At 71.5% G+C, this 112077-nt stretch carries 103 protein-coding genes (2 of these 103 only partly in view); 49 read left to right on the top strand and 54 right to left on the bottom strand.

Annotation, left to right across the window (positions count from 1 at the left end):
• From VFE82_RS04970 to VFE82_RS04935, 8 genes are all read right to left on the bottom strand, one after another.
• On the bottom strand, positions 1-1181 hold the 5' portion of the coding sequence (locus VFE82_RS04970) for a DEAD/DEAH box helicase (protein ID WP_324999135.1). Its footprint begins 94 nt before the window's first position; only the first 1181 of its 1275 coding nucleotides appear in the window; it begins with the start codon at positions 1179-1181; the stop codon falls past the left edge of the window.
• Positions 1182-1321: 140 nt separating this feature from the next.
• A complete protein-coding gene (gene pbpC, locus VFE82_RS04965) occupies positions 1322-3514 on the bottom strand; it encodes a penicillin-binding protein 1C (protein WP_324999134.1) in 2193 nt (730 codons plus the stop codon).
• Positions 3515-3527: 13 nt separating this feature from the next.
• On the bottom strand, positions 3528-4724 hold the full coding sequence (locus tag VFE82_RS04960) for a serine hydrolase (RefSeq protein WP_324999133.1): 1197 nt from the start codon (positions 4722-4724) through the stop codon (positions 3528-3530).
• Positions 4721-10648 (bottom strand): alpha-2-macroglobulin family protein, encoded by a 5928-nt coding sequence (locus VFE82_RS04955; RefSeq protein WP_324999132.1) that lies wholly within the window; start codon positions 10646-10648, stop codon positions 4721-4723. Before VFE82_RS04955 ends, VFE82_RS04960 begins: the two co-directional genes overlap by 4 nt.
• A 195-nt stretch (positions 10649-10843) precedes the next feature.
• Complete coding sequence (locus VFE82_RS04950) at positions 10844-11689, bottom strand: carotenoid biosynthesis protein (protein ID WP_324999131.1); 846 nt, start codon at positions 11687-11689, stop codon at positions 10844-10846.
• A complete protein-coding gene (locus tag VFE82_RS04945; RefSeq protein ID WP_324999130.1) occupies positions 11686-12774 on the bottom strand; it encodes a class I SAM-dependent methyltransferase in 1089 nt (362 codons plus the stop codon). The genes VFE82_RS04950 and VFE82_RS04945 overlap by 4 nt, the downstream gene beginning before the upstream one ends.
• Before the next feature lie 333 nt (positions 12775-13107).
• Positions 13108-13485 carry a PH domain-containing protein gene (locus VFE82_RS04940; RefSeq protein WP_324999129.1) on the bottom strand — a complete coding sequence of 126 codons (378 nt, stop codon included), beginning with the start codon at positions 13483-13485 and terminating at the stop codon, positions 13108-13110.
• Positions 13486-13613: 128 nt separating this feature from the next.
• Positions 13614-14393: a phospholipase D family protein gene (locus tag VFE82_RS04935; protein WP_324999128.1), complete on the bottom strand. Its 780-nt coding sequence runs from the start codon at positions 14391-14393 to the stop codon at positions 13614-13616.
• A 155-nt stretch (positions 14394-14548) separates the two neighbouring features.
• On the opposite strand from VFE82_RS04935, the gene VFE82_RS04930 reads away from it, so the two are divergent.
• Entirely contained in the window at positions 14549-14932 is a 384-nt protein-coding gene (locus VFE82_RS04930) for an STAS/SEC14 domain-containing protein (RefSeq protein ID WP_324999127.1), read from the top strand.
• 235 nt (positions 14933-15167) lie between these two features.
• Positions 15168-15869 (top strand): class I SAM-dependent methyltransferase, encoded by a 702-nt coding sequence (locus tag VFE82_RS04925; RefSeq protein ID WP_324999910.1) that lies wholly within the window; start codon positions 15168-15170, stop codon positions 15867-15869.
• Positions 15870-16004: 135 nt separating this feature from the next.
• Here VFE82_RS04925 and VFE82_RS04920 read toward each other — a convergent pair whose 3' ends face one another.
• Both VFE82_RS04920 and VFE82_RS04915 read right to left on the bottom strand, forming a co-directional pair.
• On the bottom strand, positions 16005-16235 hold the full coding sequence (locus VFE82_RS04920) for a hypothetical protein (protein ID WP_324999126.1): 231 nt from the start codon (positions 16233-16235) through the stop codon (positions 16005-16007).
• A gap of 95 nt (positions 16236-16330) precedes the next feature.
• Positions 16331-16558 (bottom strand): zinc ribbon domain-containing protein, encoded by a 228-nt coding sequence (locus VFE82_RS04915; RefSeq protein WP_324999125.1) that lies wholly within the window; start codon positions 16556-16558, stop codon positions 16331-16333.
• Positions 16559-16827: 269 nt separating this feature from the next.
• Between VFE82_RS04915 and VFE82_RS04910 the strand changes: the two genes are divergently transcribed.
• The 3 genes from VFE82_RS04910 (at position 16828) to VFE82_RS04900 (ending at position 18984) form a co-directional block, all read left to right on the top strand.
• Positions 16828-17091, top strand: a complete 264-nt coding sequence (locus tag VFE82_RS04910) for a hypothetical protein (protein WP_324999124.1) — start codon at positions 16828-16830, stop codon at positions 17089-17091.
• Between the two features lie 310 nt (positions 17092-17401).
• A complete protein-coding gene (locus VFE82_RS04905; RefSeq protein WP_324999123.1) occupies positions 17402-17902 on the top strand; it encodes a response regulator transcription factor in 501 nt (166 codons plus the stop codon).
• A 140-nt stretch (positions 17903-18042) separates the two neighbouring features.
• Positions 18043-18984: a transglutaminase family protein gene (locus VFE82_RS04900; RefSeq protein WP_324999122.1), complete on the top strand. Its 942-nt coding sequence runs from the start codon at positions 18043-18045 to the stop codon at positions 18982-18984.
• Positions 18985-19193: 209 nt separating this feature from the next.
• Here VFE82_RS04900 and VFE82_RS04895 read toward each other — a convergent pair whose 3' ends face one another.
• The 10 genes from VFE82_RS04895 to VFE82_RS04850 all read right to left on the bottom strand — a co-directional run bounded on the left by VFE82_RS04895 (position 19194) and on the right by VFE82_RS04850 (position 27659).
• On the bottom strand, positions 19194-20480 hold the full coding sequence (locus VFE82_RS04895; protein WP_324999121.1) for an MFS transporter: 1287 nt from the start codon (positions 20478-20480) through the stop codon (positions 19194-19196).
• 50 nt (positions 20481-20530) lie between these two features.
• On the bottom strand, positions 20531-21532 hold the full coding sequence (locus VFE82_RS04890) for a MerR family transcriptional regulator (protein WP_324999120.1): 1002 nt from the start codon (positions 21530-21532) through the stop codon (positions 20531-20533).
• Positions 21533-21593: 61 nt separating this feature from the next.
• On the bottom strand, positions 21594-21803 hold the full coding sequence (locus VFE82_RS04885) for a DUF4287 domain-containing protein (protein ID WP_324999119.1): 210 nt from the start codon (positions 21801-21803) through the stop codon (positions 21594-21596).
• A gap of 7 nt (positions 21804-21810) precedes the next feature.
• The gene (locus VFE82_RS04880; RefSeq protein ID WP_324999118.1) at positions 21811-22221 is read right to left on the bottom strand and encodes a VOC family protein; all 411 of its coding nucleotides are present in this window, start codon (positions 22219-22221) and stop codon (positions 21811-21813) included.
• Between the two features lie 161 nt (positions 22222-22382).
• Positions 22383-23129, bottom strand: a complete 747-nt coding sequence (locus VFE82_RS04875; protein ID WP_324999117.1) for a class II aldolase/adducin family protein — start codon at positions 23127-23129, stop codon at positions 22383-22385.
• Positions 23130-23228: 99 nt separating this feature from the next.
• On the bottom strand, positions 23229-24245 hold the full coding sequence (locus VFE82_RS04870; protein WP_324999116.1) for a fumarylacetoacetate hydrolase family protein: 1017 nt from the start codon (positions 24243-24245) through the stop codon (positions 23229-23231).
• Positions 24242-24781 (bottom strand): VOC family protein, encoded by a 540-nt coding sequence (locus tag VFE82_RS04865; RefSeq protein WP_324999115.1) that lies wholly within the window; start codon positions 24779-24781, stop codon positions 24242-24244. Before VFE82_RS04865 ends, VFE82_RS04870 begins: the two co-directional genes overlap by 4 nt.
• 11 nt (positions 24782-24792) lie before the next feature.
• A complete protein-coding gene (locus VFE82_RS04860; RefSeq protein WP_324999114.1) occupies positions 24793-25767 on the bottom strand; it encodes a tripartite tricarboxylate transporter substrate binding protein in 975 nt (324 codons plus the stop codon).
• A gap of 24 nt (positions 25768-25791) precedes the next feature.
• Positions 25792-25995: a hypothetical protein gene (locus VFE82_RS04855; RefSeq protein ID WP_324999113.1), complete on the bottom strand. Its 204-nt coding sequence runs from the start codon at positions 25993-25995 to the stop codon at positions 25792-25794.
• Complete coding sequence (locus VFE82_RS04850) at positions 25992-27659, bottom strand: FAD-dependent monooxygenase (protein WP_324999112.1); 1668 nt, start codon at positions 27657-27659, stop codon at positions 25992-25994. The genes VFE82_RS04855 and VFE82_RS04850 overlap by 4 nt, the downstream gene beginning before the upstream one ends.
• A 92-nt stretch (positions 27660-27751) precedes the next feature.
• Between VFE82_RS04850 and VFE82_RS04845 the strand changes: the two genes are divergently transcribed.
• Together VFE82_RS04845 and VFE82_RS04840 are read left to right on the top strand one after the other, a co-directional pair.
• Positions 27752-28543 carry a helix-turn-helix transcriptional regulator gene (locus VFE82_RS04845; protein ID WP_324999111.1) on the top strand — a complete coding sequence of 264 codons (792 nt, stop codon included), beginning with the start codon at positions 27752-27754 and terminating at the stop codon, positions 28541-28543.
• Between the two features lie 58 nt (positions 28544-28601).
• A complete protein-coding gene (locus VFE82_RS04840; RefSeq protein WP_324999110.1) occupies positions 28602-29207 on the top strand; it encodes a DUF488 domain-containing protein in 606 nt (201 codons plus the stop codon).
• A 34-nt stretch (positions 29208-29241) separates the two neighbouring features.
• On the opposite strand, the gene VFE82_RS04835 is transcribed toward VFE82_RS04840, so the two are convergent.
• Positions 29242-29787, bottom strand: a complete 546-nt coding sequence (locus VFE82_RS04835; RefSeq protein WP_324999109.1) for a MarR family winged helix-turn-helix transcriptional regulator — start codon at positions 29785-29787, stop codon at positions 29242-29244.
• Between the two features lie 171 nt (positions 29788-29958).
• On the opposite strand from VFE82_RS04835, the gene VFE82_RS04830 reads away from it, so the two are divergent.
• The 18 genes from VFE82_RS04830 (at position 29959) to VFE82_RS04745 (ending at position 50824) form a co-directional block, all read left to right on the top strand.
• The gene (locus tag VFE82_RS04830) at positions 29959-31035 is read left to right on the top strand and encodes an ABC transporter substrate-binding protein (protein ID WP_324999108.1); all 1077 of its coding nucleotides are present in this window, start codon (positions 29959-29961) and stop codon (positions 31033-31035) included.
• Between the two features lie 21 nt (positions 31036-31056).
• The gene (locus tag VFE82_RS04825; protein ID WP_324999107.1) at positions 31057-32028 is read left to right on the top strand and encodes a Bug family tripartite tricarboxylate transporter substrate binding protein; all 972 of its coding nucleotides are present in this window, start codon (positions 31057-31059) and stop codon (positions 32026-32028) included.
• 40 nt (positions 32029-32068) lie between these two features.
• Complete coding sequence (locus VFE82_RS04820) at positions 32069-33391, top strand: sulfatase family protein (protein WP_324999106.1); 1323 nt, start codon at positions 32069-32071, stop codon at positions 33389-33391.
• Positions 33392-33679: 288 nt separating this feature from the next.
• Positions 33680-33970 (top strand): hypothetical protein, encoded by a 291-nt coding sequence (locus VFE82_RS04815; RefSeq protein WP_324999105.1) that lies wholly within the window; start codon positions 33680-33682, stop codon positions 33968-33970.
• 131 nt (positions 33971-34101) lie between these two features.
• Complete coding sequence (locus tag VFE82_RS04810; RefSeq protein WP_324999104.1) at positions 34102-35457, top strand: LLM class flavin-dependent oxidoreductase; 1356 nt, start codon at positions 34102-34104, stop codon at positions 35455-35457.
• 15 nt (positions 35458-35472) lie between these two features.
• A complete protein-coding gene (locus tag VFE82_RS04805; protein ID WP_324999103.1) occupies positions 35473-37224 on the top strand; it encodes a twin-arginine translocation pathway signal protein in 1752 nt (583 codons plus the stop codon).
• 18 nt (positions 37225-37242) lie between these two features.
• Positions 37243-38757 carry an amidohydrolase family protein gene (locus VFE82_RS04800; protein ID WP_324999102.1) on the top strand — a complete coding sequence of 505 codons (1515 nt, stop codon included), beginning with the start codon at positions 37243-37245 and terminating at the stop codon, positions 38755-38757.
• The gene (locus VFE82_RS04795) at positions 38757-39851 is read left to right on the top strand and encodes an ABC transporter substrate-binding protein (protein WP_324999101.1); all 1095 of its coding nucleotides are present in this window, start codon (positions 38757-38759) and stop codon (positions 39849-39851) included. The genes VFE82_RS04800 and VFE82_RS04795 overlap by 1 nt, the downstream gene beginning before the upstream one ends.
• A 14-nt stretch (positions 39852-39865) precedes the next feature.
• The gene (locus tag VFE82_RS04790) at positions 39866-40690 is read left to right on the top strand and encodes an ABC transporter permease (RefSeq protein WP_324999100.1); all 825 of its coding nucleotides are present in this window, start codon (positions 39866-39868) and stop codon (positions 40688-40690) included.
• Positions 40687-41502 carry an ABC transporter permease gene (locus VFE82_RS04785; protein ID WP_324999099.1) on the top strand — a complete coding sequence of 272 codons (816 nt, stop codon included), beginning with the start codon at positions 40687-40689 and terminating at the stop codon, positions 41500-41502. Before VFE82_RS04790 ends, VFE82_RS04785 begins: the two co-directional genes overlap by 4 nt.
• Before the next feature lie 6 nt (positions 41503-41508).
• Positions 41509-42324 (top strand): ABC transporter ATP-binding protein, encoded by an 816-nt coding sequence (locus VFE82_RS04780; RefSeq protein ID WP_324999098.1) that lies wholly within the window; start codon positions 41509-41511, stop codon positions 42322-42324.
• Positions 42325-42556: 232 nt separating this feature from the next.
• The gene (locus VFE82_RS04775; protein WP_324999097.1) at positions 42557-43570 is read left to right on the top strand and encodes a TerC family protein; all 1014 of its coding nucleotides are present in this window, start codon (positions 42557-42559) and stop codon (positions 43568-43570) included.
• Positions 43571-43876: 306 nt separating this feature from the next.
• Positions 43877-45046, top strand: coding sequence for an ROK family transcriptional regulator (locus VFE82_RS04770; protein ID WP_324999909.1), 1170 nt, complete (start codon positions 43877-43879; stop codon positions 45044-45046).
• Complete coding sequence (locus VFE82_RS04765) at positions 45043-46527, top strand: sugar ABC transporter ATP-binding protein (protein ID WP_324999096.1); 1485 nt, start codon at positions 45043-45045, stop codon at positions 46525-46527. Before VFE82_RS04770 ends, VFE82_RS04765 begins: the two co-directional genes overlap by 4 nt.
• Positions 46508-47506: an ABC transporter permease gene (locus tag VFE82_RS04760; RefSeq protein WP_324999095.1), complete on the top strand. Its 999-nt coding sequence runs from the start codon at positions 46508-46510 to the stop codon at positions 47504-47506. Before VFE82_RS04765 ends, VFE82_RS04760 begins: the two co-directional genes overlap by 20 nt.
• 56 nt (positions 47507-47562) lie before the next feature.
• Positions 47563-48537 (top strand): substrate-binding domain-containing protein, encoded by a 975-nt coding sequence (locus VFE82_RS04755; RefSeq protein ID WP_324999094.1) that lies wholly within the window; start codon positions 47563-47565, stop codon positions 48535-48537.
• A gap of 113 nt (positions 48538-48650) precedes the next feature.
• Positions 48651-49658, top strand: coding sequence for a sugar phosphate isomerase/epimerase (locus VFE82_RS04750; RefSeq protein WP_324999093.1), 1008 nt, complete (start codon positions 48651-48653; stop codon positions 49656-49658).
• Between the two features lie 29 nt (positions 49659-49687).
• Positions 49688-50824, top strand: coding sequence for a Gfo/Idh/MocA family oxidoreductase (locus VFE82_RS04745; RefSeq protein WP_324999908.1), 1137 nt, complete (start codon positions 49688-49690; stop codon positions 50822-50824).
• A 13-nt stretch (positions 50825-50837) separates the two neighbouring features.
• On the opposite strand, the gene VFE82_RS04740 is transcribed toward VFE82_RS04745, so the two are convergent.
• From VFE82_RS04740 to VFE82_RS04730, 3 genes are all read right to left on the bottom strand, one after another.
• Positions 50838-51677, bottom strand: a complete 840-nt coding sequence (locus VFE82_RS04740; protein ID WP_324999092.1) for a glucose 1-dehydrogenase — start codon at positions 51675-51677, stop codon at positions 50838-50840.
• 373 nt (positions 51678-52050) lie between these two features.
• Positions 52051-52536: a thioesterase family protein gene (locus tag VFE82_RS04735; protein WP_324999091.1), complete on the bottom strand. Its 486-nt coding sequence runs from the start codon at positions 52534-52536 to the stop codon at positions 52051-52053.
• A gap of 82 nt (positions 52537-52618) precedes the next feature.
• Positions 52619-53401: an AraC family transcriptional regulator gene (locus VFE82_RS04730; RefSeq protein WP_324999090.1), complete on the bottom strand. Its 783-nt coding sequence runs from the start codon at positions 53399-53401 to the stop codon at positions 52619-52621.
• Positions 53402-53482: 81 nt separating this feature from the next.
• Between VFE82_RS04730 and VFE82_RS04725 the strand changes: the two genes are divergently transcribed.
• Positions 53483-54181 carry an aspartate/glutamate racemase family protein gene (locus tag VFE82_RS04725; protein ID WP_324999089.1) on the top strand — a complete coding sequence of 233 codons (699 nt, stop codon included), beginning with the start codon at positions 53483-53485 and terminating at the stop codon, positions 54179-54181.
• A gap of 29 nt (positions 54182-54210) precedes the next feature.
• Here the strand turns inward: VFE82_RS04725 and VFE82_RS04720 are convergent, their stop codons facing one another.
• The 4 genes from VFE82_RS04720 to VFE82_RS04705 all read right to left on the bottom strand — a co-directional run bounded on the left by VFE82_RS04720 (position 54211) and on the right by VFE82_RS04705 (position 57063).
• On the bottom strand, positions 54211-55101 hold the full coding sequence (locus tag VFE82_RS04720; protein ID WP_324999088.1) for a YihY/virulence factor BrkB family protein: 891 nt from the start codon (positions 55099-55101) through the stop codon (positions 54211-54213).
• A gap of 228 nt (positions 55102-55329) precedes the next feature.
• Complete coding sequence (locus VFE82_RS04715; protein WP_324999087.1) at positions 55330-56010, bottom strand: glutathione S-transferase family protein; 681 nt, start codon at positions 56008-56010, stop codon at positions 55330-55332.
• Positions 56003-56617, bottom strand: a complete 615-nt coding sequence (gstA, locus tag VFE82_RS04710) for a glutathione transferase GstA (protein WP_324999086.1) — start codon at positions 56615-56617, stop codon at positions 56003-56005. Before gstA ends, VFE82_RS04715 begins: the two co-directional genes overlap by 8 nt.
• Positions 56618-56646: 29 nt before the next feature.
• Positions 56647-57063 carry a DoxX family membrane protein gene (locus VFE82_RS04705; protein ID WP_324999085.1) on the bottom strand — a complete coding sequence of 139 codons (417 nt, stop codon included), beginning with the start codon at positions 57061-57063 and terminating at the stop codon, positions 56647-56649.
• A 70-nt stretch (positions 57064-57133) separates the two neighbouring features.
• Here VFE82_RS04705 and VFE82_RS04700 point away from each other — a divergent pair, with 70 nt between their 5' ends.
• Complete coding sequence (locus VFE82_RS04700) at positions 57134-58039, top strand: LysR family transcriptional regulator (RefSeq protein ID WP_324999084.1); 906 nt, start codon at positions 57134-57136, stop codon at positions 58037-58039.
• Between the two features lie 160 nt (positions 58040-58199).
• On the opposite strand, the gene VFE82_RS04695 is transcribed toward VFE82_RS04700, so the two are convergent.
• From VFE82_RS04695 to VFE82_RS04675, 5 genes are all read right to left on the bottom strand, one after another.
• Positions 58200-58529, bottom strand: a complete 330-nt coding sequence (locus VFE82_RS04695; RefSeq protein ID WP_324999083.1) for an AzlD domain-containing protein — start codon at positions 58527-58529, stop codon at positions 58200-58202.
• Positions 58526-59278 carry an AzlC family ABC transporter permease gene (locus tag VFE82_RS04690; protein WP_324999082.1) on the bottom strand — a complete coding sequence of 251 codons (753 nt, stop codon included), beginning with the start codon at positions 59276-59278 and terminating at the stop codon, positions 58526-58528. The genes VFE82_RS04695 and VFE82_RS04690 overlap by 4 nt, the downstream gene beginning before the upstream one ends.
• Positions 59279-59408: 130 nt before the next feature.
• Positions 59409-60653 carry an MFS transporter gene (locus VFE82_RS04685; RefSeq protein ID WP_324999081.1) on the bottom strand — a complete coding sequence of 415 codons (1245 nt, stop codon included), beginning with the start codon at positions 60651-60653 and terminating at the stop codon, positions 59409-59411.
• Between the two features lie 40 nt (positions 60654-60693).
• Complete coding sequence (locus VFE82_RS04680) at positions 60694-61572, bottom strand: PAS domain S-box protein (protein ID WP_324999080.1); 879 nt, start codon at positions 61570-61572, stop codon at positions 60694-60696.
• Between the two features lie 55 nt (positions 61573-61627).
• A complete protein-coding gene (locus VFE82_RS04675) occupies positions 61628-61897 on the bottom strand; it encodes a DUF2164 domain-containing protein (protein WP_324999079.1) in 270 nt (89 codons plus the stop codon).
• A 335-nt stretch (positions 61898-62232) separates the two neighbouring features.
• Between VFE82_RS04675 and paoA the strand changes: the two genes are divergently transcribed.
• Genes paoA through VFE82_RS04660 form a run of 3 tightly spaced genes read left to right on the top strand, consistent with a single transcriptional unit; the run spans position 62233 to position 66093 of the window.
• Positions 62233-62865 carry an aldehyde dehydrogenase iron-sulfur subunit PaoA gene (gene paoA / locus VFE82_RS04670; RefSeq protein WP_324999078.1) on the top strand — a complete coding sequence of 211 codons (633 nt, stop codon included), beginning with the start codon at positions 62233-62235 and terminating at the stop codon, positions 62863-62865.
• The gene (locus VFE82_RS04665; RefSeq protein ID WP_324999077.1) at positions 62862-63812 is read left to right on the top strand and encodes a xanthine dehydrogenase family protein subunit M; all 951 of its coding nucleotides are present in this window, start codon (positions 62862-62864) and stop codon (positions 63810-63812) included. The genes paoA and VFE82_RS04665 overlap by 4 nt, the downstream gene beginning before the upstream one ends.
• A gap of 4 nt (positions 63813-63816) precedes the next feature.
• A complete protein-coding gene (locus VFE82_RS04660) occupies positions 63817-66093 on the top strand; it encodes a xanthine dehydrogenase family protein molybdopterin-binding subunit (RefSeq protein WP_324999076.1) in 2277 nt (758 codons plus the stop codon).
• A gap of 146 nt (positions 66094-66239) precedes the next feature.
• Here the strand turns inward: VFE82_RS04660 and ampC are convergent, their stop codons facing one another.
• On the bottom strand, positions 66240-67394 hold the full coding sequence (gene ampC, locus VFE82_RS04655) for a class C beta-lactamase (RefSeq protein ID WP_414708744.1): 1155 nt from the start codon (positions 67392-67394) through the stop codon (positions 66240-66242).
• A gap of 97 nt (positions 67395-67491) precedes the next feature.
• A complete protein-coding gene (locus VFE82_RS04650) occupies positions 67492-67803 on the bottom strand; it encodes a DUF2917 domain-containing protein (protein WP_324999074.1) in 312 nt (103 codons plus the stop codon).
• 71 nt (positions 67804-67874) lie between these two features.
• Between VFE82_RS04650 and VFE82_RS04645 the strand changes: the two genes are divergently transcribed.
• Positions 67875-68888, top strand: coding sequence for a LysR substrate-binding domain-containing protein (locus VFE82_RS04645; RefSeq protein WP_324999073.1), 1014 nt, complete (start codon positions 67875-67877; stop codon positions 68886-68888).
• A complete protein-coding gene (locus tag VFE82_RS04640) occupies positions 68888-69280 on the top strand; it encodes an SRPBCC family protein (RefSeq protein ID WP_324999072.1) in 393 nt (130 codons plus the stop codon). The genes VFE82_RS04645 and VFE82_RS04640 overlap by 1 nt, the downstream gene beginning before the upstream one ends.
• Here VFE82_RS04640 and VFE82_RS04635 read toward each other — a convergent pair.
• The gene (locus tag VFE82_RS04635; RefSeq protein ID WP_324999071.1) at positions 69277-70599 is read right to left on the bottom strand and encodes a hypothetical protein; all 1323 of its coding nucleotides are present in this window, start codon (positions 70597-70599) and stop codon (positions 69277-69279) included. The two genes, VFE82_RS04640 and VFE82_RS04635, sit on opposite strands and share 4 nt — an antisense overlap.
• A gap of 282 nt (positions 70600-70881) precedes the next feature.
• Here VFE82_RS04635 and VFE82_RS04630 point away from each other — a divergent pair, with 282 nt between their 5' ends.
• Positions 70882-71055 (top strand): hypothetical protein, encoded by a 174-nt coding sequence (locus VFE82_RS04630; RefSeq protein WP_324999070.1) that lies wholly within the window; start codon positions 70882-70884, stop codon positions 71053-71055.
• A 6-nt stretch (positions 71056-71061) separates the two neighbouring features.
• Here VFE82_RS04630 and paaZ read toward each other — a convergent pair whose 3' ends face one another.
• From paaZ to paaA, 7 genes are all read right to left on the bottom strand, one after another.
• On the bottom strand, positions 71062-73110 hold the full coding sequence (gene paaZ / locus VFE82_RS04625) for a phenylacetic acid degradation bifunctional protein PaaZ (protein ID WP_324999069.1): 2049 nt from the start codon (positions 73108-73110) through the stop codon (positions 71062-71064).
• Positions 73107-73757 carry a TetR/AcrR family transcriptional regulator gene (locus VFE82_RS04620; protein WP_324999068.1) on the bottom strand — a complete coding sequence of 217 codons (651 nt, stop codon included), beginning with the start codon at positions 73755-73757 and terminating at the stop codon, positions 73107-73109. The genes paaZ and VFE82_RS04620 overlap by 4 nt, the downstream gene beginning before the upstream one ends.
• Before the next feature lie 84 nt (positions 73758-73841).
• Positions 73842-74930, bottom strand: coding sequence for a 1,2-phenylacetyl-CoA epoxidase subunit PaaE (gene paaE / locus VFE82_RS04615; protein ID WP_324999067.1), 1089 nt, complete (start codon positions 74928-74930; stop codon positions 73842-73844).
• The gene (gene paaD, locus VFE82_RS04610) at positions 74930-75436 is read right to left on the bottom strand and encodes a 1,2-phenylacetyl-CoA epoxidase subunit PaaD (protein WP_324999066.1); all 507 of its coding nucleotides are present in this window, start codon (positions 75434-75436) and stop codon (positions 74930-74932) included. The genes paaE and paaD overlap by 1 nt, the downstream gene beginning before the upstream one ends.
• Positions 75433-76206, bottom strand: a complete 774-nt coding sequence (gene paaC, locus VFE82_RS04605; RefSeq protein ID WP_324999065.1) for a 1,2-phenylacetyl-CoA epoxidase subunit PaaC — start codon at positions 76204-76206, stop codon at positions 75433-75435. Before paaC ends, paaD begins: the two co-directional genes overlap by 4 nt.
• A gap of 93 nt (positions 76207-76299) precedes the next feature.
• Positions 76300-76566, bottom strand: coding sequence for a 1,2-phenylacetyl-CoA epoxidase subunit PaaB (gene paaB, locus VFE82_RS04600; protein ID WP_324999907.1), 267 nt, complete (start codon positions 76564-76566; stop codon positions 76300-76302).
• 107 nt (positions 76567-76673) lie between these two features.
• Complete coding sequence (gene paaA / locus VFE82_RS04595) at positions 76674-77681, bottom strand: 1,2-phenylacetyl-CoA epoxidase subunit PaaA (protein ID WP_324999064.1); 1008 nt, start codon at positions 77679-77681, stop codon at positions 76674-76676.
• A gap of 125 nt (positions 77682-77806) precedes the next feature.
• Here paaA and VFE82_RS04590 point away from each other — a divergent pair, with 125 nt between their 5' ends.
• Together VFE82_RS04590 and VFE82_RS04585 are read left to right on the top strand one after the other, a co-directional pair.
• A complete protein-coding gene (locus VFE82_RS04590; RefSeq protein ID WP_324999063.1) occupies positions 77807-78379 on the top strand; it encodes an XRE family transcriptional regulator in 573 nt (190 codons plus the stop codon).
• A gap of 10 nt (positions 78380-78389) precedes the next feature.
• Positions 78390-78974 (top strand): GNAT family N-acetyltransferase, encoded by a 585-nt coding sequence (locus tag VFE82_RS04585; protein ID WP_324999062.1) that lies wholly within the window; start codon positions 78390-78392, stop codon positions 78972-78974.
• Here VFE82_RS04585 and VFE82_RS04580 read toward each other — a convergent pair.
• Together VFE82_RS04580 and VFE82_RS04575 are read right to left on the bottom strand one after the other, a co-directional pair.
• A complete protein-coding gene (locus VFE82_RS04580) occupies positions 78952-80100 on the bottom strand; it encodes a glycosyltransferase (protein ID WP_324999061.1) in 1149 nt (382 codons plus the stop codon). The two genes, VFE82_RS04585 and VFE82_RS04580, sit on opposite strands and share 23 nt — an antisense overlap.
• A 70-nt stretch (positions 80101-80170) precedes the next feature.
• Complete coding sequence (locus VFE82_RS04575; RefSeq protein ID WP_324999060.1) at positions 80171-80674, bottom strand: Lrp/AsnC family transcriptional regulator; 504 nt, start codon at positions 80672-80674, stop codon at positions 80171-80173.
• Positions 80675-80817: 143 nt separating this feature from the next.
• Here VFE82_RS04575 and VFE82_RS04570 point away from each other — a divergent pair, with 143 nt between their 5' ends.
• Positions 80818-84471: an indolepyruvate ferredoxin oxidoreductase family protein gene (locus tag VFE82_RS04570; RefSeq protein WP_324999059.1), complete on the top strand. Its 3654-nt coding sequence runs from the start codon at positions 80818-80820 to the stop codon at positions 84469-84471.
• A gap of 141 nt (positions 84472-84612) precedes the next feature.
• Here VFE82_RS04570 and VFE82_RS04565 read toward each other — a convergent pair whose 3' ends face one another.
• Positions 84613-85725 carry an ABC transporter substrate-binding protein gene (locus VFE82_RS04565; RefSeq protein ID WP_324999058.1) on the bottom strand — a complete coding sequence of 371 codons (1113 nt, stop codon included), beginning with the start codon at positions 85723-85725 and terminating at the stop codon, positions 84613-84615.
• Between the two features lie 352 nt (positions 85726-86077).
• On the opposite strand from VFE82_RS04565, the gene ruvC reads away from it, so the two are divergent.
• The 3 genes from ruvC to VFE82_RS04550 all read left to right on the top strand — a co-directional run bounded on the left by ruvC (position 86078) and on the right by VFE82_RS04550 (position 88743).
• Positions 86078-86626, top strand: a complete 549-nt coding sequence (gene ruvC / locus VFE82_RS04560) for a crossover junction endodeoxyribonuclease RuvC (protein ID WP_324999057.1) — start codon at positions 86078-86080, stop codon at positions 86624-86626.
• Positions 86627-86820: 194 nt separating this feature from the next.
• A complete protein-coding gene (locus VFE82_RS04555; protein ID WP_324999056.1) occupies positions 86821-88095 on the top strand; it encodes a hypothetical protein in 1275 nt (424 codons plus the stop codon).
• Between the two features lie 279 nt (positions 88096-88374).
• Positions 88375-88743 carry a hypothetical protein gene (locus VFE82_RS04550; RefSeq protein ID WP_324999055.1) on the top strand — a complete coding sequence of 123 codons (369 nt, stop codon included), beginning with the start codon at positions 88375-88377 and terminating at the stop codon, positions 88741-88743.
• 3 nt (positions 88744-88746) lie between these two features.
• On the opposite strand, the gene VFE82_RS04545 is transcribed toward VFE82_RS04550, so the two are convergent.
• A complete protein-coding gene (locus VFE82_RS04545) occupies positions 88747-92310 on the bottom strand; it encodes a PAS-domain containing protein (protein ID WP_324999053.1) in 3564 nt (1187 codons plus the stop codon).
• A gap of 93 nt (positions 92311-92403) precedes the next feature.
• Positions 92404-93315, bottom strand: a complete 912-nt coding sequence (locus VFE82_RS04540; protein ID WP_324999052.1) for a LysR family transcriptional regulator — start codon at positions 93313-93315, stop codon at positions 92404-92406.
• Positions 93316-93430: 115 nt separating this feature from the next.
• Between VFE82_RS04540 and VFE82_RS04535 the strand changes: the two genes are divergently transcribed.
• Positions 93431-93718 (top strand): DUF4148 domain-containing protein, encoded by a 288-nt coding sequence (locus VFE82_RS04535; protein WP_324999051.1) that lies wholly within the window; start codon positions 93431-93433, stop codon positions 93716-93718.
• Between the two features lie 115 nt (positions 93719-93833).
• Here VFE82_RS04535 and VFE82_RS04530 read toward each other — a convergent pair whose 3' ends face one another.
• Positions 93834-94217, bottom strand: coding sequence for a response regulator (locus VFE82_RS04530; RefSeq protein WP_324999050.1), 384 nt, complete (start codon positions 94215-94217; stop codon positions 93834-93836).
• Between the two features lie 283 nt (positions 94218-94500).
• Here VFE82_RS04530 and VFE82_RS04525 point away from each other — a divergent pair, with 283 nt between their 5' ends.
• Entirely contained in the window at positions 94501-95181 is a 681-nt protein-coding gene (locus tag VFE82_RS04525) for an HAD family hydrolase (RefSeq protein WP_414708723.1), read from the top strand.
• Between the two features lie 75 nt (positions 95182-95256).
• Here VFE82_RS04525 and VFE82_RS04520 read toward each other — a convergent pair whose 3' ends face one another.
• The 4 genes from VFE82_RS04520 to VFE82_RS04505 form a co-directional block, all read right to left on the bottom strand.
• On the bottom strand, positions 95257-98427 hold the full coding sequence (locus tag VFE82_RS04520; protein ID WP_324999049.1) for a PAS domain S-box protein: 3171 nt from the start codon (positions 98425-98427) through the stop codon (positions 95257-95259).
• A 267-nt stretch (positions 98428-98694) separates the two neighbouring features.
• On the bottom strand, positions 98695-99255 hold the full coding sequence (locus VFE82_RS04515; RefSeq protein WP_324999048.1) for a hemerythrin domain-containing protein: 561 nt from the start codon (positions 99253-99255) through the stop codon (positions 98695-98697).
• Between the two features lie 133 nt (positions 99256-99388).
• Positions 99389-99952, bottom strand: a complete 564-nt coding sequence (locus tag VFE82_RS04510) for a restriction endonuclease (RefSeq protein ID WP_324999046.1) — start codon at positions 99950-99952, stop codon at positions 99389-99391.
• Positions 99953-99962: 10 nt separating this feature from the next.
• The gene (locus VFE82_RS04505; protein ID WP_324999045.1) at positions 99963-100439 is read right to left on the bottom strand and encodes a peptidylprolyl isomerase; all 477 of its coding nucleotides are present in this window, start codon (positions 100437-100439) and stop codon (positions 99963-99965) included.
• Positions 100440-100893: 454 nt separating this feature from the next.
• On the opposite strand from VFE82_RS04505, the gene glgC reads away from it, so the two are divergent.
• The 7 genes from glgC to VFE82_RS04470 all read left to right on the top strand — a co-directional run bounded on the left by glgC (position 100894) and on the right by VFE82_RS04470 (position 110545).
• Positions 100894-102219 (top strand): glucose-1-phosphate adenylyltransferase, encoded by a 1326-nt coding sequence (gene glgC, locus VFE82_RS04500; RefSeq protein ID WP_324999043.1) that lies wholly within the window; start codon positions 100894-100896, stop codon positions 102217-102219.
• Between the two features lie 305 nt (positions 102220-102524).
• The gene (locus VFE82_RS04495; RefSeq protein WP_324999042.1) at positions 102525-104048 is read left to right on the top strand and encodes a class I adenylate-forming enzyme family protein; all 1524 of its coding nucleotides are present in this window, start codon (positions 102525-102527) and stop codon (positions 104046-104048) included.
• 89 nt (positions 104049-104137) lie between these two features.
• Entirely contained in the window at positions 104138-106669 is a 2532-nt protein-coding gene (locus VFE82_RS04490) for a PAS domain S-box protein (protein ID WP_324999041.1), read from the top strand.
• On the top strand, positions 106666-107112 hold the full coding sequence (locus VFE82_RS04485; protein ID WP_324999040.1) for a response regulator: 447 nt from the start codon (positions 106666-106668) through the stop codon (positions 107110-107112). The genes VFE82_RS04490 and VFE82_RS04485 overlap by 4 nt, the downstream gene beginning before the upstream one ends.
• The gene (locus tag VFE82_RS04480; protein ID WP_324999039.1) at positions 107112-108734 is read left to right on the top strand and encodes an ATP-binding response regulator; all 1623 of its coding nucleotides are present in this window, start codon (positions 107112-107114) and stop codon (positions 108732-108734) included. Before VFE82_RS04485 ends, VFE82_RS04480 begins: the two co-directional genes overlap by 1 nt.
• Positions 108735-108863: 129 nt before the next feature.
• The gene (locus VFE82_RS04475) at positions 108864-109895 is read left to right on the top strand and encodes a cation diffusion facilitator family transporter (protein WP_324999038.1); all 1032 of its coding nucleotides are present in this window, start codon (positions 108864-108866) and stop codon (positions 109893-109895) included.
• A 50-nt stretch (positions 109896-109945) separates the two neighbouring features.
• Entirely contained in the window at positions 109946-110545 is a 600-nt protein-coding gene (locus VFE82_RS04470; RefSeq protein ID WP_324999037.1) for an ATP-dependent Clp protease proteolytic subunit, read from the top strand.
• Positions 110546-110638: 93 nt separating this feature from the next.
• On the opposite strand, the gene VFE82_RS04465 is transcribed toward VFE82_RS04470, so the two are convergent.
• Positions 110639-111034 (bottom strand): hypothetical protein, encoded by a 396-nt coding sequence (locus VFE82_RS04465; RefSeq protein WP_324999036.1) that lies wholly within the window; start codon positions 111032-111034, stop codon positions 110639-110641.
• Between the two features lie 588 nt (positions 111035-111622).
• On the opposite strand from VFE82_RS04465, the gene VFE82_RS04460 reads away from it, so the two are divergent.
• Positions 111623-112077: the beginning of a glycosyl hydrolase family 8 gene (locus tag VFE82_RS04460; protein ID WP_324999035.1), read on the top strand. It continues 955 nt past the right edge of the window; the window shows 455 of its 1410 coding nt (coding positions 1-455); it begins with the start codon at positions 111623-111625; the stop codon falls past the right edge of the window.

Genomic DNA, 112077 nt, shown 5'->3' with positions numbered 1-112077 from the left:
GCGCCAGCCTCCGCCGGCACGGGCGGCGCCAGCTCCAGCGGCTCGAAGCCGGCCACCTGCTCGCGCGGCAGGCGCACGTCCTGGCGTTTCTCGATCAGCCGCATGTGCGCCTCGGTTGCCGCACTGACGAAGCTGACCGCGGCACCGCTCGCGCCCGCGCGCGCCGTGCGGCCGATCCGGTGCACGTAGTCGTCGGGCGAACGCGGCAGGTCGTAGTTGACCACCACGGCGAGCCCGGGCACGTCGATGCCGCGGGCCGCCAGGTCGGTGGTCACGAGCACGTTCACGGTGCCGGCGCGCAGGTCCTCCAGCACGCGGGTGCGCTGCGACTGGCTCATCGCGCCGTGGAGCGGCGCCGCCTGGACGCCCCGGCTCGCCAGCTTGCCCGCGACGTGCTCGGTGGCGTAGCGGGTCGCGACGAACACCAGCACGCGGCGCCAGCCGCCCTCGCGCACGAGGTGGCGCAGCAGTTCCGTGCGGCGGGAGGCGTCGACCGCGATCGTCCGCTGGTCGATCTGCGGCAGGGCCTCGGCCTGCGACGCGGCCGCGACGCGCACCGCGTCATGCAGCAGGGCATCGGCCAGGGCCTGCACGTCCGGCGGGAACGTGGCCGAGAAGAGCAGGTTCTGGCGCTGCGCCGGCAGCGCGGCCAGCACCCGTTCGCGCTCGGCGGCGAAGCCCAGGTCCAGCAGGCGGTCGGCCTCGTCGAGCACCAGCGCCTGGACGGTGTCCAGCCGCACGGCATTGCGCTCGAGCAGGTCGAGCAGGCGGCCCGGCGTGGCCACGACGATGTCGGCACCGCCGCGCAGCCGCATCATCTGCGGGTTCACCGACACGCCGCCGTGGACCACCGCCAGCTTCAGGGGCCGCGTCGGGGAACTGCCCAGGCGCAGGAACACGTCGCCGACCTGCGCCGCCAGTTCGCGCGTGGGCACCAGCACCAGGACGCGCACGCGCCGGAAGCCTTCCTGGCGCCCGACCACGAACCGCTGCAGCAACGGCAGCGCGAAGGCCGCGGTCTTGCCCGAGCCGGTGGGCGCCAGCCCGAGCAGGTCCTGTCCGCGCAGCAGGGCTGGGATGGCTTCCACCTGGATCGGCGAAGGCGTGGAAAAGCCCGCCTGCGTGCAGGCGTTGGCGAGCGAGGGCGACAGGCCCAGCGAGAGGAAGGTGGGAGCGCTCATGGTGAACGAAGGAGCGAGCCAGGAGGCGGGAGAGTCCGCCATCGAGGCGACGAAGTGCGCATTGTCGTGGCTGAGCCTGCCATCCCTTGCCGGCGCGCCGACCAGAGCCGGCCGGGGTTCTGGCTGCGCGCCCCTCCAGCCTATCTGGCCGGGAGGTCGGCACGTCCCGGCTGACGGTTCGCCGGGAGCGGGGAATCGGCCGCCTTGGTCTTGCCTGGCGCCGGACGCAACCCCGCTCCGCGCACCTCCACCTGCACTTCGTCGAGCGTGCGGCCGTCGGCGGCCACCAGCCGCAACCGGTGACGCCCCGGCCAGGGCAGCCAGCCCGCGTCGGTCCCCTGGGCGAACTCGCGGCCATCGAGCTGCCAGCGCACGCCCCGCGCTGCGGTGGAACGCAGCGCGACACGTTGGCGGTTCGCGGGGATGTCGGGGTCCAGCGCGACGATGGTGCCGTCGGCCGGCGAGAGGATGCGGGGCGCGGCTTCGGCCGCCGGGGCATCCCCGTCGAGGCGGACCAGCGCCTGCTGCGTGCCGGCCATGAACCATTCGCCCCGCGGCGCCTCCAGGCCGCCTTCGAAGCGGACCGCCGCCTGCACCACGCCGGCGGGCGGCACGGGCACGCGGGAGGGCTCCCGCGAGTGCAGGTGCCGCATGACCGCCGCCCACGCAGGCGCGGCGCCGCTGGTGCCGCTGACGTCGTGCATCGCCGCGCCGCTGGCGTTGCCGACCCACACGCCGACCGTGTAGCGCTGCGACCAGCCGACCGCCCAGTTGTCGCGCATGTCCTTGCTGGTGCCGGTCTTGACGGCTGTCCAGAACCGGGTGGCCAGGATGCTGTCCGTGCCGAACGTGCGCGCACGGGCATTGGGGTCGGACAGGATGTCGCCGACGATGAACGCTGCTGCGGGGTCGAAGGCCGGGCGCATCGGCGCGCGCGCCTGCGACGCCAGCCAGCGCACGTCGGACACCCGGCCGCCGTTGGCCAGCGTCCGGTACGCATTGGCCAGTTGCAGCAGCGGCACGTCCGCGCTGCCGAGTGCCAGGCTGTAGCCGTACCAGTCGCCCGTGTCCTTGAGCGGCAGGCCGGCGTCGCGCAGCTGGCGATGGAACGCGTGCGGCGACACGGTCACCAGCGCCCGCACCGCAGGCACGTTCAGCGACGAGGCCAGCGCGGTGCGCACCGACACCATTCCCTTGAAGTGGTGGTCGTAGTTCTGCGGGATGTACAGCCCCGACGCGGTCGGGATGTGGGCCGGCGCATCGTCCAGCAGCGACGCCGCGGTCAGCCGCCGCTCGGCGATGGCCTGCGCGTAGAGGAAAGGCTTGAGCGTCGAGCCGGCCTGGCGAAGCGCCGTCACGCCGTCCACTTCCGCAGCCTGGCTCAGCGTCCCGGAGGATCCGACCCAGGCCAGCACGTCGCCGCTGGCGTTGTCCAGCACCAGCATGGCCCCATCCTCGACATGGCGGCGGCGCAGCTCGCGCAGCTGCTGCTGCAGCGCCTCCAAGGCCACGCGCTGCACGTCGGCCCGCAGCGTGGTCACGATGCGGGCCTGCCCGCCCGAGACGGCCACCGCCCGCCGCGCCAGGTGCGGCGCGATGCCCTCGCTGGCCGCGAACGCGCGTCGCTGGAAGGCGCCGGTGGTCATCAGGTCGAGGCCGATGCAGTCGGCCACCTCGCCCATGTCTCGCAGCAAGCCGCACGCGCGGCGCGCCACCATGCCCGCCGCGGCATTCGGCGCGCGCACCAGCGCGGCGGCGATGGCCGCCTCCTGCGCGTCCAGCCCGTGCGGCGCCTTGCCGAACAGGGTGCGCGACAGCGCGTCGATGCCCACCACCTCGCCGCGGAAGGGCACCAGGTTGAGGTACGCCTCGAGCACCTGGTCCTTGCGCCAGCGCCGCTCCAGCACCTGCGCGGCCGCGGCCTGCCCCAGCTTCTGGGGCACGGTGCGGCCGCCGGCACCGGGCTTCCAGTCGTCGTCCAGCAACCCCGCCAGCTGCATCGTGATGGTCGAGGCGCCGCGCGTGCGCTGGTGCCAGAGCCTGCCCCAGGCGGCCGACGAGACAGCACGCCAGTCGACGCCGCGGTGCTCCCAGAACCGCCGGTCTTCCGACACCACCATCGCCAGCCGCAGCGCGGGCGAGACGTCCTCCAGCGCCACCCACTCGCCGCGCCGCACCTGGTCGTCGCGCCGCAGCCGGTGCAGCAGCTCGCCGTGGCGGTCCAGCACCTGGATGTCCGAAGGCCGGTGCGCCTGCTTCACCTCGTCGAAAGCCGGAAGCGCCCAGGCGGCGCCCGCGCAGAATGCCAGCAGGACGGCGGCAATGCGCTGCATCGGTGTCCCGCCTCTACACGCCGACCGGGGCCCGCATCGCCGCGGCCATGATGTCGCTCAGGGCCGGGACCCAGAGCGCGGACTGGTCCAGCGCCGTCTGCACCAGCACGGTCTGGGTGGTGCGCTCGATGATGATGCGCTGGCCGTCGTGGCCGACCATCATCATCCAGTTGCCGTCGGCGCGGCCATGCCAGAAGAAGCACTTGTAGCCGACCTTCGGCGCGGCCTGGCCGAAGCGCACCTGCGCGTCGGCCGCCGACCACGAGGCGCATTCGTCGATCCAGCGCGCACTGACCACCTGCCTGCCGTCGATGGCGCCGCGCTGCGCCACCAGCTGCGCCAGGCGCGCCCAGTCGCGCAACCGCGCGCCGAAACCGATGCAGTTGAACTCGTGCCCCTGTCCGTCGCACAGCCAGCTGGCATCGCCCTCGGCGCCCAGCGGCTGCCACAGCGCCTGCTGGCAGAACTCGGCCAGCGGCAGTCCGGTCACCTGGCGGATCACCATCCCGACGGTGAGCGGGCACAGCTCGTTGTAGTTGTAGCGCGTGCCCTGCGGCTCCTGGGCAGCGTTCCACGAGCGCACCACCGCCTCCAGGTCCGAGCCCCCGTCGAGGAAGGCGCGCGGATAGATCGTCGGGTTGTCGCGGTCGTGCAGGATGGCGGCGCCGCTGGACATGTTGGCCAGGTTGCGCAGCGTCACACCGCCGTGCAGCGTGCCGCGCAATGCCGGCACGTAGTCGTCCGCCCTGTCATCCAGCGACCGCACCAGGCCGCGGTCGATGCAGATCCCCAGCAGCAGCGACGTTACGCTCTTGGCCATCGACCAGCTGGTCATGCGCATCTCGGGCTTGCGGTCGAACTGGTACGCCTCGAACAGCACGGTGCCGCGGCGCGCGATCAGCAGCCCGCTCACCGGCCACGCGCGCAGATAGGCCTGCGCCTGTGCGGCGACGGGCTCGAACGCCTTCACGCCTTCCGGAGCAAGTACCGCCAGCGGCGCCGCGCCGGCCGGTGCCGCGATGCGCCGGGCACGGAACATGGACTCGTAGCCGCCGGAGTAGTTGCCGACGCGGTACTGCCGGTCGGTCCAGTTGCGCTGGGGTCCCCAGCCGCCGGGATAACCGAGCCTTTGCTCCCAGTCGGCCGCGGCGCCCCAGGCGGCCCCGCCAATGGCCAGGGCACCGGCCCCGAGCACGTCGCGTCGCTTCATCGTCCTGCCTCCACCTTGATCCGCGCATTCGGCAGCTCGCCGAACATCTCCGGCGCGTACATCGCCTCCACCCGCGAGGGCGGCAGCGAAAAGTCGCCCACGTTGTTCAGGCGCACCGTGTACTCGACCTTGACCGCCCCCTTGGGGAGGTACTCGTAATAGCTGCGGAAGGCCTCGAAGCTGCGCTCCTCGAACGCCGGCCACGACCAACCGCTGCGCTTCTCGCCCTGCGTGGCGATCTGCGAGTCGCGGCCCAGGCCGGTGCCGAGGATCGTCGCGCCACCCGGCACCGGATCGCTGACCACCACCCAGGTCATGTCGGCCGAGGCGTTCACTTCCAGCGTGATGCGCGCGACGTCGCCCCGGCTCCATTGCCCGGCCACCGCCTGCTCCACCGGCGTGACGGTCTTCTTCAGCTGGTAGCCGGCGAAGAACGGCGCCTTCAGGTCCACCGCGGCCAGCGACTGGAGCGTGAGCCAGGGCTTGCCCGCGCCCTGGTGCGTGACCGTGAGCGTGTCCTTGCCTGCACCCCACGGCAGCATGGCCGTGTTGTTGCGCAGCGTGCCGGGGCTGGCCGGCGCGCCGTAGACCGAGCGCTCGTTCGGCGCGCCACCGGCGTCGGAAGGCTTGACCCGCTCGACCCTGGCCCAGTCCACGGTGCCGGCCTGCGTGCCCAGCACGGCCCGGGTGACGCCGGCCACCGGCACCGATTCGAACTTGCGCGCGAACTTCTCCAGGGCCAGCCCGCCCCAGAGGTTGGCCGTGGTGGTCAGCCAGGCGCCGCGCTGCTGGCGGCCGATGAAGCCGTTGGCCAGCCGGCCCATGTCGTCCTTCCAGGCCGGGTCGTCCAGCACGGCGAGGATGAGGCGGGCGCTGTTGGTGTCGCCGCTGGCCATCAGCCACCACCAGTAGTCGTCGCGCTCGGTGCTGAAGACCAGCTTGGTGCCCTGGTAGGACAGCCGTGCGCGCAGCACCTGCGAGGCTTCCGCGAGGCGCTGCTCGCGCTGCGGCACGTCGGGCACGCGGCGCAGGATGTTCATCCAGTCGATGACGGCGCTGGTGGGCCACTGGTTGGGCGCGATGGTGATGCTGCCCAGCTGCCGGGCCTGCGCCTTTCCATAGCGCGAGAGCGCCTCCAGCGCGGCCAGCTTGCGCACGTCCAGGTCCTTGCGCGGGCTCCAGAAGTCGCGCTGGATGCGGCCTTCGACGAACGCCGCCAGGCCGCGCTCCATCGGCGCCCGCACGTCGTCGGGCAGCGCGAAGCCGGGATTCAGGGCCGCCGCCTCGTGCGTGGCCGCCAGCACGTAGGCGGTCAGGATGTCGCTGCCGCGGTTGGCCTCGCCGTCGCGCGGCGGGAAGTAGCTGGCCAGGCCGTCCGCGTCCAGGTAGGTCGGGATCTGCGACGCCACCGACTGCCACAGCTTCTCGTCGCGCAGGCCCACCGCCTTGCTGGTCTTCTGCTCCAGGCAGGCGAAGGGATAGTTGGCAAACCAGTCGCGCACCCCCGGCAGGCCTTCGGCCAGCTTCGGTTGCAGTGCCACCTTGAGGCCCCCGCGCTTGTCGCCGGCGACGGGCAGCGCATCGGCCGGCGGCGCCACCTCCAGCGCGTAGGGCCCGTCCAGTTGCACCAGCGTGGCCTGCTGCACCGTCAGCGGCACGGCGGGCACGATGCGCTGGCTCACCTTGAGCGCATCGCGCGCACCGCCCAGCAGGTCGCGCGCTTCGATCTCCCAGAGGATGGCGCCGGCCCGGGTTTGCGCCAGGGCGGCGGGCGCGGCGACCATCCATGCGACCTCCCGCGCCTCGCCGGCGGGCACCTCGACCTGCTGCGGCGCGAGCGTCAGGCCGGTCGCGCGCGGCGCGACCTCGACCTTCATCGCCTTGCCGGTGGTGTTGCGCACCGTCAGCTGGGCGCGGAACTGGTCGTCGTCGCGCACCAGCGGGGGCAGTCCGCTGATGACCTGCAGGTCCTGCGTGGTGCGGATCGTCGCCTGCCCGGTGCCGAACAGCTGCGCGCCGTGGTCGGCGACGGCCACGATGCGGAAGCTGGTGATCGCATCGTTCAGCGGCACGGTCACCACCGCCTCGCCCCTGGCGTCGAGCACCACGCGCGGATTCCACAGCAGCAGCGTGTCCAGCAGCTCGCGCTGCGGGCTCTTGCCGCCGCCACCGCCTGCCGGCACGGCCTTGCGCCCGTAGTGCCGGCGGCCGATGATCTCCATCACCGCCGTCGATGTCTCCACGCCCCAGGCGCGCCGCTGCAGCATGGCGTCCAGCAGCTTCCAGCTGTCGTTGGGCATCAGCTCCAGCAGCGCCTGGTCGACCGCCGCGAGCGCCACTTCGGCGCCGGCCGCCGGCGACCCGTCGGGCTTCTTCACCGCGATGGTCACGCGCGACTGCCCGCGCACGGGATACGACGCGCGGTCCGGCTTGACGGCCACCGCCAGCTCGTGCGCCCTCGCCCCGACGCGGAACTCCGCCAGGCCGAGGCGGAACGCCGGCTTGGACAGGTCCACCATCGCGGTGGGCGCCACCCAGTCACGGCCTTCGTCGCGCCAGGCGTGCCACCACTCGCGGGGCGCCTTGAAGCCCCAGGTGAAGAAGCTGTACCACGGCACTTCGCGCAGCCGCCCGCGCAGCGCCAGCACGCTGACGTACACGTTGGGTGCCCAGCCCTCCTCGACCTTCAGCTCGATGGTCGGGTCGTCGCCCCGCAGCTGGACCACCTGCGTGCGCACGATCCCCTCGCGCTCCACCGCCACCAGGGCCGTGGCGAAGCGGAACGGCATGCGCACCTGCAGCCGGGCCGTCTCCCCCGGCTGGTAGGCCTTCTTCTCCGGCAGCACGTCGATGCGGTCGCTGTTGTCGCCGCCGAACCAGAGTTCGCCCTGCCGGGTCACCCACACCGAGCCTGCCGCCTCGTGCGTGCGGCCTTGCGCATCGGTGGCCGAGGCGACGAGCTCGACCTCGCCGGCCTCCTGGAGCCGGGCTTCGCACAGCAGCAGGCCGCGCGAGTCGCTCGTGCCGCTGCACACCGTCCCCAGGTCCTTCAGGTCGGTCTTGCTGTCATAGGTGTAGAAGCCGCCGACCATGCGCTTGCGGCTGCTGGTGGTGACTCGCACCTGTGCCTGCACCTTCAGCGCCACGCCCGCGGCCGGCTTGCCGTCCAGGCCCAGCGCGAGTGCCTGGAAACGCATCGCCTGGCTGCTGGACACCCAGCTCTCGGTCTTCAGACCTGCGACCACCGCGGCGGGCCAGACGGTGGCCACGTGCCGGAGCGTCTGGACCTCGCCGTTCGGGTCGGCATAGCTGGCCTCCAGCACCAGCTCCTGCGGCTGCCTGGACCGGGGCACGTCCGGCACCGTCACCTTGCCGGCGCCCTGCCTGTCCAGCGTGATCGGCAGCTTGTCGGCGATGACGCGGGCGTCCCCGGACGTCGAGGCCTCCTCGTCGCCGTGCCCGCTGTCGCCGCGCCGGCCGCGCGGCGGGTTGAAGCTGAACGCCTCGAAATCCGGAGGCGACGGCACCTTGGGACGCACCATCGCCGACACGCGGACCGGCAGGTTGGCCGCGCCGCCGCCGGCCAGGTAGTTCACCTGCACGCCGGCCGGGACGCTGTCGACGCCGACCAGCTGCTTGTCGAGGGGGGCGATCCGCCCCTCGAGCACCGGCAACCGGAACTCCTCGACGCGGAAGCTGCCGGTGCTGGTCTCGCCGCGCGACGTCGCCAGCGCGACCTCGTACACGCCCAGCTTGGCGGCGGGCGGAACCTTGAATTCGCCTTCCGCGCTCTGGCCGCCGGTGCCGGTGCGCCGCCAGGCCAGCGCCTGCTTGAACTGCGTGCCGCTCCCCACGTGCGTGACGATCACCTGGGTCGGCAGGTCCGTCGGCACCGACAGCCCGCCACGCGTTTCCACCCTGGCGATGTGCTTCATCGACACCGTCTCCCCCGCCCGCAGCAGCGTGCGGTCGAACACGGTGTGCAGCCGCTGGTCGGGCATGGCCTCGCGACTGACCGGCACGTCGAAGCGCCAGGGCTCGATGCCCCGGTTCCAGTCGCTGAAGGTGAACGCCAGGTCTTCGCCGCCCCGGCCATCGCCGGCGCGGGCGCTGACGAACCAGGCGGTGCGCCATTGCTGCTGGTCGTCGCCGAAGCAGGCCGGCGGCTGCGGCCCGACACCCTTCAGGTCGGCGATCCCCTGGGCGTTGGTGGTGGCGGTGGCCACCTCCTTGCCGTCGCAGGACGAGACGCGCACCGTCGCGCCCGCCACCGGCTTGCCCTTGTCCAGCGTGGTCACCCAGGCCAGCGCGTTCTCGCGGCCCAGCTTGAAGTGCACGGCCAGGTTGGTCACCAGCGCGGTCGTGCGGACATACATCGTGCGCTGCGCGCCGTAGCGGGCATCCAGCAGCGACTGGCCCAGCAACGGCGAGGCGATCTCGACCACGTGGAACCCCGGCGTCATCGGGATGCCGACCACCTCGAACGGCCGCGGGTCGCCCGCCGCGGGCTTGGGCAGCTCCAGCGACCGGACGCCGGCCTGGCCCGCCAGCAGCGACAGCGTGCGCGCCTCGACGCGCCTGCGGTCCTGGCCTTCCAGCGCCGGCGGCAGCGGGTGCCTGACGTCGCGCGATGCGTCCCCGCGCTCGACGAACCAGTCGTCGTACCGGCTCACCTTGCGCATCCACGCCAGGATGTCCGCGTCGCTGCGCGGCGTGAGGTCACCCACCCTGGACGCCTGCAGGCCCTGGATCTTCAGCGCCGCCTCGACGTTGCGCAGCGTGACCGGCAGCAGCGGGCCGCTGTCGGGCTCGGCGTAGCGCTCGACGATGCCGAACGGCGCCGCGGCGAACTTGGCCAGCGGCGGCATCGGCCCGGTGGACACCTTCAGCGGGAAGTTGTCCGCGTTGCGCAGCGCACGCCCCGACGCGTCCTGGAAATCCCCGGGCAGTTCCAGCGCGAAGGCCGTGCGTTCGGGGAACAGCCCCTTGAAGGTCACGCCGCTGACCACCGCGTCGCCGTCGCCGGCACGCGGGTCGAACTCGGGCTTGAACTCCTGCTTCTCGCTGCGCAGCCGGATCTTCTCGGCGATGCGGCGCGGCACGGGCGCATTGAACGACAACGCCAGCGGCCGGATCGGCAGGCACGCCGCCTGCGCGTTCTCGCGTTCGCAGCTGAAGCTGGCGGCGAACGGCTCGCGAACCTGGAACGCGAAGCGCTTCTCGATCCGGTTGGGAACGCCGCTGGGCGTGGCGACGCCCATGCCGTAGACCAGCTGCACGCGCGCATCGGGCGGCAGCTTGCGGTTGCAGGCCAGCGCGGCATGGCGCAGCGGCTCCCGGGCGGCTTCCTTCTCCAGGCCCTGGGCCTTGAGCAACGGCTCGCGCTCGCGGGGCGCCAGCAGGCGGACCGGCACGCGCTCGCCCAGCCCCTCGACACTGCAGCTCACGCCGGCCTGCAGGCTCTCCAGCGTCGCCGGGCCATTGAGGCGCAACAGGAAATACTGCTCCTCGTCGATGCCCCCGCCAGCAGGCCAGATCGATTGGACGAAGGGCCCGCCCGTGGTGAACCGCCAGGTGCCGGCAGCCAGTTCCGCGCCCTGGGGCGACTTGAAGCCGGCCCGGGTCTGCAACGTGCAGCTGACACCCGGCGGCAGGTCGTCCCGGAAGTCGAACACCCATTCGCGGTCGCTGGTCCAGCGGCCCGTGCCGGCCGTGGCTTGGGCGTCGCTGCACGCCAGCTGCACGGGCGCCGCCGACTTCGGGTCGCCGAAGGTGGCGCCGGAAGCGTCGAGCTTGACGACCACCTGCCGCACCCGGGCCACTTCGCCTTGCGGGGAGACCGACACGGCTTGCAGGGCATGGGCGCGGCCGGCGGCGAGGGCCAGCACCAGCCACAGGGCGCGGACGTAGGGATGACGGGGCAAGGGACCTCCGATTGTTCTTGTCGGCGGCAAGGGTAGCGCATGGAAGAGCTGCCGGCGGCCCGCCCGGCGTGCATCCTTCACGCTGCGGCGCAGGCAGGTTGCCGATGCGCCGCGGGCACGGGGGGCACCGTCAGATCGGCACGCCGGCCTCGCGCCCTGGCCGCGGCGCGCGCGCCGTGAGCAGCCGCGCGGGCCTCAATCGAGGTCGGCGACGGCCGGTGCGGTCCGGGCGTGGCCGCCGCGGGTAGGCAACCGCTCGTGGTGCAGCAGCAGCATCGTGGCCGCGTGGATGGCGAGGCTGAGGAGCAGCATCCACATGTTCTGGAACAGGACGCCGGAGACCAGGCCGATCGCCAGGCTCACCGCCTGGAAGGCGACGGACACGCGCACGCCAAAGCCGTCGAAGGGCTGCGCGAAGACCTTCGACCGTTGCGCCGCCAGCAGCGCCACCGCGCAGGACAGCGTGGCGAGGACGACCGCCCCGCGCCACGGCTCGGCCACGCCGAACTTGATGAGCGCGTTGGTGCACAGGACGCCGACCAGTCCGCCGACGACCGCGAGCCACGCCCGGCCCGTCGCCCGCTGCACCAGCGAGAAGAAGAAGATCACCCAGAACCATGCCCAGAAGTTGCCGTAGGGCACGCCGAAGTACTGGTGCTCGAGGCCGCGGCCCCAGTCCCAGAAGCCGACCCGGACGGCCACCACGTCGAGGCCCAGGTCGATGCCCAGGCCGAACAGCCCGTCGAATGCGCATGCCGACAGCAGGCCCAGGCGCAGCCTGCCGCTGACCTGCTGTGCCGAATAGATGATGCAGCCCCAGGCGATGCCGATGCACAGCGGCACCTTGAACACCATCACCGCGAACTGGCCGTACTGGTAGGCACTGAGCTGGTAGATGGTCGCGATCTCCAGGCAGAGGCCATAGACGCTGCCCCAGAACAGGGTCGACAAGCCGCCGGACCGCGTCCTCCGGGCGTGCCACAGGCAGGCGAGGAGAGCGAGGTAGACGAAGGCCTCGAAGAGGTGGAACCAGGGTTTCATGCGTGGTGGAGCTTGGTGCCGTGGACGGCCTTGCTGAACAGGCCGATCTCCTCCCGCAGATTCCCGGCGCCGTGGGCGCGGTACACGGCCTGGAGATCGTGCAGGGTGTAGTCGCGGTAGAAGGGCTCGTGGTAATCCTCCGGGAACTGGTCCAGCACCCAGTTGAACTCGGGCACATCGTCCTGCTGGATCGAGTCCACGTGGCCGATCCAGCCCTGCACCACCAGCACGCGCGCGAGTTCGCCGAGGATCCGCGTGCGCACGTCGCGCGGCACTTCGTGCAGCAGGTAGCACGAATAGGCGGCGTCGAAATGCTGGTCGGGAAACGGCAGGTTCTCGGCCTGGCCGCGGACGAACGAGACGTTCGGGCAGTCGCGCAGGTTCTGCCTCGCGGCCTCCATGTAGTCCGGCGAGAGCTCCAGCAAGGTGATGCGGGCCTTGGGAAACTCGGTCGCGACCATGCGGGTCAGGGCGCCCGTCCCGCCGGCGACCTCGAGAAAGTGGCACCCCGCGCCGTCGTGGCCGAAGCGCTCGCGCAGCGGCCTGAGGATCAGGCGGCGCATCGCCGCCGCGGTGCCGGCGAACACGATCTCGACCTGGTGGTCGTACTTCCGGGCCGAGGCGCCGGACAGGTAGCCGTCGGTCTGGAAGTGGAAGTTGCGCGTGTAGTACGCGGGGAAGGCGTGCTGGCGGACGGACGACGCGCCGGAGAAGCGATCGTGGATGCCCCGCTTGCGGCGCGCGGCCACCGCGATCGTGTCGCCGAGGATCACGGGCAGGCGCGCCAGGTGGCGCACCGGATTCCCCAGCTCCAGCAGCGCCAGCGAGTAGACACCGTCACGGACGTTGCGGGCGTCGGCGAGGAACAGCCGGTTGAGGTGGCCCCTGGATCGCCAGAGATTGCGCAGCAGGTTCGACTGCAGCTTCTTGCGCTTGCCTGCCACGATGCGATCGAGTGCCGCGATGGCGAGCGCCTGGCAGGCAAACAGCCCGAGCCGTGCCAGGGCATAGAGATAGGTGCAGGCGAAGCGCAGGTGCGCCGCGACGTGCAGCTTGGCAGGGCTGTCCAGTGCCGAGGATGACATCGCCATTCCTTTCACGCGCTTCACGGAAGAAGCTGTCCCGGCACCGGCCTGGATGGCGCGGCGACGCGGGCGGGAACCCTTCAGGGGGAGTAAGACATTCTGCCTCAGCCACCTTGGCCTGCACAGCAGGCGCCGCTGGGGTGAAACCCGCAACCGTCCTCGCCTGCACGGCGGCCGGGCGGGCCCGCCGCCTGCAGGTCGTGCGCTCATCCCAGCCTCACGCGCCGGTCATAGACAAGGGGCCGGATGAAGGTCCGGGCAAGTGTCTTCGATCCGCGGACCAGGTCCGCCTCAGGCTAGAAGCGGGCGTCCAAGATTGGGGAACTACGGGGACTATCGAAGCACGTAGCTGGCAAGGACCGCCTGCACTTCGTAGATGCTCAACTTCTTATTGAACTGCTTCTGGATAGGAGCTTCGGTCCCTGAGATCCAGATCTTGAGCTCGGCATCCAGATCAAACGTGCCGGCTGTTTCCACGCTGAAGTGGGTGATGCTCTTGTAAGGGATGGAGTGATACTCCACCTTGCTGCCGGTGAGCCCTTGCTTGTCCACCAGCACAAAGCGCTTGTCAGTGAAGACGAAGTAGTCCCGGATCAGCTGGTAGGCATGCTGAACCGATTCACCCGGAGCCAGAATCGGCGCGAACTCTTGCTGGATCTTTGCCGGATCGATCTTCGCTGCGTTTCCGAGGAGCCCGTCGAGAAATCCCATGTCACCTCCTTCTCTCGGCAGTTATATAGGAGCGCGCCGTCAGTGGACGCGCTGGCGGCCGCTTCAGACCTAAGCGGCCCCGGCCACTCAATCGAAGCGTCTAGTTTTCCGACCGAGACTCGCCATGATCAGCCCAGGTTGATGTCCTCAGGCCACAGGAAGTACGGGCCAAAGCGAGATTTGGCAACAAGCTCGACTCCGGACTGTTGCCCCTTGAGCGTGAGTGCGTGGCGATCGCCTTCGAGAGCAAGGTATCCAGCGGCCGTGGCACGCTCAAGAAGCTGCGAGGTCTTCAATCCGTGCTTCTGCGCGATCTTTGATGATGGAAGCTTTCCGCCCGAAGTCGGTTCGCCTTCTGTCACAACATCTGCAACAGCCTCGGAACTCTCTACGGCGCTGCTTGTGACCCTCTCCATGGTGATCCGCACTTCGTCGCTGATACGGATGATGCGTTGCGCCTCTTCGTAAGCATCTTTGTACAGCTGCGCATCCTCGACACGTTCGATCAGAACTCCCATCTCGTTGTTGTTCACCTGGCTGAATTCATAGAGATTCAGGCTAGTCACGATACAAAGAGACTCACTAAGGTAGCACTTCGCATGCAGGTTCTTGCAGAAGCTGGTCCGAACATAGGTCAGCCCCCGGAGCCATTCAATCTCCTGCGGCTGCAGTTCACTCTTGCCATACACGATCCGGACATCGATCTTGAGGCGGTTCTTGTCTGCCAGCAGCTCCTTGATGCGGTCATTCAGCTTCAGGAAGGGGCTGATCAGGATCAACCGGTCTGTGGCACTCTTGATCAACTCTTCGAGGAAGTAGTTGGTCGCACTGGTGTTCAGGAATTTCGCCATCTGCTGGTCAGAGCACTTGGAGGTGATCGGGACACCATTCTGCAGCAGCCTCACCACGCACCCGATTCGGTGATGGGCGCAAGGGTTTAGCTCGCGACTGTCAAGACAACGCCGCTCACGGGAAAGGCGCACCCGAGCGACAAAGGCCTCCCCCAGCCGCAAAGCGAACACGCCCCACCGGGCGGACCGGAAGCACGGGGTAGGATCGACACATGAGAGACGAACGCATCTGGGTCGAGCCGGTCGGCTCCGTCATCGTCGCGCGGGTCCGCGGGAAGCCCACGGCGGAGATGCTGAGGGAGTGCGAGCGTCGCGTCCTGGAACTCGCCCAGGAGACGCAGCATGTCCGGCTGCTCTACGACGCCCTGGAACTGGAGGCGCCCGAGATCGAGGTGGTACGACTGCAACAGGAGCTGGAAGCGGCCAGGCAGACGAACCTCGGGTCGGCGTCGCTGCGGACCGCGATCCTTGTCCCCAACACGCGCATCGCGTACCTGGCGCGGATCGCGTTCGGCCACGTGGGCGAGGCGAAATACCGGGTCTTCTACAACGACTTCGGCGCCGCCCTGAAGTGGCTGGACGACCTGGGCAGCTGAGCCTTTGCCGCCCTGGATGGGCGGTCGGATCTTGATGCGGCAGGCAGCGGAGGACCAGGGGCGTCAACCCCGCTCCGGCTGCCGGCCGCGCCTCGGCGCGTGGCCGACCAACGTGAGGTGGCGGGGCAGTTCCGCTGCAATCCCGCACGCGCGCCGACGATGGGGGTCGTCGCCAATGAAGATGTCGTGCGCAGCGCACCACCCGTATGCTTCGCGCATCGCCATGCAAGACGACATGCACGACATCGGAGCAGCGAAATTCGACGTCCACCGCGCCGGCGAATACGAGCGGCAGAGCCGCATCGGCCTTGCCGGCTATGAGGCCTGCCACGAACTCGCCGCCTGCATGCTGGCGGCGTCGCTGGGCGACGGGCCGCGGCACGTGCTGGTGGTGGGCGCAGGGGGCACCGGGCAGGAAGTCCAGTCGATCGGCGGGTTGCAGCCGGCGTGGCGCTTCACGGCCGTCGATCCCTCGCCGCCGATGCTCGAGCAGGCGATCGCCCGCCTTCATGCATCGGGCCTTGCCGACCGCACGACCAGCGTTTCCGGCCATGTGCGGGACATCCCCCTCGACACACGGTTCGATGCCGCCACGGTCATCGGTGTCCTGCATCACGTGCAGGGAACCGAAGCCCAGATGGATCTGCTGCGGTCCGTGGCAGACCGCCTGCCCAGCGGAGCGCCCCTGGTCCTGGCAGGCAATGCGCATGCGTACGCAAGCCGGCCGCTGCTCCTGAAGGCATGGGCGCAGCGCTGGCGCATGTTCGGCGCCGGCCCGGACGAGGTGCAGGCGAAGCTCGGGAAGATCCTGCACGGCGCCGATCCGCCGGCGTCCGAATGGCACGCCCTCCAGATGCTGGCCGCGGCGGGTTTCGGGCGGGCCGAGCGGTTCTTCTCCAGCCTGTTCTGGACGGCCTGGATCACGTTCCGGAACTGAGCCAGGGCGCCGGACCTCGGGGCGACGGCGGCCGCCTCGCCCGGCCAGGACGTGTTGCGGCCCGCCAGGAGCAGGCACGGTGTCGACGATGCCGCGCCAGATGAGGTGTTGGCGCGGGGCGCCAGCACGAGCGGCTCAGGAGGAGCGGGCCAGGTTGGTCTTGCGACCCGAGCCGCCGACGGGGCCCGAGGGGACCTTCCGTCCCGAGCCGATCTTCTTGCCTGCACCCTGGCGGTTGGCCACGGTGGCCCATGCGCGCGCGCCGCCCTGCGGGCGGCCCACGCCTTTTGGCCCGTTGCCTTTCTCGATGGCACCCGCTTGGCGCTGTTGCTTGTCGGTGGAGGTGGACTTGTCCCCTTGCGGCATGTTCGGCTCCTGGAGATGGATGTTCCGGCGATCGGCGCTGCTCGAGATCGGCGGCGGCGCAAGGCGCTCCTGGACGGTTCTGCATGGAGCCCCGCTCACACGCAGCAGCCACACCCCCCTGCGTGCCGCATCCGCGCATAACGCCCGTCGGCTGTCTCGCGCGCGTGCAGTGAGCCCATGCCGCCGACGTGCGGGCTGGCCGCGACCATGCGCGTGGCGTCCTGGCCGCATTTCGGGCAAGACGTCGCGCGATCACGGTCGGCAATGCGCCGCAGCTCGGCAAATGTGCCGCAGCGAGCGCAGGCGTAGTCGTAGGTGGGCATCAGGCCTGTCACTGTTCCACGGCCGACGATCCCGCCTTGTAGGAACGGCTCCACTCTTGGGCGTGGCCAGCCCGGCCGTGCCGCCGCGGGATGAGACGGCGAGGCGACCGGCGCCGAGTACGTCGGCGGCTGCACACGGTGGCTGCTGCACATGTTGCCGCCTCGGGATCGACATGCTCGTGTGCAGCCCATCGCGGTGCGAGACGTCTGCCAGCTCTCATCGCCCATGACCTACGGTTTTCGTGACTCGATCGAACGACCATCAGCGCATGGACGAACTTGCCTTCCCGCGCAACCTGGTCAGTGCCGCAGTGGAGCGGGCAAAGAGCATCCCGCCGCTCTTCGGACCGGGCTGGGACGTGTGCTTCGTCGACGAGGGCGGCGCTGAACTTGCACGCTACACCGTCGCCCACTTCGAGCAGATCACGCATCTCGAAGCAGAGCTCGGCCGGCTCGGCTTCAAGCTGCTCCTGACCGAAGGCAGCCGTTGCGATTTCGTCTTCGGAGCTGCATCCCTCGACACCCAGTTCTGATCTGTGCGAGGCCAAGGCCGCGCTGGGCGCAGCACCGTGGCATGCGGGTTGCCATGGCCTTGCATGGTCAGGATCGCCAATGCTCTGGAGCAGACCGCGGAAGCTCTTGCGCACGCAACGCGCAATCTGGAAGAAGCGCGGCTGGCTCTTGAACGATCGCGGGAAGTTCAAGCGTGGTGGAAGGCATCGCTGCGCGACTCCCAGTTGTTGCTGACGCACCCCTCGCGCCCATGCACGTGCCACCCACCACGGCGGCGCTGACGCCACAGCGGCTCGACCGTGCTTGCGCACCCTTCAGGGACGATGGACCATGCCAAACGGGAAGAAGGCTCCGCCAGGTCAACGCTCCGGTCATGGACTGGCGAGCATCCTGGAGTACGTCGACTTCGGCTTGACGCAGCCCAGCCACCTGGAGCACGCGTTCGACCGCCATGCCTACCGGGTGCTGGTGGTGGACGACGTCGCTGCCCAGCGCTATGCGACCGAGAGGACGCTGCGGGCCGCGGGGTATGTCACGCTCGAAGCAGAGACCGGTGACGACGCGATCAAGCTCGGGGCGAGCGCGTCGGCCATCATCCTGGACGTCAATCTTCCCGACGTGCACGGGATCGAGGTCTGCACAACCTTGCGGGCGAGCCCGGCGACACGGTCCATTCCCATCGTGCTGACCTCGGCCGTCTACGTGGACGGCGTCCACAAGGATGCTGGCCTCGATGCCCTTGCAGACGCTTACCTGGTCCCCCCAGTCCAGGCCGGCGAACTGCTGGACCTGGTCGATCGTCTGATCAAGAAGCACTCCGGCGCCAGGTAGATCCGGGGGCCCCGGTGCCTGACAGGCGATGCGCATGCCTGGTTGCGCGTGCACGCCACAGCGCGCGCAACCCGCGTGGTAGTCTGGGGCAGCGATCGAATTCAGGTTGCATGCAGCGTCGAGGGCGTTCAGGAGCAACGATGGTTCAGATCGAGCTTGCCATCTCGTTGGAGTACGAGATCGAGGATCCCGCGGGTGCCGATTTCATCTTCAACATCCATCCGGCCAGGACCGCGCACCAGCACGTGCAGGCCGAGCGCCTGGAACTGACCGGCGACGTGCCGCAAGACATTGCGACCGACAGCGCAACCGCCACCCGCTTCATGCGGCTGCACGCCGGTCCAGGGCTGTTCGTCCTGCGGTACGGGGCGACCGTCACGATCCAGCACTATCTGGCCGAGCCCGACACCTTGGTCGAGGTGCCGGTGCGCTGCTTGCCGTTGGAGGTGATGCCTTACCTCTACCCTAGCCGCTACTGCCAATCGGATCGACTGCTCAGGCTGGCCTGGGCGGAATTCGGCTCCTTGTGGCCGGGCTACAGCCGGGTGCTGGCCATCCAGCACTGGGTGCAGCAGCGCGTGACCTACACATCGGGTTCGAGCAGCTCGTCCACCTCCGCGCTGGACACCATCGTCGACCGCGTCGGTGTCTGCCGCGACTACGCCCACCTGATGGCGGCCTTGTGCCGCGCGTTGAACATCCCCGCGCGCATCGCCACCGGGACAGACTACGGAAGCAACCCGCTGCGCTCACCGCCGGACTTCCATGCCTATGTGGAGGTGTACCTCAGCGATCGCTGGTACTTGTTCGATCCCTCGGGCATCGGCATTCCGATGGGATTCATGCGGTTCGGCACCGGCCGCGATGCCGCAGACGTCGCCTTCGCGACCATCTTCGGCAACGTCACCTCGAAAGCGCCATGGCTCACGGTGACCGCCGCACAGGGCGCAGGCGCCGTGCTGCCGCACCATTGCGCCCAGGCCTTGTGCACCACCGCGCCCATTCCCCCGAACGATCTGGGATGCACGAGCTTCGGCGCGCGGAGCGAGCGCCGTCAGATCGTGCGCCAGCTCCCTGAGTGACAAGCCACCAGCGGCCAGCCGCGGGCCAGCCGCGGGCCCGCCGATGCTCGTTCCGAGCGAACCTGCCGCCTGGAACGGGCCACCAGGCGCGAACCCATGGGTGGCAAGGCGTGCACCGCCCTTGACGAACACCGACGACGACGCCCAGGCGAGTTTTCCAACGCAAGCGGCCAGGTCCGGGCACCCGGCCCGGCGATCGACCGCCGGCATCACGCCGCCTGGCCGAGCGGCCGCCGGTCGTCGATCTGCCGCATCGGCGACGCGATCCACGCGATGACGGCCAGTGCGACCAGCAACAGTCCGCAAGTGCTGAACAGCAGGGTCAGCGGCACGTGCTTCAGCACCCACCCCGTTGCCGCCGAGGCCAGCGGCACCAGGCCCATGAAGATGAACATGAACAGGCTCATGGCCCGCCCCAGCATGGACGGCGCGACGCGTCCCTGGATCCAGGTGAACACGGCGACCTGCATGAAGCCGGCGAGCACGCCGACCGCCAGCATCAGGCCCACGCCCTGGGCTGTGGACGTGACTTGGCCCATCGGCAGGAACAAGAGGCCGATCAGCACGTCCGCCAGGAGCATGCTGGTGCCAAGCGTCCCGACGCGCAGCTGGCGCGCTCCCGAGAGGGCCATGCCGACGAGCGTGCCGCCGCCATGCGCGCCCGCCATCAGCCCGAGCGCCGACGCGCCCAGCTGCGGCTGGCTCTGCGCCAGCACGGGCAGGGCAATCTGCAGCGGCCCGAGCACCAGCAGGGCCACCGCCGTCCAGTACACATAGGTGGCCGCCAGGACGTGGTCGCGTCGGACATGGCGCAGGCCGTCAGCAATGGAAGACCAGAGCGAGGCGGCCGAGGCCAGGGGCGCAGGGGTCGCATGCAGGCGCACGCGCGACAGCGTCCACGCCGACAGCGCGAAGCTGGCGGCATCCACCGCAAAGGCCAGTGCGATGCCGGTCGGCTGGCGCACCGCCCCGCTGCCGTCGCCGAACAAGGCGATCAGCAGGCCTGCCGCCATGGGCCCGATGAAGAAGCTCAACTGGCGCAGGCCCATCATCGCGCCGTTGGCCGCTGCCAGGTCCTGCGGCCGGAGGGCGTGCGGCAGGATCGAGGTGCCGGACGGGATGCTGAACGCACTCGACAGCCCGAGTGCGAGCGCCAGCGCATACAGCGCCGGCAAGGGCAGGATCTGCAGGTAGACACCGAGCGTCAGCGCTGCAAGCAACCCCGCGTTCACGTGCTTGGTCCACATCAGCACGCGGTACGGCGAGAAGCGGTCGACGACGGCGCCGCCCACCAGGATGAACAGTGCCCTGGGCACCCCGATGAAGGCCAGGACCAGACCCAGCGCCGCCGTGTCTCCGGTCATGCGCAGCACCAGCCATGGCAGGGCGATCAGGGTGAACTGGTCACCCAGCAGCGACACCGCGCTGCCAGCCATCAGCCAGCGGAAGTTGGGCGCGCGCAGCAGTGCTGCACGCGGATTCGTCGTCGATTGCATCGTGGGTCCTCCTGACGGGACCGACTGTGCGGCCTCACGTTGCGTGAGGGTCAAGCGGTTTCGGCGCTCTCCTGCAGGAAGCGCCGCACCTCGGGCCCGAGCGGATGACCCGCCAGCAGCAGCGGGTGGGCCTGGTGGAGCGTCTGCAGCTTGCGGCGGATCGCCGGATCGCCGGCGCAGGCGCGATCGAGCAGGGCGTCCCAGCGTTTCAGCAGGGCACGGGCCTGGCGGCTGCGTGGGCTGGCACCGGCGGCCAGCAGCTTCCGGCCTGCCGCGTCGATGGCGGCGAACTCCGCATCCGGCACGTAGCCGATCGCCTTGACCTCGGACTCGGTGAAGTGCGTGCACGCGAGCGCGAAGCGGCAGGCGATCGCGCGATCCATGTACGCGATCATGTCGGCCGGCGGCGCCCCGCGCCGGCCCGACGCCGAGGGCTCGTGGCGGTACATCGCGCCCCAGCGTTCCATCAACGCGAAGTCGCCCTGCATCCAGCACGCCATCAGCTGCTTCCACCGGTACGTGAGGGCCTGACCCTGCGACGACTCCACCGTGCCGCCCGCGTCCATGTGGGCCCGCACCTCGGCCTGCAGCGCCAGCCATTCGCCTTCGATCTGCGCATAGCGGGTGAAGATCGACTTCAGTTCGCCGGCGCTGAAGTGCTTGCCGAACGTGGCCATCAGCGACAGGCTCTCCACCCACTCGCCGGTGTCCGGGTTCCTGCCCGCCAGGATGCCCGCGCGCAGGAGCGCCAGGCGATCGTGCAGTTCCGTCGCCTCGCGGATGCGCCGCTGCAGCGCCTGCATCTGCTGGTCGAGGATGGCTTCCGGCCGGACGTCCCGGCCATCGAGGATCGGGGCGATCGCGCCGAGGGCCAGTCCCAGATGCCGCAGCGCCTGGATCGCATGCAGGCGCGCGACGTCCTGCGCGGCGTACATGCGATAGCCGGCCTCGCTGCGCACCGAGGGCCTGAGCAGCCCGATCTCGTCGTAGTGATGCAAGGTGCGCACCGTGAGGCCGGTGCTTCGGGCCAGCTCGCCAACCTTCATGTGCATGGGCGCGGATTATCGGCGCCGCGATCTCCCGTTCGCTCGCCGCCAGGCCGGCCGGGCGCGCCTACCGCCTTGCCAGGTGGTAGGCCACCAGGGCATTGGCATGGCCATGCCCGAGACCGTGCGCGGTCTTGAGCAGGCCCACCAGTTCCATGTGCTTGAGGTCGCCTGCGGCCCGCAAGATCTGGAACCAGTGCTCGACGGGCTGCCCGTATTTCTTCTCGATGGACGGGAAGTAGGAGGCCGGGCCTTTCACCTTCTCTTCAGCTGCCATGGGCACCTCACGCATGGGCGGGCATCGCCGCCGGATTCATCCAGAGCGCGGCCCAGAGGTGGCCGTCGGGGTCCGCGAGGTCCCGCGAGTACATGAAGCCGAAGTCCTCGGCCGGGTTCGCGTCGGCCTGCCCGCCGTGGGCGGCGGCGGCCCGGTTCATCGCGTCGACCGCCTCGCGGCTGTCCAGCGCGAGGGACAGCATCAGCCCGGCCGTCCCGGCCGGGGGGAATGGCCGCTGGGTGAACGTGCGCCACTTCGCGTGCGAGATCAGCATCACCTGGATCGACTCGCTCCACGTCATGCAGGCGCTGGTGCCGTCGCTGAATCTGGCGTTCTGCTCGAAGCCCAGGGCCTTGTAGAAGGCCGTCGAGGCTGCAAGGTCAGCCACGGGGAGGCTGATGAAGATCGTCTTGGTCATGGGGTGCTCGTTCGGTGTGGCTGGAAAACGGAACTGCGAGGATTCGAAGCTCCACCGCCACGACGAGCGAGGCATGCCGGAATCGACAACCAGGTGCTGTCGAGCCGGCCCACCGGTGCGCCGACCCGGGATGGCCGCCCCGCTCGCGCCTCGCAGCCGCCTCAGTCCGCGTAGCCCGGCATCTCCCGGTCCAGCACGCGCATCATCGCCGCGAAATAGAGCGCTTCACGCTCGGCCTGCGAGTGGCTGTTTCGGGGGTTCGGGCGCTCCACCCGCTTGACCGTCTCGTCGTCCAGCACGGCCAGGGGGCGGCCGGTGGACATGGCCAGGACCTGCGCGCGGCAGACCCGCTCGAGCTTGTACAGGCGCCGGTAGGCCTGCCCGACGGTGTCGCCCACGACGAGGACGCCGTGGTTCTTCATGAACAGGATCTGCTTGTCGCCCAGGACGGACGCGAGGCGTTCGCCTTCGCTCAGCGAAGCGGCCAGCCCGGTGTAGCCGTCGTCGTAGGCGATGTTCCGGGTGAGGAATGCGGCCGTCTGGCTGCCCGGCAGCAGGCGGTTGTCCTCCAGCATGTTCAACGCCAGCGCCCAGGTCTGGTGGGTGTGGAGGATGACATTCGCGCCGGTGAGCCGATGCAGCGGCGCATGGATGCTCAGGGCGCTCAGCTCCAGGCTGCCGGTGCCTTCCAGCACCTCGCCCGCCTCGTTGAAGACGATCAGGTCGCTGGCCCGTGCCTCGGACCAGTGCAGGCCGAACGGCAGGACCAGGTACAGGCCTTCCCGGCCCGGCACGCGCATCGTGAAGTGGTTGTCGATGCCTTCTTCCAGGTCGTCGTAGACCGCGAGGCGGTTGGCCGCAGCCAGGTGGACGCGTGCGCGCCAGATGTCGTCGTGGATGTCGTTCATCGCTCGTGGCTCCTTCGGCGGTTCGGCACAGATCCGGCAGTGTCACATGGACGCCGGGGGCTGTGCGCGCCGGAGGGTTGCCGGCGCGCGCCAACCTGCTCAGTGTCGCGGCCGCACCGACACCCGCTGGTCGATGGCGCCGAAGACGGCGTCCTGCTCGTCGACGATCGCCTCGATGCGGACCCGGTCGCCGTCGCGCAGGTAGGGGCGCAGCGCCGATTCCGGCGTGCCGGCGAGGATCTGCCGCACGCGGGCCTCGGTGATGCAGGCGCTGCCGGCCGATGGGCTGGCGTTGCTGATGGTGCCGGCGCCGACGATGCTGCCGGCCGCGAGGCTTCGGGTCCGCGCGAGGTGCCGGATGATCTGCGGGAAGTTGAAGATCGCTTCCGTGTTCGCATGCGGCTCACCGAACCATTCGCCATTGATCGCGATGCGCACCCGCAGGTCCGGCATGCCGTCCCGCCACGCCGGCCCCAGGGCGGCCGGCGTCACCGCGATCGGCGCGAAGCTCGTCGCGGGCTTGCTCTGGTAGAAGCCGAAGCCCTTGGCCAGCTCGCCCGGGATCAGCCCGCGCAGGGACACGTCGTTGAGCAGCACCACCAGCGCGATCGCCTGCCGGGCCTCCTCGAGGGAGGCCCCGAGCGGCACGTCGCCCGTGATGACGGCGATCTCCGCTTCCAGGTCGATCTGGTGCGCCTCGTCGACCGCCACGATGTCGTCCTGCGGCCCGAGCATCACGTCGGAGCCGCCCTGGTAGACCAGCGGCTCCTCTTCGTAGCCTGCAGGGATGGGTTCGCGCCGCCACTGGTAGATCAGGCGCGCGTGGTTGCGGTACACGGACGCGTCGGCCCACTGGTAGGCGCGCGGCAGCGGTGCCATGCACTGGCCCGCGTCGAACGGCAGTGCGCCCGCCCAGCCCGTCGCGTCCAGCCGCCGCACCACCTCGTCGACCTGCGCGGCCAACGGTGCCCAGTCGTCGAGCAGGGCCTGCAGGGTCGGGGCGTCGGCGCCGGCCGGCACCCACTTGCGCGCGGAACGGTCGACCAGCATCAGTTCGCCGTCGCGCCTGCCGTTGCGGCGCGTCGCCAGCCGCAGCTGTGGTGCCAGGGCCGTCATGGCGCGTGGCCTCCGGGGTGGGCGCCGCGCTTGCGTCCGGCCCACGCGCGCAGGGCCGCATGCGCGTCGCGTGCATAGCCGTCCACCACCTGCGGCGCCGCGACCTCCACCGTGAGCTCCAGCCGCAGGCCGTTCGGGTCGAAGAAGTAGATGGACTCGATGTACCCGTCGTGGTCGGTCACGCCGACCACCTCCACGCCGTGCGCGGCCAGGCGCTGTTTCATCGCGAGCAGGTCCTCGCGCGTGGCGACGCGCAGCGCGATGTGGTTCACCCAGCTGGGCGTGTTGGGCGACGGCATGGCCGCCGTCGCGTCGCCGAGGTCGAAGAAGGCGATGCTGGAGCCGTCGCGCATCCGGAAGAAGATGTGCACGTAGGGGCAGTACTCGCCGGTGCTCGGCACGTGGTCCTTGCGGATCACGTGCACGAGCGGCAGGCCCAGAAGGTCCTCGTAGAAGTGGCGCGTCTCCTGCGCGTCGCGGCAGCGCCAGGCGAAGTGGTGCAGCCCCTCGACCGGGCGGGCTCCAGGCTGGTCCATGGTGGTGCTCCTCAGTCCAGCGTCACGTTGGCGGCGCGGATCACGGGTCCCCAGCGCCGGGCCTCGTCGCGCATCATGGCCTTGAACTGCTCGGGGCTGACGCGGATCGGCTCGAACCCGAAGCCGGTGAAGCGGCTCAGCACCGCGGGATCGGCGAGCGCCTTGTTCAGCTCCTGGTTCAGGCGCCCCACCACGGGCGCCGGCAGGCCCGCGGGCCCGACCACGCCCTGCACGGCGAACACCTCGGCGTCCTTCACCCCCATTTCGGCGAGCGTGGGCACGTTCGGGAGGACGGCGGAACGCTGGGGAGAGCCGATGGCGAGCGCCCGGACCTTGCCGGATTGGATCACGGACAGGCCCGAGGCCAGGTCCAGGAACATCATCGGGACCTGGCCGCCCATCACGTCCTGCATGGCCGGGGCCGCGCCGCGGTAGGGGATGTGCGTGATGAAGCTCTGCGTCCTGTTCTTGAACAGCTCCATGGCCAGGTGGTGCGGCGAACCCAGGCCGACCGAGGCGTAGCTGGTCTTGCCGGGGTTGGCGCGCACGTAGGCCAGCAGCTGGCGGAAGTCCTGCGCCGGGAAGCTGGGGTGCACCACCAGCGCGAGCGGGAAGCGGCCGATGCCACCGATGTAGCTGAAGTCCTTCTCCGGGCTGAACGGCAGCTTCTTGAACAGGTGCTCGTTCAGGAACATCAGCGCGTTGTCGGCGGACATGATCGTGTAGCCGTCGGGCCTCGCGCGCGCGACGAGTTCCGCCCCGATGTTGGTCGCGGCGCCCGGGCGGTTGTCGATGACGATCGACTGCCCGAGGCCCGCGCGCATGCCCTCCGCGATCGCGCGGGCCAGGTTGTCGGTGCCTCCGCCCGCCGGGTACGGCACCACCCACTTGACCGGCTGGTCGGGATACTGGCCCTGCGCACGGGCCCACGGGCTGGTGACTGCCGCGGCGGCGGCGACGGTGGAGAGGAAATGGCGGCGGTTCATGGTGGCCTCGGTCGGTTGTCGCGGTCAGCCCGCGGAGAGGGATGGGGTCGGCAGGTCCTGCAGGGCTGCGTCGATGGCGGCGCGGCAGGCGTCTTCGTCCGCCACGCGCTCGAAGAGCAGGAGCGCGAGACGGGCGAGGAACAGCGCCTCGCGGTCGCGTCCGGCGGCGGCGATCGCGTTGCTGCAATGGGCATAGATGCGGTCCTGCCCCGCGGCGTCGAAGGTCATGCGGGAATCTCCTGGGATGCGCAGGCGCGGCGGATCGCCCCCGTCACCTCGTGCGCGCGGGGGGCGTGCCAGCGGCCGCAGACGTGGCCATCCGGCCGCACGAGGTAGACGGTGCCGTCGGCAGCCCCGTACGCCTGGGCCACCGGTCCACGGGCATCGAGTTGCACACGGGCTGCGGGCAGCACGGGCCAGGTGGCCGAGCCGCTCGCGGCTTCGACCTCGCGGGCGGCGGGCGAGTCGCCGAACACCAGCATGGTGAAACCCTGCGCGGCCAGCAGCCCGGTCAGATGCGTGCCCGGGCCGACGCGCATGTCCAGCAGCGGCGCTCCAGGCTCGGGCCCGGCGGTGAACCCTCCGTCTCCCGACCCCGACAGCGGCGAGTCGCGGTAGGTGATGGCCTGCGTCTGGCGCGGGTTGACCAGGCGTGCGATTCCCTTGTGGCGGGCGGCCAGCGACAGGGCGGCCTCGCGCATCAGCTCGAAGCCGCGGTTCGGCGGCGACATGAATTCGGTGCTGCGCATGGCGCTTGCCGCATTGACGTGGAACGCGGCCACGCGCTCGTGGCTGTAACTGTCGAGGAGCGCCTCGCCGCCGCGGCGGCGCACCACGGCCGCGAGCTTCCAGGCCAGGTTGTCCGCGTCGTCGAAGCCCGAGTTGAGGCCGCGCACCCCGAAGATCGGCATGGCGTGCGCGGCGTTGCCGGCGAAGAGGACGCGGCCGTGGCGGTAGGAATCGAGCGTCATGGCGCCGGCCCGGTAGACCGACGTCCAGACCGGCTGCCAGGACAGGTGGCCCTCGCCGATCGCATCGAGGTGGCGCTGCACGAACTGGCGGATCTGCCCGGGCTGCATCGCTTGCGCGGCATCCTCGCCGGCGGCGAGCTGGTAGTCGATGCGCCAGATGTCGTCCGGCTGCCGGTGCATCAGGATCGTGGTGCCTCTGGCCCAGGGCGGGTCGAACCAGGCGCGCCGCTCGGTCGGATGGTCGCTCGCGAGCTCGATGTCGACGATCGCGTAGCGGCCCTGGTATCCCACCCCCTCCAACGCGAGCCCGAGCGCGTTGCGCACGAAGCTCTGGCCACCGTCGCAGGCCACCAGCCAGTCGGCGCCCGCCTGGTAGTCGCCGAGCGCGTTCTCGATCCGGACCGAGACGCCATCGGGCCGGCTCTCCAGGCCCGTGACCTTGCTGCACCAGCGCACGTCCACCAGCCCCGGCGTCGCCGCGTTGAGCCCGGCGATCGCCTCCAGCAGGTACTGCTCCATGTAGTACTGCTCCAGGTTGATCATCGGCGGGAACCTGTCGCCCGGGGTGCAAGGCATCTCCAGCACGAAGACCTCCTGCGTGCCGTAGTAGCTGCGTCCGCGCGTCCAGGCCAGCCCCTTGTCGAGGAACGGCCGGGCCACGCCGAGCCGGTCGAGGATCTCCAGGCTGCGCCGGGAGATGCAGGCGGCCCGGCTGCCCTCGCAGACCGAATCGTCGGCTTCGATCACCACGCTGGGAATGCCCCAGCGGCCGAGCCCGAGGGCGGTGGCCAGGCCGACCGGGCCGCCGCCGGCGATCAGCACCGCATGGCGTCGGGCTTCGAGCCGGCCGGCGCCGAGCGGGGGCGGCGGCGACGGGGCGAACCGCCGGTATTCGAACGGTCCGATGCGGTCGAGGGGCATGGGAAGGGGCGTGGACGGCAGTCTCGGAAGACCGGATTGTCGGCACCGGGCGCTGTCAAAATGTCCTGACGAATGAGGACAGGCTTTCCCGCATGCAACGCCGCCGGCTGAGCGACGACCTGGCGCATGCCGACGTGCGCCTGGCGGCTGCGCTGATGGACGCGATCGGCGCGCCCGATTTCGCGCGGCAGTTGCTCGACGCCGTGCAGCCCACCCTGCCCGCCAGCCACTGCACGATCTTCGGCCTGCGCAGCAACGGCCGTGTCGACGCGATCTCGACGGCCAGTGGCGTGGGCGAAGTGGCGACGCTCACCGCGGTGGACTACATCCGGCTGGGCTTCGACCGCAAGGACACCAACATGGTGTGGCTCGCGCGGCGCAAGCCGGGCGCGCGCCGCCAGTTCTGGCTGAGCCACCAGCTGGCCGACGACGTCGCCGACGAGGCGTACCGGCGCGTGTGCTACGGCGAGACGGGCATCCGCGAACGCCTCTCGTGGCTGGCCCTCTGGCCGGACGGGCTGAGGGTCGCGGTCAGCCTCTACCGCAACCATTCCTTCGCCGACTACACGCCGGCGGACTTCGACTGGGCCGGCGCGCAGGTCGCCCTCGTCGCCACCGCTTTGGTGCGCCATGCACGGCTCACGCCCGGGGCGCAGCCCGCCACCGGCGTGCCGCGCGACCGGATGGCGCACCTTCCCGCCCGCGAGCGCCAGCTCATGGCGTGCGTGCTGGCCGGACAGACGACCCGGCAGGCGGCACAGAAGATGGGGATCTCGCTGACCACCGCGTTGACCTACCGCTACCGGGCGTTCCAGCGGCTGGGGGTGCGGAACCACCGGGAGCTGCTGGGCCTGCTGGACGCGGCAGGATCGGCCGGACGCTAGGAGGCGGCCCGACGCCGGCCGCGGAGCAGGCGTCGCCTGCGCCCCGTACCATCCCGCCATGCGCCAGCCAACCGGACCCGAGCAGATGCCAGCCGCGGCCGCCGACGGCGCCACGGCGCAGGGCGAGGTCTGGACCATCGGCCACTCCACCCATCCGCTCCCCGCATTCCTGGCCATCCTGCAGGCCCACGGCATCGAGGCGATCGCCGACGTGCGCCGCTTCCCGGGGTCGCGGCGGCATCCGCAGTTCGGCACCGAGGCGCTCGGTGCCGCGCTGGCGGCGCACGGGATCGCCTACCACTGGTTTGCCGAGCTCGGGGGACGCCGGCGCCCCAACCCGCTGGAGCCCGAGGGCAGCGCCTGGCGGCACCCGTCGTTCCGGGCGTACGCCCAGCACCTGCGGACCGAGGAGTTCGCGCAGGGATTGCATTCGCTGCTGCACGTGGCCCAGGCCTCCAGGGTCGCCATCATGTGCTCCGAGCTTCTCTGGTGGCGCTGCCACCGCCGGCTGATCGCCGACGTCATGCTGTTCTGCGGCTGGCGTGTGGTGCACATCCTGGGTGCGACGGACAGCAGCGTGCATCGCCATGCCGCGCCCGTGCAGATGGGCCCCGACGGGCTGTCGTACGCCGACCACCCGCCCGAGCTGGCGGACTGCTGCTGACCCCGGCGCCCGCAGCGCTGTCGGCCGCGGGCGGCTACTCCACGGCAGCCCAGTCGCTGTCGCCGTCGCGGGCGCGGCGATCCCGCCCCCGCCCACGGTCGGCCCGCACGTCGAGCACGATCGAGGCGTTGACGGCTTCCGCATGCTGCGTGAGGGCCGCCAGGATGCCGTCCAGCGCTGCGAGCTGGCCGGCGTCCAGCACCGACACCATCTGCCGGTTGATGTCCGCGACCTGCGGGAACAGCTCCCGATGCAGCTCCCGCCCCTTGGCGGTGGCCTCGATCAGCGCCCAGCGCCGATCCCCGTCCTGGACGTCGCGGCGAACCAGCTGCTTCTTCAGGAGCACGGCCACGACCCGCGACGTCCGCGCAGCGTCCAGGTGCGCCAGCTCGCTCAGGCGCGACGGCGACATGGCGCCCCCGTCCACGACCAGGCAGAGCAGGCGGAACTCCCGCCGGGTGACCCCGTAGCGGCCTTCGCACAGGCGGATGACGGGCGCCCCCGCCAGCGCGAAAAGCCGCAGCAACCGGTAGTTCAGCAAGTCGTCCGGCCTCTGCGGATCACGTAGCGCAACACTCATTCGTCGGTTTCCGTCGCTTCATTAGATGAACTATCTGTTCGCCGCACAAGATTCCACGGCCGGGCCGCAGCGGTTCCGTGGCCGGTCCGCCAAGGGCGTCGCCGGCGCAGTGGATTTTCAGGGAGACCGACAGTGTCGATACGTGCTTTTTCCTTCTGTTTGGCGTTGCTGTTGCCTGCCGTCGCGCAGGCCGAGATCGTCATCGCGCAGGTGTCACCGACCAAGGGCCCGCTGGCCGTCACGGCCGTCGGCAACTACGAGGGCGCCAAGGCCTGGTTCGAGACCGTCAATGCACAGGGCGGCATCAACGGCCAGAAGATCCGCTTCGTGCACGAGGACGACCAGTACAAGCCGGAGGAAACGGTGCGGCTGGTCGCCATGGTCGCCGAGCGCGACAAGCCGGTGGCCTTCGTCAACCTGTTCGGCTCGGCCAACGTCCTGGCGCTGCAGTCCAGCAAGGTGCTCGAGCGCGTGAAGATCCCGGCCATCGGCGCAACGCCCGGCGCGGAAGCCATGCGTTCGCCGGACAACCCCTGGATCTTCCACGTGCACGGCGGCGACCGCGCGCAGATCCGCCACATCCTGCAGCATCTGTCGACGCTGGGCCTGACGCGCGTCGCGGTGGCGTTCCAGGACAACCCCATGGGCAAGAGCGGCCTGGCCCACTTCGACGAGGCGGTGGCCGAGCTCAAGCTCGACGTCGCAGGCCGGGTCGCCGTGCCCCCGGTGGGCGAACAGCTGGCCGCAACGGCCAGGAAGCTGCAGGACACGGGCGCGCAGGCGTATGTCATGGTCCTCGTGCGCAACAGCGGCGCCGCCCTGGTGCGCGACGTGCGCGCGGCCGGCGACCGGACGCCGCTGTACGGGATGTCCTATGTGCCCGCGGAGGCCATCCTGGAGAAGGCGCCGCTGGAGTCGGCGGTGGGCGTGGGCATCGCGCAGGTGCTGCCCAACGCGGCCGCGGAGAAGACGTCGCTGACCCGGGAGTTCCGCGCCGCGATGCGCAAGTACCTGCCGCAGTCGGAGCTGTCCAATCCGCACCTGACGGGCTACGTGGCGGCGAAGGTCGCGGTGGAGGCGATCCGCCGCGCCGGCCCCTCCCCCACGCCGGAGAAGGTGGCGGCCGCCATGCGCCAGCTGAAGATCGATCTCGGCGGCCTCCCGGAGGACTTCACGGGTGGCCGCAACGTCGGCACGCAGTGGGTCGACATCGGTGTCGTCGACCGGCGCGGCCAGTTGCTCCACTGAATCCGACAGAAGGAAACCGACATGAACATCCCGAGCGCATTGCGCACTGCCGCCGCCATCGGCGCGATCGCCGCGGCGTGCGTCGCCCAGGCGCAGACCTGGCCCTCCAAGCCCATCCGCGTGTTCGTCGGCTCGCCGCCGGGCGCGCCGTCCGACATCACGGCGCGGCTCTTCGCCGACCAGTTGGGCAAGCTGGTGAACCAGCCGGTCGTGGTGGAGAACCGCCCGGGCGCCGGCAACAACCTGGCGGCCATCGCGGCCGCGAAGGCCGAGGGCGATGGCGCCAGCCTGGTGCTGAGCCCGGACACCGTGCTGACGGTGAACCCGCACGTCTACAAGTCCGGGGACTTCGATCCCAGGCGGGACCTGGTGAACGTCTCCATCGTCGCGAGCTTCTCGCAGATGCTCGTGTGCCACCCCTCGGTGGGCGTGAAGAGCGTCGGCGAACTGGTGGCCAAGGCGCAGAAGGGGCGGCTCACCTACGCCTCGGGCGGCCCCGGCGTGCCGGGGCACCTGGCCAGCGAGATGTTCCTCGACGCGGCGCGCGTGCGCATGGACCACATCCCGTACCGCGGCCCGGCGCCGGCCACCCAGGCCATCCTGTCCGGCGAAGTGAACTGCGGCTTCCTGGCCACCCCCACCGTGCTGCCGCACGTCAAGGCCGGCAAGCTGGTCGCGCTGGCCGTGTCCTCGGCCAAGCCGTCCCCGCTGGCGCCCCAGGTGCCGACGCTGGCCCAGGCGCTCGGCCAACCCGGACTGGACGTGAGCTTCCGGCTGGTGCTGCAGGCCCCGAGGTCGACGCCGGCGCCCATGCTGGCCGAGATCGAGAAACGGTCCCAGGAGGTCATGAAGTCGCCCGAGCTGCGCGCGAAGCTGCCGAACCATGACCTCACCGCCGTGGGCAGCAGCAGCGCCCAGGCCCAGTCCATCCTGAACGCCGAGATCGTGCGCTGGGAGCCGGTGGTCAAGCGCCTCGGGCTCAGCGCCGACTGACGCGGCGCCGTCCAGCACCGAGTTCCCGTCCAGCCCCACCATGACGGCACGCGCCCCGAACATCATCTTCATCGTCGCCGACGACCTCGGCTTCGCGGACCTGGGCTGCTACGGCGGCCGCGACGCCGATTTCGGCAAGGTCTCTCCGGTGCTCGACCGGCTCGCCGCCGACGGCATCCGGTTCACGCAGGGATATGCGAACTCGCCCGTCTGCTCCCCGACGCGCTTCGCGCTGGCGACCGCGCGCTACCAGTACCGGCTGCGCGGCGGCGCCGACGAGCCGATCGGCAGCAAGACGCGGGGCAGCACCGTGCTCGGCCTGCCGCCGACGCAGCCCACGGTGGCGTCCCTGCTGAAGCAGGCCGGCTACCGCACGGCGCTGATCGGCAAATGGCATCTGGGCCATCCGCCCGCGTTCGGGCCGCTGCGCTCCGGGTACGAGGAGTTCTTCGGCCCGATGTCGGGCGGGGTGGACTACTGGACCCACTGCAGCTCGACCGGCCAGCACGACCTGTGGTTCGGCGAACAGGAGCAGCACGAAGAAGGCTACCTGACCGACCTGCTCTCGCGGCGCGCGGTGGACTACGTCGACCGGATGGCCGGGCAGGAGCAGCCCTTCTTTCTCAGCCTCCACTACACGGCGCCGCACTGGCCCTGGGAAACGCGCGACGACGCCGCGCTCGCGCCGCAGGTGAAGGACAACATCTTCCATCTGCACGGGGGCAGCATCCACACCTACCGCCGCATGATCCACCACATGGACGAAGGCATCGGCTGGGTCGTGGACGCCCTGCGCCGCCACGGCGTGGAGCGCGACACGCTGCTGGTCTTCACGAGCGACAACGGCGGCGAGCGCTTCTCGGACAACTGGCCCCTGGTCGGCGGCAAGATGGATCTGACCGAGGGCGGCATCCGGGTCCCCTGGATCGCGCACTGGCCGGCGACGATCCCCGCCGGCAGCACCACGGCGCAGCACTGCATGACGATGGACTGGTCGGCCACCGTCCTCGACGCGGCGGGCGTCGCTGCGCATCCGGAGCATCCGCTGGACGGGGTCTCGCTGCTGCCGGTGCTGCGCGATCCGGCCCACCGCTTTGCGCGCACCCTGTACTGGCGCATGAAGCACCGCGACCAGCGCGCCCTGCGCGACGGCGACTGGAAATACCTGCAGGTGGACGGCCACGAGTACCTCTTCGACCTCTCGCGCGACGAACGGGAGCGGGCCAACCTCGGCAGACACGACCCGGCGCGGCTCGCGGCCATGCGCGCCGACTGGGAGGCCTGGAACGCCTCGATGCCGCCGATTCCCGCGGACGCAGCGGTGAACCTGGGGTACTCGCAGAAGGACATGCCCTCGCGCTGAGGCGCCTTTCTCCCCTCTGCGATGCCCGCCTCCCGGCGGTGCAGACGCGTGCAAGCCGCACCGGGCCGCGCATCCACCAGGGGCCGGTCGGGCCCTGCTAGACTGCGCCCCATGCACCTGCGCACGTCCATTCCCGGCAGCATTCGAATTCCCCGCTGACCGGGCACGTGCGCGTCGTCCCGGTCAGCCGGGTCGACGCTTCGAGCGCCCTTCGCTCCTCCTTCGATCCCACGCGCATCCAGCGCCGGCCCCCACGGGCCGGTCGTCTCCGATGACCAGGATCGAACCATGAGCCCCTTCCATCTCCCCCGAACCGCCCCCCGCCTGGAGCAGGTGTACCTGCTCGAGCGCGACGCGGGACTGTTGTGCCGCCTCCTCGGCCTGTACGCGGCGCGAGGCATCGACGTGCTCCACGTCGACTATGCCCATGCGGCACAGGACGTGATGACGCTGCGGGTGGCCGTGGACGCCATCGACGGCATGGAGGAGACGGTGCGCGTGCTCGTCGAGAAGGCGTCGACGCTGTTCGGGGTGCTGGCTGCGTGCGAGCGGTCGGAAGCTGGGCGACGCGCCGCCTAGGCGCATATGCAAACAACCGCGGGTTCGCTCGCCAGGCACAGACAGATTCATTCTGTGCAAACGACGAATGACCATTTCACAGCGCATCGAACGCTCCCTAGAGTCCGGGTCTTCGCAAGGCAGGGCTTCACATGTCGGAACGCAAGATGCGCCTGGGCGCATTCATCATGGCCACCGGTCACCACGTCGCCGCGTGGCGGCATCCGGGCTCGCAACCGGACGCGGGAACCAACATCGACCACTACGTCGCCGTCGCGCGGACCGCCGAGCGCGGCCTGTTCGACCAGGTCTTCGTGGCCGACAGCCCCGGGGTGCAGCACAAGGGCGACGAGGAGTCGCTGCGCAGGCAGGGGCGCGTGTCGTACTTCGAGCCGGTCACGCTCTGGGCCGCGCTGTCGGCGGTCACGAAGCACATCGGCTTCGTGGCCACGGCGTCGACGACGTACGAGGATCCCTACCTGCTGGCGCGCAAGTTCGCCTCGCTGGACCACATCAGCAAGGGGCGCGCCGCCTGGAACGTGGTGACCACGGCGGCCGACAACGTGCATGGCAACTTCGGGCTCGAGGCACACCCCGATCCCGCGGTGCGCTACGAGCGGGCCCGCGAGTTCGTCGACGTGGTCAAGGGCCTGTGGGACAGCTTCGACGACGACGCGTTCCTGCGCGACCAGGCCTCGGGCGTGTACTTCGATCCGCGCAAGCTGCACGCGCTCAACCACGTGGGCAAGCACTTCAAGGTCAAGGGCCCTCTGAACATCGGCCGCCCGCCGCAGGGGCATCCGGTCATCGTGCAGGCCGGCTCGTCCGACGACGGCAAGGACCTGGCCGCGGCCACGGCGGAGGCGATCTTCACCGCCTGGACCAGCCTGGCCGAAGCGCAGGCGTTCTACCGTGACGTGAAGGGGCGCATGGCCAGGTACGGCCGCCGCCCCGGCCAGCTCCTGGTGCTGCCCGGCATCTCGCCGGTCATCGGCCGCACCGAGGAGGAGGCGCGCGCCAAGTGGGCCGAACTGCAAGGACTGATCCATCCGGCCGTGGGCCTCAACACGCTGTCGAACTTCTGGCCCTTGTCGGAGCTGCAGCGATGGGACCTGGACGCGGTGCCGCCCTACTACCCCGAGCCGCCCAAGGGCATCAACAGCCGCGCCCACGTGGTGATCGAGCTGGCCCGGCGCGAGAAGTTCACCGTGCGCCAGCTGTACCAGTACCTGGCCGGTGCGCGAGGCCACTGGGTGGTGGTGGGGACGCCGCAGACCATCGCCGACCGCATGCAGGAATGGTTCGAGAACGGCGCTGCCGACGGCTTCAACGTCATGCCGCCGGTGCTGCCGCAATCGCTGGACGAATTCGTCGACCTGGTGGTGCCCGAACTGCAGCGGCGCGGCCTGTTCCGCACCGCGTACGAGGGCTCCACCTTGCGCGAGAACCTGGGCCTGGAGCGGCCGGCCAGCCGCTACGCGGCGGCGGACCGTGAACAGGCCGCCTGAACCCCGGAGGACCTGATGAACCACGACAACGACCCCACCCACGCCGCACGGCGCGACTTCCTGCTGCGCACCGGCGCGGGCATCGCCGGCCTCGCCGGCACCGGGCTGGCCGCCGCCGACGGCGGCGCCGCCGGCCCCACCGATGCAGTCGAGCCGGACAGGTACGACGAGCAGTTCCGCCGCCGCGCCTACCAGTTGCGGGTGGACCTGGCGAAGGCCGCAGCCGAGCAGCCGATCCCGCCACATCCCACCAACGGCGACGAGGCGCGCTACCCGAACAAGATCGGCTCGGACAGCCGCGGCCTGCCGCACAACGCGCGCGGCGAGGTGGACCTCGCGGCATGGCGGCAGGCCAGCGCCGCCTTTGCCAGCCGCGACCCCGCCGAGTTCGAGAAGATCCCGCTGGGAGGCACGCGCAAGCTGGTGAATCCGGTGGGCACGCTCGCGGTCAGCCTGGACGGCCTCAACGCAGGCCAGTTCGCGTTGCCGGTGGCACCGGCGCTGGCAAGCGCCGCGCGTGCCAGCGAGGCGCTCGAGCTGTACTGGGTGGCGTTGCTGCGCGACGTCCCCTTCGGTGAATTCCGCGAAGGCACCAACCACCGCGACGTGCTCGCCGCCGCCGAGGAGTTGAGCCGCGCGCCGGACTTCCACGGCCCCAAGGCGGGCGGACGCGTCACGCCGCAGACGCTGTTCCGCGGAGCAGCCTGGTATGTCGACGCGACCGACCCCAGCGGTCGCACCGGTCGCTGGGTGACGCCGCCCGGCGTGACCGAGGGTCCCTACATCTCGCAGTTCCTCTACCGCGACGTGCCGTTCGGTCCGCAGACACTGTCGGCCCGCATCCGCAGCTACACCCCGGCCAACGAGTTCCAGACCAGCCTGGACGAGTGGCTCCACGTGCAGAACGGCAATGCCCCGCGCGCCCGCAACGTCGTGGACCCGGTGCCGCGCTACATCGCGAACTCGCGCGACCTGGCGGCGTATGCGCACGCGCCCGCGGCCTTCGGCCTGGTGGCCAACCAGCTGCTCGCGACGCCGGCGGCGGCCGACCCCGCCTACGGCGGCATCTTCCCGGCCGCCCGCAACACCCTGGCGTCCAGCAACCCCTACCTGCGCTCCAGGACCCAGGGCGGTGCCTCGGGCACGTTCGGCGCCGCCTACTTCCAGTCCATCCTGTCGCTGGCCGCCTCGCTGGGCATCCGCATCAACTACTACCAGAAGTGGTACGAGCAGCGCGTGCTGCGGCCGGAGGCCTTCGGCGGCCTCGTGCACCACCGGCTGGCGGCAGGCGTGCGCGACTACCCGATCCACGAAGCCCTGCTCGGCTCCCGGGCCCTGGAGCGCAGCCGCGCGAGGAACGGCACCTTCCTGCTGCCGCAGGTGTTCCCCGAGGGCGCGCCGATCCACTCGTCCTACCCGGGGGGCGCGGCCATCATCGGTGCGGTCACCGCCACGCTGCTCAAGGCCTTCTACGACGAGACGCTGGTCATTCCCAACCCGGTGCAGCCCGATCCGAACGACCCCACCAGGCTGGTGCCGTACCAGGGCCCGCCGCTGACCGTCGGCGGCGAGCTGAACAAGCTGGCGCTGAACTACGGTTCGGGCCGCACTGCGGCCGGCATCCACTGGCGCAGCGACGCCGCCGCCTCGTACGCGCAGGGCGAGAACCTCGTCATCAGCCTGCTGCGCGAGCAGAAGGCCACCTTCCGGGAGCCCTTCGACGGGTTCAGCTTCACGCGCTTCGACGGCACGCGCGTGTCCATCTAGGAACAGCAAGGAGTCCTCATGAACGCTCGTCTCCAGCAGGCGCACGCCTCGCGCTCCGCCGCCGTCAAGGCCGGCCTCGCCCATCCGGTGATCGACACCGACGTCCACGTCAACAGCTTCGCTCCCGTGCTCGAGGACTACGTGGCGCAGTACGGCGGCAGCAAGCTCGTCGACGCATTGCGCAGGGCCCTGGGCAGCCGTTTCGTCACCCGCGACGGCGGCAAGGACTGGTACCAGCAGAGCGCCGAGGAGCGCCGCTTCCACCGGACGCTGCGCGCGCCCTGGTGGGCCCGCGTCACGCGCAACACCTACGACCTGGCCACCTACACGCTCCCGGCCCTGCTGCACGAGCGGCTGGCCGAGCAGGGCTCCGACTACTCGGTGCTGTTCCCCAACGACGTGCTCTCCCCGGCAGCGGCGGGCAGCGAGTACCGCCAGCCGCTGCACCGCGCGCTCAACCACTTCCACGCCGACCAGTACCGGCCCTACGCCGACCGCCTGACGCCGGTGGCCGGCATCCCGATGCACACGCCGCAGGAAGCCATCGAGGAGCTGGAGTTCGCGGTGAACACGCTGGGGCTGAAGGTGATCAACATCCCTGGCGGCGTGCGGCGGCCGATCCGCGCCATCGCCGAGAAGTACCCCGCCAGGGAGCACCCGGACGTCGCCAGGCACGCGGGCTACATCGACTTCTACGGCATCGACAGCGAGCACGACTACGACCCGTTCTGGGCAAAGGTGGTCGCCCTGGGCGTGCCGGTGACCACCCACTACGGCAGCCAGGGCTGGACCGGCCGGCAGTCGATCAGCAACTACATGAACAACCACATCGGCCACTTCGCCGATGGTTCGCAGGCGTTCGCCAAGGCGCTGTTCTTCGGCGGCGTCACCCGGCGTTTCCCGGGGCTGCGCGTGGGCCTGCTGGAAGGCGGCGCCGACTGGGGCTCGCACGTCTACACCCACCTGGTCGACCGCTGGGAGAAGCGCAATCGCCACGCGGTGCGCAACTACGACCCCGCCGAAGCCGACATCGACCTGCTCGCCTCGCTGTTCGAGCGCTACGGGGCCGACTACCTGAAGGGGCGCACGCTCGACAGGTCCACCTTGCTGAGGGACAGCCTCGGCATCTCGGCGCTCCCGCACAGCCGGGAGCCGGACGCGTCGGAGATCGACGACTTCGCCCTGGCCGGCATCGAGAAGGTGGAAGACATCCGCGACCGCTGGGTCAACAGCTTCTATTTCGGCTCCGAGGCCGACGACCGCACGGTGGCCGCCGCCTTCAACGACCGCGTGCACCCGCTGGGGGTCAAGATCAACGCGATCTGGTCGTCGGACGCGGGCCACTGGGACGTGCCGGAGTTCACCGAGCCACTGGCCGAGACCTTCGACCTGGTCGGGCAGGGCGTGATCAGCGCCGCCGACTTCAGGGCCTTCACCTTCGACAACCCGTACCGCTTCTACACCGAGGCCAACCCGCGCTTCTTCGAAGGCACCGAGGTGGGCCGCAAGCTCGCCGCGAAAGGAACCAAGTGATGGCCGGCATCCTGCCAACCTTCGTGCGGCGCTGGGGCGCCGCGCTCTCCCTCGGGCTGGCGCTGGCCGCGCCGGCGCATGCCGCACCGGATGTCATCCGCATCGGTGTCGCGACCGCGGGCGGCGGCGATCCGGTCACCTGGGGCGGCTCGCCGGGCGGCGTGGCGCGCGTGAACAACTGGCTGGAGGAGGAGTTCCAGGCCTCCGGCACCAGGGTCGAATGGCTCTTCTTCAAGGGCGCAGGCCCGGCCGTCAACGAAGCGCTGTCGAACAAGCAGATCGACTTCGCCTACCAGGGCGACCTGCCCTCGATCGTGGGCCGCTCCAACGGGCTGAAGACCAGGATCCTGCTGGTCAGCGGGCAGCGCAACAACCTCTACCTGGTGACGCCGGCGAAGTCCGACATCCAGACGATCGGGGACCTCAAGGGCCGCACGGTGTCGATCTTCCGCGGCACCAACGGGCACCTCGTCGCCATCAACGTGCTGGCCGCCAACGGCTTGGCCGAGCGCGACGTCAAGGGCGTGAACCTGGACACCGGCAGCGCACAGGCCGCGCTGGTCTCCCACGGCGTGGACGCGGCCTTCGGCGGGTACGAGTGGTTCAAGGTGCGCGACCAGGGCCTCGCCAAGGTCGTGTACTCCACCCGCGGGCAGGACCCGGCCTTCACGCGCCAGGCGTCGCTGCTGGTGCGCAGCGACTTCGAGCAGGCCCACCCGGCGCAGGTGCAGCGCGTGGTCGACGTGTTCGTGCGGGCGGCGCGCTGGTCGTCCGACGAGAAGAACCGGGACGAGCTGTTCAAGCTCTGGGCCCGCAGCGGCACGCCGGTCGCCTCCTGGGCCGCGGAGTTCGAGCAGCAGTCGCTCGCCACGCGCAACTCGCCCCTGGTCGACGACTTCATCGTGGCGCGCTACAAGGCCGTGGTGGCCGACGCGCTCAAGCTCAAGCTGATCCGCCGGGAGGTCACGGTCGACGACTGGTTCGACACGCGCTACCTGAGAGCCGCGCTGAAGAAGCAGGGCCTGGAGACCTACTGGGCGCCAGCCGACGCGAAGGGGCGTCCCAGGGGCGACCAGCCCGTGGCCGCCCGCTGAACGCAGGAGGCCCGATGTCCGCCGTCCTGCCTTCCACCGACGTCCTGCCCGCGCCCGCTCGGGCACCCCTCCCGGGTCGGCGCGTGGCCGACCGCGCCCTCCCCTTCCTGTTGCCCGCGATGCTGCTGGCCCTGTGGTTCGCGGGTGCCGAACAGGGCTGGATCTCGCCGCAGGTGCTGCCGCCGCCGCCCTTCGTCTGGGAGACCCTGCGCGACCTGGCGGCCAGCGGCGACCTCTGGCAGCACGTGGGCACCAGCTTCACGCGCGTGGGCGCGGGCTTCCTGGCGGGCGCGCTGCTCGGGCTGGTCCTCGGGTCCGCGATGGGGCTGTCGCGGCGCTTCGAGGCCTATGTCCTTCCGACGTTCAATGCGCTGGTCCAGATCCCGGTGCTCGCCTGGCTGCCGTTCGTGCTGCTGCTGGTGGGCATCGGCGAGCCGCTCAAGTACATCCTCATCGCCAAGGCAGCGCTGGTGCCGGTGGCGCTGAACACGCTGCAGGGCTTCCGCCAGGTGCCCGCCGCGCTGCGCGAGGTGGGGCAGGCGTACGGCTACACGCGGCGGCAGGAAGTGCTGGAGATCGTGCTGCCCCATGCGGTGCCGACGCTCTTCACGGGAATCCGCCTGGGCTTCACCAAGGCCTGGCTGTCGCTCGTGGTGGTGGAGCTGGTGGCTTCGAGCGAGGGCCTGGGCTACCTGATCGTCTATGGCCGGCAGCTGTTCCAGCTGGATCAGGTGATGGCGGCCGTGCTGGTGGTCGGCGCGATCGGCTACGCGATCGACCGGCTGCTGGACCGGCTGGAGGCGGCGAGCCACCGGCGCCGCCCGGGAGCCGCGCGATGACCGCCGCGGTGCCATCCACCGGCGAAGTCGCGGCGCTGCAGCCGCTGCGGGCAGCCGCGGGCGGACGGTGGCGCGGCTTGGTGCTGCCCCTGGTCGGGCTCGCGCTGTGGTGGCTGCTGTCCTGGCTGGACATCGCCAACTCCGCGCTGCTGGTGTCGCCGGCCAAGGTGCTGTCGACGGCATCCGACCAGGTCGCCAGCGGCCGCCTGTGGCGCGCGCTGGGCGCGAGCCTCGCCCGTGGGGCAACCGGCTTCACCATCGGCACCGTCGCGGGCCTGGTGCTCGGGGCACTGCTGGGGCTGTGGCCGCTGTTCGACCGCATCGTCGGCCCGAGCTTCAACACCTTCAAGCAGATCTCGCTGTTCGCGTGGATCCCGCTGATCTCGGTGTGGTTCGGGCTGGGCGACGTGGCGAAGGTCGTGTTCCTGTCGCTGGCGGCGCTGGTGCCGGTGGTGGTGAACACGCGCGACGGCATCCGCACCGTGCCGCCCGGCCTCCTCGAGGTGGCGCGGGTCTACGGGTTCACCCGCTGGCAGACAGCCACGCAGGTGGTCCTGCCGGCAGCCCTGCCGTCGGTCTTCACCGGCGTGTACCTCGCGCTCATCTACTCCTGGCTCGCCACCATCGGCGCCGAGTACCTGCTGGTCGCCGGCAGGGGCATCGGCAACCTCCTCATCGAAGGCAGCGAGCATTTCCAGATGGACCTGGTCATCTTCGGCATGGTCGTGGTGGGCACCGTCGGCTGGCTGGCGAACGCCTGTGCCCGCGCGCTGGAGCGCCGCCTCGGCCGCTGGACTGGACGCAACCACTGACTCCCCATGAGCACCCTCCTGAACTCCGCATCGAACGAACTCGACATCCGCGGCCTCGGCAAGCGGTACGCGCACGCGCAGGCCCGCAGCGGTGCGCTGCAGGTGCTGCAGGACGTCGACCTGCACGTGCCCGGCGGCAGCTTCGTCAGCATCGTGGGCGCCAGCGGCTGCGGCAAGTCGACCCTGCTGCGGCTGGTGCTGGGCCTGGACACGGCGGACGAGGGCGAGATCCTGCTGGGCGGCCGCCCGATCTGCGGCACCGGCCGGGAACGCGGTATCGTGTTCCAGGACCATCGCCTGTTCCCGTGGCTCACCGTCGAACAGAACATCGCGGTCGGCCTGCGCAACGCGCCGTTCACCCCCGCGGAGAAGGCGCAGCGGGTGGCCGAGCACGTGGCGCTGGTGGGTCTGCGCGGGTTCGAGACCTCGTGGCCCCACCAGCTCTCCGGCGGGATGGCCCAGCGCGTCGCGATCGCGCGCGGGCTGGTCAACCGCCCCCGCGTGCTGCTGCTGGACGAGCCCTTCGGCGCGCTGGATGCGCTCACGCGGTCGCGGTTGCAGAACGAGCTGCAGCGCATCTGGCAGAAGGAGCGGATCACGATGCTGCTGGTCACCCATGACGTGGAAGAGGCGGTGTTCCTGGGCGACCGGGTGGTGGTGATGCAACCTTCGCCCGGCCGCATCCGCCGCATCGTCGACGTGCCCCTGGCGCATCCCCGCAACCGCAGCGATCCGCGATTCATCCGGTTGCGCGACGACGTCCTGGGCGACTTCCTGGACGAGCGCGCCGAGCCGGCCGGACACGTCGCCGCGCCGGCCTGACCCGCGGCCGCGGCCACGCCGCAGGCACCTCACGGGCGCGCCGGGATGCGGGGCCGGCCGAGCTTCGGCTTTTCCTGAACGAAGCCAAGAAGGAAGCTGCTTTTCATCCGGGGGGCGTCCGCCTATCGTCCTCGACCATGCGGTGCGCCTTGGGACGCTGCCCGGGCATCCCGCGGATGCGGGTTCGATGGGCAGCTGCGTTTCGCTGGACTTTCAGGCTGGAGACGAGCGCATGATGACCGGAACGCCCACCATGTGGGCCCTCTTTGCCGCCTTCGTGGTGGCGGCCCTGGTGGTGGACTTCGTCAGCCTGCGCAAGCAGGGTGCCCACGCCGTGACGCTGCGCGAAGCGGCCGTCTGGTCGGTCGTGTGGGTGCTCGTGTCGGCCGGTTTCGTCGGCTGGCTGTGGTGGTACCTGGGCGGCACCTCCGGCGACGCGGCCCGCCAGGCGCTGGCGGGCGACAAGGCGCTGGAGTTCGTCACCGGCTACCTGGTGGAGAAGGCCCTGGCGGTCGACAACATCTTCGTCTTCCTGATGCTGTTCACGTACTTCGGCGTCCCCGCCGAGTACCAGAAGCGCGTGCTGATGATCGGCATCCTGGGCGCGCTCGCCCTGCGGGCCGTGATGATCCTGGTGGGTGCCTGGCTGATCGCGAGCTTCCATTGGGTGCTCTACGTCTTCGGCGCCTTCCTCGTCTTCACGGGCATCAAGATGTGGTGGGCCGCCGGGCAGGAGCCGGACCTGGGCAACAACCCCGCGCTCAAGTGGATCAACCGGCGCATGAAGGTTGCCCCCGGCTACGACGGGGAGCGCTTCTTCACCACGGTGGATGGCGTGCGCATGGCCACGCCGCTGCTCGTGGTCATCCTGCTGATCGGCGTGGTCGACGTCATCTTCGCGGTCGACTCCATCCCGGCGATCTTCGCGATCACCACCGACCCGTTCGTCGTGCTCACGTCCAACGTCTTCGCGATCCTCGGATTGCGCGCCATGTATTTCCTGCTGGCCGGCATGCATGAGCGCTTCCACCTGCTCAGCTATGGTCTGGCCATCGTGCTGGTGCTGATCGGCTGCAAGATGCTGCTGATCGACCTCTACAAGGTGCCGGTCGCCTGGTCGCTGGGTGCGACGGTCGCCACCCTGGCCGCCTCGATGCTGCTGTCCCTGCGCATCCCGGCGCGCAAGCACGGCGGCGGGGCCTACCCCTTCGCGCCGAAGCGCCCGGAGGCACCCGCGGCCGAGTGAGGGGTGTCCCCGCGGGCAGGGAGCGCCCGCTCCATGGCGGCCGGCCGCCGTGCGGCCATGTGCCAGCGGCCCTGCCTTGCCGCGACGCGCCTGCTCCCCGGGCCCGCTCCCGGGTGCCGCCATCCGGATCCCGCCCGACCGCTCCCGGCGCTTGCCAGGGAGATCGATCTTCGGCCGACATTTGGCCGAAGATCGATCTTGTCCGGCTAAAGTCGGCGTCCTAGCATCCGAACTCACCGGGCCGCCGCAGAGCCCGGACAGGAGACAGACAGCGTGGCACGCTGGGAACAGCTATCGGCAGCCGAGATGAACCTGCTCCGGACCGTGTTCTGGTCGCCGGGGACGTCGCGCAATGCCCTGGCCGACCGCCTCGCGTTCTCCAAGAGCAAGGCCAACGCGCTGGCCGCCGGCCTGGTCGAACAGGGCCTGCTCGAGGAGACCGGCCTGCAGGCCTCGTCGGGCGGCCGCCGCCCGGAGACGCTGCAGGTGGCCCGCGGGCTCGGCGTGGTGATCGGGGTCGACCTCGGGGCCACCAGCCTCGACGTGGCCGTCATGCGCCCGGACCTCACGGTGCTCGCCCACCAGTGCGAGCAGGCCGACGTGCGCAGCAGCCCCGGCGTCGTGCTGGCGCGGGTGCGCGAACTCATCCGCGAGCTGCTGGTGCGCGCCGGCGTCCCCGCCAAGAAGGTCATCGGCATCGGCATGGGCGTGCCCGGCCCGGTCGACTTCGCGAGCGCCCAGCTGGTGAACCCGCCGCTGATGCCCGAATGGGACGGCTTCTCCATCCGCGACTACCTGAACGAGGCGTTCACCGCGCCCGTGTTCGTCGACAACGACGTGAACCTAATGGCGCTGGGCGAGCTGTGGCGGCTGCAGCGCAGCCTGAACAACTTCCTGGTGATCAAGGTGGGCACCGGCATCGGCTGCGGGATCGTCTGCCACGGCGAGGTCTACCGCGGCGCCAACGGCTCGGCCGGCGACGTGGGCCACATCTGCGTCGACCAGGCCGGCCCGCGCTGCCATTGCGGCAACCTGGGCTGCGTGGAGGCGATGGCGGCGGCGCCGGCGATCACGCGTCTGGCCGCCGAGGCGGCGCAGGCCGGCGAGAGCCCCGCCCTGGCGCAGGTGCTGCGCGGCAACGGCCGGCTCACCGCGACCGATGTGGGGCAGGCCAGCCGGGCCGGCGACGCGGCGGCCAACGCGATCATCCAGCGCGCCGGCAGCCTGATCGGGCAGATGCTCGCCTCGGTGGTGAACTTCTTCAATCCCTCGCACGTGTTCATCGGCGGCGGCGTCACCCAGATCGGCCCGCTGTTCCTGGCCTCGGTGCGCCAGAGCGTCTACCACCGGTCGCTGGCGCTCTCGACCCGGCACCTGGAGATCCAGTACACGCCGCTGGGCAGCCAGGCCGGCCTGGTCGGCGCCGGCGCCCTGGCGATGCAGGAAACGCTGCGGCTGCACGGGGGGCGCGAATGAGCCTGGCCGTCGAATTCCGCGAGGTCGCGCGCAGCTTCGGGCCGGTGCAGGTGCTGCACGGCGTGAGCTTCGCGATCCCGCCGGGCCGCGTGCTCGGGCTGCTGGGCGAGAACGGCGCCGGCAAGTCCACGCTGATGAAGATCCTGGCCGGCTACCTGGAGCCGAGCGCAGGCCAGGTGCTGGTCGATGGCCAGCCCCGGCGCTTTCGCAGCTCGCGCGACGCGCAGCAGCAGGGCATCGTGCTGATCCACCAGGAGTTCAACCTCGCCGACGACCTGACGATCGCGCAGAACATCTTCCTGGGCCACGAGAAGACGCGGGGCTGGCGCCTGGACGACGAGGCCATGCGCCAGGAGGCGGCCGCGGTGCTGCGCCAGGTCGGCCTGCAGGCCGATCCCGACACCCGGGTGCGCCACCTGATCGTGGCCGAGAAGCAGCTGGTGGAGATCGCCAAGGCGCTGGCGCGCAAGGCCCGCCTGCTGATCATGGACGAGCCCACCGCCACCCTCACGCCGGGCGAGACCGAGCGGCTGTTCGCGCTGATGGCGCAGCTGCGCGCCGCCGGCGTGACGCTGGTCTACATCTCGCACAAGCTCGACGAGGTGGAACGCGTGACCGACGACGTGGTCGTGATGCGCGACGGCCGGTTCGTCGCACGCCAGCCGACGGCGCAACTCACCCGGCACGACATGGCCAACCTGATGGTCGGCCGCGAGATCTCGGACCTGTTCCCGCCCAAGGAACCGGTGCCGCCCGGCGCGCCGCTGCTGCGGGTGCAGGGCTTCAGCGTGCCCGGTTGGGCCCGCGACGTGAGCTTCGAGGTGCGCCGCGGCGAGATCCTCGGCTTCGCCGGCCTGGTCGGCGCGGGCCGCACCGAACTGTTCGAAGGCATGCTGGGCCTGCGCGCCGGCGCGACCGGCGCCCTCACGGTGGACGGCCGCCCGCTGCGCCTGCGCAATCCGCGCGAGGCGGCCGACCACGGCATCACCTACCTGAGCGAGGACCGCAAGGGCAAGGGCCTGCACGTGGACTTCGGGCTGCGCGAGAACCTCACGCTGATGAACCTGCGCGAGTACGCCCGCCCCTGGCTGGCGCCCGCCCGCGAGCGCTCGGCGCTGCAGGAGGCGGTGCGCGCCTTCGGCATCCGCACCGGCGACCTGGACGCGCGCGCGTCGTCGCTGTCCGGCGGCAACCAGCAGAAGCTGGCGCTGGCCAAGGTGCTGCAGCCGCGCCCGCGCGTGGTGGTGCTGGACGAACCCACCCGCGGCGTCGACGTCGGCGCCAAGCGCGACATCTATTTCCTCGTCCAGCGGCTGGCGCGCGAAGGGCAGGCGGTGGTGGTGATCTCCTCGGAACTGATCGAGCTGATCGGCCTGTGCCACCGTGTCGCCGTGATGCGCGGCGGCCGGCTCACCGCCACCCTGCAGGACGACCACCTGACCGAAGAGGACCTGATCGCCCATGCCACCGGTACCCGTTGACACCCGCCCGGCGCGCGCCGCCGCGCTGTGGGGCAAGCTGCACGGCCTGGGACCCGTCGTGGGACTCGTGCTGCTGTGCCTCGCAGGCACCGCGCTGAACGCGGAGTTCGCCACGGTCGACAACGGCCTGAACGTGCTGACCCGCACCGCCTTCATCGGCATCATCGCCGTGGGCATGTGCTTCGTGATCATCAGCGGCGGCATCGACCTGTCGGTGGGCTCGATGGCGGCCCTGATCGCCGGCTGCATGATCATGCTGATGAACCATGCGGCCGCCACGGTGGCGTCGCCGGCGGCCGTGGTGGCGCTGGGCATGCTGCTGGCGCTGGTGCTGGGGCCGCTGTTCGGGCTGGCCCACGGGCTGCTGATCACCAAGGGCCGCATCGAGCCCTTCATCGTCACGCTCGGCACCCTGGGCATCTTCCGCGCCTACCTCACCTACTTCGCCGACGGCGGCGCGCTGACGCTCGACAACGCGCTGGCCGACGTCTACAGCCCGGTCTACTACGGCAGCCTGCTGGGCGTGCCCTTCCCCGTCTGGGTGTTCGCGCTGGTGGCGCTGGCCGGCGGCTTCATCCTCAACCGCACCGCGTACGGCCGCTACGTGCAGGCGATCGGCTCGAACGAACAGGTGGCCCGCTACGCCGCGGTCGACGTCGACCGCGTCAAGATCCTCACCTACATGCTGCTGGGCCTGTGCGTGGCCGTGGCCACCCTGCTCTACGTGCCGCGGCTGGGATCGGCCTCGCCCACCACCGGCCTGCTGTGGGAGCTGGAGGCGATCGCCGCGGTGATCGTCGGCGGCACCGCCTTGCGCGGCGGCGCCGGCAGCGTGGCGGGGACGGTGGTCGGCGCCATCCTGCTGTCCGTCATCAGCAACATCCTCAACCTCACCAGCATCATCAGCGTCTACCTGAACGCGGCGGTGCAGGGCTTCGTGATCATCATCGTCGCCTTCCTGCAGCGCAGCCGGCGATGACCCCCCGCAGTTCCCCCCGGGTCGCGAGGCCCACATCAACCCTGAAGGAGACAAGAATGACCAAGATGAACCGAAGGCTGGCGCTGGGCGCCACCGCCCTGGCCGCGCTGCTGGCCGCGGCGCCGGCACTGGCGCAGAAGCAGGACGAGAAGGTGGTGCTGGGCGTGGCCATCCCGGCCGCCACCCACGGCTTCACCGGCGGCATCGTGTACTGGGCCAACCAGGCCAAGAAGGACCTGGAAAAGCAACACAAGAACCTGCAGGTGATCGTCAAGACCGCGGCCAACGCGTCCGAGCAGGCCAACCAGCTGCAGGACCTGGTGACGGTCAACAAGATCAACGGCCTGGTGATCTTCCCGTTCGAGTCGGCGGCGCTCACCAAGCCGGTCGCGCAGGTCAAGTCCAGGGGCGTGTACGTCACGGTGGTCGACCGCGGCCTGACCGACACCAGCGCGCAGGACGCCTACGTCGCCGGCGACAACACCGCCTTCGGCAGGATTCCGGCCGAGTACATTGCCAAGGCGCTGGGCGGCAAGGGCAACATCGTGGCGCTGCGCGGCATCCCCACCACGCTCGACAACGAGCGCATGGATGCCTTCAACGCCGTGCTGAAGAACCATCCCGACCTGAAGCTGCTGGATGCCAAGCATGCCAACTGGAACCGTGACGACGCCTTCAAGGTGACGCAGGATTTCCTCACGCGCTTCAAGCAGATCGACGCCATCTGGGCCGCCGACGACGACATGGCCGTGGGCGTGCTGCGCGCCATCAAGCAGGCCAACCGCAAGGACATCAAGCTGGTGTTCGGCGGGGCCGGCGCCAAGGGCATGGTCAAGACGCTGATGGACGGCAGCGATCCGCTGATCCAGGCCAACGTCTCGTACTCGCCCAAGTTCATCTACGACGCCGTGAAGCTCACCGCCGAGGCGCGCCTGAAGGGCGACAAGCTGCCGGCCACGACCATCATCCCGTCGGTGCTGATCACCCGGCAGAACGCCAAGGACTTCTACTTCCCGGACTCGCCGTTCTGAGCCTGGGCGCGCGACCGGTGCGGGCAGGCCCGGCGGCGCCGGGCCGCTCCCCCGCAAGGCAGGTCGCGCCGCCGCCACAGCGCGCGACCTGGTACCGCCAACGGAGCAGCCGAATGCCAAGACCCGTCACCCTCTTCACCGGCCAGTGGGCCGACCTGCCTCTGTCCGAACTCGCCCCCCTGGCCAAGCGCATGGGCTACGACGGCCTGGAGCTCGCCTGCTGGGGCGACCACTTCAACGTGCAGGAGGCGCTCGCGAGCGATGCCTACGTGCGCGACAAGCGGGCCCTGCTCGCGCAGCACGGCCTCACCTCGCTGGCGATCGGCAACCACCTGGTCGGCCAGGCCGTGTGCGACCTGATCGACGAACGCCACAAGTCCATCCTCCCCGCGCACGTGTGGGGCGACGGCGACCCCGAGGGCGTGCGCCAGCGCGCGGCCCGGGAACTGGCGGACACCGCGCGCGCGGCCGCCAGGTTCGGCGTGCGCACCGTCACCGGGTTCACCGGCTCCTCGATCTGGCATGCCACCTACGCCTTTCCTCCCACCACCCAGGCCTACTGGGACGCGGGGTTCGCCGACTTCGGACGGCGCTTCCTGCCGATCCTCGAGGTCTTCGAGCGCGAGGACGTCAACTTCGCGCTGGAAGTGCACCCGACCGAGATCGCCTTCGACATCGCCTCCACCCAGCGGGCGATCGAGGCGGTGAAGGGCCACCGGCGCTTCGGCTTCAACTTCGATCCCAGCCACCTGGCCTACCAGGGCGTGGACTACGTCAAGTTCATCCGCACGTTTCCCGACCGCATCTACAACGCCCACATGAAGGACGTGTGGTGGGGCAAGGGCGACGGCACCGTGGGCGTGTTCGGCGGCCACACCAGCTTCGGCGACGCGCGGCGGTTCTGGGACTTCCGCAGCGTCGGCCGCGGCATGGTGGATTTCGAATCGATCATCGTGGCGCTCAACGACATCGGCTACGCCGGCCCGCTGTCGGTGGAGTGGGAGGACAGCCGCATGGACCGGGTGCACGGGGCCGCCGAGAGCGCGGCCTTCTGCCGGCGCCTGGACTTCAAGCCGGCGGCGGGCGCCTTCGACGCCGCCTTCGCCCGGGAGTCGCCGTGACCGTGCCGCCACGCAGGCTCCGCTACGCCATGGTGGGTGGCGGCCAGGGCGCCTTCATCGGCGCGGTGCACCGCAAGGCGATGGCGCTCGACGGAGCCTTCGAGCTGGTCGCGGGTGCGCTCTCGTCGACGCCGGAGAAGGCGCGGGCCTCCGGGCGCGAGCTCGGCCTGCCCGAGGAGCGCAACCATGCCGACTGGCAGGCGCTCCTGGCCGACGAGCTCGGGCGCGGCCCCGGCGACCGGGTCGACCTGGTCTCCATCGTCACGCCGAACCACCTGCACTTCCCGGTGGCGCAGGCGTTCGTCGACGCCGGGTTCCACGTCGTGTGCGACAAGCCCCTGGTCCACCACGCGGCCCAGGCCGACGCGCTGGTCGCTGCCGTGCGCGCGCGCGGCACGGTGTTCGGCGTCACCTACAACTACGGTGGCTACCCGATGGTGCGGCAGGCGCGCGAGATGGTCCGCGCCGGGGAGCTGGGCGAGCTGCGCAAGGTGGTCGTCGAATACAACCAGGGCTGGCTGTCCACCCGGCTGGAGGCCGAGGGGAACAAGCAGGCCACCTGGCGCAACGACCCCGCCCGGTCCGGGGGGGCCGGTGCGCTGGGCGACATCGGCTCGCACGCCGAGAACCTGGTCGCCACCGTCACCGGCCTGCAGATCGAAGCGCTGTGCGCGGACCTCAGCGCCCTCGTCCCCGGACGCACGCTGGACGACGATGCCAACGTGCTGCTGCGGTTCGCCGGCGGTGCGCGCGGCGTGCTGGTGGCCTCCCAGGTCAACGCCGGGATCGAGAACGGCTTGCGGCTGCGGGTGTCCGGCACCCTGGGCACGCTCGAGTGGTGGCAGGAGGAGCCGAACCGCCTACTGCACCATCCGATCGACGCCCCGGCGCGGCTGCTGACGCGCGGTGCGCCGTGGCTGCATCCGGCCGCGCTGCGTGCGGGCCGCATCCCGCCTGGGCACCCGGAAGGCTTCATCGAGGCATTCGCGAACGTCTACCTCGGCGTTGCGGCAGCCATCCGGGCCCACGGCCGCGGCGAGCCGCCCGATCCCCTGGAAGCCGACTACCCGGGGGTCGAGGATGGCGCGCGCGGCGTGCGCTTCATCGAAGCGGTCCTAGCGTCGGCGCGCAGCAACGAGAAGTGGACCCCGGTGCGGCCTGCCTGAGACGCCCGGCCGGTCACAGCATCGGCGTGCCGCCGGTCACGGCGTACAGCGCGCCCGTCACGTAGCTGGAGTCCTCGCTGGCCAGGAACACGAACGCGGGCGCCAGCTCCCGCGGCTGGCCGATGCGCTTGAGCGGCACGTCCTGGCCGGCCTGTTCCACCTGCCGCGGGGTCATGGTCGACGGGATCAGGGGCGTCCAGATCGGCCCCGGCGCGACGCAGTTGACGCGGATGCCGCGGTCGGCCAGCAGCTGGCCCAGGCTGGCAGTGAAGTTGGCGATCGCCGCCTTGGTCGCCGAGTAGGCCAGCAGGTAGGGCGGCGCCTTCGTCGCGTTGACCGAGCTGGTGTTGACGATGGTCGCGCCCGGCCGCATGTGCGGGACCGCTGCCTTGCACAGGTAGAACTGCGCGTGGATGTTGACGTCGAAGGTGTGGGTCCACTCGTCGTCGGAGATCTCGTCCAGCGACTGGCGCACCATCTGGAAGCCGGCGTTGTTCACCAGGATGTCGAGGCGCCCGAAGTCGTCCACCGCCCGCTGCACGACATGGCGGCAGTGCGATGCCGCGGCGATGTCGCCCGGCACCAGCAGGCAGCGGCGTCCGGCCTGCTCGACCCAGCGACGGGTCTCCTGGGCATCGTCCTCCTCGTCGAGGTAGCTCACCACCACGTCGGCCCCTTCGCGCGCGAAGGCGATCGCGACCGCGCGCCCGATGCCGCTGTCGCCCCCCGTGATGAGCGCGACCTTGCCCTGGAGCTTGCCGCTGCCGCGGTAGCTGTGCTCGCCGTGGTCGGCCTGCGGCCGCAGGGCAGCTTCGACGCCGGGCGGTTGCTGTTGCTGCGGGGGCTGGGGCATGGGGGACTCCTGCGATCCGGACGGCGTGCCCAGCATGGTCGCGCCTTCCGCGGCCGGGCCGGGCGGCACCACCCGGGCAATGGGGACCCATGATGAACGGCCCCCTGCGCGGCCGTTTGTAGGACCGTGGCGGGGCCGCCGCCACCGCCGCAGCAGGAGGCCTTGCGTCCGCAGCCCGGCCGTCCAGACGTCTGCCAATGTGGCCTGCGAGGCGCCAAGGGGAGCCGTCCCGCCGGGACGGGGTTGCGGACACGACGGCTCCGGCGCCGGATGCCGCACACGAGCAGGTCGTCCCGGTCGACCTGCTGGGCTTCGTCGGACGACCGGCGCGGGCGAAGCCCGGCCGGACCGCGCGGCGGACGTGCGCGCGGCGCTAGCCGGCGCCGGGCAGCAGCCCGTCCAGCGCCTGGATGCGGGCCGACTTCTCCCGCGGCTGCGGGCCGAGCACCGACTCCGGCGGCACCGTCCGCCCGCCCTGCTTGAACTTGGCCTTCACGAGCACCAGCGCATGCGGGCCCTGGCCGGAGGAGAACGCATGGGAGAAGTAGGCGTGCCTGTCGTCGACGCACGCCACCTGCGTGGACACGACGAATGGCTGCATCAGGTGCAGGGGCCGCTGGAACACGCTGGCCTGCGCCAGGTTCACCCAGCCGATCCCCTGTCGCAGCAGCGGCCGCAGCAGGCCGGTGCGGGTCACGAAGTCGAACTGCGCGGCCTCCGCGACGGCCAGATAGCGGTCGCTCCTGAACGTGCGGAGCCCGACCTCCCACGGCATCACGCGGAACGCGCATTCCACCGTCCCGGTGGGATGCAGCCTGGGGCGCGCGGCGGCGCGAAGGACGGTCAGGAGGTTGCGCATCGCGCATTGTCGATGCTGGCGGCCGTGGTGCCCGCGCGCAGGCAGATCGGCGCCCGAGCACCGTGCCCCGTGGCAGGGATGCCTAGCCCGGTGCGACGCGGATCGGCCGTCCGCCGCGCGCGCGCCAGGCCGCCGGCGTGAGGCCAAGGGCGCGCCGGAAGCTCGCGCCCATGTGCGACTGGCTGGCGTACCCCGCGGCCGCGGCCACGTCCGCCAGGGCGGCATCCGCCATCCGCGCCATCCGCCGCGCCAGCTGCAACCGGCGCTCGCTCACGTACGCATGCGGCGTCATGCCCACCGCGCGGGAGAAGGCGCGCAGGAACTGGAACGTGCCCTGCCCCGCCACGCCGGCCAGGACCTCCAGCCGCAGGTCCGCCGTGCGTTCCTCCTCCAGGGCCTGCTCGATCCAGCGCAGCACCGGCTGCAGGCGGCGGCGCAAGCTGTCCACCGCACCGGTCCCGGCGGCCGCATCGTTCCACGCATGGCACACGAAGGCCTCGGCCATCGCCGACACGCGTGCAGCGTCCAGGCCGCCGAGCAGGCCGGCGCGCAGCTGCAAGGCCAGACCCAGCGTGCCGGCACCGGCCAGCCACTGCGGACGGCCGGCCGCCATCGGTGCGTCGGCCGCGCCGGTGCGCACCAGCAGGTACTCGCCACCTTCGGCGGATTCGGAGAACACGCCCAGCCCCGCCGGCTTGAACGACAGCTCGCCGAAGCGGCTGTGGAAGTCGGCCCGGCGGTCGGAGTCGATGGCGTGGACCCCGCGCTGGGGCTCGAGCGCGATGCCCAGGACGCAGTCGGCCGCCGTGTCGCTCGCGCTGTAGGCGGCCCGCGGCAGCAGTTCGACTTGCAAGGAAGCGGCCATGGTCGTCTGCAATTTCCTGATAGAGCCCGGGTTCCGTCCGCGGCACGATGACGGGATCGTCAAGGACCTGGAGGAACTGGAATGCGCGTGATCGGGCTGATCGGCGGAATGAGCTGGGAGTCTACCGCCGTGTACTACGCACTGATGAACCGGGAGGTGGGCCGCCGCCTGGGCGGCCTGCACTCGGCGCACCTGCTGCTGCACAGCGTGGACTTCGCCCCGGTCGCGCAGGCCCAGCACCAGGGCGACTGGGATGCTGCCGCCACCATGCTGGTGGACAGTGCGCGCCGGCTGGCGGCCGGCGGTGCGCAGGCCCTGGTGCTGTGCACGAACACCATGCACAAGCTGGCGGACGCGATCGAGAGCAGTTGCGCCCTGCCGCTGCTGCACATCGCCGACAGCACGGGCCGGGCGGCGCAGGCGCTGGGCTGCCGCAAGGTGGGACTGCTGGCGACCGGGTTCACGATGCGCGAACCGTTCCTCAAGGACAGGCTGGCCGCGCGCCACGGGCTGGAGGTCCTGGTGCCCCCGGCGGACACGCAGGCCGAGGTCCACCGCGTGATCTACGAGGAGCTGTGCAAGGGCGTCATCCGCGACAGCTCGCGCGAGATCTACCGCCAGGCGATCGATGCACTGCGGGCGCGCGGCGCGGAGGCGGTGGTCCTGGGATGCACCGAGATCACCTTGCTGGTCCGCGAGCAGGACAGCAGCCTGCCGCTGCTGGACAGCACGGCGCTCCATGCAAGGGCGGCGGTGGATTTCGCCCTGGCCGGTGGCTAGCGCCCGCGACACGGGCGACCGCTGCGCGTCTAACCCGCGGGCTCCTGCTCTGGCGACGCGCCTTCCCGCAGGACGCCGTTGATCTCGGCGCCGAAGATCAGCGTCGTCGCGCTGATGTAGAGAAACACCAGCGTGGCGACCACCCCGGCGAAGCTGCCATAGAGCAGTGCCAGTTTGCCGACCGTGCGCAACGTGTAGGACAGGGTGGAGGCTGCCGCCACCCACAGGGCGGCCCCCACCAGCGCTCCCGGCAGCACGGTGTAGAGCCGCTGCCGGATGTCCGGCAGCCAGCCGTACAGCAAGGCGTACAGCACCACCAGGACCAGGAACGCCGCGCCATACCGCACGCCGTAGTCGAGCCAGACCCGCTGCGGCCCCGGGTCCGCATTCGCCGCCAGCAGCCGCCAGACGTACGGCATGATCACCACGGAGCTGAAGGCGACCAGAACGCCGGTGCCGACGATGACCGTGAACAGCGTGACCTTGATGCGCGCCTTCCAGAAGGCCAGCCCGCGGTCGATGCCGTAGGCCCGGTTCAGCGCCGAACGGACTGCCTGCATGCCGGACGAGGCCGTCCAGAGCGTCGCCAGCACGCCGATGGTCACCAGGGTCTGGTTGCGCTGCGCCAGCACCTGCTGGATGACCGGCTGCATCGCGTCGCGCACCACCTGTGGCGCATAGCCCATGACGCGGTCGGCCAGGGCCGCCGCGTCGCCCGGCTGACCGAAGAAGGCGGCGGAGGCGGACAACAGGATCAGCAGCGGGAACATCGCCAGCACCGACGAGAACGCCAGGCTGCCGGCCTGGTTGGCACTCTGGTGCAGGACGTAGTTGCGGATGGCCAGCAGCACCACCCGAAGGCCGGGCGTGCTCAGTGCGGCGTGCCCGAAGCGGCGCCAGGCGTCGCGAAGTCGGCTCATGGACGGAGGTTCCTTGTCATGACGCCGGTTCCGGCGGATGGGGCTTCTGCCGGGTGCAGTGGACATCCACCGGGCTTCATCGCTTGCAGGAACTGTAGCGCGCCGCAGGCCGCACCCGCTCGAGGCAGGGTCTGATCGACCTTGGGGCGGCGATGCGGCCGACGTGCCCCGGCGTGCCTGCCGCCAGCCGGGGGACGCCACGCGGCGGTGCCCCCGGGGGAGCCGCGCTCAGGCGCCCTCGCATGCGGCCAGCCGCCGCGACAGTTCGCTGTTGCGCGCGCGCAGGAACGCACGCAGCCGGGCAGGGAAATCCGGCAGCACCGCCTGCCGGACCGAAGGTCGCTGCGCGAGCGCAGCACGCCACGCGCGCAGCCGGGGCATGCCATCGGACCAGCCGCACACCCCGGCGGCTTCGAACGCGTCGATGTAGCGGAACACAGGCGCGAACACCGCGTCGACCACGCTGAAGCGGGCGCCGGCGAACCACGGCCCCTGCCCCTCGAGCGCGGCTTCGAGTTGGGCGAAGCGCGCCAGCATCTGCTCGCGCTGGCGCTGCAGCGACTGCGCGTCGGCTGCGCCGTAGAAGGCCGCGATGGTGTTCAGCAACGACGAGCCGAACTCCATCCAGCCCCGGTGCCGGGCCCGCTCCAGCGCAGGTTCCGGATGCAGCCGCGGCGCCAGCGTGTCGTCGAGGTACTCGCAGATGGCGGCCGACTCGAACACCGGATCGTCATCCACCAGCAGCACGGGCGTCTTCCCGAGTGGCGAGATCGCCGTGAACCAGGCGGGTTTGTCGGCCAGGTCCACCCAGCGCCGGTCGAACGGCACGGCCTTCTCCAGCAGCACGATGGCCGCACGCTGCACATAGGGGCACAGCGCGTGGCTGACGAGGGTCAGGGACTCAGGCACGCACCAGGCCCTCGGCGAGCAGCGCGGCATGGACCGCAGGCAGCGCCGCGATGCGGCCCAGGTAGGCAGGCAGCCGCGGGAAGTCTCCGAGCGACATGCCGACCATGGGCGCCCAGCGCAGGATGGTGAACGCATAGGCGTCGGCCACCGTGAAGCGTCCGCCAGCCAGCCAGTCCCGTGCGGCTAGGTGGTCGTCGAGATCGCGCAGGCGTTGCCTGATCTTCTGCTTGACGGCGGAACGGGTGCTGTCGGCGGTGTCCTGGTGGAAGAGCCAGGGACTGAACGATTTGTGCAGTTCGCTGGAGATGAACGTCAGCCACTGCAGCACCTCGAAGCGCTCGCGGCTGCCGGATGGCGGCATGAGGCCGCTGTCCGGCGCCGCGTCACCCACATGTTGCAGCAGGGCGGCCACCTCCGTGTGGCGGCTGCCGTCATCCAGTTCCAGGACGGGCACGTAGCCGCGCGGGTTGATCGTGCGGAAGTCGGTGCCGTCCTCCGCGCGCGCCGCCACGGTGTCGACCCTGGTCAGGGTGAAGGGCTGGCCGGAGGCGCGCAGTGCGATGTGGACGGCCAGCGAGCAGTACGCGGGCGAGAAGTAGAGCTTCATGAGGATCTCCTGGTGGAAGGTGGACGGGATCAGGCAGGCACGAGCAGGTTGCTGCGGCGGGCGGCGTAGGCGCCGTCGCCCAGCAGCCAGTGCGCCACGGAGGCGGACAGCAGGAAGGCGGGGTATTCCCAGCCGCCGTTCGGCGCGGTGAACACCCAGCCGTTGGGAAGGTGCACCCACGTGGCCACCGCGAGGATGGGCAGCAGGAGCAGCGAGCACTGCCGGCCGTAGAACCCGGCGAGGAGGGCGAGCCCTCCCAGCAGTTCGGCCGCGACCACCGGGTACACGAACACGCCGGGCAATCCGACGGAGTCGAAGAACCGGGCCGAGCCGGGCAGCGTGAACACGAGCACCTTGAGCAGCGCGTGGCTGATCCACATGGAGCCGAGGGCGAGTCGCAGCAGGGTGGCGGCTGCGGCGTTGGGGGGAGGCGCGGAAGAATGCATGGTTGTAGAGACCTGTGGGTGGAGGAGCCCGCACTCTAGAATTGCAGCCGCGCAACGAAAATAGGCAATGATGAAACGCTCGATTGCACCGTCGCAATACCAGCTGACCGCCGCCGACCTGCAGATCGTCCTTGCCCTCGTCCGCGGCGGCACGCTCGCCCAGGCGGCGGCCCGCAGCGGCAGCGATCCCTCGACGGTGTTCCGGGCGCTGCAGCGGCTCGAGAAGCAGCTGGGCCAGCGACTGTTCGAGCGCAACCGGCAGGGCTACCTGCCGGCGGACACGGCGCTGGAACTGGCGCGCCATGCGGAGCGCGTCGAGGCCGAACTCGACGCCGCGCAGGTCGCGGCCAGCGGTGCAGCCACCGCGGTCGCCGGCCGGGTGCGGTTGACGACCACCGATTCGGTGCTGCGCGGCCTGGTGCTGCCGTGCCTGCCGTCACTGGCGCGCGCACATCCGCTGCTGCAGCTGGAACTGCAGGCCCACAACGGGCTCAGCAACCTCACCAAGCGCGACGCCGACATCGCCTTGCGCGCGACGCCCAAGCCGCCGCAGCACCTGGTGGGGCGCGAGCTCGGACGGATCCGCTTCGTCGTGGCCGGCCTGCGCGGCACGCCGGCGCGGCGCGGGCTGGACACCCAGGACTGGGTCGCCCCCGACGAGTCGATGCCCGACCACCCGAGCGTCCGCTGGCGCGTGCGGGCATTCCCGAAGGTGACGCCGCGCTATCTGGCCGACGGCATCGTCGGGGTCGTGGACGCGATCCGCAGCGGCGCCGGCGTCGGCGTGGTTCCGGCTTTCATGCTCCAGGTGGAACCGCAGCTGAGGGCACTGACGGATCCGCTGGACGGTTGCGAGTCGACGCTGTGGCTGCTCGCGCATCCGGAGTCGCGGCACCTGAGGCGGATCGCCACGGTGTACCAGCACCTGGCCGACCACGTCCGCCCGGCGGACGGCGCGCTGGAGGCGCGCCGCTGATCGCGCAGGCTTGCCTGGCGGGCCGGGAGCGCGGCAGCCGGATGGCCGGCAGCCTTGCTCACCGTCGGGCCGACCACGCCCGCGGCAGGACCGCAGGGCGAGCGGCGGGTCGCGGCGCGAGGAGCTGCCACCAGGGCCGCCTCCGGGGCCGCCGTGGTGCCTACCAGCCGAGCGTGAACCGCAAGGCCAGCATCACGCCGGTTCCGCACACGATGGTGCCGAACAGGCTGCGCCGCCAGGCATAGAACGCCAGGCCCACCAGGGCGCCGAAGAGGCGCGCATCGCGCCAGGTGTCGATCAGGTGGCCCTGCGTCATCACCAGTTCCGGCGCGACGACGGCCGCCAGCGCCGCGAGCGGCGCGTAGCGCAGGCCTTCGCGCAGCCAGGCCGGCATCGGCAGCTCCTGGCGGGGCAGCAGGAAGAAGGCCCGGCACAGCAGCGTGATCAGCGCCATGCCGACCGTGGTGAAGAAGATCTCCAGCGGGCTCACGGCCTGGCCTTCCCGCGCAGCGCCGGCGCCCGGTCGGCGAGGACGCCGACGGCGACCGCCGCCGCGATCGCGACCACGATGTTCAGCTTCAGGGGGAGCGCGTACGCCGCGACCGCTGCGCAGGCGGCGACCAGTGCCGCCACCCAGGTGAGCGGCTTGTTCAGCTGCGTGCAGGTCAGCGCGAGCAAGGCCATCGTGCCTGCGAACCCCAGGCCCCACGACACCGGAATGCCGTGGCCCGCGACGATGCCCGTGATGATGGACAGCTGCCACACGGCGAACGTCACCAGCGCGCTGCCCAGGAAATAGTCCTCGTGCCGGTGGCCCGGCGCGGGCTCGGGGAACCGCCGCATGAAGAGCGCGAAGTTGGTGTCGCCCATCAGGAAGCTGAGCGCGACGCGCTGGCGCCGGGGCAGGTGCGCGAAGAACGGCCGGTAGTGGAAGCTGAACGCCATGAACCGCAGGCTGACGCACAACGTGGTGGCCCAGACCACCCAGGCCGGCGCGCCGGCCGCGATCAGGGGCAGTGCGGCGATCTGCGCGGAGCCGGCATAGACGGCCAGCGACATGAAGATGGCCAGCGGCACGCCCATTCCGCTCTTGGCCATGGCCACGCCCGCCACCAAGCCCCAGGCCGCGATCCCGATGGCCATCGGGACGGCGTCGCGCGCGCCCTCGCGGACCATGGGCCGGCGCGCGGCGGCGATCGCCTGGGCCTGCCATGCTGCAACACCGGACTTCAGAGACACACGTCCTCCCCGTGGCGCGATTGTCGCGCGCAGCCCTGGCGGTTCGCTTGCAGGCAGGTGACGCCAACGGCGCGGCGGGACGGCCCCGCGCACCGTTCGCGGCGACGTGCCACCACCGCCAGGATGAGGGTTAGGCGCGGGCCGGGGCGGCCATCAGCGTGAACCCCTTGCGCGGCAGCTGCAGCGCCACCAGCCCGGCCGCCGTCAGCAGCACGCCGGCGGCACCGAACGCGATCCAGTGCGTGCCGTAGCGCTCGTAGCCCCAGCCGCCCAGCCAGGCAGCGAGCGTCCCCCCGATCTGGTGGCCGATGTAGGCCATGCCATAGAGCACGCCCACCAGACGCACGCCGTAGACGTCGGCGAGGATGGCCGAGGACAGTGCGATGCTGCCCGCCCACACCAGGCCGCCGATGGTCGAGGTGAGGTACAGCTCCCAGTGCGTGCCCACCATCACCAGCGCGAAGAACCCGAGCCCGCGCACGAAGTAGATCGCCGCCAGGATGTGGCGGCGCGGCAGCCGGTCGGCCACCCGGCCCAGCACCAGCGTGCCGGCGATCGCGACGAAGCCGATCAGGCCGATGCCCATTGAGCTGGTGAACGCGTCGAAGCCATGGTCCATCAGCATCGGCATGCCGTGGGTGCCCAGCAGGTTCATGCTGAAGCCGCAGGCGAACAGGCCGAAGAAGACCTTCCAGAAGGGCGCGGTGCGCATCGCCTCGCGCAGCTTGAGGCTCGCCGGCGGGGCGCCGCCGCGGGCCCGCTGGGCCGCGAACTCCGCCGGGTCCAGGTCGGTGTGCTCGGGGGCGCCGTCGCGCACCACGAACACGGCCGCCGGCACCGTGAATGCCGTGAACACGGCCGCGAAACCGCCCAGCGTGGCGCGCCAGCCGACGTGCTCGATCGCGACACTGAGCACCGGCGTCATCAGCGCCATGCCGGCCATCGAGCCGGTGGACAGGAAGAACAGCGCCATGCCGCGCCGTCGCGTGAACCAGTGGCTGATCACCGGCGTCAGTGCCACCGGGCTGGTGAAGGCCAGCCCGACCGACAGCAGCAGGCCGAACGCGAGGAGGAAACCGACGGCATCCTTGGTTGCCGCCGTCCACAGCACGGCGCCGACGACCAGGCCGTTGCCCAGCAGCAGGACCGGACGGGTGCCGAAGCGCGCGATCAGCGCGCCGGCCAGCGGCATGGCCAGGCCGTAGGCCAGCATGCCCGCCGCGACGATGCTGGCCAGCAGGCTGCGGCTGAAGCCCAGGTCCTGCGCCATGGGCAGGAAGAAGGGCCCGAAGCTCAGGCGCATGCCCGTCGACAGGAGGGTGAGGAAGGCCGCCGCGGCGACGATGTTCCAGCCGAAGTACCAGCGTGCAGCCATGGCCGATCATAGGCCCCGCCGGTTGGCGGGCGGCCCGGAATCAGCCCTTGCCGGGGGCGCCGGCGCCGCCCCGCTCCTTCTGCACGCGCTCGGTCACGTCGCGGGCGATCGCGACCGATCCGACCACCGTGCCCGCGTCATCCTTGACCAGGGCGAAGGTCATCTCGACATGGAGCCTGGCGCCGCTCTTGTGCAGCGCGCGCGTCACCGCCGGGCGCCCGGTGAGCCTGGCGCTGCCGGAGCTGACGGCCCGGCGGAAGCCGCTCCAGTGCGCCGCGCGCAGGTGCTCCGGGATGATGAGGTCCAGGCTGCGGCCTCGCGCCTCGGCCGCCGTGAAGCCGAACAGGCGCTCCGCGGCCGGGTTCCAGCGCGCGATGGTGCCCTGCGCGTCCGCATAGACCAGGGCGTCGGTGGTCTGCTCGAGGATCCATTCCGCCAGGGGTGCCGCGGGGTCCGTCGCAGGCGCGTTCTCCTGTTCCTCTTCCTTCTCTTCCTTTTCCTCTTCCTCATCGGGCCGCAGTCGCGAGAACCTGAAGTCGCAGTGACTCGCGCCGCCCGCCAGCGTCTGGGTCCTGACCAGGCGGATGCCACGCGTCGCATCGGCGTCGAAGTCCAGCCCGCAGACGTTCGGCAGGATGTCGGCATCGCCGTGGCGGGCCGCGAACTTGCAGAAGCCGCAGGCCCGGTCGTCGATGCCGAAGTCGAAGTCGTCCCCCGGCCCTGGCTCGACGAAGTCGTCGGCGAAATCGCCCGGGAACGCTTCCTGGTGGCTGGCCGTGGCACTGCGTGCCGCCTGCTCGCGCACCAGGGCCTGGTTCGCCGGCGACAGGAACTGGCGGCCAGCGCGAGGCGCTCGGCGCATCGCCGCCTCCATGGCAGCGCGGTGCGACGCGTAGAAGGGATGGATGCTCTCGGCCATGGGACACCTCGTCGGACGATCTGCGCCGGGGCACGCGTGCCCAGCCCCTCGCAGGCTAGCGGCGCTTGCTGCTCTTGTCGAACCGCTTCCAGTAGGTGAACTCGTCCTCGTGCACCTCCAGGTCGACTTCCTCGACGCGCAGCCGCAGCCGCTCCTGCACGTCGCGCACCGCCTGGTTGTAGATCGCGGGCCCGATCTCCTCCAGGACGAAGCCGAGGAACCCACCGGCGGCGACGTTGCCGATCTTCTCGTCCATGTTCTCGAGAAAGTAGCGCTCGATGGACGCGACCGCCTGCTGGCGGACTTCCTTGGGCAGTTCGATCATCGGCCGATTCTGCGGCACGCGCCCAGCGCTGCGCCACCCCGTCCAAGCCGATCGATCCCGACGAGCTCCAGCGCTTCTGACGCGCGGGCCGGGCAGCGGCCGCTCGGGCCGCGGGGCGGCCGCCGCGGCCCCACGGGGTTCGCCGCGCTGGGCCATGCATCACCGGACGCGCCGCGCCACGGCGGCGCTGCCCGGCGGGGGAACGCGACAGCCCACGCGAAAGCCAGGAACCGGCCTACAGCAAAGTGCCCAGGCCGGCCGGATGCTTCGCGATCGCCCTCCTCCACCGGCGCTGCGCGTTGCCGCGCAGCCTCCTCACCCCGCGGACGTTCCCCATGGAAGACAGCTCCTTGTTCCCGATCTCCCGCCGCGACCTGCTGATCGCGGGCGCCTCGTCGGCGGCCGCCACGGCCGTGCCAGCCACCGCGGCAGACCCGGCACCGGTCGAGACGCCCGTCGTCTCCCGCGTCACGCTGGACGTCAATGGCACCTCGCGCACGCTCGAGGTCGACACCCGCACGACCCTGCTGGACGCGCTGCGCGAGCACCTGCACCTGACCGGCACGAAGAAGGGCTGCGACCAGGGCCAGTGCGGCGCCTGCACCGTGCTGGTGAACGGCCGGCGCGTGGTGTCCTGCCTGAGCCTGGCGGTGATGAACGCCGGCGCCAGGGTGACGACCATCGAGGGCCTGGGCACGCCCACTTCGCTGCATCCCATGCAGGCGGCCTTCATCCGGCACGACGGCTACCAATGCGGCTACTGCACGCCGGGACAGATCTGCTCGGCGGTGGGCGTGCTCGACGAGATCCGGCGCGGCGTGCCGAGCCACGCCAGCCAGGACATCACTGCGCAGCCGCTGCTCACCGCCGCCGAACTGCGCGAGCGCATGAGCGGCAACCTCTGCCGCTGCGGCGCCTACTCGAACATTGTCGATGCGATCACCGAGGTCGCGGGAGCCAGGACATGAAGCCCTTCAGCTACGAGCGGGCCAGCACCCCGGCCCAGGCTGCCGCGGCCGTGGCGGCGCGGCCCGGCGCCCGGTTCGTGGCCGGCGGCACCAACCTGCTCGACCTGATGAAGCTGCAGATCGAGACCCCGCCTCACCTGGTGGACGTGAACGGCATTGGGCTGGACAGGATCGAGCCCACCGCCCAGGGCGGGTTGCGCATCGGCGCGCTGGTGCGCAACGGCGACCTGGCCGCCGATGCCCGGGTGCGCCGCGACTACGGCGTGCTGTCCCGCGCGCTGGTGGCCGGCGCCTCGGGCCAGCTGCGCAACATGGCCACCACGGCGGGCAACCTGCTGCAGCGCACCCGCTGCCCCTACTTCTACGACACCAACATGCCGTGCAACAAGCGCGTGCCGGGCAGCGGCTGTTCGGCCCTGGGCGGCGCCAACCGGACGCATGCGGTGGTCGGCGGCAGCGACCAGTGCATCGCGACCCACCCGAGCGACATGGCCGTCGCCCTGCGCGCGCTCGATGCGACCGTGGAGACCGTCCGCGCCGACGGCGCCACGCGCGTGATCCCGATCGCCGATTTCCACCGTCTGCCCGGCAACACGCCGCAGCTGGACACCAACCTGCAACCCGGCGAGCTGATCACCTCGGTGACGCTGCCGGCGCCGTTGGGCGGCACGCAGGCGTACCGCAAGGTGCGGGACCGCGCGTCGTACGCCTTTGCGCTGGTGTCGGTCGCGACGGTCCTGCAGCGCGACGGCACCGGCCGGGTCGCGCTCGGGGGCGTGGCGCACAAGCCCTGGCGGGTGGAGGCGGCCGACGCCGAGCTGCCGCGCGGCGCGCGCGCCGTGGCGCAGCGGCTGCTGGCCGGTGCCCATCCCACCGAACACAACGCCTTCAAGCTGGCGCTGGCCGAGCGCACGCTCGCCGGCGCCCTGGCCGAGCGCAGGAGCTGAGCCCATGAAATTCGACACTCCCGCCGGCAGCAATCCGACCGACCAGCTCAAGGTCCTGGGCCAGCCGGTCGACCGCATCGACGGCGTCCTCAAGACCACCGGGACGGCGCCGTATGCGTACGAGCGCCACGACGTCGCCGCCCACCAGGCCTGTGGCTACGTCGTCGGCGCGGCCATCGCCAAGGGACGCATCCGCTCGATCGACCTGGAGCGCGCCCTGCGCGCGCCGGGTGTGGTCACGATCGTCACGGCGCAATCGGCCGGCAAGCTGGGCAAGGGCCGCTACAACACAGCGCCTCTGCTGGCCGGCCCGCAGGTCGACCACTACCATCAGGCCGTGGCCCTCGTGGTGGCGGACAGCTTCGAGCAGGCCCGCGCCGCGGCTCAGCTGGTCCGCGTCGACTACGAGCGCGCGCCGGGGACGTTCGACCTGGCCAGGGCCAGGCAGGCCGCCACCAAGCCCGAGGGCGTCACCGGCGGTGCCGCCGACACGGCAGTCGGCGATTTCGCCGGCGCCTTCGCGGCGGCCGCGGTGCAGGTCGATGCGACCTACACGACGCCGGACCAGTCGCACGCGATGATGGAGCCGCATGCCACGGTCGCCGCGTGGCGCGGCGACAGCCTCACGGTCTGGACTTCGAACCAGATGGTCGACTGGGGACGCGACGACCTGGCGCGCACCCTGGGCATCCCCAAGGACAAGGTCCGGCTGGTATCGCCCTTCGTCGGCGGCGGCTTCGGCGCCAAGCTGTTCGTCCGCGCCGACGCCGTGCTGGCTGCGCTCGGCGCACGGGCCGCCCGCCGCCCGGTGAAGGTTGCCCTGCAGCGCGCCCTGGTCGCCAACAACACGACCCACCGGCCGGCGACCATCCAGCGCGTGCGCATCGGCGCGACGCCCGACGGGAAGATCAGCGCGATTGCGCACGAGAGCTGGTCGGGCGACCTACCCGGCGGCAAGCCGGACGGCGCGGTCCACCAGACCCGCATGCTGTATGCGGGCCCGAACCGGCTGACGGCGACGCGGCTGGCCGTGCTCGACCTGCCCGAGGCCAACGCGATGCGCGCGCCTGGCGAGGCCACCGGGCACATGGCGCTGGAAGCGGCGATGGACGAACTGGCCGAGAAGCTCGCGCTCGACCCGGTGGAGCTGCGCATCCGCAACGACACCCAGGTCGTGCCGGACCACAGCGGCGAACAGTCCAAGGACGATCCGCAGTCGCGCAAGTCCGAGGCGTCGCAGAACGACGCCAAGTCGGCCGGCCAGCCGTTTTCCCGCCGCGAGTTCGTGCAGTGCCTGCGCGTGGGCGCCGACCGCTTCGGCTGGCGCCAGCGGAACCCCCGCCCCGCGCAGGTGCGCGACGGCCGCTGGCTGGTGGGGATGGGCGTGGCGTCGGCCTACCGCGGCGCGCCGGTCACCAAGTCGGCGGCGCGGGTGCGGCTGGACCGGCGCGGCATCGTCACGGTCGAGACCGACATGACCGACATCGGCACCGGCAGCTACACCATCATCGCCCAGACCGCCGCCGAGATGATGGGCGTGCCGCTGGCCAGCGTCTTCGTGCGCCTGGGCGATTCGGACTTCCCGGTCTCGGCGGGGTCGGGCGGCCAGTGGGGCGCGGCGAGTTCCACCGCGGGGGTGTATGCCGCCTGCGTGAAGCTGCGCGAGGCGGTCGCCGCCAAGGCCGGATTCGATCCGGCCGCCGCCAGCTTCGCGGACGGGCAGGTGCGCTCGGGCGGACGCGCCGTGCCCCTGGCGCAGGTGGCCGGCCAGGGCGAGCTGGTCGGCGAGGACCTGATCGAGTTCGGCGAGCTGACCAAGAAGACCCAGCAGTCGACCTTCGGTGCGCATTTCGTCGAGGTCGGCGTGGACATGTTCACCGCCGAGATCCGCGTGCGGCGCATGCTGGCCGTGTGCGCGGCCGGACGCATCCTGAACCCCAAGTCGGCGCGCAGCCAGGTGATCGGCGCGATGACGATGGGCGTGGGCGGCGCGCTGATGGAGGAACTGTCGGTGGACAAGCGCCTGGGCTTCTTCGTCAACCACGACCTGGCGGGCTACGAGGTGCCGGTGCACGCGGACATCCCGCACCAGGAGGTGATCTTCCTGGACGAGGTCGACCCGCTGTCGTCGCCCATGAAGGCCAAGGGTGTCGGCGAACTGGGCATCTGCGGCGTGAGCGCGGCGGTGGCCAACGCCATCTACAACGCCACCGGCGTGCGGGTGCGCGACTACCCGATCACGCTGGACAAGCTCCTGCAGGGTATGCCGGGCGCGGCCTGACGGGCGCCCGGCCCGGGCCCTGGACACGCCGCCGTGCCGCCCGCCCGCGGCGCCCGGGCCGGCACGCTCCTGCGGCAGGCGATGCAGCTCTTCTTCTCGCCGCGGACGCGGGGAATCAGGTCCTTGATGTCCGGAGAGCGGCAGCCCTAGCGCGCCTCGTCCATCGCCTGCAGCACCGCATGCGCGGCCGACACGCGCGCGGGAACGGGGATGTTCCGGTTCGCGAGCAGGACGATCCCGAGCTGGCGCTGCGGCACGAAGGCCGCGTAGGCACCGAAGCCGTTGGTCGAGCCGGTCTTGTTGAACAGCGTGCCGCCGTCCGGCGCCCGTGGCGGGGCCAGGGCCCGGGCTGGCTGCGGCTCCAGCGCCATCGTGCTCGCGTTGCCCGCCAGCAGCCGATCCAGGCCGACGGGCCACGGATGCTGTTCCCAGCCCAGGCCCTGCACCATCCCGCCGACCTGGAAGTGGCCCACGTGCGTGTCCTCCACGGCCCGGCGCCAGGCCGGCGGCAACCCTTGCGGCGCCAGGTTCGCCTCCACGAAGCGCAGCATGTCGGCGGCCGTCGACTTCACGCCGTAGGCCTGGGCGTCGAACACGCCCGGGTTCACGCGGATCGGGCGATCCGCCCGGTCGTGGCCCCAGGCGTAGTGCGGCAGGCGCGCCGCCGGGACGTGCAGCCAGGTCTGGCGCAGGCCCAGCTGCCGGTAGAGCCCGGCTTCGCACAACGCGACGAACTCGCCGCCCAGGGCCTGCGCCGTCGCGTGCCCCAGCAGGCCGATGCTGGGGTTCGAGTAGCGGCGCTGCGCGCCAGGCGCCGCCACCGGCTGGAAGCGCCGGAAGTAGTCGGACGCGGCGGCGGGCGTGGCGACGTCGTCCGGAAACTGCAGCGGCAGCCCCCCGGCGGTGTAGGTCCCGAGGTGCAGCAGCGTCGCCCGGTCCAGGGCGCTGCCCCGCAGCGCGGGCACGTGGCGGCCCGGCGGGTCGGCCAGCGACAGCCGGCCGAGCGCCTGCGCGTACGTGGCCAGCGTGGCGGTGAAGGTCTTGCTGAGCGATCCGATCTCGAACAGCGTCTCCTGCGTCACCGGTGCGCCGTCCTCGCGCGACGCGACGCCGTAGTGGAAGAACGACCGGCGGCCGCGATCGGTGACCGCGACGGCCATGCCGGGCACGTCGTGGGCGGCTGCCAGCGGGCGGAAGGCGGCGTCGACCACCTCGGCCGTCGACGTGCGGCCGGCACGCGCCGGCGCGCCCCGCGCCGCGAGCCCGCCACCGAGCAGGCCCAGCACGGACCGGCGTCCGATTCGGTGGGGAGTGGGCACTTCAGGATCCTCGCTGCAATGAGCGCGGGATTCTAGGTGGCCGCCCTGCCCCGGGCAGCGCCGCCGGCTGCGCCCCGCGCTAGGCCGGTTGCGGCAGGCCCGCGGGGGCGGCCTCCCGCCGCCCGAACCAGCGGCGCCGCGGCGGCTCGCACGGCTGCGGCTGGCGTTCGCGCAGTGTCAGGATCGAGTCGTCGAACGCGTAGGCGAGCACGCGGCAGCCGGCCGGCAGCGGCAGGCTGTCGCCGGGGGCGAGCACGAAGTCGCGCAGGTCGCGGTCGATGGTCAGCCAGAGACAGCCGGCGTCGCAGGCCACCGCCAGCTCGCCGCCGCGCGGCAGTTCCACCAGGGTGCGCTGCAGCAGCGCGAAACGGCCGGGATGGTCGATGGTCATGGGGCACCTCGGATGCAGGATGCGAATGACTATACTGAGCACCCCTCCTTGTCTTCCAATGGTGGATTTGCATGGCTCGCATGCAGCAGGTGAATGCGAAGAGGCCGACGGGCTCGGCGTCGGGCGAAGCTGCGCTGCCGCGCTCGCGCCAGCTGCGCCTGGACCTGCTGCACACCTTCGAGGCCGCCGCCCGGCACCTGAGCTTCACCAGCGCTGGTGCCGAACTGGCCCTTTCGCAGCCGGCGGTCAGCCGCCAGATCCAGCAGCTGGAAGACTCGCTGGGCAGCGCGCTGTTCGAGCGGCGCCATCGCTCGCTGGCGCTCACCGACGCGGGCCGGATCATGCAGCGGGCGGTGGACGACAGCCTGGAGCGGCTGCGCGACGCGGCATCCCGGGTGCGCACGACGTCGGCCACGCGCCAGGTGGCGATCACCTGCACGCCCGGCTTCGCCTCGTTCTGGCTGATCCCGCGCCTCGCGCGGTTCACCGCCAGCCATCCCGAGGTCGACGTGCGCATCTCGGCCACTCTCGCCATCGTGGACCTCGACCGCGGCAACGTGGACCTCGCGGTGCGGTTCGTGCCGATCGGCGAAGGCCGCGGTCCGCAGCTGTTCGAGGAGGTGGTGCAGCCGATGTGCGCGCCCTCGCTGCTGCGCGACGCCAGCCGTCCGCTGCGCACGCCGGCCGACCTCGATCGCCACACCTTGCTGACCGTCGACATGCAGGACGCCCCGTCCACGGTCGACTGGCAGCCCTGGCTGCAGCTGATGCGGCTGGACGACGTGCGGATGGCCCACACGATGCGCTTCACGCAGTACGGCGAAGCGGTGGCCGCCGCGGTCGCCGGCCAGGGCGTGGTGATCGGCCGCCTGCCACTGCTGGCCGACCTGGTGCGCGAGCGCCGGCTGGTCGCGCCGTTCCGCACGCCGGCCGCCTCGCAGCGGGCCTACTTCCTCACGCTGGCGCCGCAGGCGGCCCGCAATCCCGATGCCCAGGCCTTCATGGCCTGGCTGCAAGCCGAAGGCGCCGCCGCGCAGGCGACGCCGCCCCCCGCGGCCACGCGCCGCCCCGCCAGGAGACCCTGATGGCCACGATCCGCAAGACCTTCGACACCGGCCTGCCCGCCGCCCGGGCATGGGACGCCGTGCGCGACTTCGGCGCGCTGCACACGCGGCTGGTGCCGGGCTTCGTCACCGCCTGCACGCTGGAGGAGGACGGCGCGGTGCGCCTGCTCACCTTCGCCAACGGCCTGCAGGTGCGCGAGCGGCGCGTCACCTGCGACGACGCCGCGCGGCGCCTGGTGTACACGGCGCAGGGCGGACGCGCCACGCACTACAACGCGGCGGTCGAGGTCGCCGATGCCGCCGGTGGCTGCCGCGTCACCTGGACGGTCGACCTGCTGCCCGACGCGCTGGCAGGCGCCATCGACGGGATGATGGACGCCGGCGTCCGGGCGATGCAGGCCGCGCTGCGCTAGCCGCGGGCGTTGGGCGCGAACAGCCGGCGCAGTGCAGCCTGCGGCGGCACCGGCGCGTCCTGCCGGTCGGTGCCGCCGGACGCGGCCACGTGCCCGGGGACCACGGCGTCGGCCGTCGCGCCAGGTGCGCGGTGGCCCCAGAAGCGCCAGGGCCCCAGGCCCAGGCGCCCGCCGAGCAGCTGGGTGGTGGCGGACAGGCGCCGGATCCAGCCCTCGCCCGATCCGTCGGAGCCGGCCGCGGCCAGCCGGGATTGCAGCGCGAGCTGGCGCACCTCGTCCCACTGGCCGCACGCGGCCAGCTGGCACAGCTGCGGAACCGGCAGCCCCCGCGAGATCTCGAAGGCCATCCGGCCGTACAGCCGCGGGCTGAAGTCCAGCAGCAGGTAGCGTCCGCTGGCCGGCAGGTGGATGTACTCGACCTCGAACGCACCGCGGTAGCCGGCGCTGTCCATGAGCGCGCGCAGCTGGCGGGCGAGCGCCGGCTGGACCGGGCGGCTCTCCAGGCACAGCCCGACGCCGGTGCCGGCCGGATCGTTCAGCACCTTGGCCGCGGCGCGCAGCAGGAAGGTGTCGGCCTCCGGGGCATAGAAGCCGGCCAGGGTGTAGACCTGCTGGCCCGGCTCGTCGTGGTACGCCTGCACCAGCGGCTGGTCGACGTCCGGCTCGTGCAGCAGCATCTCGGGGCGCCAGGTCGCCCGCCCGGGCCACGCGGCCAGGGCCGCCTGCAGCGAAGCGGCGTCGCGCACCACCGTGCCTTCGACCTTGCGGCGCACGCCCGCCTGGGTGCGGGCCTTGACGACCAGCGGGTACGGCAGGTCGGCCACGGCCTGCGCCTGGGCCGCCGTCCACTGCAGCGGCTGGTCGATGCCCTGCTGGGCGCACAGCCGGTGCAGCGAGCGCTTGTCCAGCAGCGACCAGGCGCGGCCCTGGGCCGGCTGGTACAGGTGGAACCAGCGCTCGAGCGCATGGCGGTGGGTGTCCAGCATCCAGCAGACATCGTCGCTGGTGGCCAGCAGCACGTGGCCGGGCTCGCGCCGGCCGAAGTCGAGCAGCCACTGCAGCCAGTCGCCCGGGCGGTCCAGTCCGGGGCAGGGCACGCGGCGCGCGACATAGCAGGAGCGGGCCGTCACGGTCCGCGAGCGCCGGTCCGCCAGCACGACCGGAATGCCCAGCCGGCCCAGCTCGCGTGCGGCCGCCAGGGTGCCGAGGCCGTCGCCCATGGTCAGCAGCACGCCACGCGGCTGCGCCTGTGTCCGGACGGATCGGGCCCGCCGGGGGTCGGGGGCGGGAAGGCTGGGCGTGAAGGCGATCGGCTGCAAGACGGCTCCGGAAGCCCTGCCGACACGGCCGCGCAGGCGGATCCGGGGCAAAAGGCAGAGTCAGGATAAGACGCCATTGCTGAGGCAGGGGCCGGATGGCTCTTTCGGGTCATGACCGCGGTGATCCAGTTCACACGCGCGCAACGCGCCATGGAGGCAGGCGATCGCGGGCCGGTCCGACGTGGCGGCACCCGAAGCGGCGGCAGCCGCAGGCGGCACGGGCCTACAGCTGCGTGCCGTCCGCCTTCCTAGAGTCGATGCACCACGCAAGGAGAGCACCCCATGGCTGAACCCAGGAACGCCGGCCGCGAAGGCCAACCCGAGCCGCTGCAACCCGAGGGCGCACCCGCGGCGGACACCGGCCAGGAGAGCGGTGGCGGCGAGATCAAGGACAAGGAAGCGGAGACCAGCAACAGCTACGGCAACACCCGCGACTCGGGCGAGCGCCCGAAGTGAGCGGCTTCAGCCGCGCTTGGCCACCAGCGTGAGGATGTCGTAGCTGGCCACCAGCTCCCCGTGCTGGTTGGTCACTTCGACGTCCCATGCCACCACGCCCTGCCCGACGCCGTTCGCATCCTGGCGGCGGCGGTCGATCTTGCGCTTGGCGGTCAGCCGCGCCCGGATGGTGTCGCCGATCCCCACCGGCTTGACGAAGCGCAGCGTGTCCAGGCCGTAGTTGGCGAGCACCGGGCCCGGCGCGGGGGACACGAACAGCCCGGCAGCCGCCGACAGCACGAAGTAGCCGTGCGCGATGCGCCGGCCGAACGGGCTGTCCTTCGCGGCGACCTCGTCGAAGTGCATGTAGAAGTAGTCGCCCGACAGGCCGCCGAACGCGACGATGTCGGCCTCGGTCACCGTGCGCCGGTGCGTGAGCAGCGAATCGCCGACCTGCAGGTCCTCGAAGTGGCGGCGGAACGGATGCACCTCGCTCTCGCGCACCTGCGCGCCCCGCACGTGCTCGCCGGTCACCGCGGCCAGCATCGTCGGAGAGCCCTGCACCGCGGCCCGCTGCAGGAAGTGCTTGACGGCGCGCAGGCCGCCCAGTTCCTCGCCGCCGCCGGCGCGTCCCGGTCCGCCGTGCTTGAGCAGCGGCAGTGGCGAGCCGTGGCCGGTCGACTCGGCCGCCGCCTCGCGGTCCAGCACCAGGATGCGACCGTGCGTCGCGGCCGCCGCCGGCACGAAACGCGCGGCGATGCGCGCATCGCGGGTCACCAGCGTGCCCACCAGGCTGCCCTTGCCGCGCGCCGCCAGGGCGATCGCCTCGTCCAGGTCGTCATAGGCCATCAGCGTGCTGACCGGGCCGAACGCCTCGATGTCGTGCACCGCGTCGTCACCCAACGGATCCCGGGCCAGCAGCAGCGTGGGCGCGAAGAACGCGCCCTCGGCCACCCCCTCGCCACGCGGCGCGAAGCCGTCGCGCTCGCCGTGCAGCAGCTCGGCGCCCCGCAGCAGCGCGGCCACCCGCGCCGCGACGTCGCTGCGCTGCTCCAGCGATGCCAGCGCGCCCATCCGCACCTCCTCCAGCGCCGGGTCGCCGACCACGACCTTCGCCAGGCGGGCGCGGATCCGCTCGGCCATCGCCTGCACGTGCCGGCGCGGCACGATGGCGCGGCGGATCGCGGTGCACTTCTGGCCGGCCTTGACCGTCATCTCGCGCGCCACCTCCTTGGCGAACAGGTCGAACTCCTCGTCGTCGGGCGACACGTCGGGCGCGAGCACCGCGCAGTTCAGCGAATCGGCCTCGGCGTTGAACGGCACCGCATGCCGCACCAGGTTGGGATGCACGCGCAGCCTCGCGGCGGTGTCGGCCGAACCGGTGAAGGTCACCACGTCGGCGCCGTCCAGCCGGTCGAGCAGGTCGCCCGTGCTGCCGATCACCAGCTGCAGGCTGCCCTCGGGCAGCAGCCCGCTCTCGAGCACCAGGCGGACCGCCGCCTCGGTGAGATAGCTGGTCGCGGTCGCCGGCTTGCCGATGCACGGCATGCCGGCCAGGAAGCTCGGCGCGAACTTCTCCAGCAAGCCCCACACCGGGAAGTTGAAGGCGTTGATGTGCACCGCCAGGCCGCCGCGCGGCACCAGGACATGGGTCCCCGCGAAGCTGCCCTTCCGGCCGAGCGCAATGGCCGGGCCTTCGTGCAGCAGGTTGCCCGAGGGCAGTTCGTTGGTGCCGACGCCCGCGTAGGCGGACAACGTGGCGCTGCCGCCCTCGATGTCGATCCAGCTGTCGGTGCGCGTGGCGCCGGTGTGGGCGGACACCGCGTAGAGCCGCTCCTTGTGCTCCACCAGGTAGCGGGCCAGCGCCTTCAGCCGCGCGGCGCGCTCCTGGAAGTCGAGTGCGAGGAGCGCCGGCACCCCGACGCGGCGGGCGTGCGCGACCACCTCGGCGAAGTCCAGCGGGTCGGCGTGCGTGCTGGCCACCGGCCTGCCGTTGACGGCGCTGCGCAGCACCTGCGCCGGCGCGCGGCCGGTCCAGCGGCCGCCGACGTAGCTCTGGAGGATGGGCGTGCTCATGGGGTCGTCTCCTGGTGGGGTGTCGAGGGTTGCGCCGGGGCGGCCTGCGGCGGGATGCGGACCGCGCCCAGCCCGCCGAGGAACAGGTCGCCCACCAGCGGCGCCATGCCCTCGTGGTCCAGCGTGCCGTCGGGGCGCAGCCACGTGAACATCCAGTTGACCATGCCGAACAGCAGCATGGTCAGCGGCTTGGCCAGGGCGGCGGCCTGCAGGTCGGGCCGCAGCGCCGCCACCACCTCGGCGAAGCCCGCCACCACGCGGCGTTCGCGGTCGAGGATGCGCTGCCGGTCCGCCGCCGGCAGGAAGCGCACCTCCCCGGTCAGCACGCGGTGGGCATCCTGCGCATCGGCGTACTCCTGCAGCAGCCGCCGGATCAGCGAGCGCATCCGGCCCTCGGCGTCGTGTCCCTCGGCCTGCGCCTGGTCCACCAGCCGCTCCAGGCGCTCGATGTGCGTGTCGGCGATCGAGAACAGCAGCGCGTCCTTGTCCCGGTAGTAGTGGTACAGCGTCGCCTTGGACAGGCCGCAGGCCTCGGCCACCTCGCTCATGGAGGTGGTGGCGTAGCCGCGCTGGGCGAACAGGTGGGCGGCCCGGGCGAGGATCAGCTCGCGCTGGTCGTCGTAGCCGGCGTGGCGTCCGCGGCCCATCTCAGCGGCGGCAAGCCCGCGGTTGCGCCGCCACCGGGGTGGCGCGCAAGCACGGGGCCGCGAGCCGGTCACACGTCCCCATCGCTAGCGCTCGTCGAAGGACAGCACCACGCGATCGGTCACCGGGTGCGACTGGCAGGTGAGCACGAAGCCGGCGGCAACCTCGTTGCGGTCGAGGGCGAAGTTGCGCTCCATCCGCACCTCGCCTTCCACCACCTTGGCCCGGCAGGTGCCGCACACGCCCGAGGTGCAGGAGAACGGCACCTCCAGCCCGGCGGCGGAAGCGCAGTCGAGGATGCTGGGCTGGTTGCGCGTGAAGGTGATCTCGCGTCGCAGGCCGTCGCGCACGATCACCACGCGGGCCTGCGCGGCGTCGCCCGGCTGCGGCTCGTGCATCACGGCGCCGACGCTGCCGGCGGCCTGCTGCGGCACCCCGAAGCGCTCGATGTGCACGCGGTCCTCGGGCATGCCGGCGGCGAGCAGCGCCGCCTCGGCCTCGTCGTTCATCTGGAAGGGCCCGCACACGTAGGCATGGTCGATCGACGCCGCGGGCACCAGCGTGCGCAGGAACTCGCCGATCTTGTCGCGGTTCATCACGCCCATGTTGAGCGGCGCCTCGGTCGGCTCGTCGGAGAACACGTGGTGCAGCACCAGCCGCGTCATGTAGCGGTCCTTCAGGTCCTCGATCTCCTCCTTGAACATGGTGGAGCCGAGGCTGCGGTTGCCGTAGACCAGGGTGAAGCGGCTGGCCGGCTCGCGCGCCAGCACGGTCTTCATGATCGACAGGATGGGGGTGATGCCGCTGCCGCCCGCGATGCCCAGGTGGTGCCGGCGCGCCCTCGGCTCGATCGGCACGAAGAAGCGGCCCTGCGGCGGCATCACGCTCACCGTGTCGCCGGGCCGCAGGTGCTCGTTGATCCAGTTGGAGAAGACGCCGCCGCGCACCTTGCGCACCCCGACGCGCAGCTCGCCGTCGTCCACCCCGGCGCAGATGGAGTAGGAGCGGCGCAGGTCCTGGCCGCCGATCTCCTTGCGCAGCGTGAGGTACTGCCCCTGCGTGAAGCCGAAGACCGGCCGCAGGTCCTCGGGCACCTCGAAGGAGACGACGACGGCCTCGGGCGTGTCGGGCTGGATCGAGCGCACGCGCAGCGGGTGGAACAGCGGAGTGGACATCAGATCGGCTTGAAGTGTTCGAACGGTTCGCGGCAGCTCACGCAGCGGTACAGCGCCTTGCAGGCGGTGGAGCCGAAGGCCGAGAGGCGCTCGGTGCGGGCGCTGCCGCAGCGCGGGCAGGCGATCGCCGGGGCGCGGCGCAGCAGGCGGATCGGCACGCCGGCGTCGGGCAGGGTGGGGCCCGGCGGCGCGATGCCGTACTCGCGCAGCTTGCGCCGCCCGTCCTCGCTGATCCAGTCGGTGGTCCAGGCCGGGGCCCGGCGCAGCGTGGCCCGGGCCGGCCCCAGGCCTTCGGCCTGCAGGGCGCCGAGCACGCCCTGCTCGATCGCCTCGGTGGCGGGGCACCCGGAATAGGTCGGCGTGAGCACCACCTCCAGCTCGGCGCCGTGGTCGATCACCTCGCGCACGATCCCCAGGTCGCACACCGACAAGGCCGGCACCTCGGGATCGAGCACGGTGCCGAGCACGTCCCAGGCGCGGCGGATGCGGTCGGCGGCCACGTTCACCACACGCCGCCCGGGAAACTGCGCTGCAGGTGCTGCATCTCGGCCAGCAGGAACCCCATGTGCTCGCTGTGCACGCCACGCTTTCCGGTGGACAGGAACGGCGTGCCCCTGGGCACCTCCAGCCCGGCCTCGCCCAGCAGCGCAGCCATCTCCGCATCCCACGCCTCGCTCAGGTCGCCCCAGCGCGGCCCGAGGCCGGTGGCGGACGCGTGCTCGTCGACCGCGTCGTCCGCGAACAACTCGGCCGAGTAGCGCCAAAGCTGGTCGAGCGCCGCCCGCAGCCGGCGCAACGACTCGTCGGTTCCCTGCCCCAGCCGCACGACCCAGTCGGCCGCGTGCTGCTGGTGGTAGCGCGCTTCCTTCACCGCCTTGCCGGCGATGGCCGCGAGCTCCGCGTCCGACGAATGCCGCAGCTGCTTCCACAGCAGCCGCAGGAAGGTCGCCACCATCGCGTTGCGCAGCACCGTCACCGCGAAGTCGCCGCGCGGCAGCTCGACCAGGGTGACGTTGCGGTAGTCGCGCTCGTCGCGCAGGAAGGCCAGCCGGTCCTCGTCGTGGCCCGCGCCCTCCAGCACGCCGGCATGCGTGAGCAGCGCGCGGGCCTGGCCGACCAGGTCGAGGGCCATGTTCGCCAGCGCGATGTCCTCCTCCAGCACGGGCGCGTGGCCGGTCCACTCGGCCAGCCGCTGCGCGTGGATCAGGGCCGTGTCGCCGATGCGCAGCAGGTACTGGACGGACGGATCATCCCGGACGGAGATCGATGGCTGCATGTCAGTGGCCCTCGCGGTTGGACGGCATCGAGGCCGACCGACGATGGCGGCCGCCGCAGGCAATGGCAGTGAACGCTTCGGAATGGTCCATGGCTACATGTGGTCCACGGCGCCGGGCAGCTTGTAGAAGGTGGGGTGCCGGTAGACCTTGTCTTCCATCGGGTCGAAGTACATCGCCTTGTCACTGGGGTCGCTGGCCACGATGTGGTCGGAGCGCACCACCCACACGCTGGTGCCTTCCTGGCGGCGCGTGTAGACGTCGCGGGCCATCTGCACCGCCATCTTCGCGTCGACGGCGTGCAGGCTGCCGCAATGCTTGTGGTCCAGGCCGGACTTGCTGCGCACGAAGACTTCCCACAGCGGCCATTCGCCGCGCGCAGCGGCGTCCGTCTGGGCTCCTGCCGGGCGCGCTGCGTCCGGGACGCTGCCCGCCCCCGGCGCGGTCTTGCGGCTGTCGCTGGCATCGGTCATGCCGCCTCCTTCAGTTCGTCCGTCTGCCTGGCGGCGTAGGCCAGCGCCGCCTCGCGCACCCAGGCGCCCTCGTCCCATGCCTTGACCCGGGCGGCGAGCCGCTCCTTGTTGCAGGGACCGTGGCCATTGACCACGTTCCAGAACTCGTCCCAGTCGATGCGGCCGAAGTCGTGGTGCTGGCGCTCCTCGTTCCACTTCAGCTCGGGGTCGGGCAACGTGACGCCCAGCACCCTGGCCTGCTCGACGGTAGCGTCGATGAAGCGCTGGCGCAGCTCGTCGTTCGACACCCGCTTGATCCCCCAGCGCATCGACTGCGCGGAGTTCGGCGACTGGTCGTCGGGCGGGCCGAACATCATGATCGAGGGCCACCACCAGCGGTTGACCGCGTCCTGCACCATGTCCTTCTGCGCCTGCGTGCCCTGTTCCATCATGGTCAGCAGCGACTCGTAGCCCTGGCGCTGGTGGAAGCTCTCCTCGCGGCAGATGCGGATCATGGCGCGCGCGTACGGGCCGTAGGAGCAGCGGCAGATCGGCACCTGGTTCATGATCGCCGCGCCATCGACCAGCCAGCCGATCACGCCGACATCGGCCCAGGTGAGCGTCGGGTAGTTGAAGATCGAGCTGTACTTGGCCTTGCCGGTGTGCAGCGCGTCCAGCATCTGGTCGCGCGAGGTGCCCAGCGTCTCCGCGGCGCAATAGAGGTAGAGGCCGTGCCCGCCCTCGTCCTGCACCTTGGCCAGCAGGATCGCCTTGCGCTTGAGGGTCGGCGCGCGCGAGATCCAGTTGCCTTCCGGCAGCATGCCCACGATCTCGGAGTGCGCGTGCTGGCTGATCTGCCGCACCAGCGTCTTGCGGTAGTGGTCCGGCATCCAGTCCTTGGCCTCGATGAACTCGCCGGCGTCGATGCGCGCGTCGAACCGGCGCTGCAGTTCCACGTCGTCGGCGGACCGCACGGCGCGCAGGCCTTCGTCCTTGCCCATGGTGTCCATGGCCTGGGTGTACATGGCGTCTCCTTGCCCGGTCGGATTTCCGACCGCTCGGTCGATAATAGACCAGGCCCGATGCCGTCTGCAAGCAGGACCGTGCCTTCCTCTTGTGCACTGGATGCTATTTCCAATATATTGGAGGAATGGACCTCAACGGACGGATCGGCCAGCGGATTCGGGAACTGCGCGCCGCGCAGGCGCTGTCGCTGGACGCGCTGGCCGACCGCAGCGGCGTGAGCCGCTCCAACATCTCGCTCATCGAGCGCGGCGAGAGCAGCGCCACCGCGGTGGTACTCGACAAGATCACCGCCGCGCTCGGGGTGCCGCTGGCGTCCCTGTTCCAGCCCGGCGAGGGCGCCGAGCCGCCCTCGCCGATGGCGGGCCACGACGAACAGCCGGTCTGGCGCGACCCGGCCACCAGCTACACCCGTCGCCACCTGTCGCCGGCCGTCGAGTCGCCGCTCCAGCTGGTCGAGGTGCGGTTTCCGGCCGGCCAGCGGGTGGCGATGGAAACCGGGCCGCGGCCCACCGACATCCACCAACAGCTGTGGCTGCTGGACGGCCGCATGGAGATCACCGTGGGGGACCGGCTGTGGCGCCTGCAGGCGGGCGACTGCCTGGCCATGCGACTGCAGCAGCCGATCGTCTTCCACAACCCGGGCCGGCGCGAGGCGCGCTACCTCGTGGCCCTCGTCACCGCGCCGGCGCGCGCATGAAAGGATCGAGATGGACCTGCACGACCAAGATTTCCGGATCCGCCGGGTGGCGCCGCAGGAGGCCGATGGGCTGGTCGATGGGCTGAGCGAGGTGCTGCTCGACTGCGTCGAAGGCGGCGCCTCGGTCAGCTTCATGCTGCCGCTGCCGCGGGAGAAGGCCCGGGCCTTCTGGCGCCAGGTGGCGCAGGGGGTGGTGCGCGGCGAGCGCGTGCTGCTGGTGGCCGAGGATGCCCGGGGTGTGGCGGGCACGGTGCAGCTGGTCACCGCGCAGCCGGACAACCAGCCCCACCGGGCGGACGTCGCCAAGATGCTGGTGCACCGACGTTCCCGTCGCCGTGGCGTGGCGCAACGGCTGCTGGCGGCGGTGGAGGCGGAAGCCGTCCGCGAAGGTCGGACCGTGCTGGTGCTGGACACGGTCACCGGCGGCGACGCCGAGCGGCTCTATGCCCGGGCCGGCTGGCAGCGCGTCGGCGTCGTGCCGAACTACGCGCTGATGCCGGACGGGGCGCCGTGCGCGACCACCTTCTTCCACAAGCAGCTGGCCCGGCCGGGCGACCGCAAGCCGCAGGCGCTCAGCGCCGGTGCCATCGCCTGAGCTCCTCCAGCGGATAGAGCGTTCCGCGCCACAGCACGCCCCGGCGCCACAGCGTCAGGCACGCGCCCCGCAGCAGCACGGCCAGCATCACCAGCGGGGACAGCGGCCACCACCAGAGGGCGCGGCGGCTCCAGGGCGTCAGGCGGATCACGCGCAGGTGGATCGCCAGGCCGAGCAGCACGCCAGCCAGGTTGATCCAGCGCGCCGGACCGCTGGCGAACAGCAGGCCGCACACCGGCCACACGCGCAGCAGCAGCACGGCCGCGGTGGCGGCCAGCAGGGCGGGCACGCTGTAGCCGACCGCGGCGAAGCTGTTCTTCTCCAGCCCGCGGGCCAGGGCCCCGGTGCCGGGGTACCACTCGACCGACACGGCGCCCCGCCCCAGCAGCAAGGCCTGCCGGAAGCCGGCGCGCTTCAGGCGCTTGCCGAGCATCAGGTCGTCCAGCACGTCGAGCCGCAGCGCCTCGTGGCCGCCGATCGCCCGGTACGCTTCGGCCCGCACCAGGTTGAACGCGCCCATGCCGACCGACACACGCCGGGAGGTGTCCAGCCTCCAGGGCGGCTGCGCGGCGAAGAAGAAGGCATGGAAGTCCAGCAGCAGCGCCGCCAGCAGGTGGCCTCGCACCGGCAGTTCGGCCAGCACCACCAGGTGGTCGATGCCCTCGCGCAGGCTGTGGCTCGCGGCACGGCGCAGCGCCGCGCGCTCGAACAGCACGTCGGCATCGGTGAACAGCAGGAGTTCCCCGCGCGCGTGCTGCGCGCCCAGGTGCAGCGCGTGCGTCTTGCCCAGCCAGCCCGATGGCAGGGCCTCCACCCGCAACACGCGCAACCGCGGATCGCGCGCCGCAACGCGCTCGAGGACGGCGCCGGTGCCGTCGGTCGAGCGGTCGTCGATCGCGATCACCTCCAGCCGCGGGTAGTCGAGCGCCAGCAGCGACGCGAGCGCCGGCTCGATGGTGCCGGCTTCGTCGAGCGCACTCACGACCACCGACAGCGTCGGCAGCCGGTCGGCCGGCAGTGCCTCGACCTGCCTCAGCTGGCGCAGGCGGGGCAGCCCGCGCAACAGGTCGGCGAGCTGCCAGGCGACCGCCAGCAGCGCGACCAGCGAGAGCACGAGCACCGTCACGGTCGCGCGCCCGCTGGAAGTCGCGGGCGTGTCGCGCGGCGCCTGCCGGACCGGGCGGCCGGGCGCCTGCTCACCGGGCCCGGCTCCGCTTGGCCGGTGCCGGCCGGGGCACGTCCAGCGGCAGCCGGCTCTCGGCCTTGACCTCCCGCAGCACCACGCTGGAGCGCACGTGCGTCACGCCCGGCAGCTTGAACACGGTCTCGTGCAGGAAGCTCTCGTAGCGCTTGATGTCGGGCACCAGCACCTTCATCACGTAGTCGGCCTGGCCGGTGGTGGCATAGCAGCCGACGATGGGGGGGCAGGCGGCCACGGCCTGCTCGAAGCGGCGCACGTCGTCCTCGTTGTGGCGGGTGAGGTTGACCTCGGCCAGCACGCACAGCGACAGCCCCACGCGTTCGCGGTCGACCAGCACCGTGTAGCCGCGGATGATGCCGCTGGCCTCCATCTCCTTGACCCGCTTCCAGCAGGGCGTGCTGGACAGGCCGGCGGCGGCGGCGAGCTGCTGCACGGTCTGGCGGGCGTCGCGCTGCAGTTCGGCCAGCAGCAGCACATCATGGCGGTCGAGATCATCCATTCTCGGCAAGAGGTGTTTGGGAGAACACCATTCTCCACGTCGGCCGTCTGGTGCGGAAACAGGAAGCACTTTTCGGCCCTGCGGACCTAACCTCTTCCTTCCGTGCCGGGCAGCGCCCGCCGTCCGCACCTCGAAAGGAAGCCATGGAGACCACCACACCCGCCAGCGCGCCCGCACCCGGGCTCGTCCGACCCGACTACCAGCTCGGCGACAGCCTGTGGGCGGAACGTGGCGCCATCTTCCTCACGGGCACCCAGGCGCTGGTGCGCCTGATGCTGATGCAGCGCCGGCGCGATGCCGCCGCGGGGCTGGCGACGCAGGGCTTCCTCAGCGGCTACCGCGGCTCGCCGCTCGGCATGCTCGACCAGGCCGTGTGGAAGGCCGGCCGCCGGTTCGACCAGGCGGGCCTGCGGTTCCTGCCGGCGATCAACGAGGAACTGGGCGCCACGGCGGTGCTGGGCACCCAGCGGGTCGAGTCCGACCCCGAGCGCACCTGCGACGGCGTGTTCGCGATGTGGTACGGCAAGGGCCCGGGCGTCGACCGCGCGGGGGACGCGCTCAAGCACGGCAATGCCTATGGGGCCTCGCCGCACGGCGGGGTGCTGATGGTCGCGGGCGACGACCACGGCTGCGTGTCGTCGTCCATGCCGCACCAGAGCGACCAGGCCTTCCAGTCCTGGCATGCGCCGGTCGTCTCGCCGGCGAGCGTGGCCGAGTACCTCGAGTTCGGCCTGTACGGCTGGGCCCTGTCGCGCTTTTCCGGCAACTGGGTCGGCTTCACCGCCCTGTCGGAGGTGGTGGAGAGCGCCTCGACCGTCGACCTGGACCTGGTGAACGCGCGGGTGGCGGCCTGGCAGGATGCCGACACCGTGCGGCAGCTCACCGGCCACGTGCCGCCACCGGGCGGGCTGCACTACCGCTGGCCCGACCTGCCGTCGCTGGCCATCGAGCAGCGGCTGCACGCCAAGCTGGACGCCGTGCGTGCGTTCGCCCGCGTCAACAGCATCGACCGGCACGTCGTGACGAGCGAGCGGGCCACGGTGGGCATCGTCACGGCGGGCAAGGCGCACCATGACTTCCTGGAGGTGCTGCGCCGCCTCGACATCGCGCCGGACACGCTGGCGCAGCACGGGGTGCGGGTCTACAAGCTCGGGCTGACCTACCCCGTCGAGCCGACCCGCCTGGGCGAGTTCATGCGCGGGCTGCGGGAAGTGCTGGTCATCGAGGAGAAGGGGCCGGTGGTCGAGGACCAGCTGCGCACCCTGTTCTACAACGCGCCCGAGCGGCCGGTGATCGTCGGCAAGACCGATGCAGGCGGGCGCCCGCTGGTCTCGGCCCTGGGCGAGCTGCGCCCCTCGCGCCTGATCGAAGCCGTCGCGGGCTGGCTGGCCGGCCACTTCCCCGACCTGGACCGCCGGCACCTGGTGCGCGACTTCACCCTGCCCGAGCTGCTGTCCAACGCGAGCGACAGCGTCAAGCGGCTGCCCTACTTCTGCGCCGGCTGCCCGCACAACACCAGCACCCGCGTGCCGGAGGGTTCGCACGCGCAGGCGGGCATCGGCTGCCACTTCATGGCCAGCTGGATGGACCGCGACACCGAAGGCCTGATCCAGATGGGCGGCGAGGGCGTGGACTGGGTCTCGCATGCGATGTTCACCCGCGTGCCGCACGTCTTCCAGAACCTGGGCGACGGCACCTACTACCACTCGGGGTATCTCGCGATCCGCCAGGCGGTCGCGGCGCGGGCCACGCTGACCTACAAGATCCTGTTCAACGACGCCGTCGCGATGACCGGCGGTCAGCCGGTCGACGGCGTCATCACCGTCGACGGCATCGCCCGCCAGGTCGAGGCCGAGGGCGTCCGGCAGGTGGTGGTGCTGTCCGACGACATCGGCAAGTACGCCGCGCTGAAACATCGCTTCCCGGCCGGCACGCAGTTCCACGACCGCTCGCAGCTGGACGCCGTGCAGCGCCGGCTGCGCGAGACGCCCGGCGTCACGGTGCTGATCTACGAGCAGACCTGCGCGGCCGAGAAGCGCCGGCGCCGCAAGAAGGGCGAGCTGGTCGATCCGGCGCGCCGCCTGTTCATCAACGACCGGGTGTGCGAGGGCTGCGGCGACTGCAGCGTGCAGAGCAACTGCGTCGCGGTGCTGCCGCTGGAGACGCCGCTGGGCCGCAAGCGCAAGATCGACCAGAGCAGCTGCAACAAGGACTACTCGTGCGCGCAGGGCTTCTGCCCCAGCTTCGTCGGGGTGGTCGGCGGACGGCTGCGCAAGCGCGTGGGCGCGCTCGGCGCCCGGGCGGGCGGGCAAGGCGCGGCCGGGGGCGGGAGCGTCGATTCACCGCTGGCCCGGCTCATGGCCCGGGTCGACGCCCTGCCCCGCCCCGCACCGCATGCGTGGGCCGGCCCGTACGACCTGCTCGTCACCGGCGTGGGCGGGACCGGCGTGGTCACCGTCGGCGCCCTGGTCACCATGGCAGCCCACCTGGAGGGCAAGAGCGCCAGCGTGCTCGACTTCATGGGGTTCGCGCAGAAGGGCGGCTCGGTGCTCAGCTTCGTGCGGCTGGCCGACGTGCCCTCGCGCCTGAACCAGGTGCGCATCGACACGCAGCAGGCCGACGCGGTGCTGGCGTGCGACCTGGTGGTCGGCGCCTCCCCCGAGGCGCTGGCGACGGTGCGGCACGGCCGCACCCGCATCCTGGCCAACACGCACGAGGTCCCGGTGGCCGAGAGCCTGCGCAACCCCGATGCGAGCCTGCGGGCACCGCAGCTGCTGGAGAAGCTGCGTTTCGCCGCCGGTGCCGACCGGGTCGAGACGCTGGATGCGCAGGCACTGGCCGAGGCATTCGTCGGCGACTCGATCGTCTCCAACATCCTGGCGCTGGGCTTCGCGTGGCAGCGCGGCCTGGTGCCCGTCGGCCTGGAGGCGCTGCTGCGTGCCATCGAGCTCAATGGCGTCGGCGTGGAGAACAACAAGCTCGCGCTAGCCCTGGGCCGCCTGGCCGCCGCCGACCCGCAGGCTGTGGCCGCCCTCCTGCACGGGCCCCAGGCCGCGGCGACACCGGCCGCAAAGCCGCTCGAGCCCCTCGAGCCGCTCGAGGCGCTGGTGCAGCGCGGCGTCGCGCACCTCACCGCATACCAGGACGCCGCCTACGCCCGGCGCTACGCCGATGTCGTGGCACGCGTGCGCGAACGCGAAACCGCCCTCGGCGCCGACCCCGTCCTGCCCCTGAGCCGGGCGGTCGCCCAATCGCTGCTCAAGCTCATGGCGATCAAGGACGAGTACGAGGTCGCGCGCTTGTACACCGATGGCGAATTCACCCGGGCGCTGCAGGACCAGTTCGAAGGCGACCTGCGGCTGGAGTTCTACATGGCGCCGCCCCTGCTGTCCCGTGCCAAGGAAGGCCAGCGGCCGCGCAAGATCCGGCTGGGCGCCTGGATGCTGCCCGCGATGAAGGTGCTGGCCCACGGCCGCCGGCTGCGCGGCACGGTGTTCGACGTGTTCGGCCACACCGCCGAACGCCGCCTGGAGCGCTCGCTGGTCAGCGCGTACCGCGAGCGCATCGACGCGTTGCTGCCGGCGCTCACGCCCGAGCGGCTGGCGGCGGCGACCGAGATCGCGCGACTGCCGCTGGCGATGCGCGGCTTCGGCCACGTCAAGCTGGCCAACGTCGCGCTTGCCCGGGCCCAGGAGGCGGAATGGCTCCACCGCTTCGATCCGGCGACCTACCCGCGGCCGGCGCCGCAGCGGCAGGCGGGGCAGATCCGCGGGATCCGGGTGACCACGGCGGCCTGAATCACGCCAGCGTCGCCGGCTCCTGCGGACGCAACGGTGCGTGGTCCGCGGCGCGCAGGCACCCCCACGCGAGTCGGTCCCCAGGGACGACGAGCGCCCACAGGCGCTCGTCGTCAGGTCCGCAGGGCGCGACGTGCGCGCTCAGCGCTTGAACTTGCCGTCGGGGCCGATGATGGACAGGTCGACGAAGTCCAGGCCGGTGTGGTCGTTTTCCGAGTAGCTCACCTCCAGCCCCCCGACGTCGAACTTCTTCATGCCGTCCAGCGCGGCGAGCAGGCTGGCCCGGGTGGGCGACTTGCCGGCACGTCGCAGCGCCTCGACCAGCACCTTGGCGCCGGCATAGCCCTCCAGCATCGCGGGCGACAGGCTGTCGACGCCCCTGGCCTTGGCGACGTCCATGGCCTCCTTGACCATCGGCGAGCCGATCGAGCGCTCGTACGGGAAGACCTGCGTCAGGATGACGCCGCGCGAGTGCTCGCCCAGGCTCTTGACGAAGCCGCTCGACGCGTTGTTCGACAGGGTCACCACCTGCGCCGCGGAGCCGGCCGCACGCAGCGCCTTGACGCCGTCGGCCACGGCGCTGCCGGAACCGATCCAGATCACCGCCTGGGCTTCGGACTTGACCAGCTCGGGAATGAGCTTGGTGTAGTCGGGCTTGAGGCGGTCGTGCTTGATCTGCACGACCGGCTTGAGCTTGTGGCGCTCCAGGCCCCGGATGGCGCCCTGCACCGCGTCCGTGCCGAACGAGTCGTCGGCCACCAGCACCGCGATGCGCACGATGCCGACGGCGGCGAGGTGGTCGACCGCCTTCTCGGCTTCGCGCTGGTAGGTGGCACGCACGTTGTAGACGTGGCGCTTGACGGGCTGGTGCAGCGACATCGCGCCGGTGGACGGCGCGACGAGGGCCACGTTGTTCGCCTCGAGGATGGGGAACATCGCCTCCGAGTGCGGCGTGCCGCGCACCAGGAACAGTGCCAGCACGTTCTTCTCCTCGATGAGCGTCTTGGCGTTCTCGGCCGCCAGCTTGGGATCGAACTTGTCGTCCATCTGGACCAGCTCGATCTTCTGGCCGTTCACGCCGCCCTTGGCGTTGATCGAGTCGATCCAGAGCCTGGCCCCGTCGGTGGTCTCCTTGACCCCCGACGCCACGGTTCCGGTGAAACCGGCGGTCTGGCCGATCAGCAGCTGCGCGTGAAGGGCCGGCAGTGCAGCCATGAGGCTGGCGGCCACGAGCCAAGAGCGAGTCGTCTTCATGTCCAGGTCTCCTGCGGCGGTCGGCCGCCATGGTTGCGAAGCTCTCCGGCGGAACGCTCAGCGTCCGCCGGGCCTGTCAGCTGGCCGGCCGGGCGTCCACCTGCCCCGGCCATGCCGCCTCATCCATTTCCATTACATCCCGGCCGACGGGATTGGATGAGTAAATCTTAAGGATGAGTCGCGTCCAGAGCAAACATCGGTGCCGGGCCGACGCCAGAAGGCCGCGGACCGGTCGTCGCCCGCGTCGGGTGTCGCCTTTTGCAGACGCTGGCGCCCACTCCGCTGCGCGCGCGCTGCGACTGCCGCAGCAGGGCGGGGCGGCCGAGCCGACCCCGGTAGACTCGCCCCAGCCATGCGCATCCTCGGCATCGACCCCGGCCTCCAGACCACCGGCTTCGGCGTCGTCGACGTCGAGGGCCAGGCCCTGACCTACGTGGCCAGCGGCACCATCACCACCACCCACCTCGATCGGGGCAACCTGCCCGCGCGGCTGAAGGTGCTGTTCGACGGCATCTGCGAGGTTCGCCAGCGCTACCAGCCGGACTGCGCAGCGGTCGAGATCGTGTTCGTCAACAGCAACCCCCAGTCCACCCTGCTGCTCGGACAGGCGCGCGGCGCCTGTGTCACCGCCCTGGTGGCCGGCAACCTGGCCGTGGGCGAGTACACCCCGGTGCAGATGAAGCAGGCGGTGGCCGGCACCGGCCGCGCCGGCAAGCCCGAGGTGCAGGCCATGGTGCAGCGCCTGCTGCGGCTGCCCGGCGTGCCGGGCAAGGACGCAGCCGACGCGCTGGGCCTGGCCATCGCCCACGCCCACGCCGGCCAGGCGATGGCGCGCATCGCGCAGGCCACCACGGTGTCGCGGCGCACCAGCGCGATGTACCGCGCCGGGCGCACGCTCTAGACCCGGGCGCCGCGGCCCGCGTCCGCTGCGCACAGCGATCGACGGCCGGCGTCGCGGCGCGCCTGCAGCCTGGCGCGCTGCGCCTGCGAAGGGCCATCCAGCTCAGCCAAATGGAGTCAATGGCTGAGGATGCCGTCCTACAGCGCAGGCTCATCCGGCTTCCTAGCATGGAATCTCATCCACGCAGGACGGTCATGACCAACAGCAGTACCCGCGCCACCGGGTTGACAGTGGCAAGCAAGTTCACCCTCACCGTCCTCTTCGCCGCATCGGCGGTCGCCTGTGGCGGCGGCGGAAGCGCCGGCGGCGCAAGTGGCAATGCCCTGTCCACCGGGGCGTCCGTCAGCGCGCAGGCGACGCCGCCCACCGGCCCGGCCGCAAGCTACGGCACCCCCACCCGGGTGCACGCCTCGGCCGCCGGCCAGCAGACGCTGCGCAGCGTGGGCACGACGCCCGACGGCTACGCCGTGGCATGGCTCTCCGAAGGGGACGGCAGCCCGACCGCGGTCCACCTGCAGCACTTCAGCACGGGCGGCGCCCGCATCGGCGGCGACACCGCGGCGGTGCTCGACGCTGCGCAGACGGCCACCGTCGCTGCCGTCCTGGCCGACGGGGGCATGGCCCTGGCGTCGGCCCAGACCTCGGCGCCGGCCGACCAGCCGTGGATCACCCGCACCTCGATCGTGGTGCGCCGCTACGACGCCGCCGGTTCCGCCGTGGGCGCGCCGCTGGAGATCGCGGCGATCGACCAGAACCGCGTCGGCGGCACCACGATGCACTACGTCACGGAGCCCGCCGTGGTCCGCCTCGACGCCGGCGGCTTCGTCGTCGGCTGGTCGGTGATCCGGGAAGACGCGAATGGCAGGTCGCCGCAGTTCTGGACGCAGCGGTTCGACGCAGCCGGGCAGCCTGCCGGCGGGCCCGTCCAGGCCGGCACCGGCGACCTGAACACCAGCTATTCGCTGACCGCAGCCCCCAACGGCGGCTACGTGCTCACCACGTCCACCCGCGTGATGGGACGCACCTTCCTGCACTACACCGGCTTCGACGGTGCGTCGGCCCCGGTGCTCCCCGCCGGCGCCCCCGGCGTCGCCGAAGGCAGCGTGCTGCTGCCGCTGCAGGGCGGCGGTTCGGTGCTGCTGTCGCCGGTGCAGAACGTCGGCTCCTACCAGCTCTACGCCGCCGACGGCCAGCCGCAGGGCGCCGCCGGATCGCTGCGCACCATGCCGGTGGCGGCCGCCGCACTGCGCGATGGGGGCTACGTGCTGTTCTCGGCCACCGCCACCGCCGGTGAACTGGAGGCACAGCGCTACGACCGTGCCGGCCAGCCGGTGCGCGGCGCCACCGCCGTCAGCACCAGCGGTGGTGCTCCGCGTGCCGCCCTCCTCGCCGACGACTCGCTCGGCCTGGCCTGGACGGCCGGCAGCGCCGGCGATGCCGACGTGATGACCCAGCTGCTGCGGCCCTGAGCCGCGCCCGCGCCCCGCAGTGGCGGCGCGCCCGCCACCCGGAGCGCTGGACCGCCGCCCCCGTGCGGACGTCTGCGCGCCGTCGCACGACGCCCACCACGCGCCACTGCTGGCGGGCGCGTCGGAACGGGGACCGCATCGCTGTCGGAACCGGGCTCGCGCGCCACGGCTGGCCGAAGGGTGTTGGCATGCAAACGGATTGCGTTTTCTCCGACATGTGCAGCGCCGCCAGGCCCCTAGGCTGCGCGCGCAACAAGGAGAACAACAATGCCACTGGAAGTGACCGAGACTTCCCTGCCCGGCTACGTCCGGGTCGTGTTCGACGGCGCGCCTGAGCTCGGGCCGCTGATCCGCGCCTTCGACCGGCTCCAGCGCAGTTCGCAAGCCTGGACCAGCCGCTGCGTCCTCCTGGACCGCCGCGCCATGGGCCCGCTGCCCAACCTGACGGTCCAGGCCCTCGTGGGCGACCAGATCGCATCGTGCCTGTCGCACCTGCGGCGCATCGCCTCGCTCGTGGGCGTGGGCGAACGCACCGACCACAGCGAGACCATCGCCCGGCGCCGCGGGGTCAACCTGCGGGTCTTCGAGAACGAGGAGGAAGCCGTCCACTGGCTGCTCGCCGCCGGGCCCGGCACCGCCCCGGCCTGAGCGTCAGGCGCGCCGGCCGGCCAGTCCTTCGCCGGCGCGGCGCAGCACCGCGGCGATGTCGACCGCCCGGATCGGCTTGCTGACGTAGTCGTCCATGCCCGCGGCCAGGCACTGCTCGCGATCGCCCTGCATGGCGTTCGCGGTCATCGCGATGATCCAGGGCCGCTGGAGGGCCGCCGCGTCCAGCGCGCCCAACCGGCGGCTGGTCTCCAGCCCGTCGAGCACCGGCATCTGCACGTCCAGGAGCACGACGTCGAACGGCCGGCCCTCGGCCCGGGCCGCTGCGATGGCGTCCAGCGCGAGCTGGCCGTTCTCGACGATCGCCACCTCGTGCCCCATGCCACGCAGCATGTGCTCGGCGACCATCTGGTTGATCTCGTTGTCTTCGGCGAGCAGCACCCGCATCGGCCGGTCGCCGGCCTGCGGCATCGGCTGGGGCGCGGCCGCCAGGCCGGCCGACGGCGCCTCGGCACCGGTGAGCAGCAGGCGCGCGAGGGCCTGGCGCAAGGCCAGCCGCTTGAGTGGCTTGTGCAGCACGTCCGCCCGGCCCGCGGCCAGGTCGCCCGGCGCGGGGAACCCCGAGCGCAGCACCAGCACCGGAACCGGCGCGTCCAGCGCGTGGCCATCCATCGCGCGTTCGTCGATCAGCGCGGCGTCGACCTGCACGCCGTCGGCCAGACACCGGTGGGCCTGCGGCGCGTCGGCGACCGGCAGCACCTCCAGGCCCCAACGGCCCAACGTCTCGCCGAGGATCGCGCGGGCCGTCGCGTTGGCCTCCACCAGCAGCACGCGCCGGCCGGCCGGCAGATCGAGCGGCGCGGTCGCCACCGGCGTCGCCGGCAGCAGCGGCACCTCGAACTGGAACTCCGAGCCGCGGCCCGGCTCGGTCGTGACCCAGATGCGGCCGCCCATCAGGGCAACCAGGCGGCGGCAGATCGCCAGCCCGAGCCCGGTGCCACCGTACTTGCGGGTGGTCGACGCATCGACCTGGCTGAACACCTGGAACAGCCGGCCCAGGCGGTCGGCCGGGATGCCGATGCCGGTGTCGCGCACGGCCACGTGCAGCAGGTCCTGTCCCTGCGTTCCGGCACGCCTGGACAGCGTGACCACGACCTCGCCGCCGGGCGTGAACTTGACGGCGTTGCTCACCAGGTTGACCAGCACCTGGCGCAGCCGCGTCGTGTCGCCCATCACCCATTCCGGCGCGCCGTCCTCGATCCGGTACAGCAGCTCCAGGCCCTTGGCCGCGGCCGCGGCGCGCGTGATCTCCAGCGTGCCCTCGATGCAGTCGACCAGGTCGACCGGCGCATGCTCCAGCTCGAGGTGGCCCGACTCGATCTTGGAGAAGTCCAGGATGTCGTTGATCAGGCCCAGCAGCGCGTTGCCGCTGGTGTGGATCGCGTCGGCGAACTCGCGCTGCGTCGCCGTGAGCGGCGTCGCCAGCAGCAGGTCGCTCAGGCCGATGACCGCGTTCATCGGCGTGCGGATCTCGTGGCTCATGTTCGCCAGGAATTCGGCCTTGGTGCGCTCGCCGGCCTCGGCCACCTCCTTGGCGAAGACCAGGGCCGCCTCGGCCTGCTTGCGCACCGTGATGTCCCGGGCCACGCCGAGCACGCCGATGCACTCGCCGTGCTCGTCGCGCAGGCCGACCTTGACGACCTCCACATCCTGCAGCACGCCGTCGACGCCGGCCACGCGGTCCTCGAACACCACGGGCCCGCTGGAGGCCATGGCCATCGCGTCCGTCGCGGCGTGCCGCCGCCCGATGTCGGGGCCGAACAGTTCGGCGGCCGTGCGGCCGGACAGCTGGGCTTCCGAGAGCCCGTGGTGGCTGCGGTGCGCGGGATTGGTGACCTGGTAGGCGCCGTCGCGGTCCTTCAGCCAGATGCGGTCGGGGATCGTGTCGATCACGGCGCGCAGCTGTGCCTCCTTGTGGGCCAGCGCCTCCTGGGCCTGCAGGTACGCGGTCATGTCGGTGAAGGTGCGCACCGCGCCGCCGTCGGGCAGCGGCCGGGTCTGCACCTCGATCGTGCGGCCCTCGCGCGTCTTGCGCAGGTAGGTCTCGGGGCCTTGCAGCGCCGGCACCTTGTCGCCCACCGCGACATACCCCCGCGCCACCGCGTCGACGAACTCGAAGTTCTCGCCGAAGTCGCCGCGCTCGATCTGGAACCGCACCAGCTGCTCCATCGTCGGCTGCGTGGCCATCAGCGACTCGGGAAAGCCCAGCAGCTCCTGGTGCCGCCGGTTCGACATCAGCGTGCGGCCGCTCGCGTCGATGGTGGCGATGCCCTGGCCCATGCTGTCCAGCGTGATCTCCAGCGCGCGGGTCTTGTCGGCCAGCGCCTTCTGGGCGTTCACGTAGGCAGTGACGTCGGAGAAGGTCCGTACCACGCCGCCGTCGGGCAGCGGCTGGGTGGCGACCTCCAGCACGCGTCCCGACCGGGTGCGGCGCAGGTAGTGCGAGTTGCCCGCCAGCGCCGCCAGCATGGACGTCTCGCGCCGGCGCTCGAACGCCAGGCGCGCGTCTTCCGCGATCAGTTCGTTGCCGTCGCCGAAGTCGCCGCGCGCTTCCTGGAAGCGGATCACGTCGGCGATCTGCCGGCCGCCCGCGAGCAGCGATTCGGGCAGATCCAGCAGCTCCAGTGCATGCCGGTTGTAGAGCGCCACCCGGCCGTCCGCGTCGACACGCAGGATGCCGCGGCCGGCGTTGTCCAGCGTCACCTGCAGCGCTGCCTTGTAGCGGTTCAGGTCGGAGATGTCGACGTGCGAGTAGAACAGCAGGCCGCTGCGTGAGAGCTGGGCGATGACCCGGCAGCACCGGTCCTGCGGCAGGGGCAGCTCGAAGGGCGCGCCGGCAAAGCGCAGGTTCTCGCGCAGGATGGCGGCGCCCTGCTCCCGCCGCGGCGCCTCGGCCTCGCCGGCGCCCTCCCAGGCGGCGGCGTAGATCGTCTCGAAGCGCGCACCGATCACCAGTTCGGCGTCGCGCACGCCGTACATCGCCGCGAAGCTGTCGTTGGCCCACTGGATGCGCCGGTCGGGCCCGCAGACCATCAGCGCCTCCGGGATGCAGCGCAGCAGGTCGATGCCCTGCTCGGCCAGGGCCGGCGCGGCCAGCGGCTCGGGCGGCAGCGGGTCCAGCAGGCGCCACATGCGCACGCGGCCCACGCCGGGGATCGGCAGCGAGGCGACCTGCACCCGGGTGCCGCGGTGCGTGAACTCGAACGGCCGCGCCTGGGTCTGGTGGCGCACGACCGCCGCTTCGATGTAGCGCTCGATGTGGACCTGCTCCGCCGCGGACAGCCGGGCCCGGTAGAAGCGCCGCAGGTTGGCGCGGTAGGACTCGCCCTCGTGCACGTGCCCGTCGTGCTCGGGGAACAGCCGCAGGAAGGTCCGGTTCCAGGCCACCGTGCGGTCGTGCAGGTCGAACGCGCACATGCCCACGTCGAGCCCGTCGAGCATCTGCGCCTGCAGCCGCATCTGCTCGGGCCAGCTGCAGGCGGCCGCTGGCGGGCCGCCGCCGGCGTCGGCGTCTGGCGAATCGATCGAGGGCAAGGCAGTCCGTTCCATGACCCGGCGGGCTGCCCCCACTCTAGGGGGCGGGGCACTGCCGGGACAGGCGATAAGACCGGGATTGGCCCGGCTTATCGGGGCGCCGGTCGCTCAGGCCTGCGGTGACCCGGCCAGCTGCCGCGCCTGCTCGACCAGGTGGTCCAGGAAGGCGCGGGTGCGCGCCGGCAGGAACTTGCGGCTCGGCAGTGCGGCCAGCACGCTGAAGCGGTCGGTCGACCAGGGCGCGAGCACGCGGCGCAGCTGGCCCGTCTTCAGGTACGGCGCCAGCACCGGCACCGACTGGCTGCTCAGCCCGGCACCGTCGAGGGTGGCCCGCAGCACCGCATCCGTGTGGTTGGTGGTGGCGATCACCTCGCCCGCGGCCTCGACCTGACGGCCGTCCGGATCCATCAGCGTCATCGGGCGCGGGCGCAGGCCCGACAGCCGCACGCGGATGAAGCGGTGCGCGCGCAGGTCCTCCACCGTCGCCGGTTCACCGTGCCGGTGCAGGTACTCCGGCGACGCGCACAGCACGGCCTCGGTCTCGAGCACCGGCCGCACGATCACCGTGCCGGGCATCTGCAGGTGGCTGGTGACCAGGGTGAGGTCGTAGTCGTCCACCTCCGGCTCGGCGAAATCCTCGGCGTGGATGTCGACGTGCACCTTCGGGTAGCGGCGCTGGAAGGTGCCGATGGCCGGCGCGATCACGTGCGTCGCCAGGGCGGTCAGCGCCAGCACCCGCACCGTGCCGCTGACCTCGCGGCTGTGGGCGTGCGCCGCGGCCTCCGCCTCCTCGATGTCGCCCAGGATCTGGCGCAGGCGCACCAGGTAGTCCTCTCCGGCCGAGGTGAGCGACAGCCGCCGGGTGGTGCGCTGCAGCAGCCGCACGCCCAGGTACTGCTCCAGGTCGGCAACCAGGCGCGTGGCCACCGCCGGGCTCAGGTCGAGCTTGCGTGCCGCCGCGGCGAAGCTGCCCTCCAGCGCGACGTGCTCGAACACCCGCATCGATTGAAGCCTGTCCATGGATGAATTATTGCGGATTCAGCAATGGCCAATTGCGTATTCGCTCATTCTCGTGCCCGGATCGCAAGAATACAGTGGACCCATCGCAACCAAGACATCAACCGAAGGAGCTGTCATGAACGTCAAGTCCGTCCTCACCATCGCCGCCCTGTCCGCCGTGTTCTCCGCCGCCGCCCACGCTGGCGAAGCCGACTTCAGCAGCAACCTGCCGCGCTTCGAAGGCCAGCGCACCCGCGCCGAGGTCCGCGCCGACGCCGTCCAGGCCGTGCAGAACCGCAACCCCGAGCCGGCCGGCTCGCGGATCGCCGCCCCGGTGAAGTCCACCCTGTCGGTCCAGGCCGTGCGCGAACAAGCCGCCGCGGCCCTGCGCCAGGGCCAGATCACCACCGGCGACCAGTCCTGATCGACACGCCGGCCGCGTTTCCCGCAGCCGGCGCGCTCATTGTCCGGATCTGTCCGAAGCGCCCCGCCTGTCCAGGCGGGGCGCTTCGCTTCGTGCGTCGGGGAGCCGCCTCGCCTCAGGCTGAGGTGGCAAGACGACCGCGGTAGCCCTCGAGGAAGAGGCGCATGCGGCGGGAGTCGGCCTTGCGGATCGCCGCCTCGGCGCCGAGCGCCACGCACTTGTCGGCCACGGCGGGCGATGCGAAATCGCTGAAGACGACGACGTCGGGTGCCGCCCGCGTGGCCTGGGCCGCCAGGACCGGGAAACCCGAACCCTCACGCAGCATGATGTCCAGGATGACGAGGTCGCAGCCCTGCGGGTGCTCGTGCAACCACTGGAGGGCGGCGGACTCCGTGGCGCAGCTGCCCACCACGCGGTAGCCGCCGACCAGGTCGAGCAGCTCGACGATCATTTCATGCGACGCCTTGACGTCTTCGACCAGCAGGACGCGAATACCCAAGCCACGACTCCTTGACACGGACTGCGATGTGGCCAGGGCAGGACTTCCCGATGGCGCGGCCGGATGCTAGGAAGCCCGGCAGTCGGCCGATGTAGGACGACGCCGCATTGCCCAGCCTGTGCGGCGGGCGTGCAACACGCCGCCGGCGGCTGCGCAGTGCAGCCACCCAGCGGAGCGCACAACGGCGGGGATGGCAGCTCCCCGCCGACCGCTGCGCCGCGGGCCGCCGCGCGCGGGCGATCGGCCGACACGCGCGCTCCCGTGCCGGCAAGACAATGGCGGCGTGACACCGCTGCCGCCCACCACCCGCGCCCTCCTGTTCGACATGGACGGCACCATGGTCGACTCGATGCCGGCCCATGCCCGCAGCTGGGAGGTGTTCACCCGCCGGCACGGGCTCGACATCCCGGTGGACGAGGTGCTGCGGCGAACGACCGGGCGCAACGGGGTGGAGTGCATCCGGGAGCTGTTCGGCCCCGCGGTGGACGACGCGCGCGCCCTCCAGCTGATCGGCGAGAAGGAGGCAATCTACCGCGACGTGTTCGGCCCCGCGTTCCGCGAGGTGCCGGGGTTCCGTGACGTCGCCGCGCTCGCGGCCGCGGCAGGGCTGCCGATCGCGGTCGCCAGCGCGGGCGACCGCCAAAACATCGACTTCGCGCTCGGCCACCTCCGGCTGGAGCGCCGGCCCGATGCGGTCGTCGGCGGCGACGAGGGCCTGCGCGGCAAGCCCGAACCCGACCTGTTCCTGGAGGCCGCGCGCCGGCTCGGGCAGCGTCCGGCCGACTGCGTGGTCTTCGAGGACGCGCCCTTCGGCATCGAGGCGGCGCGGCGGGCCGGGATGCCGGCCGTGGCGATCTGCACGACCCACGGCGCGGACGAACTGGCCGGGCCCCATGTGCTCGCGCACGCGCCGGATTTCCGCACGCTGCTGGCGGCCGGCTTCTTCGCCGCGTTCGCCCGCTGAACGGCCCCGGACCGGCATCACCTTGGCGCGGCCGACCGGCCGACCGGCCGGGCCCGCGCCCTGCAGGTGCCGCGCTCAGGCCCCCGGGTTGGCGCCAGCGCGGCCCCGGGCGGCCAGCTCGAAGAACGGCAGCAGCTCGGCCTCGTCCACCGGCTTGACCAGGTGGCCGTCGAAGCCGGCGTCGGCGGTGCGGCGCCGGTCCTCGTCCTGGCCCCAGCCCGTGAGCGCGACCACCACCGGCTGCCGCCGCAGCGGCAGCGCGCGGATCGCCCGGCACGCCGCGCAGCCGTCGAGGTCGGGCATGCCCAGGTCCAGCAGCACCAGCTGGGGCTCCCATGCCGCGACCACGTCGACCGCCTGCCGTCCGCCACTGGCGGTGCGGGTCTCGTGGCCCATCAGCTCCAGCAGCACGGCGAGGGTCTCGGCCGCATCGGCGCTGTCGTCGGCGACCAGCACCCGCAGCCGCTCCTGCGCGGCTGTGCCACCGGCCCCGCCCTCGTCCGCCACGGGTGCCTGCGGCGCGGCCATGGTGGGCAGCTGCACCGCAAACGTGCTGCCCTGCCCCAGCCCGGGACTGCTGGCGCTGATGCGGCCGCCGTGCAACTGCACGATGGCACGCGACAGGGCCAGCCCCACGCCGAGCCCGCCGGCCGCGATGGCCGACTTGTCGTGCACCTGGCTGAACATCTCGAACAGGCGCTCGAGCGCCTCGGCATCGATGCCGATGCCGCTGTCGGCCACTTCAACCAGCGCATCCTGGCCCTGGGTGCGCAGGCGCAGCCGGATCGCGCCGCCCTGCGCCGTGTACTTCGACGCGTTGTTCAGCAGGTTCAGCACCACCTGCGACAGCCGCACGGGGTCGCCGTGCACCCACACCGCCTGCTCGGGCAGGTCCAGCGCGAGCGACTGGTGCGCTGCCAGCAGGTTCGGCTGTGCGGTTTCCACCGCCATCCGCACCACCGACTGCAGCGGCACCAGCGCCGGCTGCAGTTCGACCTTGCCATGGGTGATGCGCGCCACGTCGAGCAGGTCGTCGATGAGGCGCACCATGTGGTTGACCTGCCGCTCGATGACGTCGCGCGCGCTGGTCATGCGCGGTTCGCGCAGCTCGCTGCGGCGCAGGATCTCGACCGCGGTGCGCACGGGCGCCAGCGGATTGCGCAACTCGTGCGCGAGCACCGCCAGGAATTCGTCCTTGCGCCGGTCGGCCAGCCGCAGCGCCTCCTCGGAGCGGCGGCGGTCGGTGATGTCGGCATGGATCCCCAGGACCCGGACCGCGCGGCCGCGCGCGTCGCGCTGCACCACCTCGCCCCGCGACAGCACCCAGCGCCAGCTGCCGTCGGCGTGCCGCATGCGGTGCTCGATCCGGAACGCGCTGGCCCCGCCTTCCATGTGGCCGTGGCTGGCCGCCAGCACGCGCGGCAGGTCCTCCGGATGGACCAGGGCGCTCCAGGCCTCCTGCGTCGGCGGGATGTCCTCCAGGCGGCGACCGAGCATGCCGGCCCAGTAGCCGCCGTAGTGCACGTGGCCGGTGCGCACGTCGAGGTCGAAGAAGCCGAGCTGGCCGGCGCGCAAGGCCAGCGCGAGCCGCTGTTCGCCTTCGGAGATGCGTCGCTCGGCCAGCTTGCGCTCGGTGAAGTCCTCGGCCACGTACGAGAAGCGCGGCCGGCCGCTGGATGCCACGCCGATGTAGGCCACGGTGACTGCGAGCCACAGCTCGCGGCCGTCGATCGCATGCTGCGACTCGAAGCGCACCGGCCGGCCGGTGCGGCGGCTGGCCAGGTAGTGCGCGCTCCAGCGCACGATCACGTCCCGGGCAATGCCCAGCTCGCTGGACCAGCGGCCGGTGGTCGCGCCCGCGTGCGAGCCGAAGAACGCCTCCGACGCCGGGTTGTCGTAGACGTGCAGGATGTCGCGCTCGTCCTCGGCGACTTCCACCACGCCCATCAGCTGGGCCGCACTCGCATAGAAGCTGCGCAGCGTCGCTTCGCTCTCACGCAGCAACTGCTCGGCGCGCAGGCGCTCGGTGATGTCGTGGGCCAGCACCAGGCGGACCGCGCGGCCGTCGAGCTCCAGCGGATGCGACGCGATCTCGACGTCGATCATGGCGCCGCTGCGGATGCGGTGCCGCACCACGCTGCCGCGCCGGGGAAGGGGCCAGGGCTGGGCCAGCAGCCGCTCGCGCAACCGCGGCACGTCCTCGGGCTGGCGGATGTCGTCCAGCGTCATCTGCAGGAACTCCTCCGCCGTCCAGCCGTACACGCGGCAGGCGGCGTCGTTGACGGCCAGGAACTTCAGCGTGACGTCGTCGAACATCCACATCGGGTGCGGATTGGCCTCGAACATGTGCCGGTAGCGCTGCTCGCTGTCGCGCACGCGGCGCTCGGCCAGCACCCGGTTGGTGACCACGTGCGACACCGCGATGGCGCCCGCGATGCGGCCGTGCGCATCGCGCAGGGGCGTGCCGTGGGTCTCGTAGTGGCGGCCCAGGAATTCGTGCTCGTTGTGGAAGTCGCTGCCCTGCAGCGCGGTCTGGTAGTCGGCTGCCATCTGCTGCGCGATCGCCGGGCCAAACGCCTCGTGCACCGTCTTGCCCAGCAGATCACCGGGCTGCAGGCCGGCCGCCTTCAGGGCGCCTCCGGCGGCGACCCGGTAGCGCAGGTCCGGGTCGACGACGAAGGCGGCGGCGGACGGCAGGTCGTCGAGCAGGCGACGGTACAGCAGCGCCTCGTCGGGGGACCCGCGCCGGTCCGCCGACGGCTGCAGGCCATGCGCCACCAGGCCGGCCGCCTGCGCCAGGTAGGCCACCTCCTCCCGGCTCCAGCGGCGCGGCGCGAAGGCTTGCAGGGTGAGCAAACCGGCCAGCAACCCGCCCGCGAACACCGGCACCACCATCGCGGCCATCACGCCCGGTGCATGCAGCGGCGGAAGGTCCTCGGGGGCGACGTCCGCCAGCCGGTCGAGGATGAGCAGCTCGCCGGCCTGCAGCTTACGCAGGGCACCGGCACGCACGCGCTCCTGCGGGGTGGCGACCAGCGCACCGGCACGGTGCTCGAGCTGCAGCTGCGCCACCAGCGGCTGGCCGCCCACCAGGGCCCAGGTGCAGCGCGGCGCCTCCAGGCGTTCGGCCACGCGTGCCAGCCAGCCGCGGTCGGGCCGTCGGTCTGGCAAGGCGCGCAGCAGGTCGGCCAGCGTGGCCAGGGCGCCGGCGTCGGGGGGGTGGTGCGCGGGAAGTAGGTGGCTCATGTCCTGCCGCAAACAACCGCGCACGATAGGCAATTCCAGCCGCGGCGTAAACGCGGATCTGCCCGGAAGCTGGTTTTTCTTTGTTGGCGGATGTCAGCGGGCTGCGCTGCCGCGCCGGTCACGCCGCCGTCGGAGACGGGCGCGGCGGCGCTGCATGCCCACGGGCAGGAACCGCCACACCCCCCGGCCGGCAACCAGGTGCCGCGATGCGGCACCAGTGCCGCGGTGGAACCGGCCGCGGCGCAGGCGCGGCGGCCGGCGTTCAACTCACGTCGCGGCCCGTGTCAGCTTCACCGAGCTGAACTCGCGCTGGTAGCCGGCGGTCAGCAGGGCGTTCTCGGCGGCCGAGAGCTTGGAACGCAGCTGGGGGTAGAGGCGGCCCTCCTCGTCCTCCTTGGCATGCTTGAGCACGGCGTCCTGCAGCGTGCGGGCGGCTTCCTTCCAGTTGCCCTTGTCCTTCAGGCGCGCCTGCATCTCCAGCTGCGCGTTCATCACCTTGGCGTGGGCCTGGTCGAGGTAGAGCTTGTCCGAGTCGGTGGTCATGCCGGCCATGGCGATGGCCGGATAGATGACGTTCTCCTCGGCGACCGAATGCGCCGTCAGCTGGTAGCCGATCATCCGCACCAGCTGCTCGCGCGCCAGGTAGGTCGACTTGTCGCTCGCCAGCAGCTTCTCCAGGCTGGCGGCCACCAGTGCGTGGTGCTTCTGGATCATGGCGAACCAGTCGCCGCCCGAGGCGGCGGTCTGGGCGACGGCTTCGCGCAGCGGAAGCAGCGAGGCGGCAAGGCCGGCGAGCGCGAGCCGGCGGCCGGTGGAAACCTGGAGCATGGAGGACCTTCCTTGTTGGTGGTATGGAGAAGCCGCCATGATCTGCAAGCCGACGAGCGCCCAGGCGCGACAAGTTGCAACGACTCGCCGGTCCTACGTGCAAGTCGGACGCGTCGCCGACCGTAGCGACCGCTCAGCGCCGCAGCAGCCGCACCAGCGCGTCGCCACGCACCAGCTCGATCCCGTGCGCGGCCGCGAAGCGGCCGGCCTGCGGGCTGGGCTCGCCCAGCGTGACGAACAGGCCGCGCTCGACGTCCTGTCGGGCCATGCTGGCATGCAGCGCCTGCAGGGCCTCTTCCCCCGGCCGGGCAGCTTTCCAGCGCCGCGCGGCCACCAGCGTGCGCCGGCCCTGGCGCTCCAGCAGCAGGTCGGCGCCACCGCTGGCCGCCTGCACCGCATGGCCCCCGCGCGCGAAGGCGTCGCGCAGCTCGCGCTCGAAGTCGGCCCACCCCAGGGCCGCCACGCGCGCCAGCACCGCCTGCACCTCGCCCGCGCCCGGGGCGCGCCACTGGCGCCAGAGCGCCACGCCCGCGACCCCCAGGAACGGCAGGCCGGCGGCGCTGCCCACGTTGCGCACCTCGGCCGGCAGCAGGGCCTGCGCGGCCGCGGCGACGGCAGCGGCCAGCAGCAGGCTGATCCACCAGGGCGAGCGCAGCAGGATCGCGAACACCGAGTTCGGTGCCATGCGGAACTTCATGGCCGGCAGCTCAGTGGTGGTGGCCGTGCTCGCCGTGCACGTGGCGGTGCGCGATCTCCTCGCCGGTGGCCGGGCGCACGCCCGTGACCTTCAGCAGGAAGCGAACCTCCTTGCCGGCCAGGGCGTGGTTGCCGTCCAGGTGCACCGTGTCGCCCTTGATCTTGACCACGTTGAACACGTGCGGCTGCCCCGCATCGGTCATGCCCTCGAGCTGACCGCCCACCTTCACGCCGGGCGGGAACTCGCTCTTGGGGATGGTGCGCACCAGGCTCTCGTCGCGCAGGCCGAAGGCGTCCTGCGGCTGCAGCGTCAGGGTGACCTGGTCGCCGACCTGGCGGCCTTCCAGCGCCTCCTCGATCTTGGGCAGGGTGTTGGCGTAGCCGCCGTGCAGGTAGACCTGCGGCTCCTTGTTGTCGTGGAGCAGGCGGCCCTGCGGGTCGGAGACCTTGAACTGCAGGGTGACGACGGTGTCTTTGGCGATCTTCATGGCCGCATTTTGCCCATCGCGGCGGAGCACCCCGCCGGGGCGGCCCTGACGCTCAGTGCGCCGCGCCCGTGCCGCCGCTGCCCACGCCCTCGCCTCCCGCCAGGCGCAGGGCCTCGAACCATCGCAATGAAGTGGGACAAGCAGGGGTCACGGTGTGCAGCGGAACTCGACAGGACGCGCATGCTAGCTCGACAACATCCCGGACGGCCGCGCCAGCTGCGGCCGGTTTGTAAGCGGATGAGCCAGCCATCGCTCCCTGCCCGCAAGCCCATCCGTCGACCAAAGGGCGAAATGGGCAGATCTCCCATGCAGCACCGTGCAGCACGGCTTACGTCCTGTGGCTGAGCTCACAACCCGCACGGTGCCGCGCGGGCGAGGGATCGCGGCCCAGGCCTACACCGACGCGACCGCAGGCGCGCGACAGTCGGTGTGCCTCTGCAACTGTCGCTCCATCATGGCCAAGGAAGATCTCGCATTCGCCCACCTGCTCGGCAACACGGCCGTCAGCGACCCGCGCACCGCGGAACAGCTGAGTCTGGCGCGCCAGTTGCCCAAGCGGACCGTCGGCCTGGTGCTCGCCGGCGGCCGCGGGTCGCGCCTGCACGAACTCACCGACCGCCGGGCCAAGCCGGCCGTCTACTTCGGCGGCAAGTTCCGCATCATCGACTTCGCGCTGTCCAACTGCATCAACTCCGGCATCCGGCGCATCGGCGTGCTCACGCAGTACAAGTCGCACTCGCTGCTGCGGCACCTGCAGCGCGGCTGGAACTTCCTGCGCGGCGAAGCGGACGAATTCATCGACCTGCTGCCGGCGCAGCAGCGCGTGAACGAGGCCGACTGGTACCGCGGCACCGCCGACGCGATCTACCAGAACATCGACATCCTGCGGTCCTACGCGCCCGAGTACATCCTGGTGCTGGCCGGCGACCACATCTACAAGATGGACTACTCGCTGATGCTGCTCGACCACGTCGAGAGCGGCAGCAAGTGCACCGTCGGCTGCATCGAGGTGCCGCGCATGGAGGCCACCGCCCTGGGCGTGATGGCGATCGACGAGAAGCGCCGCATCACCGAGTTCCTGGAGAAGCCGGCCGACCCGCCCGGCATGCCCGGCAAGCCCGACCGCGCGCTGGGCAGCATGGGCATCTACGTCTTCGACGCCGAGTACCTGTACCGCCTCCTCGAGGAGGATTTCGCCGACCCCGCCTCGCAGCGCGACTTCGGCAAGGACATCATTCCTCGCCTGGTGCGCGAGGGCCAGGCGATCGCCCACCCGCTGGGCATGTCCAGCGTGCCGGCCGCGACCCGGCATGCGCCGTACTGGCGCGACGTCGGCACGGTCGATGCGTTCTGGGCCGCCAACCTGGACCTCGCGTCGAACATGCCCGAGCTGAACATCTACGACCGCGACTGGCCGATCTGGACCTACCAGGAACAGTTGCCCCCGGCCAAGTTCGTGCCCGACGAAGGCGGGCGGCACGGCGAGATCGCCAACGTGCTGGCCTCCGGCGGCTGCATCGTCTCGGGTTCCGACCTCACCATGGCAGTCCTGTTCTCCAGCGTGCGGGTCCACTCGTGCTGCAAGATCCGCGAGACGGTCATCCTGCCGGGCTGCACCATCGGCCGCGGCTGCCGGCTGACCAAGGTGGTGATCGACCGCGGCTGCGACCTGCCCGACGGCACGGTGATCGGGGAGGACCCGGAAGAGGACGCCCGGCGCTTCCACCGCTCGCCCAACGGGGTCGTGCTGGTGACCGGCGAGATGCTCGCGAACCTCTGAACCGCAACCGGCGGCGGCGTCGCCGGCGCGGTCGGCTCCCGGCGTCCTTCTCAGCGCCGGCTGCCCACCGCACGGCCGCCAGCGCCCGGATCCGCCGGCCCACGCCCCCGCAGCCCCGGGCGGCAGCCTCCCGTCGCTGTCGCCCGCACGACGCGCGTACGGCCCCGCTGGCACGGTCGGCTGGCCCGCACGGCAGAATGCCCGGCACACGCGATGTCCATCTGCCCGGCACAGCCCTCGTCCGCCGCCCCCAGCCACCCGCCGCGGCGCCGCGGATCCCGCCGCCCGCCCCAGTCCCGACTGCCATGACCACTTCCCTGCCTCCCTTCCGCCCCATCGCCGACCTGCTGCGCGAGCATGCAGCCGCGCGGCCGCAGCACACCGCGCTCGTCCAGGGGGCGCGCCGCCTGTCCTGGGGCGACATGGACCGCCTCGCCGACCGCGTCGCGGCCGCCCTGCAGCGCGACGGCGTGCAGCCCACGCAGACGGTCGCGATCAGCGGTGCCAACAGCATCGACTACGCCGTCGTGTTCCTCGGCGCGGTGCGGGCCGGCGTCGCCGTCGCACCGCTGCCCACGGGCGCCACGCCGGAGCAGCTCGCCGGCATGGTGGCCGACAGCGGCGCGCGGCTGCTGCTGGCCGATGCCACCGTGCCGCCGCTCGCCATTGCCTGCCCGCGCATCGCGCTGGACGGCAGCCCCGGCCACCGTGCGCTGCACGAGTGGCTGGCCGCCGAAGGCAGCCGCCCGCAGCCGGTGGCGGTGCAGCCGGAATGGCCATTCAACATCATCTATTCGTCGGGCACGACCGGCACGCCCAAGGGCATCGTGCAGCCGCATGCGATGCGGTGGGCGCACGTGGCGCGGGCCGAGGCCGGGCGCTACGGGACGGACTCGGTCGCGCTGCTGGCCACCTCGCTGTGCTCCAACACCACCCTGGTGAGCTTCTTCCCCGCGCTCTCGCGCGGCGGCACGGTGGTGCTGACCGAGGGCCGGTTCGACGCCGGCGCGTACCTGGCGCTGGCAGCGCGCGAGCGTGCCACCCACACCATGCTGGTGCCGGTGCAGTACCAGCGACTGATGGCGCACCCCGACTTCGACCGCACCGACCTGTCGTCCTTCGTGATGAAGTTCTGCACCAGCGCGCCGTTCTCGGCCGCGCTCAAGGCCGACATCCTGCGGCGCTGGCCCGGCGGGCTGCTCGAGTACTACGGCATGACCGAGGGCGGGGGCACCTGCACGCTGGCCGCACACGACTTCCCCCACAAGCTGCACACCGTCGGCAAGCCGGCCGAAGGCCACGACATCCGCCTGATCGACGAGGACGGACGCGAGGTGCCGCGCGGCGAGACCGGCGAGGTGGTCGGCCGCTCGCCCTCCATGATGACCGCCTACCACGGGCAGCCGGCCAAGACGCGCGAGGCCGAGTGGTACGACCCCGAAGGCCGCCGCTTCATCCGCACCGGCGACGTGGGCCGCTTCGACGAGGACGGCTTCCTGGTGCTGATGGACCGCCGCAAGGACATGGTGATCAGCGGCGGCTTCAACATCTACCCGAGCGACCTGGAAGCCGTGCTGCGCGGCCACCCCGGCGTGGCCGACGTGGCCGTGGTCGGCGTGCCGTCGCCCGAATGGGGCGAATCGCCGGTCGCGTTCGTGGTGCCGGCAGCGGACGCGCCCGCGCCCGAGGCGCTGCGCGCCTGGGCCAACGAGCGGCTTGGCAAGACGCAGCGGCTGGCCGGCCTGCGCTTTCTCGACGAGCTGCCCCGCAGCGACATCGGCAAGGTGCTCAAGCGCCAGCTGCGCGAACGCTGGGTCGCCGGCGCCTGAGCCGGCGCGGGCCGGGTCCGGTTCGCAACGAAACGCAACGCGGGCGTGGTCCGACTCGGCGGCGCCCGGGCGGCGCCTATCGTCGGTGTGTGCAGCTGTCCTTCGGCCCCTCGTCGGTCGCCATCTCCTTCCTGCTGGCGGCGCTGGCCGCCCTCACCACGGGCCTCAGCGCGTTCTGGTCGTCCAGTGCGATCGCGGAAGCCACGAGCTGGGTGGCGCACACGCGCGAGGTGCAGACCCGCCTGGAGGAGGTGCTGTCGCTGCTCAAGGACGCCGAGACCAGCCAGCGCGGCTACATGCTGACTGCCGACCCCGCGTACCTGGCGCCCTACCGCGACGCCGACCGCGTGCTGCCCGGCAGCCTGCAGGCCTTGCAGCGGTTGACCGCCGACAACCCGACGCAGCAGGCCCGCCTGCCGCGCCTGCACGACCTGGTGGCCGCCAAGTTGAAGGTCACGCGGGAGGCCATCGGGCGGATGGACGTGGGGGACCTGCCCGGCGCGCGCGCGCTGATGGTCGCCGGCGGCGGCAAGCGCCTGATGGACGAGCTGCGGCTGGAGATCGACGCGATGCGCTCGGAGGAGGAGCGTCTCCTGCGGCTGCGCATGGAGGCGGTGGACACCGTGCAGGCACGCAGCGCCGCGAGCGCGGGCGTGAGCACGGGCCTGCTGCTCGCGCTGCTGGCCACGGTCTACGCCAGCTCGCAGAGCTCGGCCGCGCACATCCGCAGCGCGCTGGCGGCCAGCGAGGCGGCGCGCCGCGATCTGGAATTCCTCGAGCAGGCGGTCGACCGGGCGGCCATCGTCGCGGTGTCCGATCCGCAGGGCCGGCTGCTGCGGGTCAACGATGCGTACGTGCACCTCAGTGGCTTTCCACGCGATCAGCTGGTCGGGCAGCACCACCGGGTGGTGCTGCCGGCGCTGGAGCCGGCCTTCTACGAGGCCGCGCGTGAAGGCCGCACCTGGCGCGGCGAGGTGCGCAGCCATGCGCGCAACGGCCGCGCGTTCTGGACCGACACCACGGTCGTGCCGCTGCTCGACGGCGCGGGCCAGCCGGAGCGCTACATCGCGATCCACTACGACATCACCGACCGCAAGCTGGCCGAGCTGTCGCTGCGGGAGAGCGAAGCGCGCTACCGCACGCTGGCCGAAGCCCTGCCCCACATGGTGTGGACGGCCACGCCGGGCCTGGTCCCCACCTACTTCAGCAGCCACTGGACGGCATTCACCGGGGTGCGCAGCGACGGCTGGAACTTCGAGCGCTGGCTGTCGCTGATCCACCCGGACGACCGCGCGCATTTCCTGCAGGCCGTCGAGGATCCGATGGGCCGCGGCCAGCCGCACGAGAGCGAGTTCCGCCTGCGACGCCACGACGGTGCCTGGCGGCTTGTCAACGCGCGCGCCACCCCCCAGCGCGACGAGGCGGGCGCCATCGTGCAGTGGGTCGGCACGGTCACCGACATCCACGACCGCCGCCAGGCCGAGCTCGCGCTGCGCCAGTCGCAGGCGCTCGTGCAGGCCATCGTCGACGGCTCCCCCGCGCTGGTGTTCGCCAAGGACCTGCACGGCCGCTACTTCCTCAGCAACCGGGCGTGGCGCCAGATGCTGGGGCTGTCGCGCGAGCAGGCGGACGGCGTCACCGACGAACAGGTGTTCGGCCCCGACATCGCAGCCCAGCTGGCGGCGGGCGACCGCCGTGCCCTGGAGGGCAGCGAGCCGGTGCTCCTGGAGGAGAGCGGGCTGGTGCAGGGCCGGCACGTCACGTATCTCTCCAGCAAGTTCCCGCTGCGCAACGAGCGCGGGGAGGTGTACGCGGTGGGCGGGGTGGCCACCGACGTGACGGAGCTGAAGAACACGCGCGAGGAGATCCAGCGGCTGAACGCGCAGCTGGAGGAACGGGTGCAGGAACGCACGCGCCAGCTGTCCGAGGCCAACCAGGAACTGGAAGCCTTCAGCTACACCGTCTCGCACGATCTGCGCGCGCCGTTGCGGGGCCTGCAGGGCTTCGCACAGGCCGTGCACGAGGACTATGCCGAGAAGCTGGATGCGCAGGGACGAGACTACCTCGACCGCATCATGGGCGCCGCGCGGCGCATGGAGTCGCTGATCCAGGACCTGCTCGAGTACGGCCGCCTCTCGCGGGAGGAGCTGCAGCTGCGCGACGCGAGCCTGGCGCTGGCGGTGCGCGAGGCGCTGCAGCAACTGGACGTCGAGGTGCGCCGCCGGCACGCGTCGGTGGAGGTGCAGGAGCCGCTGCCGGCCGTCCGGGCCCATCCGACCGTGCTGTTGCAGGTCCTGAGCAACCTGCTGGGCAATGCGTTGAAGTTCGTCCCGCCAGGGCAGGCGCCGCGCGTGCGCGTGCTGGCCCACGCGCGCGATGCCCGCGTGCGCGTGGAGGTGCAGGACAACGGCATCGGGATCCGGCCGGAGCACCAGGAGCGGATCTTCCGCGTGTTCGAGCGCCTGCACGGCCAGGAGGCCTACGCCGGCACCGGTGTCGGGCTGGCCATCGTGCGCAAGGGCTGCGAGCGCATGGGCGGCACCTGCGGCGTGCAGTCGGCGCCGGGCCAGGGCAGCACGTTCTGGGTGGAGCTGCCCGCCTCCACGCAAGGTGCCGCATGAGCGATTCCGACCGGATCCTGCTGGTGGAGGACAACAGCGACGACGTCGTGCTGATCCAGCGCGCGTTCCGCCGCGCCGGCGTGCGCACGACGCTGGCCGTGGTCGACGACGGCGACAGCGCGGTCGGGTACCTCGAGGGCAGCGGGCCCTGGGCGGACCGCTCGCGCCATCCCCTGCCGCGGCTGGTGCTGCTGGATCTGAAGCTGCCGCGCCGCTCCGGCCTGGAGGTGCTGGCTTGGCTGCGCGCGCAGCCATCGCTGCTGGGCCTGACGGTGGTGGTGCTGACCAGCTCGCGCGAGAACACCGACCTGCGCCGCGCCTATGAGCTCGGTGCGAACTCCTTCCTGGTCAAGCCGGTGAATTTCGACGACCTGCTGGACCTCGTCCGCACGCTGGACCTGTACTGGATGCGCCTGAACCAGGCGCCATCGACGGAGGGCTGATGATGGATCCGCGCCTGGTGCTGGTGATCGACGACAACCCGGACGACCGGGCGCTGGTGGTGCGTGCGCTGCGTGCCGAATTCCCTTCAGCCGGCCTGCGCGAGATCCCGGACGCTGCCACGCTGGAGGCGGCGTTCGCGGCCGGCGGGTTCGACGCCGTGGTCACCGACTACCAGCTGCTCTGGAGCACCGGGCTGGACGTGCTGCGCGAGGTGCGCGGCCGTTTCCCCGACGTCCCGGTGGTGATGTTCACCAACACCGGCAGCGAGGAGGTCTGCGCCCAGGCCATGCGCGAGGGCCTGCACGACTACATCGTCAAGCGCGCGCACCACTACGTGCTGCTGCCGGCGGCCATCCGCTCCGGGCTCGCGGTGGTGCGCGCCCGCCAGGAAGTGCGCCAGCACGCGCAGGCACTGCAGGCCGCGCTGGCGGCGGAGAAGGCCGCGCGCTCGGACGCCGAACGCGCGGACCGGCTCAAGGACGAATTCCTCTCCACCCTCTCGCACGAGCTGCGCACGCCGCTCAACGCCATCCTGGGCTGGACCCACGTGCTGCAGCGCTCGCCCGACAAGGTGGAGTCGGTGGCCAAGGGCATGCAGGTCATCGAGCGCAACGTGAAGGTGCAGGTGCGCATCATCGAAGACCTGCTGGACGTCTCCAAGATCGTCTCCGGCAACCTGCGCCTGGAAGCGCAGCCGGTCGAGCTGGTGCCGGTCATCGACGCCGCCATCGAGTCGGTGGCGCCCGCCGCCGACATCAAGGGCGTGCGGCTGCTGCGCACCCTCGACATGCAGGCCGCCCCGGTGATGGGCGACGCCACGCGGCTGCAGCAGGTGGTGTGGAACCTGCTCACCAACGCCATCAAGTTCACGCCGCAGGACGGCCGGGTGGAAGTGCGGCTGGAGCGCGCGGGCCAGACGCTGGTGCTCACGGTGGCCGACACCGGCGAAGGCATCGACGCGAACTTCCTGCCGTTTGTCTTCGACCGGCTGCGCCAGGGCGACGGCTCGACCACGCGGCGGCACAGCGGCCTGGGCCTGGGGCTGTCCATCGTCAAGCACCTGGTGGAGCTGCACGGGGGCCGGGTGCTGGCCGAGAGCCCGGGACGCGGCCACGGCAGCCGCTTCACCGTCACGCTGCCGCTGGCGCCGGTGCAGGCGCCCGCCGAGCGCGCGTCCGACCGTGGCCTGAGCGGCCCGCGCCAGCCCGCCCGCGAGCCCGAAGCGGTGGACCTGTCCGGCGTCGACGTGCTGCTGGTGGACGACGAGGCCGACGCGCGCGAGCTGATGCAGCGGGTGCTGCTCGACGCGGGCGCCCGCGTGCGGCTGGCCGGATCGGCAGCCGAGGCCTTGCGCGAGTTCGGGCAGCGGCGGCCCGACATCCTGGTCAGCGATGTCGGCATGCCGGACGAGGACGGGTACACCCTCATGGGCCAGGTGCGGCGGCTGGAGGACGAGGAGCGCACCTCGCGGGTGCCGGCCATCGCGCTCACGGCCTTCGCCCGCGCCGAGGACCGCCGCAAGGCGCTGCTGGCCGGGTTCCAGCTGCACATCGCCAAGCCGATCGAGCCGGCCGAGCTGACCGCGGCGATCGCCTCGTTGTCGGGGCGCACCGGCCGCTGACGGGCCACGCCGGCCGTCCCGCTCCACCGCGGACGCGTCCGACAGCGGGTCGGCGCGCGCACCGTAACGCCGGCCGCCACGGCTTCCTAGGATGTTGCACTGGCGGCGTGCACCGCCGGGAGCACCCGCTTGGCCGAATCCAGGACCGCCGTCTACGGCGCCATCGCCGCCAACCTGGCGATTGCCGTCACCAAGTTCGCCGTTGCCGGGGTCACCGGCAGTTCGGCCATGCTGTCCGAAGGCGTGCACTCGCTGGTGGATACCGGCAACGGTGCGCTGCTGCTGGTGGGCATGCACCGCAGCGCGCGGCCGCCCAGCCCGCGGCATCCGTTCGGGCATGGCAAGGAGCTGTACTTCTGGAGCCTCATCGTCGGGGTGCTGATCTTCGGGCTGGGCGGCGGCGTCTCCGTCTACGAGGGCATCGTCCACCTGCGCCGTCCGGTGGCGAGCGGCGATCCGTTCTGGAACTACGTGGTGCTCGCGGCTGCCGCCGTGTTCGAGGGCATCAGTTTCTCCATCGCGTGGCGCGAGTTCTCGCGCCAGCGGGGTGCCACGCCGGTGTGGCAGGCCTTGCGGCGCAGCAAGGACCCGGCCACCTACACCGTGCTGGCCGAGGACTCGGCCGCGCTGGCCGGCCTGGCGATCGCGGCGACCGGCGTGTTCCTCAGCCACCGGCTGGACATGCCCAGCCTGGATGGCGCGGCCTCGATCGTGATCGGGCTGCTGCTGGCCGGGGTGGCGGTGCTGCTGATCCGCGAATCGCGCGGCCTGCTGGTCGGCGAAGGCGTGCAGCCCGACACGGCCGACGCGATCCGCCGCATCCTGGCCGAGGAGGCGCAGGCCCGCGAGGTCGGGCCGGTGCTGTCGATGTACATCGGCCCCGAGGACGTGCTGATCACCACCACGGTGACTGTCCGCCCGGACATGCCGGCGCGCGAGCTGGCCGCCGCGGTCCAGCGGGCGGAAGAGCGCATCCGCCGGCAGTACCCGCGGATCTGCCGGATCTACGTCGAGGTCCAGCCGGAAGGGGTCGCGACCGGTCGCGGCGCAGGCGACACCGCTGCAGCGCGCGCGCCAGCCGGGGCGAGCACCGCCGGCGCTGCGTCCCCCGGCCTTCCGGCTGCTGCCGTCAAGGCCATCCGGACCTCGCGCCGCGGATGAGGCACCGACCGGTGCATGATGTCGCCCTGCGTAATCAAGGAGCCATTTCCATGGAAACCCCCCACGACGAACCGAGCGCGGCGCCTTCGACCGCGGAACCGCGCAACGCCTTTCTCGAGGAGAAGGCCTTCAAGTCGCGGACGGTGCTGCTGTTCGGCGAGGTCAGCGACCGCTCGGCCGCGGACATCGCCCGCCGCCTGATCGCACTGGACGCCGAGTCCGACAAGCCGATCGACATGCTGGTCAGCTCGCCCGGCGGCCACCTCGAATCGGGCGATGCGATCCACGACATCATCCGGTTCATCGGCGCGCCGGTGAACATGATCGGCACCGGCTGGGTCGGGAGCGCCGCCACCCACCTGTATCTGGCGGTGCCGCGCGACCGGCGCTTCTGCCTGCCGAACACCCGCTTCCTGATCCACCAGCCCAGCGGTGGCGCAGGTGGCCCGGCCAGCGACATCGCGATCCATGCGCGCGAGATCATCAAGGCGCGCGAACGCATCGCCCAGACCATCGCCCGCGAGACCGGCAAGCCGCTGGACAGCGTGCTGGTGGACATCGAGCGCGACCGCTGGCTGTCGGCCGAGGAAGCGATCGACTACGGCCTGGTGGGTCGCATCATCCAGAACAAGAACGAACTGCGGCGTTGAGCCGCGAGGCGGATGCCCGCTGGCGGGCACGCGGGCCGAAAAAAAAGGGCCCGGGTCGGTGACGACCCGGGCCCTTTTGACTGGCCAGCCGGCTCAGGAGCTCGACTTCTTGGCGGCCTTGGCGTCGGCCTGCGCGCGCTTGATGTCGGCTCCGGCCTTCTCGTGCGCCGCCTTGGCGTCCTTCATGCAGGCCTTCTGCTCGTCGCCCTTCATGGGCTTGCACTTGGCCTTGGCGGCCTTGTAGTCGGCATCGGCCTGCTTCTTCATCGACTTGGCGTCGCCACCGGCAGAGGCGCTCGCGCCGCCCGTGCTGCCGCCCGACATGCTGCTGCCGCCGGACATGCTGCCGGAGCCGCTGGTGGAGGGGCTCGTGGTGCTGCTGGAGGCGCCACCGGTGGAGCCGGTGCTGCCGCCGCTGGACTGGGCCATGGCGGTGCCGGCCAGGCCCATGCACAGGGCGGCCGAGAGTGCGACGAGGGTCTTGTTCATCAGAGGAATCTCCTTGGTTGGGTGTTGAACGCGGCCGAAACAGCCGGTACTCCAGTCAACGCGCCAGACCGATCCCGGTTTGTAGGACAGCTGCGATAGATGCCCTGCACGCTGGCAGTGCGGGGGCGTCGCCACACGCCGACACGCCGCCCGGCCGTGCTGGGAGTTCGCGTCCAAAAGTAAGTTGTGCAGCAGGATAAGGCCGCTCGACGACCTGGGCCTTTTTCACATCCGAACGTGGGCGGTTGACCAACGGTGCGAAGTGGTTGGCTCAGCCATATGCAGCGCGCGGCCGCGTTGCCACGTTCCGTGGGCATCCTGCCCTTTCATGGCCGAGCATGAACTTGCGCGCAGCGCAGGTTGGACGCAAACGAACCCCGCTTTTGGTTACTTCTGTCCTCTTCCGGATGACATGGCTGTCGGACATCTCCTACTACATTCGCGCCTCCTGCTGAGGTTGGCGCCCGCCGATCACCGGCCGCGACGCGGCCGCGAGTGAACGACGCGCAGCGGTCCTGCCCCAGCGCTTTGTCCAACAGCTGGGGTTGCGGCCGGTCCGCAACGTCGGGCTTCTACATGTGGTTGAGCATGAAACGGCGCATCTTTCTTCATTCGGGTTCGGCAGTGGTGGCAGCGGCGGTGACCGGCTGTGGCGGCGGCGGTGGCGGCAGCGATGCCGCCGTCGCCGGCGACGCCGGGACGGCCGTGTCGTCCGCCGAGCTCGCGCGCAACTCGGCCAACCTCGGCGGCAGCACCGGCACGCCTTCCACGCCGTCGACGGACGCTCCGGCGCCCCAACCCCAGCAGCCGGAGCAGCCGACCAGCAACGTTCCCGGCATCGGCTATCCGTTCGGCTCGCGGTTGACCCCCTATGTCGCCGGCATCCTGCCCAACAACGCCAGCAACGCCTCGATGGACGCGGTGATCCGCTCCGCCTACGACCGGTGGAAGGCCAACGGCATCGTCGACGTGCCGACGGTCCCCGGCGGCAAGGCGCTGCGCTTCACCAGCAGCTACATCACCGTGTCCGAAGGCATGGGCTA

Source organism: Ramlibacter sp. (assembly GCF_035655895.1).
Classification (GTDB): domain Bacteria; phylum Pseudomonadota; class Gammaproteobacteria; order Burkholderiales; family Burkholderiaceae_C; genus Ramlibacter.
This window is presented reverse-complemented; position numbering and strand designations above follow the sequence as displayed.

What these genes read in the sequence shown, in the direction of transcription:
- pbpC (WP_324999134.1), bottom strand. Translation starts at nt 3,514, where the DNA reads ATGCAGCGCATTGCCGCCGTCCTGCTGGCATTCTGCGCGGGCGCCGCC.
- VFE82_RS04960 (WP_324999133.1), bottom strand. Translation starts at nt 4,724, where the DNA reads ATGAAGCGACGCGACGTGCTCGGGGCCGGTGCCCTGGCCATTGGCGGG.
- VFE82_RS04950 (WP_324999131.1), bottom strand. Translation starts at nt 11,689, where the DNA reads ATGAAACCCTGGTTCCACCTCTTCGAGGCCTTCGTCTACCTCGCTCTC.
- VFE82_RS04945 (WP_324999130.1), bottom strand. Translation starts at nt 12,774, where the DNA reads ATGTCATCCTCGGCACTGGACAGCCCTGCCAAGCTGCACGTCGCGGCG.
- VFE82_RS04940 (WP_324999129.1), bottom strand. Translation starts at nt 13,485, where the DNA reads ATGGGATTTCTCGACGGGCTCCTCGGAAACGCAGCGAAGATCGATCCG.
- VFE82_RS04930 (WP_324999127.1), top strand. Translation starts at nt 14,549, where the DNA reads ATGAGAGACGAACGCATCTGGGTCGAGCCGGTCGGCTCCGTCATCGTC.
- VFE82_RS04925 (WP_324999910.1), top strand. Translation starts at nt 15,168, where the DNA reads ATGCACGACATCGGAGCAGCGAAATTCGACGTCCACCGCGCCGGCGAA.
- VFE82_RS04920 (WP_324999126.1), bottom strand. Translation starts at nt 16,235, where the DNA reads ATGCCGCAAGGGGACAAGTCCACCTCCACCGACAAGCAACAGCGCCAA.
- VFE82_RS04915 (WP_324999125.1), bottom strand. Translation starts at nt 16,558, where the DNA reads ATGCCCACCTACGACTACGCCTGCGCTCGCTGCGGCACATTTGCCGAG.
- VFE82_RS04910 (WP_324999124.1), top strand. Translation starts at nt 16,828, where the DNA reads ATGGACGAACTTGCCTTCCCGCGCAACCTGGTCAGTGCCGCAGTGGAG.
- VFE82_RS04905 (WP_324999123.1), top strand. Translation starts at nt 17,402, where the DNA reads ATGCCAAACGGGAAGAAGGCTCCGCCAGGTCAACGCTCCGGTCATGGA.
- VFE82_RS04900 (WP_324999122.1), top strand. Translation starts at nt 18,043, where the DNA reads ATGGTTCAGATCGAGCTTGCCATCTCGTTGGAGTACGAGATCGAGGAT.
- VFE82_RS04895 (WP_324999121.1), bottom strand. Translation starts at nt 20,480, where the DNA reads ATGCAATCGACGACGAATCCGCGTGCAGCACTGCTGCGCGCGCCCAAC.
- VFE82_RS04890 (WP_324999120.1), bottom strand. Translation starts at nt 21,532, where the DNA reads ATGCACATGAAGGTTGGCGAGCTGGCCCGAAGCACCGGCCTCACGGTG.
- VFE82_RS04885 (WP_324999119.1), bottom strand. Translation starts at nt 21,803, where the DNA reads ATGGCAGCTGAAGAGAAGGTGAAAGGCCCGGCCTCCTACTTCCCGTCC.
- VFE82_RS04880 (WP_324999118.1), bottom strand. Translation starts at nt 22,221, where the DNA reads ATGACCAAGACGATCTTCATCAGCCTCCCCGTGGCTGACCTTGCAGCC.
- VFE82_RS04875 (WP_324999117.1), bottom strand. Translation starts at nt 23,129, where the DNA reads ATGAACGACATCCACGACGACATCTGGCGCGCACGCGTCCACCTGGCT.
- VFE82_RS04870 (WP_324999116.1), bottom strand. Translation starts at nt 24,245, where the DNA reads ATGACGGCCCTGGCACCACAGCTGCGGCTGGCGACGCGCCGCAACGGC.
- VFE82_RS04865 (WP_324999115.1), bottom strand. Translation starts at nt 24,781, where the DNA reads ATGGACCAGCCTGGAGCCCGCCCGGTCGAGGGGCTGCACCACTTCGCC.
- VFE82_RS04860 (WP_324999114.1), bottom strand. Translation starts at nt 25,767, where the DNA reads ATGAACCGCCGCCATTTCCTCTCCACCGTCGCCGCCGCCGCGGCAGTC.
- VFE82_RS04855 (WP_324999113.1), bottom strand. Translation starts at nt 25,995, where the DNA reads ATGACCTTCGACGCCGCGGGGCAGGACCGCATCTATGCCCATTGCAGC.
- VFE82_RS04850 (WP_324999112.1), bottom strand. Translation starts at nt 27,659, where the DNA reads ATGCCCCTCGACCGCATCGGACCGTTCGAATACCGGCGGTTCGCCCCG.
- VFE82_RS04845 (WP_324999111.1), top strand. Translation starts at nt 27,752, where the DNA reads ATGCAACGCCGCCGGCTGAGCGACGACCTGGCGCATGCCGACGTGCGC.
- VFE82_RS04840 (WP_324999110.1), top strand. Translation starts at nt 28,602, where the DNA reads ATGCGCCAGCCAACCGGACCCGAGCAGATGCCAGCCGCGGCCGCCGAC.
- VFE82_RS04835 (WP_324999109.1), bottom strand. Translation starts at nt 29,787, where the DNA reads ATGAGTGTTGCGCTACGTGATCCGCAGAGGCCGGACGACTTGCTGAAC.
- VFE82_RS04825 (WP_324999107.1), top strand. Translation starts at nt 31,057, where the DNA reads ATGAACATCCCGAGCGCATTGCGCACTGCCGCCGCCATCGGCGCGATC.
- VFE82_RS04820 (WP_324999106.1), top strand. Translation starts at nt 32,069, where the DNA reads ATGACGGCACGCGCCCCGAACATCATCTTCATCGTCGCCGACGACCTC.
- VFE82_RS04815 (WP_324999105.1), top strand. Translation starts at nt 33,680, where the DNA reads ATGAGCCCCTTCCATCTCCCCCGAACCGCCCCCCGCCTGGAGCAGGTG.
- VFE82_RS04810 (WP_324999104.1), top strand. Translation starts at nt 34,102, where the DNA reads ATGTCGGAACGCAAGATGCGCCTGGGCGCATTCATCATGGCCACCGGT.
- VFE82_RS04805 (WP_324999103.1), top strand. Translation starts at nt 35,473, where the DNA reads ATGAACCACGACAACGACCCCACCCACGCCGCACGGCGCGACTTCCTG.
- VFE82_RS04800 (WP_324999102.1), top strand. Translation starts at nt 37,243, where the DNA reads ATGAACGCTCGTCTCCAGCAGGCGCACGCCTCGCGCTCCGCCGCCGTC.
- VFE82_RS04795 (WP_324999101.1), top strand. Translation starts at nt 38,757, where the DNA reads ATGGCCGGCATCCTGCCAACCTTCGTGCGGCGCTGGGGCGCCGCGCTC.
- VFE82_RS04790 (WP_324999100.1), top strand. Translation starts at nt 39,866, where the DNA reads ATGTCCGCCGTCCTGCCTTCCACCGACGTCCTGCCCGCGCCCGCTCGG.
- VFE82_RS04785 (WP_324999099.1), top strand. Translation starts at nt 40,687, where the DNA reads ATGACCGCCGCGGTGCCATCCACCGGCGAAGTCGCGGCGCTGCAGCCG.
- VFE82_RS04780 (WP_324999098.1), top strand. Translation starts at nt 41,509, where the DNA reads ATGAGCACCCTCCTGAACTCCGCATCGAACGAACTCGACATCCGCGGC.
- VFE82_RS04775 (WP_324999097.1), top strand. Translation starts at nt 42,557, where the DNA reads ATGATGACCGGAACGCCCACCATGTGGGCCCTCTTTGCCGCCTTCGTG.
- VFE82_RS04770 (WP_324999909.1), top strand. Translation starts at nt 43,877, where the DNA reads ATGAACCTGCTCCGGACCGTGTTCTGGTCGCCGGGGACGTCGCGCAAT.
- VFE82_RS04765 (WP_324999096.1), top strand. Translation starts at nt 45,043, where the DNA reads ATGAGCCTGGCCGTCGAATTCCGCGAGGTCGCGCGCAGCTTCGGGCCG.
- VFE82_RS04760 (WP_324999095.1), top strand. Translation starts at nt 46,508, where the DNA reads ATGCCACCGGTACCCGTTGACACCCGCCCGGCGCGCGCCGCCGCGCTG.
- VFE82_RS04755 (WP_324999094.1), top strand. Translation starts at nt 47,563, where the DNA reads ATGACCAAGATGAACCGAAGGCTGGCGCTGGGCGCCACCGCCCTGGCC.
- VFE82_RS04750 (WP_324999093.1), top strand. Translation starts at nt 48,651, where the DNA reads ATGCCAAGACCCGTCACCCTCTTCACCGGCCAGTGGGCCGACCTGCCT.
- VFE82_RS04745 (WP_324999908.1), top strand. Translation starts at nt 49,688, where the DNA reads ATGGTGGGTGGCGGCCAGGGCGCCTTCATCGGCGCGGTGCACCGCAAG.
- VFE82_RS04740 (WP_324999092.1), bottom strand. Translation starts at nt 51,677, where the DNA reads ATGCCCCAGCCCCCGCAGCAACAGCAACCGCCCGGCGTCGAAGCTGCC.
- VFE82_RS04735 (WP_324999091.1), bottom strand. Translation starts at nt 52,536, where the DNA reads ATGCGCAACCTCCTGACCGTCCTTCGCGCCGCCGCGCGCCCCAGGCTG.
- VFE82_RS04730 (WP_324999090.1), bottom strand. Translation starts at nt 53,401, where the DNA reads ATGGCCGCTTCCTTGCAAGTCGAACTGCTGCCGCGGGCCGCCTACAGC.
- VFE82_RS04725 (WP_324999089.1), top strand. Translation starts at nt 53,483, where the DNA reads ATGCGCGTGATCGGGCTGATCGGCGGAATGAGCTGGGAGTCTACCGCC.
- VFE82_RS04720 (WP_324999088.1), bottom strand. Translation starts at nt 55,101, where the DNA reads ATGAGCCGACTTCGCGACGCCTGGCGCCGCTTCGGGCACGCCGCACTG.
- gstA (WP_324999086.1), bottom strand. Translation starts at nt 56,617, where the DNA reads ATGAAGCTCTACTTCTCGCCCGCGTACTGCTCGCTGGCCGTCCACATC.
- VFE82_RS04705 (WP_324999085.1), bottom strand. Translation starts at nt 57,063, where the DNA reads ATGCATTCTTCCGCGCCTCCCCCCAACGCCGCAGCCGCCACCCTGCTG.
- VFE82_RS04700 (WP_324999084.1), top strand. Translation starts at nt 57,134, where the DNA reads ATGAAACGCTCGATTGCACCGTCGCAATACCAGCTGACCGCCGCCGAC.
- VFE82_RS04685 (WP_324999081.1), bottom strand. Translation starts at nt 60,653, where the DNA reads ATGGCTGCACGCTGGTACTTCGGCTGGAACATCGTCGCCGCGGCGGCC.
- VFE82_RS04680 (WP_324999080.1), bottom strand. Translation starts at nt 61,572, where the DNA reads ATGGCCGAGAGCATCCATCCCTTCTACGCGTCGCACCGCGCTGCCATG.
- VFE82_RS04675 (WP_324999079.1), bottom strand. Translation starts at nt 61,897, where the DNA reads ATGATCGAACTGCCCAAGGAAGTCCGCCAGCAGGCGGTCGCGTCCATC.
- paoA (WP_324999078.1), top strand. Translation starts at nt 62,233, where the DNA reads ATGGAAGACAGCTCCTTGTTCCCGATCTCCCGCCGCGACCTGCTGATC.
- VFE82_RS04665 (WP_324999077.1), top strand. Translation starts at nt 62,862, where the DNA reads ATGAAGCCCTTCAGCTACGAGCGGGCCAGCACCCCGGCCCAGGCTGCC.
- VFE82_RS04660 (WP_324999076.1), top strand. Translation starts at nt 63,817, where the DNA reads ATGAAATTCGACACTCCCGCCGGCAGCAATCCGACCGACCAGCTCAAG.
- VFE82_RS04650 (WP_324999074.1), bottom strand. Translation starts at nt 67,803, where the DNA reads ATGACCATCGACCATCCCGGCCGTTTCGCGCTGCTGCAGCGCACCCTG.
- VFE82_RS04645 (WP_324999073.1), top strand. Translation starts at nt 67,875, where the DNA reads ATGGCTCGCATGCAGCAGGTGAATGCGAAGAGGCCGACGGGCTCGGCG.
- VFE82_RS04640 (WP_324999072.1), top strand. Translation starts at nt 68,888, where the DNA reads ATGGCCACGATCCGCAAGACCTTCGACACCGGCCTGCCCGCCGCCCGG.
- VFE82_RS04630 (WP_324999070.1), top strand. Translation starts at nt 70,882, where the DNA reads ATGGCTGAACCCAGGAACGCCGGCCGCGAAGGCCAACCCGAGCCGCTG.
- paaZ (WP_324999069.1), bottom strand. Translation starts at nt 73,110, where the DNA reads ATGAGCACGCCCATCCTCCAGAGCTACGTCGGCGGCCGCTGGACCGGC.
- VFE82_RS04620 (WP_324999068.1), bottom strand. Translation starts at nt 73,757, where the DNA reads ATGGGCCGCGGACGCCACGCCGGCTACGACGACCAGCGCGAGCTGATC.
- paaE (WP_324999067.1), bottom strand. Translation starts at nt 74,930, where the DNA reads ATGTCCACTCCGCTGTTCCACCCGCTGCGCGTGCGCTCGATCCAGCCC.
- paaC (WP_324999065.1), bottom strand. Translation starts at nt 76,206, where the DNA reads ATGCAGCCATCGATCTCCGTCCGGGATGATCCGTCCGTCCAGTACCTG.
- paaA (WP_324999064.1), bottom strand. Translation starts at nt 77,681, where the DNA reads ATGTACACCCAGGCCATGGACACCATGGGCAAGGACGAAGGCCTGCGC.
- VFE82_RS04590 (WP_324999063.1), top strand. Translation starts at nt 77,807, where the DNA reads ATGGACCTCAACGGACGGATCGGCCAGCGGATTCGGGAACTGCGCGCC.
- VFE82_RS04585 (WP_324999062.1), top strand. Translation starts at nt 78,390, where the DNA reads ATGGACCTGCACGACCAAGATTTCCGGATCCGCCGGGTGGCGCCGCAG.
- VFE82_RS04575 (WP_324999060.1), bottom strand. Translation starts at nt 80,674, where the DNA reads ATGGATGATCTCGACCGCCATGATGTGCTGCTGCTGGCCGAACTGCAG.
- VFE82_RS04570 (WP_324999059.1), top strand. Translation starts at nt 80,818, where the DNA reads ATGGAGACCACCACACCCGCCAGCGCGCCCGCACCCGGGCTCGTCCGA.
- VFE82_RS04565 (WP_324999058.1), bottom strand. Translation starts at nt 85,725, where the DNA reads ATGAAGACGACTCGCTCTTGGCTCGTGGCCGCCAGCCTCATGGCTGCA.
- ruvC (WP_324999057.1), top strand. Translation starts at nt 86,078, where the DNA reads ATGCGCATCCTCGGCATCGACCCCGGCCTCCAGACCACCGGCTTCGGC.
- VFE82_RS04555 (WP_324999056.1), top strand. Translation starts at nt 86,821, where the DNA reads ATGACCAACAGCAGTACCCGCGCCACCGGGTTGACAGTGGCAAGCAAG.
- VFE82_RS04545 (WP_324999053.1), bottom strand. Translation starts at nt 92,310, where the DNA reads ATGGAACGGACTGCCTTGCCCTCGATCGATTCGCCAGACGCCGACGCC.
- VFE82_RS04540 (WP_324999052.1), bottom strand. Translation starts at nt 93,315, where the DNA reads ATGGACAGGCTTCAATCGATGCGGGTGTTCGAGCACGTCGCGCTGGAG.
- VFE82_RS04535 (WP_324999051.1), top strand. Translation starts at nt 93,431, where the DNA reads ATGAACGTCAAGTCCGTCCTCACCATCGCCGCCCTGTCCGCCGTGTTC.
- VFE82_RS04520 (WP_324999049.1), bottom strand. Translation starts at nt 98,427, where the DNA reads ATGAGCCACCTACTTCCCGCGCACCACCCCCCCGACGCCGGCGCCCTG.
- VFE82_RS04515 (WP_324999048.1), bottom strand. Translation starts at nt 99,255, where the DNA reads ATGCTCCAGGTTTCCACCGGCCGCCGGCTCGCGCTCGCCGGCCTTGCC.
- VFE82_RS04510 (WP_324999046.1), bottom strand. Translation starts at nt 99,952, where the DNA reads ATGAAGTTCCGCATGGCACCGAACTCGGTGTTCGCGATCCTGCTGCGC.
- VFE82_RS04505 (WP_324999045.1), bottom strand. Translation starts at nt 100,439, where the DNA reads ATGAAGATCGCCAAAGACACCGTCGTCACCCTGCAGTTCAAGGTCTCC.
- glgC (WP_324999043.1), top strand. Translation starts at nt 100,894, where the DNA reads ATGGCCAAGGAAGATCTCGCATTCGCCCACCTGCTCGGCAACACGGCC.
- VFE82_RS04495 (WP_324999042.1), top strand. Translation starts at nt 102,525, where the DNA reads ATGACCACTTCCCTGCCTCCCTTCCGCCCCATCGCCGACCTGCTGCGC.
- VFE82_RS04485 (WP_324999040.1), top strand. Translation starts at nt 106,666, where the DNA reads ATGAGCGATTCCGACCGGATCCTGCTGGTGGAGGACAACAGCGACGAC.
- VFE82_RS04480 (WP_324999039.1), top strand. Translation starts at nt 107,112, where the DNA reads ATGATGGATCCGCGCCTGGTGCTGGTGATCGACGACAACCCGGACGAC.
- VFE82_RS04470 (WP_324999037.1), top strand. Translation starts at nt 109,946, where the DNA reads ATGGAAACCCCCCACGACGAACCGAGCGCGGCGCCTTCGACCGCGGAA.
- VFE82_RS04465 (WP_324999036.1), bottom strand. Translation starts at nt 111,034, where the DNA reads ATGAACAAGACCCTCGTCGCACTCTCGGCCGCCCTGTGCATGGGCCTG.